At 69.0% G+C, this 113,799-nt stretch carries 105 protein-coding genes (2 of these 105 running past the window's edge); 61 read left to right on the top strand and 44 right to left on the bottom strand.

The window, feature by feature from the left end; all coding sequences use genetic code 11:
* Positions 1 to 40, bottom strand: partial view of an aminoglycoside 3'-phosphotransferase gene (locus T9R20_RS02490; protein ID WP_322410982.1) — the 5' end (the start) only. Its footprint begins 695 nt before the window's first position; 40 of the gene's 735 nt are visible here — the first part of the coding sequence; its start codon is at positions 38 to 40; its stop codon lies beyond the left edge, outside the window.
* Between the two features lie 182 nt (positions 41 to 222).
* Here T9R20_RS02490 and T9R20_RS02495 point away from each other — a divergent pair, with 182 nt between their 5' ends.
* From T9R20_RS02495 to T9R20_RS02510, 4 genes are all read left to right on the top strand, one after another.
* Complete coding sequence (locus T9R20_RS02495; RefSeq protein ID WP_322410983.1) at positions 223 to 1,257, top strand: TerC family protein; 1,035 nt, start codon at positions 223 to 225, stop codon at positions 1,255 to 1,257.
* Between the two features lie 111 nt (positions 1,258 to 1,368).
* Positions 1,369 to 2,130, top strand: a complete 762-nt coding sequence (locus T9R20_RS02500; RefSeq protein ID WP_322410984.1) for an SDR family NAD(P)-dependent oxidoreductase — start codon at positions 1,369 to 1,371, stop codon at positions 2,128 to 2,130.
* On the top strand, positions 2,127 to 2,933 hold the full coding sequence (locus T9R20_RS02505) for an enoyl-CoA hydratase/isomerase family protein (RefSeq protein ID WP_322410985.1): 807 nt from the start codon (positions 2,127 to 2,129) through the stop codon (positions 2,931 to 2,933). Before T9R20_RS02500 ends, T9R20_RS02505 begins: the two co-directional genes overlap by 4 nt.
* Entirely contained in the window at positions 2,930 to 3,760 is an 831-nt protein-coding gene (locus T9R20_RS02510) for an NAD(P)-dependent oxidoreductase (protein ID WP_322410986.1), read from the top strand. Before T9R20_RS02505 ends, T9R20_RS02510 begins: the two co-directional genes overlap by 4 nt.
* A gap of 4 nt (positions 3,761 to 3,764) precedes the next feature.
* On the opposite strand, the gene T9R20_RS02515 is transcribed toward T9R20_RS02510, so the two are convergent.
* The 5 genes from T9R20_RS02515 to T9R20_RS02535 form a co-directional block, all read right to left on the bottom strand.
* Positions 3,765 to 4,232, bottom strand: a complete 468-nt coding sequence (locus T9R20_RS02515) for a GNAT family N-acetyltransferase (RefSeq protein WP_322410987.1) — start codon at positions 4,230 to 4,232, stop codon at positions 3,765 to 3,767.
* A 214-nt stretch (positions 4,233 to 4,446) separates the two neighbouring features.
* Complete coding sequence (locus T9R20_RS02520; RefSeq protein ID WP_322410988.1) at positions 4,447 to 5,292, bottom strand: HAD-IIB family hydrolase; 846 nt, start codon at positions 5,290 to 5,292, stop codon at positions 4,447 to 4,449.
* A 4-nt stretch (positions 5,293 to 5,296) separates the two neighbouring features.
* The gene (locus tag T9R20_RS02525; protein ID WP_322410989.1) at positions 5,297 to 6,751 is read right to left on the bottom strand and encodes a glycoside hydrolase family 1 protein; all 1,455 of its coding nucleotides are present in this window, start codon (positions 6,749 to 6,751) and stop codon (positions 5,297 to 5,299) included.
* Between the two features lie 8 nt (positions 6,752 to 6,759).
* Positions 6,760 to 8,628, bottom strand: coding sequence for a beta-glucoside-specific PTS transporter subunit IIABC (locus tag T9R20_RS02530; protein WP_322410990.1), 1,869 nt, complete (start codon positions 8,626 to 8,628; stop codon positions 6,760 to 6,762).
* A 170-nt stretch (positions 8,629 to 8,798) separates the two neighbouring features.
* Positions 8,799 to 9,716 carry a PRD domain-containing protein gene (locus T9R20_RS02535; protein WP_322410991.1) on the bottom strand — a complete coding sequence of 306 codons (918 nt, stop codon included), beginning with the start codon at positions 9,714 to 9,716 and terminating at the stop codon, positions 8,799 to 8,801.
* Between the two features lie 243 nt (positions 9,717 to 9,959).
* Here T9R20_RS02535 and T9R20_RS02540 point away from each other — a divergent pair, with 243 nt between their 5' ends.
* Positions 9,960 to 10,220, top strand: a complete 261-nt coding sequence (locus T9R20_RS02540; RefSeq protein ID WP_322410992.1) for a Txe/YoeB family addiction module toxin — start codon at positions 9,960 to 9,962, stop codon at positions 10,218 to 10,220.
* A 46-nt stretch (positions 10,221 to 10,266) separates the two neighbouring features.
* Here T9R20_RS02540 and T9R20_RS02545 read toward each other — a convergent pair whose 3' ends face one another.
* A complete protein-coding gene (locus T9R20_RS02545) occupies positions 10,267 to 10,551 on the bottom strand; it encodes a putative quinol monooxygenase (RefSeq protein ID WP_322410993.1) in 285 nt (94 codons plus the stop codon).
* Between the two features lie 406 nt (positions 10,552 to 10,957).
* Between T9R20_RS02545 and T9R20_RS02550 the strand changes: the two genes are divergently transcribed.
* Both T9R20_RS02550 and T9R20_RS02555 read left to right on the top strand, forming a co-directional pair.
* Positions 10,958 to 11,206 carry a type II toxin-antitoxin system Phd/YefM family antitoxin gene (locus T9R20_RS02550; protein ID WP_322410994.1) on the top strand — a complete coding sequence of 83 codons (249 nt, stop codon included), beginning with the start codon at positions 10,958 to 10,960 and terminating at the stop codon, positions 11,204 to 11,206.
* Entirely contained in the window at positions 11,203 to 11,460 is a 258-nt protein-coding gene (locus T9R20_RS02555) for a type II toxin-antitoxin system RelE/ParE family toxin (RefSeq protein WP_322410995.1), read from the top strand. The genes T9R20_RS02550 and T9R20_RS02555 overlap by 4 nt, the downstream gene beginning before the upstream one ends.
* On the opposite strand, the gene T9R20_RS02560 is transcribed toward T9R20_RS02555, so the two are convergent.
* Complete coding sequence (locus T9R20_RS02560; protein ID WP_322410996.1) at positions 11,448 to 11,975, bottom strand: hypothetical protein; 528 nt, start codon at positions 11,973 to 11,975, stop codon at positions 11,448 to 11,450. The genes T9R20_RS02555 and T9R20_RS02560 overlap by 13 nt on opposite strands.
* 1,349 nt (positions 11,976 to 13,324) lie before the next feature.
* Here T9R20_RS02560 and T9R20_RS02565 point away from each other — a divergent pair.
* Positions 13,325 to 14,386, top strand: coding sequence for a LacI family DNA-binding transcriptional regulator (locus T9R20_RS02565; RefSeq protein ID WP_322410997.1), 1,062 nt, complete (start codon positions 13,325 to 13,327; stop codon positions 14,384 to 14,386).
* On the opposite strand, the gene T9R20_RS02570 is transcribed toward T9R20_RS02565, so the two are convergent.
* Complete coding sequence (locus T9R20_RS02570) at positions 14,363 to 15,586, bottom strand: glycoside hydrolase family 32 protein (protein ID WP_322410998.1); 1,224 nt, start codon at positions 15,584 to 15,586, stop codon at positions 14,363 to 14,365. The genes T9R20_RS02565 and T9R20_RS02570 overlap by 24 nt on opposite strands.
* A 148-nt stretch (positions 15,587 to 15,734) precedes the next feature.
* On the opposite strand from T9R20_RS02570, the gene T9R20_RS02575 reads away from it, so the two are divergent.
* The 5 genes from T9R20_RS02575 (at position 15,735) to speB (ending at position 21,103) form a co-directional block, all read left to right on the top strand.
* Complete coding sequence (locus tag T9R20_RS02575; RefSeq protein ID WP_322410999.1) at positions 15,735 to 17,045, top strand: ABC transporter substrate-binding protein; 1,311 nt, start codon at positions 15,735 to 15,737, stop codon at positions 17,043 to 17,045.
* Positions 17,046 to 17,127: 82 nt separating this feature from the next.
* Complete coding sequence (locus T9R20_RS02580) at positions 17,128 to 18,123, top strand: sugar ABC transporter permease (RefSeq protein ID WP_322411000.1); 996 nt, start codon at positions 17,128 to 17,130, stop codon at positions 18,121 to 18,123.
* Positions 18,120 to 19,070, top strand: coding sequence for a carbohydrate ABC transporter permease (locus T9R20_RS02585; protein WP_322411001.1), 951 nt, complete (start codon positions 18,120 to 18,122; stop codon positions 19,068 to 19,070). Before T9R20_RS02580 ends, T9R20_RS02585 begins: the two co-directional genes overlap by 4 nt.
* Positions 19,071 to 19,125: 55 nt before the next feature.
* Complete coding sequence (locus T9R20_RS02590) at positions 19,126 to 20,154, top strand: LacI family DNA-binding transcriptional regulator (protein ID WP_322411002.1); 1,029 nt, start codon at positions 19,126 to 19,128, stop codon at positions 20,152 to 20,154.
* 16 nt (positions 20,155 to 20,170) lie between these two features.
* Positions 20,171 to 21,103, top strand: a complete 933-nt coding sequence (gene speB / locus T9R20_RS02595; RefSeq protein ID WP_322412092.1) for an agmatinase — start codon at positions 20,171 to 20,173, stop codon at positions 21,101 to 21,103.
* Between the two features lie 192 nt (positions 21,104 to 21,295).
* Here the strand turns inward: speB and T9R20_RS02600 are convergent, their stop codons facing one another.
* The 4 genes from T9R20_RS02600 to T9R20_RS02615 all read right to left on the bottom strand — a co-directional run bounded on the left by T9R20_RS02600 (position 21,296) and on the right by T9R20_RS02615 (position 24,462).
* Positions 21,296 to 22,531, bottom strand: coding sequence for a hypothetical protein (locus T9R20_RS02600; protein WP_322411003.1), 1,236 nt, complete (start codon positions 22,529 to 22,531; stop codon positions 21,296 to 21,298).
* Positions 22,532 to 22,727: 196 nt separating this feature from the next.
* Entirely contained in the window at positions 22,728 to 22,952 is a 225-nt protein-coding gene (locus tag T9R20_RS02605; protein ID WP_322411004.1) for a hypothetical protein, read from the bottom strand.
* A 249-nt stretch (positions 22,953 to 23,201) separates the two neighbouring features.
* Positions 23,202 to 23,468, bottom strand: a complete 267-nt coding sequence (locus T9R20_RS02610; protein WP_322411005.1) for a PASTA domain-containing protein — start codon at positions 23,466 to 23,468, stop codon at positions 23,202 to 23,204.
* Between the two features lie 313 nt (positions 23,469 to 23,781).
* Positions 23,782 to 24,462 carry a hypothetical protein gene (locus T9R20_RS02615; protein WP_322411006.1) on the bottom strand — a complete coding sequence of 227 codons (681 nt, stop codon included), beginning with the start codon at positions 24,460 to 24,462 and terminating at the stop codon, positions 23,782 to 23,784.
* 743 nt (positions 24,463 to 25,205) lie between these two features.
* Between T9R20_RS02615 and T9R20_RS02620 the strand changes: the two genes are divergently transcribed.
* A complete protein-coding gene (locus T9R20_RS02620; protein ID WP_322411007.1) occupies positions 25,206 to 25,502 on the top strand; it encodes a hypothetical protein in 297 nt (98 codons plus the stop codon).
* A gap of 118 nt (positions 25,503 to 25,620) precedes the next feature.
* Positions 25,621 to 25,947 carry a hypothetical protein gene (locus T9R20_RS02625; protein ID WP_322411008.1) on the top strand — a complete coding sequence of 109 codons (327 nt, stop codon included), beginning with the start codon at positions 25,621 to 25,623 and terminating at the stop codon, positions 25,945 to 25,947.
* 96 nt (positions 25,948 to 26,043) lie between these two features.
* On the opposite strand, the gene T9R20_RS02630 is transcribed toward T9R20_RS02625, so the two are convergent.
* Positions 26,044 to 26,694 carry a hypothetical protein gene (locus tag T9R20_RS02630; RefSeq protein ID WP_322411009.1) on the bottom strand — a complete coding sequence of 217 codons (651 nt, stop codon included), beginning with the start codon at positions 26,692 to 26,694 and terminating at the stop codon, positions 26,044 to 26,046.
* A gap of 1,183 nt (positions 26,695 to 27,877) precedes the next feature.
* On the opposite strand from T9R20_RS02630, the gene T9R20_RS02635 reads away from it, so the two are divergent.
* Together T9R20_RS02635 and T9R20_RS02640 are read left to right on the top strand one after the other, a co-directional pair.
* On the top strand, positions 27,878 to 28,498 hold the full coding sequence (locus tag T9R20_RS02635; protein ID WP_322411010.1) for a hypothetical protein: 621 nt from the start codon (positions 27,878 to 27,880) through the stop codon (positions 28,496 to 28,498).
* Positions 28,498 to 29,142, top strand: coding sequence for a sigma-70 family RNA polymerase sigma factor (locus tag T9R20_RS02640; protein ID WP_322411011.1), 645 nt, complete (start codon positions 28,498 to 28,500; stop codon positions 29,140 to 29,142). Before T9R20_RS02635 ends, T9R20_RS02640 begins: the two co-directional genes overlap by 1 nt.
* A 143-nt stretch (positions 29,143 to 29,285) precedes the next feature.
* On the opposite strand, the gene T9R20_RS02645 is transcribed toward T9R20_RS02640, so the two are convergent.
* From T9R20_RS02645 to T9R20_RS02655, 3 genes are all read right to left on the bottom strand, one after another.
* Entirely contained in the window at positions 29,286 to 30,338 is a 1,053-nt protein-coding gene (locus T9R20_RS02645; protein WP_322411012.1) for a hypothetical protein, read from the bottom strand.
* Complete coding sequence (locus T9R20_RS02650; RefSeq protein WP_322411013.1) at positions 30,331 to 30,936, bottom strand: sigma-70 family RNA polymerase sigma factor; 606 nt, start codon at positions 30,934 to 30,936, stop codon at positions 30,331 to 30,333. The genes T9R20_RS02645 and T9R20_RS02650 overlap by 8 nt, the downstream gene beginning before the upstream one ends.
* A gap of 335 nt (positions 30,937 to 31,271) precedes the next feature.
* Positions 31,272 to 31,778, bottom strand: coding sequence for a hypothetical protein (locus T9R20_RS02655; protein ID WP_322411014.1), 507 nt, complete (start codon positions 31,776 to 31,778; stop codon positions 31,272 to 31,274).
* A 1,209-nt stretch (positions 31,779 to 32,987) separates the two neighbouring features.
* Here T9R20_RS02655 and T9R20_RS02660 point away from each other — a divergent pair.
* Positions 32,988 to 33,530 (top strand): AAA family ATPase, encoded by a 543-nt coding sequence (locus T9R20_RS02660; protein WP_322411015.1) that lies wholly within the window; start codon positions 32,988 to 32,990, stop codon positions 33,528 to 33,530.
* Between the two features lie 325 nt (positions 33,531 to 33,855).
* Here T9R20_RS02660 and T9R20_RS02665 read toward each other — a convergent pair whose 3' ends face one another.
* From T9R20_RS02665 to T9R20_RS02675, 3 genes are all read right to left on the bottom strand, one after another.
* The gene (locus T9R20_RS02665; RefSeq protein ID WP_322411016.1) at positions 33,856 to 34,218 is read right to left on the bottom strand and encodes a hypothetical protein; all 363 of its coding nucleotides are present in this window, start codon (positions 34,216 to 34,218) and stop codon (positions 33,856 to 33,858) included.
* Between the two features lie 229 nt (positions 34,219 to 34,447).
* Positions 34,448 to 35,083, bottom strand: a complete 636-nt coding sequence (locus tag T9R20_RS02670; RefSeq protein ID WP_322411017.1) for a GNAT family N-acetyltransferase — start codon at positions 35,081 to 35,083, stop codon at positions 34,448 to 34,450.
* Positions 35,084 to 36,276: 1,193 nt separating this feature from the next.
* The gene (locus T9R20_RS02675; protein ID WP_322411018.1) at positions 36,277 to 36,885 is read right to left on the bottom strand and encodes a hypothetical protein; all 609 of its coding nucleotides are present in this window, start codon (positions 36,883 to 36,885) and stop codon (positions 36,277 to 36,279) included.
* Between the two features lie 656 nt (positions 36,886 to 37,541).
* Between T9R20_RS02675 and rlmN the strand changes: the two genes are divergently transcribed.
* The 7 genes from rlmN to T9R20_RS02710 all read left to right on the top strand — a co-directional run bounded on the left by rlmN (position 37,542) and on the right by T9R20_RS02710 (position 45,126).
* Positions 37,542 to 38,771 carry a 23S rRNA (adenine(2503)-C(2))-methyltransferase RlmN gene (rlmN, locus tag T9R20_RS02680; RefSeq protein ID WP_322411019.1) on the top strand — a complete coding sequence of 410 codons (1,230 nt, stop codon included), beginning with the start codon at positions 37,542 to 37,544 and terminating at the stop codon, positions 38,769 to 38,771.
* 54 nt (positions 38,772 to 38,825) lie between these two features.
* Positions 38,826 to 39,722, top strand: coding sequence for an ABC transporter ATP-binding protein (locus tag T9R20_RS02685; protein WP_322411020.1), 897 nt, complete (start codon positions 38,826 to 38,828; stop codon positions 39,720 to 39,722).
* A complete protein-coding gene (locus tag T9R20_RS02690) occupies positions 39,719 to 40,561 on the top strand; it encodes an ABC transporter permease (RefSeq protein WP_322411021.1) in 843 nt (280 codons plus the stop codon). Before T9R20_RS02685 ends, T9R20_RS02690 begins: the two co-directional genes overlap by 4 nt.
* A gap of 44 nt (positions 40,562 to 40,605) precedes the next feature.
* Positions 40,606 to 42,603, top strand: a complete 1,998-nt coding sequence (locus tag T9R20_RS02695; RefSeq protein WP_322411022.1) for an ABC1 kinase family protein — start codon at positions 40,606 to 40,608, stop codon at positions 42,601 to 42,603.
* 92 nt (positions 42,604 to 42,695) lie between these two features.
* Entirely contained in the window at positions 42,696 to 43,625 is a 930-nt protein-coding gene (locus T9R20_RS02700) for an aldo/keto reductase (RefSeq protein ID WP_322411023.1), read from the top strand.
* A 23-nt stretch (positions 43,626 to 43,648) separates the two neighbouring features.
* A complete protein-coding gene (locus tag T9R20_RS02705) occupies positions 43,649 to 44,662 on the top strand; it encodes an aldo/keto reductase family protein (RefSeq protein WP_322411024.1) in 1,014 nt (337 codons plus the stop codon).
* Positions 44,662 to 45,126: an NUDIX domain-containing protein gene (locus T9R20_RS02710; RefSeq protein ID WP_322411025.1), complete on the top strand. Its 465-nt coding sequence runs from the start codon at positions 44,662 to 44,664 to the stop codon at positions 45,124 to 45,126. The genes T9R20_RS02705 and T9R20_RS02710 overlap by 1 nt, the downstream gene beginning before the upstream one ends.
* A 134-nt stretch (positions 45,127 to 45,260) precedes the next feature.
* Here T9R20_RS02710 and T9R20_RS02715 read toward each other — a convergent pair whose 3' ends face one another.
* The 6 genes from T9R20_RS02715 to T9R20_RS02740 all read right to left on the bottom strand — a co-directional run bounded on the left by T9R20_RS02715 (position 45,261) and on the right by T9R20_RS02740 (position 51,303).
* Positions 45,261 to 46,184 (bottom strand): hypothetical protein, encoded by a 924-nt coding sequence (locus T9R20_RS02715; protein ID WP_322411026.1) that lies wholly within the window; start codon positions 46,182 to 46,184, stop codon positions 45,261 to 45,263.
* Positions 46,185 to 46,222: 38 nt separating this feature from the next.
* The gene (locus T9R20_RS02720; RefSeq protein ID WP_322411027.1) at positions 46,223 to 46,744 is read right to left on the bottom strand and encodes a ribonuclease H; all 522 of its coding nucleotides are present in this window, start codon (positions 46,742 to 46,744) and stop codon (positions 46,223 to 46,225) included.
* Between the two features lie 37 nt (positions 46,745 to 46,781).
* Positions 46,782 to 48,311 (bottom strand): carboxylesterase/lipase family protein, encoded by a 1,530-nt coding sequence (locus T9R20_RS02725; RefSeq protein WP_322411028.1) that lies wholly within the window; start codon positions 48,309 to 48,311, stop codon positions 46,782 to 46,784.
* Entirely contained in the window at positions 48,308 to 48,790 is a 483-nt protein-coding gene (locus T9R20_RS02730; RefSeq protein WP_322411029.1) for a helix-turn-helix domain-containing protein, read from the bottom strand. Before T9R20_RS02730 ends, T9R20_RS02725 begins: the two co-directional genes overlap by 4 nt.
* Positions 48,783 to 50,270 carry a polyketide antibiotic transporter gene (locus T9R20_RS02735; protein WP_322411030.1) on the bottom strand — a complete coding sequence of 496 codons (1,488 nt, stop codon included), beginning with the start codon at positions 50,268 to 50,270 and terminating at the stop codon, positions 48,783 to 48,785. The genes T9R20_RS02730 and T9R20_RS02735 overlap by 8 nt, the downstream gene beginning before the upstream one ends.
* A gap of 115 nt (positions 50,271 to 50,385) precedes the next feature.
* The gene (locus T9R20_RS02740) at positions 50,386 to 51,303 is read right to left on the bottom strand and encodes an ABC transporter ATP-binding protein (RefSeq protein ID WP_322411031.1); all 918 of its coding nucleotides are present in this window, start codon (positions 51,301 to 51,303) and stop codon (positions 50,386 to 50,388) included.
* Positions 51,304 to 51,448: 145 nt separating this feature from the next.
* Here T9R20_RS02740 and T9R20_RS02745 point away from each other — a divergent pair, with 145 nt between their 5' ends.
* From T9R20_RS02745 to T9R20_RS02780, 8 genes are all read left to right on the top strand, one after another.
* A complete protein-coding gene (locus tag T9R20_RS02745; protein WP_322411032.1) occupies positions 51,449 to 52,093 on the top strand; it encodes a GntR family transcriptional regulator in 645 nt (214 codons plus the stop codon).
* The gene (locus T9R20_RS02750) at positions 52,090 to 53,616 is read left to right on the top strand and encodes an MmgE/PrpD family protein (protein ID WP_322411033.1); all 1,527 of its coding nucleotides are present in this window, start codon (positions 52,090 to 52,092) and stop codon (positions 53,614 to 53,616) included. Before T9R20_RS02745 ends, T9R20_RS02750 begins: the two co-directional genes overlap by 4 nt.
* Positions 53,616 to 54,515: a methylisocitrate lyase gene (prpB, locus tag T9R20_RS02755; RefSeq protein ID WP_322411034.1), complete on the top strand. Its 900-nt coding sequence runs from the start codon at positions 53,616 to 53,618 to the stop codon at positions 54,513 to 54,515. Before T9R20_RS02750 ends, prpB begins: the two co-directional genes overlap by 1 nt.
* Positions 54,516 to 54,523: 8 nt before the next feature.
* Positions 54,524 to 55,708: a bifunctional 2-methylcitrate synthase/citrate synthase gene (locus T9R20_RS02760; RefSeq protein ID WP_322411035.1), complete on the top strand. Its 1,185-nt coding sequence runs from the start codon at positions 54,524 to 54,526 to the stop codon at positions 55,706 to 55,708.
* Complete coding sequence (locus T9R20_RS02765) at positions 55,705 to 56,166, top strand: hotdog fold thioesterase (RefSeq protein ID WP_322411036.1); 462 nt, start codon at positions 55,705 to 55,707, stop codon at positions 56,164 to 56,166. Before T9R20_RS02760 ends, T9R20_RS02765 begins: the two co-directional genes overlap by 4 nt.
* Entirely contained in the window at positions 56,163 to 57,335 is a 1,173-nt protein-coding gene (locus T9R20_RS02770; protein ID WP_322411037.1) for an acetyl-CoA C-acyltransferase, read from the top strand. Before T9R20_RS02765 ends, T9R20_RS02770 begins: the two co-directional genes overlap by 4 nt.
* Before the next feature lie 127 nt (positions 57,336 to 57,462).
* Positions 57,463 to 58,407: a hypothetical protein gene (locus T9R20_RS02775; RefSeq protein WP_322411038.1), complete on the top strand. Its 945-nt coding sequence runs from the start codon at positions 57,463 to 57,465 to the stop codon at positions 58,405 to 58,407.
* Between the two features lie 11 nt (positions 58,408 to 58,418).
* Entirely contained in the window at positions 58,419 to 58,868 is a 450-nt protein-coding gene (locus tag T9R20_RS02780) for an NUDIX domain-containing protein (protein WP_322411039.1), read from the top strand.
* Here T9R20_RS02780 and T9R20_RS02785 read toward each other — a convergent pair.
* Complete coding sequence (locus tag T9R20_RS02785) at positions 58,858 to 59,238, bottom strand: hypothetical protein (RefSeq protein WP_322411040.1); 381 nt, start codon at positions 59,236 to 59,238, stop codon at positions 58,858 to 58,860. The two genes, T9R20_RS02780 and T9R20_RS02785, sit on opposite strands and share 11 nt — an antisense overlap.
* Positions 59,239 to 59,615: 377 nt before the next feature.
* On the opposite strand from T9R20_RS02785, the gene T9R20_RS02790 reads away from it, so the two are divergent.
* Complete coding sequence (locus tag T9R20_RS02790) at positions 59,616 to 60,614, top strand: DUF2332 domain-containing protein (RefSeq protein ID WP_322411041.1); 999 nt, start codon at positions 59,616 to 59,618, stop codon at positions 60,612 to 60,614.
* A 101-nt stretch (positions 60,615 to 60,715) separates the two neighbouring features.
* Here T9R20_RS02790 and T9R20_RS02795 read toward each other — a convergent pair whose 3' ends face one another.
* Positions 60,716 to 60,934: a hypothetical protein gene (locus T9R20_RS02795; protein ID WP_322411042.1), complete on the bottom strand. Its 219-nt coding sequence runs from the start codon at positions 60,932 to 60,934 to the stop codon at positions 60,716 to 60,718.
* Complete coding sequence (locus T9R20_RS02800; protein WP_322411043.1) at positions 60,927 to 61,631, bottom strand: Pr6Pr family membrane protein; 705 nt, start codon at positions 61,629 to 61,631, stop codon at positions 60,927 to 60,929. Before T9R20_RS02800 ends, T9R20_RS02795 begins: the two co-directional genes overlap by 8 nt.
* A 376-nt stretch (positions 61,632 to 62,007) precedes the next feature.
* Between T9R20_RS02800 and pulA the strand changes: the two genes are divergently transcribed.
* Together pulA and T9R20_RS02810 are read left to right on the top strand one after the other, a co-directional pair.
* A complete protein-coding gene (pulA, locus tag T9R20_RS02805) occupies positions 62,008 to 68,007 on the top strand; it encodes a pullulanase-type alpha-1,6-glucosidase (RefSeq protein ID WP_322411044.1) in 6,000 nt (1,999 codons plus the stop codon).
* Positions 68,008 to 68,137: 130 nt separating this feature from the next.
* Entirely contained in the window at positions 68,138 to 69,328 is a 1,191-nt protein-coding gene (locus T9R20_RS02810) for an MFS transporter (protein WP_322411045.1), read from the top strand.
* Position 69,329: 1 nt separating this feature from the next.
* On the opposite strand, the gene T9R20_RS02815 is transcribed toward T9R20_RS02810, so the two are convergent.
* The gene (locus T9R20_RS02815) at positions 69,330 to 69,710 is read right to left on the bottom strand and encodes a VOC family protein (protein ID WP_322411046.1); all 381 of its coding nucleotides are present in this window, start codon (positions 69,708 to 69,710) and stop codon (positions 69,330 to 69,332) included.
* Positions 69,711 to 70,093: 383 nt separating this feature from the next.
* Entirely contained in the window at positions 70,094 to 73,576 is a 3,483-nt protein-coding gene (locus T9R20_RS02820; RefSeq protein ID WP_322411047.1) for a choice-of-anchor I family protein, read from the bottom strand.
* Positions 73,577 to 73,748: 172 nt separating this feature from the next.
* On the opposite strand from T9R20_RS02820, the gene T9R20_RS02825 reads away from it, so the two are divergent.
* Genes T9R20_RS02825 through T9R20_RS02835 form a run of 3 tightly spaced genes read left to right on the top strand, consistent with a single transcriptional unit; the run spans position 73,749 to position 76,632 of the window.
* Positions 73,749 to 74,939, top strand: coding sequence for an acyl-CoA dehydrogenase family protein (locus tag T9R20_RS02825; protein WP_322411048.1), 1,191 nt, complete (start codon positions 73,749 to 73,751; stop codon positions 74,937 to 74,939).
* A complete protein-coding gene (mmsB, locus tag T9R20_RS02830; protein WP_322411049.1) occupies positions 74,936 to 75,859 on the top strand; it encodes a 3-hydroxyisobutyrate dehydrogenase in 924 nt (307 codons plus the stop codon). Before T9R20_RS02825 ends, mmsB begins: the two co-directional genes overlap by 4 nt.
* Complete coding sequence (locus T9R20_RS02835) at positions 75,856 to 76,632, top strand: enoyl-CoA hydratase-related protein (RefSeq protein WP_322411050.1); 777 nt, start codon at positions 75,856 to 75,858, stop codon at positions 76,630 to 76,632. Before mmsB ends, T9R20_RS02835 begins: the two co-directional genes overlap by 4 nt.
* Before the next feature lies 1 nt (position 76,633).
* Here the strand turns inward: T9R20_RS02835 and T9R20_RS02840 are convergent, their stop codons facing one another.
* Positions 76,634 to 77,164: a MarR family transcriptional regulator gene (locus tag T9R20_RS02840; RefSeq protein ID WP_322411051.1), complete on the bottom strand. Its 531-nt coding sequence runs from the start codon at positions 77,162 to 77,164 to the stop codon at positions 76,634 to 76,636.
* A 102-nt stretch (positions 77,165 to 77,266) separates the two neighbouring features.
* Between T9R20_RS02840 and T9R20_RS02845 the strand changes: the two genes are divergently transcribed.
* The 6 genes from T9R20_RS02845 (at position 77,267) to T9R20_RS02870 (ending at position 83,712) form a co-directional block, all read left to right on the top strand.
* The gene (locus T9R20_RS02845) at positions 77,267 to 78,043 is read left to right on the top strand and encodes an electron transfer flavoprotein subunit beta/FixA family protein (protein WP_322411052.1); all 777 of its coding nucleotides are present in this window, start codon (positions 77,267 to 77,269) and stop codon (positions 78,041 to 78,043) included.
* 7 nt (positions 78,044 to 78,050) lie between these two features.
* The gene (locus T9R20_RS02850) at positions 78,051 to 79,028 is read left to right on the top strand and encodes an electron transfer flavoprotein subunit alpha/FixB family protein (protein ID WP_322411053.1); all 978 of its coding nucleotides are present in this window, start codon (positions 78,051 to 78,053) and stop codon (positions 79,026 to 79,028) included.
* A gap of 420 nt (positions 79,029 to 79,448) precedes the next feature.
* Positions 79,449 to 80,702: a cytochrome b/b6 domain-containing protein gene (locus tag T9R20_RS02855; RefSeq protein ID WP_322411054.1), complete on the top strand. Its 1,254-nt coding sequence runs from the start codon at positions 79,449 to 79,451 to the stop codon at positions 80,700 to 80,702.
* A 93-nt stretch (positions 80,703 to 80,795) separates the two neighbouring features.
* Complete coding sequence (locus tag T9R20_RS02860; RefSeq protein ID WP_322411055.1) at positions 80,796 to 82,127, top strand: sensor histidine kinase; 1,332 nt, start codon at positions 80,796 to 80,798, stop codon at positions 82,125 to 82,127.
* The gene (locus T9R20_RS02865) at positions 82,115 to 82,822 is read left to right on the top strand and encodes a response regulator transcription factor (RefSeq protein WP_322411056.1); all 708 of its coding nucleotides are present in this window, start codon (positions 82,115 to 82,117) and stop codon (positions 82,820 to 82,822) included. Before T9R20_RS02860 ends, T9R20_RS02865 begins: the two co-directional genes overlap by 13 nt.
* Positions 82,819 to 83,712 (top strand): DUF4097 family beta strand repeat-containing protein, encoded by an 894-nt coding sequence (locus tag T9R20_RS02870; protein ID WP_322411057.1) that lies wholly within the window; start codon positions 82,819 to 82,821, stop codon positions 83,710 to 83,712. Before T9R20_RS02865 ends, T9R20_RS02870 begins: the two co-directional genes overlap by 4 nt.
* On the opposite strand, the gene cofE is transcribed toward T9R20_RS02870, so the two are convergent.
* Positions 83,688 to 84,524, bottom strand: a complete 837-nt coding sequence (cofE, locus tag T9R20_RS02875; protein ID WP_322411058.1) for a coenzyme F420-0:L-glutamate ligase — start codon at positions 84,522 to 84,524, stop codon at positions 83,688 to 83,690. The two genes, T9R20_RS02870 and cofE, sit on opposite strands and share 25 nt — an antisense overlap.
* A gap of 7 nt (positions 84,525 to 84,531) precedes the next feature.
* On the bottom strand, positions 84,532 to 85,038 hold the full coding sequence (locus T9R20_RS02880; protein ID WP_322411059.1) for a GNAT family N-acetyltransferase: 507 nt from the start codon (positions 85,036 to 85,038) through the stop codon (positions 84,532 to 84,534).
* Between the two features lie 118 nt (positions 85,039 to 85,156).
* On the opposite strand from T9R20_RS02880, the gene T9R20_RS02885 reads away from it, so the two are divergent.
* Positions 85,157 to 85,717, top strand: coding sequence for an acyl-CoA thioesterase (locus T9R20_RS02885; protein ID WP_322411060.1), 561 nt, complete (start codon positions 85,157 to 85,159; stop codon positions 85,715 to 85,717).
* Positions 85,718 to 85,723: 6 nt separating this feature from the next.
* Here T9R20_RS02885 and T9R20_RS02890 read toward each other — a convergent pair whose 3' ends face one another.
* Entirely contained in the window at positions 85,724 to 86,023 is a 300-nt protein-coding gene (locus T9R20_RS02890) for an ATP-dependent DNA ligase (protein WP_322411061.1), read from the bottom strand.
* Between the two features lie 135 nt (positions 86,024 to 86,158).
* On the opposite strand from T9R20_RS02890, the gene T9R20_RS02895 reads away from it, so the two are divergent.
* Complete coding sequence (locus T9R20_RS02895; RefSeq protein WP_322411062.1) at positions 86,159 to 86,929, top strand: EAL domain-containing protein; 771 nt, start codon at positions 86,159 to 86,161, stop codon at positions 86,927 to 86,929.
* A 28-nt stretch (positions 86,930 to 86,957) separates the two neighbouring features.
* Here the strand turns inward: T9R20_RS02895 and T9R20_RS02900 are convergent, their stop codons facing one another.
* On the bottom strand, positions 86,958 to 87,227 hold the full coding sequence (locus tag T9R20_RS02900) for a hypothetical protein (protein ID WP_322411063.1): 270 nt from the start codon (positions 87,225 to 87,227) through the stop codon (positions 86,958 to 86,960).
* Positions 87,228 to 87,275: 48 nt separating this feature from the next.
* Here T9R20_RS02900 and T9R20_RS02905 point away from each other — a divergent pair, with 48 nt between their 5' ends.
* A complete protein-coding gene (locus tag T9R20_RS02905; protein ID WP_322411064.1) occupies positions 87,276 to 87,566 on the top strand; it encodes a hypothetical protein in 291 nt (96 codons plus the stop codon).
* Positions 87,567 to 87,580: 14 nt separating this feature from the next.
* Here the strand turns inward: T9R20_RS02905 and T9R20_RS02910 are convergent, their stop codons facing one another.
* Complete coding sequence (locus T9R20_RS02910) at positions 87,581 to 89,527, bottom strand: diguanylate cyclase domain-containing protein (RefSeq protein WP_322411065.1); 1,947 nt, start codon at positions 89,525 to 89,527, stop codon at positions 87,581 to 87,583.
* Positions 89,528 to 89,647: 120 nt separating this feature from the next.
* On the opposite strand from T9R20_RS02910, the gene T9R20_RS02915 reads away from it, so the two are divergent.
* From T9R20_RS02915 to rocD, 6 genes are all read left to right on the top strand, one after another.
* Positions 89,648 to 93,373, top strand: a complete 3,726-nt coding sequence (locus T9R20_RS02915) for a bifunctional proline dehydrogenase/L-glutamate gamma-semialdehyde dehydrogenase (RefSeq protein WP_322411066.1) — start codon at positions 89,648 to 89,650, stop codon at positions 93,371 to 93,373.
* Positions 93,374 to 93,573: 200 nt separating this feature from the next.
* Entirely contained in the window at positions 93,574 to 94,026 is a 453-nt protein-coding gene (locus T9R20_RS02920; protein WP_322411067.1) for a hypothetical protein, read from the top strand.
* Positions 94,026 to 94,250, top strand: coding sequence for a helix-turn-helix transcriptional regulator (locus tag T9R20_RS02925; protein WP_322411068.1), 225 nt, complete (start codon positions 94,026 to 94,028; stop codon positions 94,248 to 94,250). Before T9R20_RS02920 ends, T9R20_RS02925 begins: the two co-directional genes overlap by 1 nt.
* Position 94,251: 1 nt before the next feature.
* A complete protein-coding gene (locus tag T9R20_RS02930; protein WP_322411069.1) occupies positions 94,252 to 95,244 on the top strand; it encodes an NAD(P)-dependent alcohol dehydrogenase in 993 nt (330 codons plus the stop codon).
* Between the two features lie 123 nt (positions 95,245 to 95,367).
* On the top strand, positions 95,368 to 96,273 hold the full coding sequence (gene ddaH / locus T9R20_RS02935; RefSeq protein WP_416182933.1) for a dimethylargininase: 906 nt from the start codon (positions 95,368 to 95,370) through the stop codon (positions 96,271 to 96,273).
* The gene (rocD, locus tag T9R20_RS02940) at positions 96,270 to 97,496 is read left to right on the top strand and encodes an ornithine--oxo-acid transaminase (protein ID WP_322411070.1); all 1,227 of its coding nucleotides are present in this window, start codon (positions 96,270 to 96,272) and stop codon (positions 97,494 to 97,496) included. The genes ddaH and rocD overlap by 4 nt, the downstream gene beginning before the upstream one ends.
* A gap of 5 nt (positions 97,497 to 97,501) precedes the next feature.
* Here the strand turns inward: rocD and T9R20_RS02945 are convergent, their stop codons facing one another.
* Complete coding sequence (locus T9R20_RS02945; RefSeq protein ID WP_322411071.1) at positions 97,502 to 99,076, bottom strand: molybdopterin-dependent oxidoreductase; 1,575 nt, start codon at positions 99,074 to 99,076, stop codon at positions 97,502 to 97,504.
* Between the two features lie 175 nt (positions 99,077 to 99,251).
* Between T9R20_RS02945 and T9R20_RS02950 the strand changes: the two genes are divergently transcribed.
* Positions 99,252 to 100,427 carry an alpha/beta hydrolase gene (locus T9R20_RS02950; protein WP_322411072.1) on the top strand — a complete coding sequence of 392 codons (1,176 nt, stop codon included), beginning with the start codon at positions 99,252 to 99,254 and terminating at the stop codon, positions 100,425 to 100,427.
* Positions 100,428 to 100,435: 8 nt separating this feature from the next.
* Here the strand turns inward: T9R20_RS02950 and T9R20_RS02955 are convergent, their stop codons facing one another.
* Positions 100,436 to 101,647: a carbamoyl-phosphate synthase large subunit gene (locus T9R20_RS02955; RefSeq protein WP_322411073.1), complete on the bottom strand. Its 1,212-nt coding sequence runs from the start codon at positions 101,645 to 101,647 to the stop codon at positions 100,436 to 100,438.
* Positions 101,648 to 101,738: 91 nt separating this feature from the next.
* Between T9R20_RS02955 and T9R20_RS02960 the strand changes: the two genes are divergently transcribed.
* The 4 genes from T9R20_RS02960 to T9R20_RS02975 all read left to right on the top strand — a co-directional run bounded on the left by T9R20_RS02960 (position 101,739) and on the right by T9R20_RS02975 (position 106,954).
* Positions 101,739 to 103,526 (top strand): circularly permuted type 2 ATP-grasp protein, encoded by a 1,788-nt coding sequence (locus T9R20_RS02960; RefSeq protein ID WP_322411074.1) that lies wholly within the window; start codon positions 101,739 to 101,741, stop codon positions 103,524 to 103,526.
* A complete protein-coding gene (locus T9R20_RS02965; protein ID WP_322411075.1) occupies positions 103,520 to 104,452 on the top strand; it encodes an alpha-E domain-containing protein in 933 nt (310 codons plus the stop codon). The genes T9R20_RS02960 and T9R20_RS02965 overlap by 7 nt, the downstream gene beginning before the upstream one ends.
* A 55-nt stretch (positions 104,453 to 104,507) precedes the next feature.
* Positions 104,508 to 105,353, top strand: coding sequence for a transglutaminase family protein (locus tag T9R20_RS02970; RefSeq protein WP_322411076.1), 846 nt, complete (start codon positions 104,508 to 104,510; stop codon positions 105,351 to 105,353).
* 119 nt (positions 105,354 to 105,472) lie between these two features.
* The gene (locus T9R20_RS02975) at positions 105,473 to 106,954 is read left to right on the top strand and encodes a hypothetical protein (RefSeq protein ID WP_322411077.1); all 1,482 of its coding nucleotides are present in this window, start codon (positions 105,473 to 105,475) and stop codon (positions 106,952 to 106,954) included.
* A gap of 535 nt (positions 106,955 to 107,489) precedes the next feature.
* Here T9R20_RS02975 and T9R20_RS02980 read toward each other — a convergent pair.
* Genes T9R20_RS02980 through T9R20_RS02995 form a run of 4 tightly spaced genes read right to left on the bottom strand, consistent with a single transcriptional unit; the run spans position 107,490 to position 111,644 of the window.
* Positions 107,490 to 108,641 carry an ABC transporter ATP-binding protein gene (locus T9R20_RS02980; protein WP_322411078.1) on the bottom strand — a complete coding sequence of 384 codons (1,152 nt, stop codon included), beginning with the start codon at positions 108,639 to 108,641 and terminating at the stop codon, positions 107,490 to 107,492.
* Positions 108,638 to 109,534: an ABC transporter permease gene (locus T9R20_RS02985; RefSeq protein ID WP_322411079.1), complete on the bottom strand. Its 897-nt coding sequence runs from the start codon at positions 109,532 to 109,534 to the stop codon at positions 108,638 to 108,640. Before T9R20_RS02985 ends, T9R20_RS02980 begins: the two co-directional genes overlap by 4 nt.
* Entirely contained in the window at positions 109,531 to 110,409 is an 879-nt protein-coding gene (locus tag T9R20_RS02990; RefSeq protein WP_322411080.1) for an ABC transporter permease, read from the bottom strand. Before T9R20_RS02990 ends, T9R20_RS02985 begins: the two co-directional genes overlap by 4 nt.
* Positions 110,406 to 111,644, bottom strand: a complete 1,239-nt coding sequence (locus T9R20_RS02995) for an ABC transporter substrate-binding protein (protein WP_322411081.1) — start codon at positions 111,642 to 111,644, stop codon at positions 110,406 to 110,408. The genes T9R20_RS02990 and T9R20_RS02995 overlap by 4 nt, the downstream gene beginning before the upstream one ends.
* A gap of 98 nt (positions 111,645 to 111,742) precedes the next feature.
* On the opposite strand from T9R20_RS02995, the gene T9R20_RS03000 reads away from it, so the two are divergent.
* Together T9R20_RS03000 and T9R20_RS03005 are read left to right on the top strand one after the other, a co-directional pair.
* Positions 111,743 to 112,510: a TVP38/TMEM64 family protein gene (locus T9R20_RS03000; RefSeq protein WP_322411082.1), complete on the top strand. Its 768-nt coding sequence runs from the start codon at positions 111,743 to 111,745 to the stop codon at positions 112,508 to 112,510.
* Positions 112,503 to 113,132, top strand: coding sequence for a CDP-alcohol phosphatidyltransferase family protein (locus tag T9R20_RS03005; RefSeq protein ID WP_322411083.1), 630 nt, complete (start codon positions 112,503 to 112,505; stop codon positions 113,130 to 113,132). Before T9R20_RS03000 ends, T9R20_RS03005 begins: the two co-directional genes overlap by 8 nt.
* Before the next feature lie 10 nt (positions 113,133 to 113,142).
* Here T9R20_RS03005 and T9R20_RS03010 read toward each other — a convergent pair whose 3' ends face one another.
* Positions 113,143 to 113,799, bottom strand: partial view of a dihydrolipoyl dehydrogenase family protein gene (locus T9R20_RS03010; RefSeq protein ID WP_322411084.1) — the end only. Its footprint extends 825 nt past the window's final position; 657 of the gene's 1,482 nt are visible here — the last part of the coding sequence; the start codon falls outside the window, past its right edge; it ends in the stop codon at positions 113,143 to 113,145.

Here is a 113,799-nt window from a genome sequence, read left to right on the forward strand (position 1 = left end):
CCCGCGGCGGGACGAGCACCCCGTCGGTGGGAATCGACATGCGAGCCACCCTAGGCCTTCGGACCTTTGGTATCCTGGAGACCGCAACAAGGGGAGTACTCCCGTTTGCGGCGCGCCCGTCAATACGAACCCGACGCAGAGTTCCGGGCCGCCGGCCTTTCCGGGCGGAGGAGACTTTGGGCCTTATCGCCCCCTACCCACCCACCTCTTGGAGCTCTCTTCGTGGACGTCACCCCTCTGGTCTGGATCATCACGATCGCGGTCACCATCCTCTTCTTCATCTACGAGTTCTTCGCCCATGTGCGAAAGCCCCATGAGCCGAGCATCGGCGAGTCGGCCCGCTGGTCGGCGTTCTACATCGGGCTCGCCCTCATCTTCGGTGTCGTCATCGGGATGGTCTGGGGCTGGGACTTCGGCGGCGAGTACTACGCCGGTTACCTGACCGAGAAGGCGCTGTCGATCGACAACCTCTTCGTCTTCCTCATCGTGATGACCGGCTTCGCCGTGCCGAAGATCTACCAGCAGAAGGTGCTGATGATCGGCATCGTGATCGCCCTGATCATGCGCGGTGCGTTCATCGCGGTGGGTGCGGCCCTCATCGAGAACTTCTCGTGGATCTTCTACATCTTCGGTGCGCTGCTGCTGTTCCTGGCCTACCGTCAGGCGTTCTCGCACGGCGAGTCCGACCCCGCCAACGGCAAGTTCATGACGTTCGTGCGTCGCCACCTTCCGGTCAGCGACGAGTACAACGGCGACAAGCTGACCGTGAAGAAGGACGGCAAGCGGTTCGTGACCCCGATGCTGCTCGTGATCGTGGCGATCGGCTTCGTCGACCTCATCTTCGCCGTCGACTCGATCCCCGCGATCTACGGCCTGACCGAAGAGGCCTACATCGTCTTCGTCGCCAATGCGTTCGCGCTGATGGGCCTCCGCCAGCTCTACTTCCTCATCGGCGGGCTCCTGGAGCGCCTTGTCTACCTCGCGCAGGGACTCGCGGTCATCCTCGCCTTCATCGGCGTGAAGCTGGTGTTCCACGCCCTCCATGTCAACGAGCTCCCCTTCATCAATGGCGGCGAGCCGCTGCTGTGGGTGCCCGAGATCCCGATCTGGCTGTCGCTGCTGTTCATCGCCGGCACGATCGCCGTCGCCACGGTCGCGAGCCTGATGAAGACGCGCAACGATCGCGAGGCGAAGGACCGTGACCAGATCGAGGGCGAGCCGGTCATCGCCGCGAAGGACGAGTCGCGCGGCTCGTGACCCCTCCGCGGACCCGTTAGCCTGGTGTCAGCGATACGGCGATGACACTCAGTCCCATGGGGGCTGACACGCCGTATCGCTGACAGGCGGATCGGTTCGAAGGGGAACGGCATGGAGATCTCGGGCGCAGCAGCCCTCGTGACCGGCGGCGCGAGCGGGCTGGGCCTCGCGACCGCGGAGCGCCTGGCCCGCGCGGGTGCGGTGGTCACGATCGTCGATCTCCCGTCGTCGCCGGGCGCAGAGGCCGTCGGCGGTTTCGGCGGTGCGTTCGCCCCGGCCGATGTCACCGACCCCGAGCAGGTCGCCGCGGCGGTCGCCACGGCCGCGAGCACCGGGCCGCTGCGCATCGTGGTGAACTGCGCCGGGATCGCTCCGCCCGCCAAGGTGCTCGACCGTGACGGCAGGCCCACGCCCCTGGCCGACTTCGAACGCCTCGTCCGGGTGAACCTCATCGGCACGTACAACGTCATCGCGCAGGGCGCCGCCGCCATGGCCCGCACCGAGCCGACCGCCTCCGGCGACCGGGGCGTCATCGTCAACACCGCCAGCGTCGCCGCCTTCGACGGGCAGATCGGTCAGCCGGCGTACGCCGCGAGCAAGGGCGGCGTCCATGCGATGACGCTTCCGATCGCCCGGGAGCTCGCTCGCCACGCCATCCGGGTCGTCACCATCGCCCCCGGCATCATGGAGACGCCGATGCTCAAGGGCCTGCCGCAGGCGGCGCAGGACTCGCTCGGCGAACAGGTGCCCTACCCCGCCCGGCTCGGACGACCCGACGAATACGCCTCGCTCGTCGCGCAGATCGTCGAGAACGGCTACCTCAACGGCGAGACGATCCGCCTCGACGGCGCGATCCGGATGGCTCCCCGATGACCGGCGGTGCCGAGGACAGCATCCTCCTCACCGTCTCGGACGACGGCCTTGCCCGGGTCACCTTCAACCGCCCGGCGCGGTTGAACGCGATGGACTTCGCGATGGCCGAGCGCTGGCGCGAGATCGCCCACCGGGTGGCTGACGACTCCGCGATCGGGGCGGTCATCCTGGATGCCGCGGGGCCGGCCTTCTGCGCGGGTGGCGACGTGGTGGCGATGTCGACCAGCGGGGCGACCGGTGACGACGTCACCGCCAGCGCCCACGTCATCCACGACGGCATCCGGACTCTCGCCCTCTCGGACACGCCCATCGTCGCGGCCGTCCAGGGCGCTGTGGCCGGCGGCGGCCTCGGACTCATGCTCACCGCCGATTACATCGTGGCCACCGAGGCGGCGCGCTTCGTCAGCCGTTACGCCAATATCGGGCTCACCCCCGACCTCGGGGTGACGACGCTGCTGCCGGCGGCGATCGGCCAGCGGCGTGCCCTGCAGCTGCTGCTCCAGGACCGCACGCTCACCGCCGAAGAGGCGCTCGACTGGGGTCTCATCGCCGAGGTCGTCCCCGCCGCCGAGCTGGCCGCCCGGGCCGAGGCGATCGCCCGCACCTGGATCGATGGCGCCACTGCCGCGTTCGGGCAGGCCAAGCGCCTGATCAGGCACGGGGCCGATCGCCCCTTCGCCGCGAACCTCGACGACGAGGCCGCCACGATCGGCGCCCGGTTCGCCACCGACGAGGCGCGCACCCGCGTCGCGGCCTTCGCCGCGGCATCCCGTTCACGACCCCGCTCGGAGGAGACACGATGACCCTCGCCGGAAAGACCATCCTGCTCTCGGGCGGAAGCCGCGGGATCGGCCTCGCGATCGCGCTGCGCGCCGCGCGCGACGGTGCGAACATCGCCCTGCTCGCCAAGACCGACACCCCGCACCCGAAGCTCGAGGGCACCGTGCACACCGCGGCGGCCGCGATCGAAGAGGCCGGCGGCCGGGCCCTGCCGATCGTCGGCGACGTGCGAAACGACGACGACATCACCGAGGCGGTGCTGAAGACCCAGGGCGAGTTCGACGGCATCGACATCGTCATCAACAACGCCAGCGTCATCGACCTGTCGCCCTCGCTCGACCTCGCCGCGAAGAAGTACGACTTGATGCAGGACGTCAACGTCCGCGGCACCTTCATGCTCTCACGGGCTGCGGCGCCCATCCTCCGCGAAGCGGAGAACCCGCACATCCTGTCGCTCTCGCCGCCGTTGAACCTCAACCCCCGCTGGCTCGGTGCGCACACCGGCTACACGCTGGCGAAGTACGGCATGACCATGGCGACCCTCGGCTTCGCCGCCGAGTTCGCCGAGGCCGGGATCGCCGCGAACACCCTCTGGCCGCGCACGACCATCGCGACGGCCGCAGTGCAGTTCGCGCTCGGGGGAGACCGGATGATGCGGGCCAGCCGCACGCCCGAGATCTACGCCGACGCCGCGTACGAGGTGCTCACGAAGCCGTCGCGCGAGTACACGGGGCAGACGCTCATCGTCGAGGACGTGCTGGAGGCGGCCGGTGTGACCGACTTCTCGCGCTACGCCGCAGTGCCGGGAACCCCCGACTCCGAGCTGTTCCCCGACATCTTCCTCGACTGAGCCCTTACACGAGGGTCTTGCGAAGATACACCTCGTCGCTGCCGTCGCCCGGGACGCGCTGGGTCTCCTGATAGCCCTGACGCTCATAGAGCCGGAGGTTGGCCTCGCTGAGCGACCCGGTGAACAGTTCGGCCTGGGTCGCGCCCTCGGCGCGGCCCCGCTCCTCCAGCGCATCGAGGAGGCGCGAGCCGACGCCCTCGCCCTGCACATCCGGGGCGACCGAGATGCGGCCGATCAGCAGCAGGCCATCGTCGACGCGGGCCCGGGCGGCGCCGACCATCCGATGGCCGAGGAGCGCGACGCAGCCGAGGTTCTCGGCGAGCTCGTGCGCGACCTCGTCGAGGGTCTGCGTGAACGGCGGCATCTCGACGCTGCCGTAGATGAGCGCTTCGGAGACGAAGGCGGCCCGCTGCAGGGTCAGCACTTCGCCGGCGTCGGAGGGATGGATGTCACGGATGATCAGGTCGCTCACGCCCTCACGCTAGCTCGGGCGGCCTACCGCCCTGCTCGGGCTTGACGCGGTCGCGCGCGCGCGACTCGTTTCTCCGGCCGTGACCCGTCACCATGTGCTGCCCACCCGCCGCGACCCGTCAGAAGATGCGGCCCGACGCCGTGGGAAGCGACACTTCCTGACGGATCGGCGAAGGACGCCGATTACGCGCCGCTGCGCGCCGCGGCGACGCGAGTCAGGCGGCGACGAGCCCGTGGCGCACGAACGCCTTCCAGACGCCGTCGTCGTCGACGCCCGAGGTGACCTCGTCGGCGACCTCTTTTACCTGAGCGGGGGCGTTGCCCATGGCGATGCCGAGCCCGCAGACCTGCAGCATCTCGAGGTCGTTGACGCTGTCGCCGATGCCGATCGCGTCGTCGAGCGTGAGCCCGACGCGGCCGACGTGCTCGACGATCGCCGCGCCCTTGGTCATACCCGCGAGGCTCACCTCGCCCCCCGACTCGCCGAGATAGGGGATCGTACCCGTGATGACGTGGAACCCCTCGCCGAGCCCGTCGCGCACTCGCGCGAAGGCCCCCGGGTCGCTGCCGAAGAACGTCGCCTTGGCCACGGGCTCGCCCGCCGGGCGGGGGCGGGGCGCCATCCGCGCGGCGAGCTTCTCCATGTCGGCGGTCGCGGCGGCGTCACGGCCCCGCGCGATGTCGCCCTCGAAGAGCGGCCGCACGCGGGCGAGGAGACCGGGGCTCGCCCAGATGTCGTCGTAGCCCTGCAGGATGAACTCGATGTCGGCCGATTCGAAGAACGACCGCACCCGCGCGACATCCGCTTCGGGCATGGTGTAGCTGGCGACCAGCTCATCGCCCTGCTCGACGAACCCGCCGCCGGCCGTGATCGCGCCGTCGAAGCCGATCCGCAGCACGCTGTCGGGGATCTCGCGACGCCCGCGCCCGGTGCACACATAGACCAGGTGCCCCGCTGCGCGGGCGCCGCGGACCGCTGCGATCGCCGACTCCGCCAGTTGTTGATGGTGGTCGACGAGGGTGCCGTCGACGTCGAGGAAGGCGATGCGGCGGGAGGTCACCATCTCAGCGTGTCAGATCCTTCGCCGCCGCTTCGTCGACGAGCGCCGCCCCGTTGGTGCGGATGACCTCGCGGTACCAGTCGAATGACTTCTTGCGGTGGCGCTCGAGGGTGCCCGAGCCGTCGTCGTTGCGGTCGACGTAGATGAACCCGTAGCGCTTGCTCAGCTGCGCCGTCGAGGCGCTGACGATGTCGATGCACCCCCAGGTGGTGTACCCGAGCACCTCGACACCGTCGGCGATCGCCTCGCCGACCTGCACGAGGTGGTCGCGGAGGTACGCGATGCGGTAGTCGTCGATCACGGTCTTGCGACCGTCGACCTCGACCAGCTGATCCTTCGCGCCCAGTCCGTTCTCGACGATGAACAGCGGCTTCTGCCAGCGGTCCCAGAACTGGTTGAGCACGAGACGCAGCCCGATCGGGTCGATCTGCCAGCCCCATTCGCTCGCCGGGAGCGTGGGGTTGGGCACGCCCCCCATGATGTTTCCTTCGCCCGCGGCCTTCTTCGCGGGGTCGGCCGTCTCGGCGATCGACATGTAGTAGCTGAACGAGACGAAATCGACAATGTTCGTCAGGTCGTCCCGGTCCTCGTCGGTGATCTGCAGCTCGATCCCCTTCTCGCGAAGGGTCCGCAGGAAGTATCCCGGATAGACCCCGCGGGTGTGCACGTCGCCGTAGACGAGGTTGGCGTGATCGGCGGTCATCACCGCCAGCGCGTCCTCGGGCGAGGGCGAGAGCGGGTAGACCGGCATCGACAGCACCATGCAGCCGATCTGCGCACCGGGCGCGACCTCCCGGGCGATCCGGGTAGCCCTCGCCGACGCCACGAGCTCGTGGTGCATCGCCTGGTAGAGCTGCTGGTCGCTCAGGTCCTCCTTCGGCGTCGCGATGCCGCCGGACATGAACGGCGCGTGCAGGAGCGAGTTGATCTCGTTGAAGGTCAGCCAGTAACGCACCCGCGATCCGTACCGCTCGAACAGTGTCCGGGCGTATCGCTCGTAGAACCCGATGAGGCGGCGGTCGGTCCAGCCGTCGTAGGCCTCGGCGAGGTGGAGCGGCGTCTCGTAGTGCGAGATCGTCACGAGCGGCTCGATGCCGTGCTTCTCGAGCTCGTCGAGGACGCGGTCGTAGAACGCCAAGCCCTCCTCATTGGGCTCCGCATCGTCGCCGTTCGGGAAGACGCGGCTCCACGCGATCGAGAACCGATAGACCTTGAAGCCCATCTCGGCGAACAGCGCGATGTCTTCGGCGTAGCGGTGGTAGTGGTCGATCGCCACGAGCTTGAGGTTGTCGGGCGTCGGGGCCTCGGTGCGCGGACCCACGATGCCCATCGGCATCACGTCCTGCACCGAGAGGCCCTTGCCGCCCTGGTCGTAGGCGCCTTCGATCTGGTTGGCGGCGGTTGCACCGCCCCAGAGGAAGCCGTCGGGAAAGGTCAGCGGAAGGGAGACGTTGCTCATCAGCATCCTCATCGAACGGATGCCGCGGCAGACTCGATCGCGCGGGCGACGAACAGCGCGTCGCCGTGAGCGATCGGGCCCGATGCGGCATCGGTGATCTCGGGGTACAGGTCGCCGTTGGTGACGACGACGGGGGTGGTCAGGTCGTAGCCGGCCGCGGCGATGGCGTCGAGGTCGAACTCGATCAGCAGGTCGCCGGCCGACACCTCCTGGCCGGAGGCGACCTTGACCTGGAAGTGCTCGCCCTTCAGGCGCACGGTGTCGATGCCGATGTGGATGAGCACCTCCGCGCCGTCCTTCGAGCGCAGGCCGATGGCGTGGCCGGTCGGGAAGAGTGCGGCCACCGTGGCGTCGAACGGCGCGTACAGCGCGCCCGATCGGGGGAGGATCGCCACGCCGTCACCAAGACTGCCGTCCGCGAATGCGGCGTCGGGGGTCTCGGACAGCGCCACCACGGTGCCGTCAAGGGGACTCCGGACGGCGAGGTCGGTCTCGGCGGTCGCCGGGGCGACAGGGGCGTCCTCCGCCTGCTCCTTGAAGCCGACGATGACGACGAGGAGGAACGGGATGACGATCGCGGCGATGAGTCCGACGATCATCAGCGCGGTGCTGCCGTTGCCGATGAGGGCCGGGATGGCCAGGGCTGACGGGACGACGAACGCGGTGGCGAACACGCCGCCGGCGGCCATGATCGCACCGCCGATGACCCCGCCGACGATGCCGAAGGCGAACGGGCGCTTCAGCGGCAGGTTGATGCCGTAGATGGCGGGCTCGGTGATGCCGGCCAGGAAGCCCGAGAGGGTCGCCGGCGCCGCGAGCGAGCGACGCGTCTTGTTGCGGGTGCGCACCCACACACCGGCGACGGCGCCGGCCTGGGCGAGCACGGCCGCGAAGACGGGGGCGACGAGGAGGATCTGGCCGGTGGTCTGGTACTCGACGGTGAACAGCGGCACGAGACCCCAGTGCAGGCCGAAGATGACGAACACCTGCCAGAGACCGCCCATGAGCGCACCGCCGAGCCACGGCACGGTGGTGAAGACGAAGCCGATCCCTCCGGCGATCCAGCCGCTGACCAGGGCCGACAGCGGTCCGATCACGACGAAGACGAGCGGGACGGCGAGCAGGACGATGATCATCGGCGTGACGAACCGGCGCACGGCCGCGGGCAGCGTGGCGTAGAGGAAGCGCTCGGCGTGGCTCTGGAGCCACACCACGATGATGATCGGGATGACGCTGGAGACGTAGTTGGCCATGGTGAACGGGATGCCGAAGAACGTCAGCCCCTCCACGCCCACGAGGGCGGTCGCGGCGGGGTAGAGCAGCGCTGCGGCGATCGCGAACGAGGTGAACTCGCTCGCCTTGAAGTAGCGCGCCGCGGTGAAGGCCAGCGCAAGTGGCAGGAAGTTGATGAACGCGTCGGAGAGGGAGTTCAGCACGACGTAGGTCGAGGTCGTGGTGTCGATCCAGCCGAAGGTGACGGCGGCGGCGAGGAACGCCTTCAACAGGCCGGTGCCGGCGAGCGCCCAGAGCACGGGGGTGAAGATCGCCGAGATCATCGAGATGAAGCGGTTGAAGAGGTTGCCCTTCGGGGCCTCCGCACCGTCACCGGCGCCGCCGGCGCCCGCGCCGATCTTCGAGATCGCACCGATCGCGGCATACACCTCGGGCACGTCGTTGCCGATGACCACCTGGTACTGGCCACCTGCCTGCGCGGTGGTGATCACGCCCGGCGTGGCGCGCAGCTTCTGCGCGTCGGCCTTCGCGTCATCCTTCAGCACGAAACGCAGCCGGGTGGCGCAGTGCACCAGCGACTGGACGTTCTCTTCTCCACCGACCCCGGCGAGTACCCCCGCCGCGGTCTTCGCGTAATCCGCCATTGCGATCCGCCTCTTTCTCGCCGCAGCTGTGCGACGCTTGCTCTTCTCACGCGGCCGCCGCACCGGCATCCGGGCAAAAAAAAGACCTGAACTCAGGTCACCGTCGAAAACGACGGTGCGAGTTCAGGTTTTGCCCGCTAGCGCGGTAACAATCCAGTCGCGGCAGGAGATCACTCCTGCGGAAGGGAACCTACCACAGGTTGATCGGGTGCCGCCATCGCGGTCGCCAGGCGTTCGACGTGGACGATCAGGTAGAGCAGCTCCTCGTCGGTGAGGGCCGAGCCGGTCGCCGCGAGCACGTAGGCCTTGACGTCCTGGGCGATGGCGTACGAGCGGGGGTAGCTGCGGGCGGCGAATTCGAAGAACGACGTGTCGCCGCTGGCGAGCATCGCCCGGTTCACCAGACGCTGGAGCAGGAACTGCACGTGGAGGATGAAGCGGGCGTAGTTGGCGTCGCCGATGTCGAGGGTGACCCCGAGCCCGCGCTCGACGGTGGCGACGACGTGCTGCACGCGGCGGAAGAGCAGGGCGGCGGTGCCGTTCGGCTCGTCGCGCGTGGCGTTGAGGAGGTGCATGGTGAGGAACACCGCCTCTTCGGCGGGGAGCGTGCGACCGAGCGAGGTCGCGATGGCGTCGGCCATCGCCTGGGCGGCGCCGAACTCGTCGGGATGGAGGATCCGCAGTTCGGGCATCGAGGTCGACGGGATGCGCACCCCGGCGTCGAGACGCTCGAGGACGAATTGCACGTGGTCGATCACGGCGAGGGGGAGCCGCCGTCCGAGGTCGCGCCCGAGGCGGCGCTCGGCCACCTCGACCCCGCGCATGACCGATTCGACGATCTCGTATGGCGCGTCGCGGAGCAGCTGCTGCGCCTGCGCGGAGTCGCTCGCCGCATCGAGCACGAACGTCTTCTCGACCTTCGCGGGGTCGATGGGCGTCTCGGGCTTGAGGCCGAAACCGAGGCCCCTGCCCATCAGCACGCGCTCGCGCCCGGCCGCGTCGACGGTGATGACGACGTTGTTGTTGAGCACCTTCCGGGCGACGACGGTCGAGTCGCGCGCGGCATCGTGCCCTGCGGGGGCGGGCATGCGTGCATTCTAGGGCGGTCGGCTGCCGGATCGGCCTGCGGAGTGGGGCAGGTTACGCGCAGGCGCCGGAAGACGCCGCGCGGGTCGGAGGCCCCGGCGGTACAGTCTCAGGTCGAAGGACGACTACGACGCGATGACGGAAACTGCGTACTTGCTCCGCAACCCCGCCAATGCTGACCGGCTGCTCGCCGCAATTGAGCGCGCCCGTCGCGGAGAGTTTGAACAGCACGACCTCCTCGACGCGTGACGCGAGCGATCGGATTCGACCCGAACGGGTGGGAGGACTACGTCTGCTGGCAGACGCAGGACCGTAAGACTCTGAAGCGCATCAATCAGATGATCGCAGACGTGATGCGGGATCCCTTCGCGGGGATCGGCAAACCTGAACCGCTCAAGCACATTCTCTTGGGGGCGTGGTCGCGCCGAATCGATGAAAAGAACCGCCTGGTCTACTACGTCACCGATAACCACGTCATTATTCTTCAAGCCCGCGACCACTACTGACGTTTCTGAACGGTTCCTCCGGCAACACGGCGCGTACGCGGATGGCTCAGCGAGCGAGTTCATCGACCGAGTAGCGACGTTCGATACCGGCGGTGGCTCGACCCCACTCGCTGGACATCACTCGCTCCTGGTGCGCAATGAATGCATTGCGGTTGGTGAACTGCTCGTTGACCGACCATGTCAGAGGGTCGTTGGTCGGGGCGACGTCGAAGGCGATGCATCCTGGCTCGGCCCGCGTGAGGCGGGTGTGTTCCGGGAGGTGCTTGCGAACTTGTTGCGCTTCCTCCTCGGTCGCGCACACGAGTTGGCCCGACAGCCGTATCTCCCTCATCGCTCGAACGTACGACACCGAGGAGCGTTTCGGCAGCCGGTCCTCCTATTGAACGGCGAGCCGGTGATGCGCGTGATCGTTGGCAGACCACCCTCTTCGTAGTCCAACTCCTCGCATGACTCGTTCGGTGAGATTGCACCGCGGAGCGAGATGCGGCGGTAGCTGGCGCCCTTGAGGATGCGGACGTCGGCGTGGTGGAGGATGGGCGTCGTGCTCCGCTGCGGAGTCGGGAAGAAGTCGCAGAACCGGGGCGAATCGTGCTCGCACGTCTGGCGCAGACCTGCCTCGTATCCTGTCCCGCGCGCTACGACCCCTGCCACACTCGGCACCGGCCTGCGTGCTGGCAGGAGTGATGCGTGTGAGGCACCTGATGTACATCACTGCGCTATAGATGTACACTTCCGGTATGTCTAGTGTCAGCGTCGCAGACGCCCGCAGACATCTGTCGGACGTGATCGCTCGTTCCCAGAAGGAAGCGGTCTTCATCGAACGGCGCGGTCAGCGCGCGGCAGTGGTGGTGAGTCCGGAGCAGTATGAGCGCATGCTTGAGGCTCTCGAGGACGCCGAGGACGGGGCTGCCTTCGATGAAGCGATGGCTGAAGAAGGCGAGAACATCCCCTGGAACCAGGTCAAGAAGGACCTGGGCTGGGAGTGAGCTACCGGATCGAAATCCGACCGGCAGCTATTCGAGCGCTCGAGCGCATCGATCACCAGACCCGCGACCGCATCCGCGGCGCCATCGCGCTGCTCGGTCAGGATCCGCGGCCGCCCGGAGCCAAGGCATTACAGGGCCGGGACGGCCTCAGGGTGCGCATCGGAAACTATCGCATCATCTACACCGTCCAAGACGACATCCTCGTGGTACTCGTCGTCACCCTCGGACACCGCCGGGACATCTACGACCGCTGACTCGTATCCCTTGATCGGAGCTGCATCTCGAGCGCGTCGTGGTCGGCGTTCACGAGCGCCGTTACGAGACCAGCGTGAGCGCGAATCATGTCAGCTCTCTCGGCTTTGGAGAGATGGAATGCGTGACGTGCGTCATTCGGTCGTCGGAACCTCGGGCAGCGCGCGTTGCGCAGAACCGTGCCGTCGTTGAGGGTGAGGGAGTAAGACACGATGGCTTCCGGTCCGCCCTCGCCGCTCGAGGCGTTCCCGTCCTCGAAAATCGGGCCAGGAATCCATGCCGCGTATTTGCCATCGGTGATGGTTGCGGCCGCCTCCGCCGACGCGTGCAGCACCAGGAAGACGCCGCCGACCTGCTGGGTCGCGTCCTGTTGGCCCTGTGGGAGTACTCCGCCAAGCTCCCGACCAATGAATCGGACGCGAGAATGTGGTGCCTCGGCATCGCCCGACACGTCCTCCGCGAGCACTACCGGCACGCCGTACGGGAGCTCGCGTTGGTGGATGGGCTCCGGTTTCATCTCCGCACCTCCGCCCCCGGAACACGATGCCGTTACCTGGCGCCCCCTCCGCTAGCCGATTGGCGGTCGCGCACTACCCGAACGGCCGTCGGCCACGCGTACAGCGATGGACCGGCCTCCGATTTCGTATTGCGATTCGGCTATGGGTGGCCGGCGTCACTACGAGGGCCCTGAACCTCCTCGACTCGGCCGCAGTCATGCAACTCGTCGCTGACGCAACACCAGATGTGATCATTCATCAGGCGACCTCGCTGACCGACCTGGGCAACAACGTGCGACGGTACGACTCGGCGTCCGCGACGACCAACAGGCTCCGCGTCGAAGGAACCGCCACACTCATTGAAGCCGGACGCCAAATGGCGACCCCACCTCGCCTGGTCGTGCAAGGCTTCTGCGGCTGGCCATGGGCGCCGCGGGGCGGCCCGGTCAAGTCCGAGAGCGACCCACTCGACTCAAACCCAGCTCCAATCCTCCAGCGCACTCTTTCAGCTCTGATCGAGATGGAGCGGCTTGTCACCGGCTACGAGAACGGGACCGCAGTGAGATACGCAGCGCTCTACGGTGATGGCACGTCCCTAGGCCCCGGCGGCAGTTAATCGAGGCAATTCGTATGCGCGCATTCCCGGTGGTCGGGAGAAGCGATGCCGTGTGGTCTTTCCTCCACGCCGAGGACGCCGCCGATGCAGCCGTCGCGGCCATGCACGGACCGAGAGGCATCTACAACATCGCCGATGACACGCCTGTCCTCCTGGTGAGTGGCTCGTCGAGGTTGCGAGAATGCTCCGCGCACCAGAACCCCGGCGTGTGCCGGTCTGGTTGGCGCGACTCGTCGGCGGCCAAGGACTTGTGCACATGATGACCACCGCCAAAGGATCATCCAACGCCCGGGCAAAGGCAGAACTCGGCTGGGCGCCTCAGCACCCCGCATGGCGCGAAGGCTTTAGGGCAATGTTCGCTTCCGCCTCCTTGGACCAAGACCGGTGAGAAGGCTTGACCCGCGATCGTAGACACGGTGGCGGTTCGGTTATGCCGCTTCCGCGAGGGCAGCTGAACGGTAACGGGCGTCTTGCGGATCGAGGGTGTGTCAAATGGGGATCGTCATGCGCGGCATCCGACGATCGGTCCAGGTAAGCGAATCTCGCGTTGCGGAGTGTGTCGTCCGGGGTGAACGTATCTGATCTCGCTGAGGCGCGCCTATTCGGGATGGGCAGGAGTTGTCTCAGATCCCTTGCGACTGCGACGCTTCCGGATGCGGCGAACGGTTCGAGCACCAGCCGTCGTGGCCGCTGGCCGGAGAGAAAACGTTTTGGGCTACAGTGACAGTCAGAATGCGAGAGCGGAGATACCTCATGCCACAAGACGTGTCTGCAACGAAGCCGGTGGGTATCGAAGACGTCGCGCGCGCAGCGTCTGTGTCCATCACGACGGTTTCGCATGCACTGAGTGGGCGCGGTCAGGTGGCGCAGTCAACGAGGGAGCGCGTGCGGCGAGTCGCTGAGGATCTGGGGTATGTTCCGAACCGTTTGGCTAGCGCTTTGCGGGGGCAGCGTTCCCAGATCCTGGGATTTGTCTCGGATGACATCGCGACCACCCCTTTCGCGACGCGTGTGGTTCTCGGTGCCCAGGACGCAGCGTCTGAGCGGGGCCAGCTGCTAGTTGTCGTCAATAGCAATAGCGACCGAGCGATCGAGTCGAGGCAAATCTCGGGGTTGCTGACGGCGCGCATTGACGCAGTCGTCTACGCCCGCATGTTTCACCAAGGCGCGTCGGTGCTGCCCCCGGAATTGACCGGCATCCCGACAGCGCTCGTGGACACCACCGATCAGCGGGGACAAATTCCTTCGGTCGTTCCGGACGAAGAGCAGATTGGGCGTCTGGCGACGGAGACCTTGCTGGCGGCGGGGCATACCCGCATCGCGCATCTGACGGTGTCCGGTGCCGGTCGCGGGAGCATCGGACGACTGGCGGGTTACACCTCGGCGATGAGAGCCGCAGGTTTCCAGCCGCGGGTGTTCAGGGGAGGCGACCCTGGGACATCGGCCGCCGGTCGTGAGGCGTTCGCAGCGATGCTCGACGCGGGCGCAGACGACGTGACGGCGGTGTTCTCGTTCAACGACCCGATGTCGATGGGAATCTACCAGGAGGCATCGCGGGTCGGCGTGTCCATTCCGGATGATCTCTCGGTCGTGAGTGTTGATGACTTCGAGCCGGTTGCCGCGGCGCTCCTCCCTGGATTGACGACGGTTTCCCTTCCGCACTACGAGATGGGTCGGTGGGGAGTGCGCGTGGCTTTGGAACTGCTCGATGCCACGGGGCCACTGGATCTCCCGGTGGAGACACGGCTGCCGGGAACATTGGTGAGCCGGCAGTCGCTGACGTCGCCCCGATCACGCCCGAGCGTGCTGCCGTAACCGGCGTAGTTCGTGTCCACGGCCTACGAGCTCCCAGCCCGCTGAGAGCGGGGTGATCGGGGCGGCGAAGACGCCGGCGTGGGACGAGATTTCGAGGATCGGCCCGTCCAGGATGACGCGCACGTCGCCCGCCCACGGCAGTGTGTGAGCGTTCTCGCTCGATAGGACTCGCAGATGCTGCCCGACCCGATTGATCTCGAGCGCAACTACGCCGCGATCTCTAATTGTGAGCGTGGTGTGGACGTGCTCGGGCCAGAGAATGTCCGCGGCCTCACCGCCGGCGCCAGCGTCGTGGTATCGATCGAGATCCGGGTGCGGACTGAGCACGAGGCGGTCACCGACGGTAGTGATGACGTAGGGAAGGGAGTGTGCACCGTTCCAGTCATCGCCTTCGACGCCGCGGAGCCAGAACATCAGGCAGGGGCGGTCCTGTGCATCACGGAATGTCGTGGCGGCGTAGGGGGAGGGGCCGTGGCTGAGGTTGCCCCACGACCTGGGGGTGAATGAGCCGTCGTCGAAGTCGCCGAGTGCGTAGACAACGTCGAACAGTTCGTCTTCGTCCCAGACGGAGACGATGAGTGCGTGCACGCCGTCGATTTCGACGATCTGCGGGCACTCCCACATGGATCCACTCCAAACGGGATCCCGATCGGCGCTCGATCGGGACGCGACCACCCCGTCGGCGACCCAGGTCGCTCCGTCGGGGGAGGTGAATCCCAGGGCGGCGGCCGTTTTCTCCGCTAGTCCGGCGCCGACGAGCATCCGCCAGCCGGCTTCATCCGGAATGATGACCGGGTCACGGAATACCTTGACGGGGAGTTGTTCCGGCGCGGTCGCAACCACAGCGCCCTTCTCCCAGGTGATCCAGCCCTCATCTTTGGCAGTGGCCGTTCGGATGCGCCCAATCGCAGGATTCTCGGATGAGACCGACGTGTAAAGGATCCGCGGCGACCCGTCATCGGTGACGAGCAGCGAACCAGACCAGACGCCATCGTCACCGTCGCCTGGGGTGAGCGCGGGGGGCAACTCCGCGAGTGAGAAAAGGTCCCTGCCGCTGGCGTGCCCCCAGGAGCAGTTCATGCTCCAGACCACGGAGTCCGGGACGTATTGAAAGAAGACATGGTAGCGATCGCCATCGAAGGTGATCCCGTGAGGGTCGTTGATCCAACCGTTCGCGGTGAAGTGAAACGTCGGTCTCATGGCTGCTCCATCTCATGCGCGGCGTGGCCGAATCATCGTTACTGCGTCGTTACCAAAAACGTTTTGTGTTGCCGTGCCTGCTCACTATAGTCGCAATCACAAAACGTTTTGGGGATTCCTTTCCCCCCGACGAGAGGATGAAGTGACGATGCTTCGATACCGAATGGTCGGCGTGACGGCTTCTGCCGTTGCCGTGATCGCGTTGGCAGGGTGCACCGGCGGCGGAGAGGACAGCGGGGGAGGCGACGGCGAGGCCGTCACCATCATGGGAGCTTTCACCGACGCACAGGCCGAGGCCTTCCAGGCCGACTTGGATGCCTGGTCGGAGGAGAGTGGTATCACTGTCACCTATGACGGCAACACCGACTTCCAGACTGCGGTGGTCGCTCGCGCGACGGCCGGGAACCCGCCGGACATTGCGATCTACCCGCAGCCGGGCGTACTGAAGAGCCAAACCCAGTCGCTCTACCCGCTCGAGGACCTCGGCATCGACGTGGAGGCGATCACCGCCGATCAAGCCAACGGGCTCGGGGACATCGCTGTCGTCGACGGTCAGACCTTCGGCCTGCCGTACTCCATCAACGTCAAGTCGCTCGTCTGGTACAACCCCGCGGCGTTCGAAGCGGCGGGCCTGAGTGTTCCGACCACGGATGCGGAGCTCACCGCCCTGCAGCAGCAGATCATCGACGAAGGCCTTGGATACCCGTGGTGCGTGGGTCTCGAATCAGGTGCGGGCACGGGATGGCCCGCGACCGACTGGCTGGAGGAGTACGTCCTGCGATACGGGGGACTGGAGGAGTACAACGCCTGGATCGCCGGTGATGTCCTGTTCGATAGCCCGCTGGTCACCGAAGCCGGCGACAAGGTGGCGACAGAGCTTCTCGAGCCCGGAAAGGTCAACGGCGGCGGGGCGGGCGCAGCGACGACCGCTTTCCAGACGGCCGGTAACCAGCTGTTCGTGGAAGGCGTGGAGAACGGTCAGTGCTTCATGATGCGACAGGGATCGTTCATCGCGGACTTCTTCCCCGACGACATCAAGTCACAGATCGCCGAAGGCGACCTGACCAACATCGACTTCTTCCAGCTGCCCTCACCGGAAGGGACAGACACAGCGATGCTCGGCGGAGGGGACTTGGTCGGTGCCTTCACCAACTCGGATGCCACCAAGCAGGTCGTGGAGTACATCACCAGCTCCGAGTTCGGCACGAACGGGTACGCGAGCCAGGCGATCTTCCTGTCCCCGCACAACGACTTCGACACGTCGTTTTACACCACCGAGTTCCAGCGCAAAGCTCAGGAGCTGCTCGCAGCGTCGACCCTGTTCGGCTTCGACGCGTCCGACCAGATGCCAGGTGAGGTCGGGGCGGGAACCGAGTGGGCCGAGCTGACCAACTGGTTCACAGGGCAGAAGACGATGCAGCAAGCGTTCCAGGATATCGACGCGTCCTGGCCGCGGTAGGCCTCATTCAACTGTCTGTCGGGCGGCCACCGCTGGCCGCCCGACAGACGATCCACCCTCACAATGACGTCAGGCGGTTTCGATGGCCATCCTCAGCGCAGTGATCTCCGTGGTCCTCGGACTCGGCGTGTCGTTCCTGATCTTCTTGAGCCTGAACTGGCTCGTCGAGAGGACGCATGACAAGGCGAAGTCCCGGCTGCTGCCGTACGTCTTCCTGCTTCCCGTGATCGTTCTCGTCGCACTGTTCCTGCTGTACCCGGCGATTCGAACCTTCGTCGAAAGCTTCATGGAGCAGAGCCAGCGACGCGGCGAAGGAGCAACCTTCGTCGGATTCGACAACTACATCTCGCTCTTCACCGACCCCAATTTCCTCGGCGTCCTGCTCAACAACCTGCTGTGGGTCCTTGTGGTACCGGCCGCGACCGTGCTGATCGGCCTGCTCATCGCGATCCTTACGGATCGTCTGGGAAAGAAGCGCGAGACGACCTTCAAGTCGATGATCTTCTTGCCCATGGCGATCAGCGGCATCGCGGCCGCGGTCACCTGGCGGTTCATCTACTTCTACGCGCCACCCGGCAACCCGCAGATCTATTTACTGAACGCTATCTGGACCGGGATCACCGGGAATGACCCCGTGCCCTGGCTCACACTTGACGCCGGACGATTGAACAGCTTTCTGTTGATGTTCATCGTGATCTGGCTGCAGGTGGGGTTCGCCATGGTTCTCCTCTCAGCCGCGATCAAAGGCGTGCCCGAAGAGACCATCGAGGCTGCACGCTTGGACGGGGCAACGGAGCGGAAGACCTTCTTCCTCGTGATCGTGCCGCAGATCCGCGGCACGCTGCTTGCCGTGTTCGTGACGATCACGATCTTCGTGATGAAGAGCTTCGACATCATCTACGCGATGACGGGTGGGCAGTACAACACCAGCGTCTTGGTCGTCGACTTCTACTCCCAGCTGTTCAGCTTCCAGAATCCGGGCAAGGCCGCGGCGGTCGTCATCGTCCTGATCATCGCCGTCGTCCCCCTGATCGTGTACCAAATCCGCAGCTACAAGGCGCAGGAGGAACTCCGATGACTGTGATCCCCACCCCGATCGTCGACGAAGACTCCGGCAAGCGCGAAACCATCGACGGCGGCAGGAAGAAAAAGTACGACAAGACCGGCGCGGAGAAGCAGAAGCCGCGCGTTCTGATCACTGTCATCACCGGAGTGATCGCGATCGCCTGGCTGTTCCCCCTTCTCGGGTTGCTTGTCACCAGTCTCCGCCCCCGCGCCGATGTGGAGTCGACGGGATGGTGGACAGCAATCCTCAGTCCGTTCCAAACGGCCTGGACACTCGAGCCGTTCGCGCAGGCCTGGACAGCGCTCGACGCCGGGACAACGTTTTGGAACTCGGTCGCCGTCACCGTGCCGGCAACCGTGCTCCCAGTGATGTTCGCGGCGATGGCCGCGTACGCGTTCACCTTCTTCCAATTCCGCGGGAAAGAAATCTACTTCGCCGTGATCCTCGGACTCATGGTGGTGCCCGTCCAGATCGCCGTCATCCCGATCCTGCAGCTGTTCGTCTGGTTCGGCGACGTCACCGGCATCCCAATCATCGGCCAATACCAGGCCGCGTGGATCGTTCACGCCACCTTCGCCATGCCACTCGCGATCTATATCCTCCGCAACTACATGCAGACCCTGCCGAACTCGCTCATCGAAGCGGCACGTGTAGACGGAGCGAGCCACTTCCAGATCTTTTGGCGCCTGATCGTCCCGATGTCCGTCCCCGCGCTGGCCTCGTTCGCAATCTTCCAATTCCTCTGGGTGTGGAACGACTTCTTCGTGGCTTACCTGTTTATTCAGAGCGGCCCGAACCAGGTCCTCACGCAAGGGCTCTATACCCTCCTGGGACAATACGGTCAGGGGTGGCAGCGCGTGGCCGCCGGTTCGTTCATTACCCTTGTTGTCCCGCTCGCGATCTTCTTCGGACTGCAGCGGTTCTTCGTCCGCGGTCTCACCGCCGGCTCTGTGAAGTAAGCACAACGCAGGGGGGCGGCGGATGGCGCGGTCAGGCAGGCCGACGATCACGGACGTGGCCCGGCTTGCCGATGTGTCGAAGACCACAGTCAGCTATGTGATCAACGGGACGGGGTATGTCTCGGAAGAGAGGCGTACTCGTATCGAGCTCGCTATCGCCCGGCTCGGATACCGGCCCAACGCGTTCGCGCGGGGCCTCCGCTCCAGCCGAGTCTCGACAGTCGGAGTGGTCAGCGCGGATGCCGCCGACCCGTTCGTCGCGCGGGTAACCAGCGGCATCCTCGCGGAGGCAGCCGCGCGCGACATCATCGTCACGGTATCGGTTGACAGCGGGCCTTCATCTTGCCCAGAAAGTGGTCGCGTCGGGGCGCGACAAACCGGGGAACCCCTGATCTACGTGACCGACAACGAGTTCTCGGCGGAGGCATACGCCACTCTTGCCGCGCGACACGTTGTTGTGCTCGCCGGTGAGGGCGAGCACCGCCTTGGCCGTGCCGCCGCCGCGATGATTGACCCTCGCCCCGCCGCACACGATTTGGCCACCTTCGTCGTCTCGTCCGGACATACTCGAGTGGCCATCGTGACCCCGGCGCGATGGAGCGGGAAATGGTCCGAACGAGCCGCAGGGCTCCGCGACGGTCTCATCGCAGCGGGAATCCCCTGGGTCGGTATCACAACGATCTCGGCTGAGGTGTCCGTGCACGGGGGCAGGGTGGCGATAGAGGAGCTCTTCATGGTCACCCCGGACCTGTCGCTGCGCCCCACAGCGGTGCTGTGCGTGGACGACAGCGTCGCAATCGGTGTTCTCCAACGCAGCCGAGAGGTCGGCCTGATCGTTCCTGATCACCTCAGCGTCACAGGCTTCGGCGATACCACCCCCGCACAAACGACTTCCCCGAGACTGACGACAGCTCGGTTGCCCGCGGAGGAGATCGGCCAAGCTGCACTAGAAATGCTCCTACGAAGCGCCGACCTAGGCGACAAGGCGATCCCGGCGCGAATGATCGCTGCTTCGATGGTCCGGGGCGGGAGCGTCCGACCTCCGCAGCTCGACACCGGCACAGGAATGGGCGTGGAGCGATGATGGTGTGGTGAACGGAATGAACTTCGGTCAACGCGACGACCCCGAGCTTCCTCGTTACGCCGGTCTGGCGACCTTTGCGCTCCTCCCCACGCTCGACTCCGTGGACCGAGCCGAAATTGCTATCCTCGGCGTACCCTTCGACTCTGGAACGAGCTACCGGCCCGGCGCGCGGTTCGGCCCGGCCCACATCCGAGAGAACTCACGGCAGCTGCATCCGTACCATGCCGTTCTCGATGCCTACCCCTTCCGAGCAATGCAAGTCGCGGATGCGGGCGACGTCGCCGTCGGCCCGTACGACATCCCCCGCGCGATCACGGTCGTAGAGAGGGCTGCCCGACGCCTGACAACCGCGGGATCCCGAATTGTTGCGCTGGGAGGTGACCACACGATCGCGTTTCCTCTGCTCCGTGCAGCAGCTGAAGTTTACGGACCGTTAGCCGTGGTGCACTTCGACGCGCATCTCGACACGTGGGACACACTGCACGGTGCGTCGTACTGGCACGGCTCACCATTCAGGAGGGCCGCGGAAGAAGGGCTACTCGACCTCGCTCACTGCCAACATGTCGGTATCCGGGGCGGCATCTACGACACCCGTGAGCTCGAGGACGACGCGCAAGCCGGCTTCCAGATCATCCGCAGCGAGGCGTTCCTCACCGACACTCCCGCGGAGATCGCCGACCGCATTCGAGCGCGGGTCGTTGACGTCCCGGCGTACATCTCTGTGGACATCGACGTGCTCGACCCCGCATATGCTCCGGGAACCGGCACCCCGGAGGTGGCAGGAATCGCAACCGCGCAACTCTTCGCCGTGCTACGCGCCATGCGCGGTACCCGCATCGTCGGTGCTGACGTGGTCGAGGTCGCGCCGGCCTACGACCACGCGGGCATCACAGGCCTAGCCGCAGCACACACCGCGTGGGAGCTCGTCACGCTCATGAGCCTCGCCTAACCAGCCGCCGTCCAGACCGGGCTTTGTCGGCTACCGCGCGACCGTTCGTTCCGGCGTGCTTGCTAATCTCGAACTGCGGTCGCCCATCTCGGAGCGCGACCTGTCTCGTATCCCTTGGCTTGCGCTCCGGCCCCGTGCCGCACGCGGGATCCGCGGGTGCGTTTGGGCTGCCGCTTCTGCCTGCGCTCAGGTTCAGGCTCGAGCTTCTCTGAGGGCTCGGCGTAGTCGGCTCTTGTTGGCGAAGAGCCGGTTCATGGCGGCGATGAGCTCTTCGGCGATGGCCGAATTGGGTGCAATCACGTTGAATTGGTCGCCCTCGGAGTCGAATGTGAGTATGTCGTTTTCGAGCCAGTCAGGGTGGGTTCGGCGGAGCTCATGCTGGCAGAGGACTTCGATGTCTTCACTGGTCAGGTCGTCATCGTCCATGCCGGCTCTGTCGGCGAGCCAGCCGAAGTCACGAAGGGAAACCTCTGCGCGGTCGTCGTCGGTGATGTGCACGGAGAAGTCTGCGGCGGTGCTCGTGGTGCGTGGCCTGTTGGGCATCAGCACGAGCCACCAGCCATTCTTGCGACCGGCGGTGTCGGCGAAACTCTCGTCGAAAGCTCGCCCTTCGCCGTGGAACCGCTCGAGTTCCAGACCGAGGAGGGAGTCCGTGTCGTCGATAGCGGTCGTGTAGATGAGGTCGACCTCGCGGAGCCGGGAGCAGTTCTTCAGCGCAGCCGCACCAGTCACTTCCCGCACGCGAAGGAACTTGATTTTCTCGAGGTGACCCGCGTCGGCGAGTGGAGACAGATCAACGTGTGCTGCCCCTTCAATGAAGATCTCACGGAGGTTGCTGAGATCCCCGATGGCCGCGAGATTGACGGAGCGCGTGTGGAACGCGACCTCCTTGACCTGCGGGGTGAGCTGAAAATGCGCGGGAACAGTACTCAACGTCAAGCTGAGGCTTGTCAGCCGTGGCGCATGCACGACCGACAAGTGGTTCTTGTGGACGACGAACACGTGCCTCAGCCGCGGCAGGTCGGACAGTTCCAGGACATCGGACGCGCGAGGGAGCATCAAGCTCTGCAGCCCGGTCATCTTCTCGATGGTCTTCAGTGACTGGAACGCCCTGGTGTCGCCCCGGCACCACAGGCTAGAGATCTGTTCCGCCTGAGGCTCGAACCAGGACAGGTCCATCGGAGCAGACGCCCAAATGTCCAAACCCGCGCGCGTGGCGAGAGCGGCGAGCACGCGATCCAAAGTTGGGTCGTTCGACGGGTTCCACCCCGCGGGAAGATCGATCTGCGGCGGGATCTGCGGAAGCGTCCAGGTGTAGTACGCCCAATGAGCGTACGGAACCATATCGTCCGGGATTCCCCATTCCCGAAGAAGATCCTCCCTGAGCTCCTCATCCACGGGCTGTCGCGGGAGGTTGTTCTCGTCCATACCGTCAACGTAGATGATTCCCTGGGAGCATTCGGGTCACCGGCGCCGCGGTCCGATCTCACAAAATCTCTTGATGGAGGACTGTCTCGCATCCCTTGCCTTGCGCTAGGTTCCCTGACGCACGCGGGATCATTTCACGCTCCCGCGCGGGGTCCGAGCCGAGCCGGTCGGCGGCCGCGTGGCGCACAGAGTCGCATTAGCGGGCGCGAGCGTCGCTTCTTTCTCCGGCGACGGTCGCGATCTGGATTGTCCCGATCAGGGCGGTGGCAACTCCGGCGAGCAGGAGAACCCAGAGCATCGGGTTCCAACCGTCAATCCTCGTCTCGTCGGCGAGTATGCCGTAGTTGTAGAGCGCGGCCGCGGCCGCGACAGTGACCACGAGACCGAGTCCGACGACCAGGGCAGCCAGAGTCATTCGCATGTCAGCACCCTGCCACACCGGGGCACCGCTCTGAGCTCGGCCTTCGTCACTTCACGGCCGCCGATCGCTGCGCGAGCCATCGTTGCGGGCGGGGCTCGGTGGAATCCATACTCGGCGGGTGAGCGATGAGGGGGATGTGTACGACGCGGCTCGCCGGCGAGTGGCCCTTGACGCTGAAGTGAAGAGACATGAGCGTGACGGTTGGGCGGTCCTGGAGAAGGCGCGCTGGCCTTTCTCATGCGCCGCACATCAGACGTGCGGTGGTCCGACGGGCACTCCGCTCCTGGTCTCACCATCCGCGACGAATTCCACGCCAACCTGTTGACCCTTCTTCAACTGGGCGCCCGCTTCCGGGTCTTGCGCGGTAACCCAAAACATGCCGGGCCAGGTTCGCGAGCCGATGCCTGGGCCGTCGGGGTCACCACCCGCCAACCCCAAGCCGGCCTTCGCGGCCAGCTCGCGCGCGATATGGACGGGTTGCCCCACGAGGTCCGGCACGATGGTGAGCTCCGACATGGCTCTCAGCCTCCTACGGCTCAATGCGGGACGCCAGGCCAGTTCGCTGACAGCTTGCGCACGGACAGTTGAAATTGCCGCGCTCAGCGCCGTCCCTCGTTCATGGCCTCGCGCGCTGTGGGGGCGAAAGGCAAGTGTCTCGTAAGGAAAGCGATGCGAGACAGTTTGCTACCCAAGCTGTGCGAGCGCACGTTGCTCCCGCCGTGCGGTCCTCAGGGGACAGGTCATGCGAGAGGTTGCATGACGGAGAGGGAAGGCAACGTATGCACATAGTCCGTCAGCAGCACAGTCGGGGGGCTCTTGAGGCAAGCACCTAGCCACCTGATGCAGCTGGCAGCAAAGCGAACCCCGCTGCCGCGACCGCGACAATTGCCACACCCACAGCGATCGCGATCACGCTCTGCCATAACTTCTTTTTGAGAAGGAAAGCTCCGCCTAGGGCGATCAGCCCAACTCCAACAAGTCCGGCGGCGATCCCGCCGAGCAGCAGCACCCAGTAATTACTCGCCTCGAAACTGAGGGGTGCCACAACGAAAGCACCGAGTCCTCCCAGCAACAGCGCCACGATTCCGACGAGGATCCCCAACCCAGCCACGGTCTCCAGCGTCTCCACGGACTTCGAGGGTCGTTCGGGAGGATAGTGACCGAGCCGAGCACGGAACCGTTCGCGATGCGCCGGGGCAATCACCTCGAGCACCTCGATCAAATCGGGGTTGTCGCGCATGCTGCGCGGAAGGGCGAGGAGTTCCCCTCTCCAACTCTGCGGCGGGCCGCTTGCCCCCAGCAAGCGGCCGAGACGATCCCGCTCAATCGGCGTGGTCCATCCTTCGACGACTATTCCCCACCGGCCCGCCTGATCAGGGCAGCCAAGGCTCCGGTACAACTCGGCCAGCATGAGCCGAACGTCATAAGGGGCTTCGTCCATTTCCACCTCCCGACGCAGCACCCGTATCGCCTCCCGAGACTGGCCCCGGTCCACGAGGTCCTGTGCCACCTCCACGCTCCCCCGGCTCATCCCCTGAGACTAAAGGTTTCGAACGGCCGCACGGGGCCGGCGAACTCATCCGGCCGGCGGAGTCAGTGTGATTGCATCACATCCATGGAAAGCATTTGCTGAGCGTCGATTGTCGAAGAGCCCGTGGCCCTTCCGTCTAGGGACGAGGTTTGGTCGGCCACCGTGTTCTCGTGACCCGAGCGCGAAGTCGGTTGCGGCGAGCCGCTGGAACACGGACGCCGATCGCGGCGCGAGCCATCGTTGCAGGCGGGGTGCGGCGGAATCCATACTCAGTCGGTGAGCGATAAGGGAAATGTGTACGGCGCAGCTCGTCGACGAGTGGCCCTTGACGCTGAAGTGAAGAGACGTGAGCGTGACGGTTGGGCGGTCCTGGAGAAGGCGCGCTTCGAGGTGACGATGATCCACGATGTTCGGCCACCGTGGTGGCAACTCTTTCTCACGCTTGTGATGGGATTGTTCGGGGCCGCAGCCGTTGTGTCGGCGGAGCGGTACTTGCGCATCGAGGCGCTGGGCGACGGTCAGCTGCGTCGCCGGACTACCGGCGACATCCCTCGAGGGTGGCCTCGCAAGCGGCGGTGGGAAGTTCCCGATGGAACCGTTGCGGGTTCCGTGTCTGGCAGTGATCGGGGATAGGTAGTGGCCGCCTCCAAGAGTCGGCGTGTGGCCCGCGCATGAATCCTGACGCGCGGCGCTTCGGGCCAGCCGTGCGGCAAGCTGGCGTAGTGCAGTCGAGCCGGGATTCATGGAAGTGGCTGAACGCTGAGGTACTGCGGTTCCTCAGCGAGCTCGACCCTTACGGGCTCACCCCAGGCGCTCCTGACGGGGCTCCTTTCGACGAGTACGACACAGAGGCGATACCGATCGCCAGCATCCTCCAGAGGGACGGAACCGTCACTGCCGAGCAGATCGATGCCGTGTGGCAGAAATGGTTCGGAGAGCCCCTGACCGCCGTCGTCGGCAGCGAGAACGTCGACAAACTCATAGCCGAACTGACTTCGCTCAGTGGACGGCGGCATTGAGGGGGCGTTCAGCGATCCTGCCACCGCACGATGTCGCGAGGGGCGCTCCGACCTACCCTCGAATCATGAGCACTTCGCGGCAAGTCGGCTTCGGAGCACGGCTCTTCGAAGGCCCCTCGTGGTGGTCGGGATCACAACCGTCCTCGCTCTGGTCGTGGTGTGGTTGATCGCGGTGTCGATCGGGCCTGAGGCGTGCGCTTTGTCTTTGCCTGGCCCGCGCAATTGTTTCGCCGGTGATCGGGTTCAGGCGGCCATTTTGCCGACGATCGTGATCGTTGCTTCAGCCGTCTTGTCGACCGCGCTGCTGTTCGCGTGGCCGAAGAACTCCCGCATGATCACGAGGTGGTCGGTCCTCGTCCTTATCCTGATAGCGGCTGCCTCCTATGTGCTCGTCGCCTGGATCCCAGCATTCGCCTGGACGTGGAGGGGCGACATTTCGCCGTGAGTCGCGGTGTCTGCTCCCGGGGATGAGCAACGGGATCGACCCGCGTGCAGATGCCGGTAAGCGCGAGCGGCGGCGGGCGTGAGGGTCACGCGTTGCTCACCTCGAGCGATAGACGTCCACCGTGTCGCTGCGGACGCGCGCCGAGAGCACGAGGGCAACCGTCCCGAGCCCGACGGTTCGTAACAGGAAAGCCAGCGCATCGAGCAGGAAAGCCACCTCGGCGTACCCCTGGACGCCGGTCGAGGCGGATTCGGCGTAGAGGAGTTGCTGGACGACAGTGGCGACAGACCAAGTGATCAGTGCCCATAGCGGCGCCCAGTTCCACGGCGCCGGAACCACCTTGGCGCGAGCGATCTGCACGGACGCAAGCAGCGACGCGGCGACAGTGACCAGTAGGTTCACATAGAACACCGCCGTCAGCACGCTCTCGGCTCCCCGGTACGCAGAAAGGCCCGCTTCAAAAGTCTCTGCGTCCATGGCGGGCAACAGCGGTTCCATAGCCCGAATGAGAAGCGGCCACAGCGCAACGACGGCGAGTGCAGCGACCCCGAGTGGTCGCCGTGCCACGACGCTCGACTGCGTTGACAGGCCGATCGCGAAGAGCAGCACCGACCCCGCGAAGACGGCATCAAGCCCGATCCCTGTGACCTGGGCGATACCGAAAACGGAGTACTGCAGCATCCCGATCACGCCACACAACACGAGGCCGACGCCTCCGATCGTCCAGGTCAGGCGCTGTTTTCGCATCCTCTGACCATAGTGACCGCACCGGGAGAGGTGGAGTCACAGCTGATCTCGAAGATCAACTCGGCCCGCTGGTGGGTCGGCTTGATGCGCCGAACTCGACGACGCTCGTGGCGGCAGACCACACCCCTCCGAAACACAACTTCTCGCATGACCGAACCGGTGAGGATCGCACAGCGAGTGACCCGCGCTGGCGCCTGTTTGTCAGAGGACTGTCTCGTATCGCTTACCCTCCGCTACGGCCGCTGCCCAGTATTCGGCTGAGCGGGCAGGGGCTAGAGATAACTGCAACCAGGACGATTTCAACCCTCCGAAGTGGGTGCCCCGGGACGCGCCTTCATCAGGCGGTGTGTCCCGGGACACCTCCCGTCACTCGTGTGATGTTGATTCCGCGGATGCGCGACGCAACGCTCGAGACCGCTTGGCCCTGACTGCCGCCCGAACGGCGAACCACACGATCACTAGAGCCGCAACGATGAACAGAACATAGATCAGAAGACCCAGCACGCCAATCAAGGTTGCACCAATGTCCATACGACACCTCCTGTTAGGGGTCGGATTGTTCTACCAAAGGTAGGTGCTCAACTGGCCGTTCTTGACCGATCCCACAACACCGCCCTCGCGCTGGAGGATGTTGCCCGGATAGGTCAGCTTGCTGACACCTCTGACCAGTGCCGCACAGCACCTACCCGATACCCCGAGGTTGGTTTCCGTTCGACGGTCCTGCTGTGTACGGATAAGAACGATCGCGTGGTGCGTTACGCGCTGGCGAGCAGCAATCAGCCCGTCGCGGTCGCTAGCTACGACCTCCTTCCGGCGGCTGAACGTGCCGCGCTCCCCTCCGAGGCCGACCTTTCACGTGCGCTGGAGGACCGGTAGGAGATCGCGCAACAAGGCGTTGCGCGATTTGCCGAGTGGGTGACAACGATCCCCGTTCGCCTCCGCCCGCGACAGCCGCGGGCGGAGTTCCGAGACCCGATCCTTGCGTGCACGCCTCCAAGTCATCTTCGAACGCGCGCGTGGAGGACGCCCACAATCGGACCCTCTCCGTAGCCGCGGTGCTGGCGCTATCCCGCCACGAGGTCCCCGATCTAGCGCGTGCCTGGACAACCGGCTGTGATCAGTTTGAGACGGTTTCGGTACTCCTGTCATGTCTTTGATGAGGACCGTCGAACAGGAGCACATGATGACCGATTCCCTCCAATCGCGGCTTGCAGCAGCCGATCCGGTCGACACTGACGTAGACGCGCGGCTGAATGAGCTGGTGCGTGACGTGGTGGCCGCCACAGAAGCCGAGGCGACAACCGCTTCGCCGTCGCCAGCGCCGTGGTGGAAGCGGCGTCGCATCACCATTCCCATCGGGGTTGCGGGTGTTCTCGCGTTGACGGGGGCGGCGTTCGTTCTGCCGCTGGACCGGTTTGGGGTCGGCGGAATCACGGTTGATGCGGACGTGGTGATCCCGATCAGCTACACCACGGATACCGGCGTGGATGTCGATTGCAGATACGCGATCTACTACGGCGATCCAACAGACCGAACAGAGTCGGACGAGCGGCTGGCCGCCTTCATGGTCGAGCAAGACTGGAGCGGGGTGGGTCAGCGCATGTACGTGCGAGCGATCGCCAACCCGTTCGTCCCCGGCCGTGACGGGGGCCTGCAATCGGACACCCAGGCAAACCGGGACCAGATGTCACTCAGCATCGCGATCTCGGATGTGATCGAGGAGATCATCCCTGATGACCTGCGGGACAACCGTGAAGGACTCATCGAAAGCAGCGTGACCGACTGCCAGGGAAAGCTCCATTGATGACGAGCCAGTCGATCCCGCCAGAGATTCGCGACCGGGTGGAGATCGTCGTGGCAGACAATGCCACCGACCTCCTCAGTTACCTCCGCCGACGCGTGCAGCACAAGGAAGACGCCGCCGACCTGCTGGGTCGCGTCCTGTTGGCCCTGTGGGAGAACTCCGCCAAGCTCCCCACCAATGACTTAGACGCGAGGATGTGGTGCTTCGGTATCGCCCGAAACATCCTCCGCGAGCACTACAGGCACGCCGTGCGGGAGCTCGCGTTAGTGGATGGGCTCCGGTCTCATCTCCGCACCTCCGCCTCGGAACACGCTGCTGCCGACGCCGTCGCGGAAAAGAAGATGGACGCAGAAGCGGTCCGTGAGGCATTGGGTGCGTTGGATCGAAGATCTCGCGAGTTGTTGATGCTGATTCACTGGGATGGCTTCACGATCGCGGACGCAGCCCGGCTCCTCTCGATGAACGAGTCCACCGCACGTACCCGGCACGCCCGCGCTCTTCGTCGACTGGAACAGGAGCTGGAGCCCCGAGGGAAAGACGCCGGCGCCGCTGACGCGACCCGCCGCGGGCGTTTGGCCAAACCGGCACTCTCTCCCGCCGGAACGCAACGACTCCCTCTGGGCGGATCACGCACAGCCGAATAGGCATTCTTGCCGGTGCCGCGATGGGCCCGAGTGCTTGCGTGACAGCCCGGCTTTGCGCTCGAGACTGCCGAAAGCTCAATCGTTTGGGCAGCGCGGAAGCTGGCTCACTTTTTCGGTGCGCCAGCTTCCGCGGTCGGCGGGCGCTACGGTGTCGGGGCGTCGCCGACCACCGTTGTCGTGACGCTGGTGCGGGTATCGGGCACCGTTGTGGGGATGGTGTCTGAGCCGATGACGTTGTTGCTGGTGGTCTGCGCCAGTGAGGTGATCATGCCGAGCTCGGTGTCGAGGGTGATCTCCGTGGTGCGGGTATAGAGCCAATCACCGGACTGATACTCCAGCGTCGCCGCCGTTCCGTTCACGTCCGAGACCCTAATCCCCGGAACCAGCGCCAGGGCTCGCAGCAATGCGGCACGCAGCTCGGCCGGCATGAGGTTGGCCGTGAGGACATCGGTCAGCGCGTCGACGACCCACTGGTCGTTGACGTTGGGGTCTCCGGAGCGGGCTCGGAACCAGTCCAGAAGTGCCTGCGGATCGCGTGGCATCTGGTCGTAGACGGGACGGTAGCTGTCGAGAAGATACTGGGTGTCGTCGCCCTCGGCAGCGGGGATCTCTCCGCCCGGCAGCGCTTGCAGATCGGGCCAGTACCCACTGTCAGAAGCTGCCTCCTGCTCGGTCCAATCCGCCGCCGCCTCGTCGGCGCGGGTGCCATAGGTGGCAATCACTTGTGGATCGGCGCTCCAGTCCCAGATCCAGTCGCCCGATCGATCCGCGGGCACGTACAGCACGCGAGTTTCTCGGACGATAAGGCCGGCTTCAGCGTCGGCGCGGTCGCTACTGTTGAACCGCTCCCAGGCCTCGTCTCCCATGCCCTCATCCCACTGCCACAGCTGGTCGCCGTCGGTCTGAATGCGCAGGTACTGGTCGGGGGTCAGGGTCGTATCGATCGCTGTGATGGTGACGTCGGCGGCGTTCTCGAGCACAGCAGCTGCGGCGGGGTCGATCTGCGTGGGCGTCAGCACGCTGATCGCGACCGCGGTGGCGGCGACTCCGCCCACAAGCGCGGACACACCAAGCCATCGCCGTCTTCCGTGGCGGATTGGCCGGCTCTCCTTCGATATCTCTCGTAGCAGCTCCTGCCGGGCGTTGTTGATCTGCGCGTCGGTGACGGCCGTGTTGTGCAGGTCGATGTCACGCACTCGCTCCAAGACGTCCATCGGCGTCCTCCTTTCCCATCCAGGTCAGCCGGGCAGCGGAACGCGAACCCGGTGGTGCGAGCTTTCGACGAATGCGATTCAGGCGCGATCCCACGGTGCCGACGGGAATCCCCAGTGCGGTCGCGACCTCCTCTTGAGTGAGGCCACCCCAGGCGTAAAGAAACAGCGTCTCCCGGTCCCGCGCGCTCAGCGCAGCGATCCGCGGCGCCAGCTCCCGCACCGCGGCAGCGGCATCCAAGCGCGTGCTCGCGCCCTCGATGCCACCCTCGTTCGAGGCTTCCTCGCGGTCAGCCGACGCTGCAACCGCCCTCCAGTGCCGGGCCTCGTCGGCGCGGTGCTTCTTCAACACACGCGACGCGATCCCCAGCAACCAAGGGCGCGCGGACTCCCACGACGAATCGAAGTCTGCTCGGCGGCGGAACGCGACCAGGAAGGTCTCGCTCAGCACGTCCTCGACCGCCTCGCCACTGACCCGCCGCCTCACGAAAGCAGCGACGGGCACCGAATGCCGCTCGAACAGTTCCGCGAACGCGCCTGGCGTGGTGCGGGACCGGGAGAGGATCTCGCTGTCTGTGCTCACAGTAGGTATTGCCCGATCCGCTCCAAACCCTTCACGACTTCTTTCTACGCGAGCCCAGGTGAGGATCACGAACACCGGCGGGCATCCTGGACATGACTCGCGGGGCCGAACGCAATCGATCGCTCCCCGCCAAAGGGGCTACATGCGCTTGAGCGTCTCGTATAGCGACCTGGCTCGTATCCCTTCCGATCGACCGCACTGACGCACTCGAAATCCTCGTATGCGATGTTCGACCGCAGCCCATCCGAGGCGAGTGCTCAATCTTGCGGTGGCTGGCCATCTGGATCCGCTTCACCCAGGGCAGCTCGGAGCAGCACAGGGCGACGATTAGCCAGTCACGTGGATGTAGCGAATCGGGCAGTGGCAATCCAGGCGATTCCCGCCAGGATTGCCGCAAGCGCGAGAGGCAAGTACATGTAGGGGTCTCCGAACACTGGGTTGGCCAGCATGATGCCCATGGAGATGAACGACCCGACGGACAGGATGCCGACGCTCGTCCCATTGCGGGGGTCGGACCGTGAGAAGAACAGTCCGCTGCCGATCACCAGTGCGCCTGTGGCGAGCAGCGCCAGCACAGTGGCCGGTACCGGGATAATCCATCCCAGGAAGAACGGCCAGCTCCAGTGGACCAACCAGAGAGATCCGCCCGTCGCGAGGGCCCACCAGCCGTTACCGTCAAGCGGCACCGCGCGAAGAAGCAGGAAGCCAACGAGGATAAGCAAGTACGCGACCCCTGTCATGGTGACGTACGCCGTGAAAGGGACGGCCGTCATCGCGTCGACCGGGAGGGATCCAAGAAGAACGGTCGTCAGAAGAAGGGCCCCACCGATCAAGACGATCACGGGTGGAATCACCAAAGACAACAGCGTCCAGGTGAGCGGACGGTCTTCTTTGCTAGTCAACGCCCCTCGAATCTCCGCGTCGACGGGAGACGCAGTTTCCAAATCCGAACGTACCCGAGCGAGCGGTTAGCCGATCTCGCGACGCGGGCGACCTGCATTGCACGCGGAGACTGACAATCTGTCTCGTATCCCTTCCGATCGACTGCACTGGCCGGTTTCGGAGCGCGTCGGCGGCGTCGAAACGCCCTCGTTTGAGGATGCTGACAAAGATCTCGCCGCACGGCTCGAATAGGAGTAGCGCAGCGTCCGAATCGGAGTCGACATCCAGCACACTCGCGTGCGAGCGGAAGGCAGCGCAACTGGTATTCCTTGCTTTGCGACGCGGAGGATGTCGCACCGGGGATCGTGGTGTTGACCTCTCGTTGCAGGTGGGGCGCGGTGGAATCCATACTCAGCGGGTGGGCGAAGAGGGAAATGTGTACGACGCGGCTCGTCGACGAGTGGCCCTTGACGCTGAAGTGAAGAGACGTGAGCGGGACGGTTGGGCGGTGTTGGACCGGTCGCGCTTCGAGGTCACGATGATTCACGATGTCCGGCCGCCGTGGTGGCAGATCCTTCTCACGCTGGTGCTGGGGGTGTTCGGCGCTGTAGCGGTTGTGACGGCCGAGCGATACTTGCGCATTGAGGCACTGGGCGACGGTCAACTGCGTCGCCGGACTACCGGGGATGTCCCACGAGGTTGGCCTCGTAGACGGCGGTACGAAGTTCCTGATGGAACCGTTGAAGGTTCCGTGTCTGGCGGTGATCGCGACTAGACAGTAGCCCCTCCAAAGAGTTGTCTCGTATCCCTTCCGATCGACCGCAGGGACCGGTTTTGGAGCGCGTCGGCGGGGTTATACGCGCTCGTTTGAGGATGCTGACAAAGATCTCGCCGCACGGCTCGAATAGGAGTGACGCGACGGCCGATTCGGAGTCGGCTTCCAGCGCACTCGCGTGCGAGCGGAAGGCGGCGCGACTGAATCTCTCAATGTCTCAACCAAATCGACATCCACCGATCGTTCTCGTATCTCATGCTTTTCGCGACGCTCGCTGCTGCAGTGGGCGATCCCTGATCGGGCGATGCTGGCTAAAGGTCGATACTTCAGTTCAGTCAGAAGCCTTCCCCTTAGGCTTCGGAGACGAGGCGTTACCGACGGATACCGTTGAGCGATGCCCGACGTGACCTTCGACACTGTGTTGATCAACGGCAGTGTCGGTACCGGCAAGACGACTGCCGCAGAAAAGCTTGGCGACGAGCTACAGCGATCCGGGATCCCGGGAGCGGTCATCGACGTCGACTGGCTGCGTCGTTCATGGCCGGCGCCACACGGCGACCCGTTCCGGACAGCACTGGCACTGGAGAACACTCGCGCGATCGCGTCGAACTTCCGACGCGCAGGTGCACTTGTGCTCGTAATCGCAACCGTCATCGAGAGTCGTGACGAACTGCATAGAAACATAGCGGCGGCGTCCGCGGAGAACGCACTGCACATTCGCCTGACGGCCGCTCCCGACGTCGTCCTCGCCAGATTGACCGCACGGCACGACGATGACGAAGACGCTCTGCGATGGCACGCACGCCGCCACCCCGAGCTCGCGCGCACACTCGACGGCGCTGGCTTCTCCGACGACGTGCGCATCGACACCACTGCAAGAGCCGCAACCGACATCGCGCAAGACATACTCGCGAGGCTCATCGGTTCAGACCACTAATTGCGGCGCGATGGTGAAAAGTGGGCACGCCACGAGCGACTGTTTCGCAACGGCCGCCCAAAGACTGATCCGCCTGAGGGCATTCCTCCTGCACCGTGATCATTTGGCCACGCGGGTGCAGCAGCTCACCTCGGCATGTTCGCTCATCGTCAATGCCGACAGGGTCCTTACCTCTAGACTACGCAGGGAGGGTTACACGGGTCCGCGCCTGATCGAGCTGGGACGGGTCATGGAGGACGGGCGGCCAGTGTGGACAGTCACGACGTATGACACCGAGACAGGTGTGCAGTCCGTTGTCACCTTCGAAGCCGGCTGACGGCTGAGGTCACCGTTGCGGGGGAATGACGAAGCCGTCAGGTAACGGATTGTTGTGAACGACGCCGTTCTGATCTCCGACGCTGAGGATGGTGTGGGCATCAAGATTCAGAATGTCGCCGGCGAAGAGCGCGTCGCCGTCGCGCCGGACATAGTTGACCCAGTGGAGCCATTGCTCACCGAGGCAGAACCGGGCGCCAACCGTGGAGATCACGTCGTTCGCAGCGACCTTGTACGCGACCGGAACGCCCCGATCATCGAGAATCGCCTCGCCAGCCGCATGGGGCATCGAACCGCGGTCGAACGGGACTGCGAGGGTCGCCCCGCCGAGCTGTTCGACTTCCGTCGCATCTGCGACGGGGTATGCCGGCACAGCGGCGGCGCAGGGGCCGGAGTCATCGGAGGCTAGAACGTCTGACGTGATCGCAGAGGTTGGGCCAGCTGTAGTCGGAGACGGCTGTGGCGTCGAAGCGTCGACGTCCGGTGGAGGCGACGCCGTGCAGGACACCAACAAGAGAGCAAGGCATACGACAGCGGCAGCGCCAGGCAGCCCCCGCCATCTCATCTTGGAAGTCTAAGCCTCGCTCAGTCGGCGGCCTCTATCAGACTTTGGCGGTCAAGCAGCTACTCGATTGAGGATCGTTCAACTCGCCATGATCGTCTATATCGACCGAGTAGCGCGCGCTGCGCTCGAGTAGAAGCGGTGTTTCCCTGAACCCGAGAGCCTCGTACATTGGGGCGCTGGGTGCGTTGGCGCTCACGGTAATTTGAGGGATGCCAAGGGCATCCGCCGTGGCCGTCAACGCCCGAACTAGCTGTTTGCCGATCCCGCGTGAGCGATGGCCTTGTTGAACGAACACGCTTTGGATGTCTCCGGTGAGTCGTCGCGTGTCATAGATGTCCGGGACTCGCTCAAACACAACAAGCCACGCCATACCGATGAGGATCCCGTCTAGCTCAGCGACAGCACAGGTTACGGCGTCGTTGCGCTCCTGCATCCAGCGGCGGAGCTCCTCCGCGAACTCAGCTAACTCCGCTTCTGTGGCTGGGCAATCGAGATTGGACCAGCTCTCCTTCAATATGGCTAACTGAATCGCGTCATGGGGGTCGGCGATCCGAATGCGCAGTGAGGTGGCCACACCACGAGCGTCCGCGCCAATGGTGCTGCGCGCAAGCCGGTTGTTGAGTGCACGGCCAGACGCTGGCGCGGATGGTCGCAGACCAGCATCAAAGTTCATTCCAAGATGCTGCAAGACCCGCCAGGTGCAGATCACTTGGTGGGGCGACGAACCGATCCTCGCGATCCCACTGCTGTCGCGTATCCCTTCCTTGCGCAACGCCCCCTGTCACACGCAGGATCGCCCAGCGGGCCCGTCGACCCGCTCAGGGCGGGTAGCGATTGAGCCTCTGGGTTGGACGGCGAATCGAATCACCCGGCCACGACGGGCGGCGGGCGGTTCGGGCACTTCCGCGGCTCCGGCTTGGTCCCGGAGCCTGCTCACAACAGCATCGCGAACCCTTTCTTGGAAGCCAGGGCTTCAGACCCTAACCACACCTCTCATTCCGAAGACCCCTCCATCCCTGGTCTGCTGGCTTGGAGCAGACCAGGGATGGAGACCCCTCTGCGGACCTTCCGAGAGCCGCGCGTCTGCCCGAAGGTTCGCGACGACGGTCGTGCTACACGTCGCTCAATATCTGACCGAATACGTCTGCTATCGCTGGATCGATGTGAGGGTCTGGGAGAAATGTGACAATCGGTTCGTACCACCGAACGACGCTGTAAGAATTTAGCCTGGCGAGGGCCATCACGTCCTCAGCCTCAAGCTTTGCGCCAGCGATGATCGACGTCAGAGCAGAGCGCGCATTTGCCATTCGAACTGTGAATATGGCGTCCACACGCACGACATCCGTTGCCGCAGTCCAGGATCGCAGGGGCTCGCCCGGCCGCGTGTTGGGCGATTCCTTGTACATCGACTCTTCCATCTCAAAAGCTCTCAACAATTATCCTGGCCAATTCCCGTAACGCCTCCAATAGTCACTTCAACCTGGTAGGTCTCTCGCCCGGGGTCAGCTAGACCGTAGTAAGTTGACGTGTTCACGAAGCCTCCGCTACTCGAAGTGACCACGCCATGCCCCTCGGAATTTGAGTCGCTGCCACCGCCAACGTAATTCCACGTGGACACGGACGTCATGAACCATTGCGTACCCGGCTTAAAACCGGAACCAGTCGCAGTCCACGCCGTACTGCCATCTGGGTTACACGACGCGAATACGTAGACCTCTGCGGTTGCTGCGGCTCTGAGCTCGGCTGCCATCGCCCCGGGTGCGCTACCAACCCCGATAGCCGCTCCGGTGAGCAGTCCAAGGCTAGCGATCGCGGCGACCAGTCGGGCGGGCGCATGCTTCGTGGGATTTACGGATGTCATTGGCGTTACCACCCGCAATCCTGAAAGTTGATGATGTCATAGACCCCGGGCGTTTCATACGTGACGCCATTCCTGACAAGCGTGCCGTAGCTGGTCGCGACCCAGTTGGTCTGATTCGAGTTTTCACACGCGTACGACGTGCCGTGATTCGCGCTTGCCGTGTTATACGCCGTGTAAGTGACGTTGCGGACTTCGTTCGAGTCGAAGCTGTTGAATGGATTCCGGCCTGTTATGCCGACCTGGTGCCTGATCGAAGAAGCAGCGGCATTGCACCCTGTGGTCGTGTTGTTGTAAATGATGTTGTTGACCCGACTCACAAACACGGTCATACCGCAGTCGGTGGGGTATGACCTTGATTGCACCTCATCGCCGTCGACAGGTACGTAAGTCGATGTCGCGACATCTCCAACTACGTGGCCGTCCGCCACAAGCTCTTCGTAGAGGTCCTGGGCGGCATCGCGCGCGGCGGAGCTCTCGATAGAGGCAATCTCCGCCGAGATCTCCTCTGGAGTGGGAGGTTCGTCCGTCTCGGTTGTGGCCTGGGCCGGTCCCGCCACCAAGCTTATTGAGATTGCGCCAGCGGCGCTAAGCAGGGCTACTCGACTAATCTTCATCATTCTCCTTTACGTATGTTCTGACCTGCACAACCATCATCAAGCTCGCCGTCGGGTACCGCTAGCACTGTGAGAGAGCCGTAATCTTCTGCCGAGTCAGGCTCAGTTCCCGGTGCATCCGCCCCGCTGCGCACCGCGGCCCGGCGCTCGCCAATGCCAACAATCGTCACTCAGCTTGCGTCTTAACGCCTCGGTATCGCTTTGATGCGCAGGATGGTCCGCAATCACGGCGAAGCCCTTCGTAACCCGGTCGATGGCGGAGCAGCTCCTCGCGTCGACTGGTTCTTTGGAGGACCCGTCCGAGGCGGCTCGCTTGGCGGAACTTCATCCGCCGCGCGTCTCGGCTCACGACCTGTCTTGTATCCCTTGCCTCATGACACGTGTCACAGGCCGAAGATCTGCTCCTTCTTGATCCGCATCGTCCACGGGGAGGCCCGTCTCGTAACCGTGTGTCGCAGCTCACCGGGGTTCTTTTGCGTGCGGAACTCCCTTACGAGACACCGAAGGCATCACAGTCGGCGCCGCGGCCAGAAGCTGCCCGTCACCCTTGACCCTCGTCGAGCGTCGCATTCGGACGCATCCTCATTTCCTGCTCCTGTCGCGTCGGCCGGCCACGGAGGCAGGTTCCGTCCAGGGGCCCCCGGTACCCTGGGAAGGTGACCGAGAATCCTCCTGCCCGCGGCACCGCCGGGCCCGTCCGCCAGGTGCGGCCGCGTACCGAGGGGTGGAAGCAGCAGAAGGATGCCGCAGGCCGCCCGCTCCTGCAGTTTGCCAGCCCGAAGCGCGGGAAACCGCCGGTGCACCTGGCCGACCTCACCGCCGACGAGCGCGCCGCGAAGGTGACCGAGCTCGGTCTCCCGGCGTTCCGCGCGAAGCAGCTCGAGACGCACTACTTCCGGCACTACACGAGTGATCCCGGCGAGATGACCGACCTTCCGGCATCCGTCCGTGACGACCTCGTCGCCGGCCTCCTGCCGCCGCTCCTCACCGAGGTGCGCCGCCTGCAGACCGACCGGGGCGACACGATCAAGTTCCTCTGGAAGCTCCACGACGGTGCGCTCGTGGAGTCGGTGCTCATGCGCTACCCCGGCCGCATCACGCTGTGCGTGTCGAGCCAGGCCGGATGCGGCATGAACTGCCCGTTCTGCGCCACCGGCCAGGCGGGCCTCACACGCAACATGTCGGCGGCCGAGATCGTCGACCAGATCGTGCGGGCCAACCGCCTCATCCGCGAGGGCGGGCTCGGCGAGGCCGAGCACCCCGACGAGCGCGTCACGAACATCGTCTTCATGGGCATGGGCGAGCCGCTGGCCAACTACGCCCGGGTGATGCAGGCGGTCCGCGTCATGATCGACCCGCAGCGCGGGCTCGGAATGAGCGCGCGTGGCATCACGGTGTCGACGGTCGGACTCGTGCCGGCGATTCGGAAGCTCTCAGCCGAAGGGATCCCCGTCACCTTCGCCCTGTCGCTCCACGCACCCGACGACCACCTGCGCGACGAGCTGATCCCGGTGAACTCGAAGTGGAAGGTCGATGAGGCCCTCGACGCCGCCCGCGAGTACTTCGACAAGACTGGGCGCCGCGTATCGATCGAGTACGCCCTCATCAAGGACATGAACGATCACGCCTGGCGCGCAGATCTGCTGGCCGAGAAGCTCAACGCCCGCGGTCGCGGCTGGGTGCATGTGAACCCGATTCCGCTGAACCCCACGCCGGGGTCGGTGTGGACCGCATCGGAGCGGAGCGTGCAGAACGAGTTCGTCCGGCGCTTGAACGCCGCGGGCATCCCGACCACCCTCCGCGACACGCGCGGCAAAGAGATCGACGGCGCCTGTGGACAGCTCGTGGCCACCGAGGCGGATGTCGCGGCGGCGGCCTCCAGCTGATCGCCGGCGCGTCAGATTGTCCTCGAAGGCCGCGGAATACGGCATGGTCGGAGTATGACGAGTGTTGTCGAGGTCAAAGACCTCACGAAGACCTACCGCGGCGGCTTCCAGGCGCTGAAGGGCGTGAGCTTCGACATCCGCCGCGGCGAGACCTTCGCTCTGCTCGGACCGAACGGCGCCGGCAAGAGTACGACCATCGAGATCCTCGAGGGGTATCGCGACCGCTCGAGCGGCGAGGTACGGGTGCTCAACGTCGACCCGCGCAACGGCGATCTCCGCTGGCGGTCGCGGCTCGGGATCGTTTTGCAGAGCACGGGCGAGGCTCCGTCGGCCAGCGTGAGGGAGCTCCTGGCGCACTTCGCGTCGTTCTACCCCCGTGCGCGGAACGTCGACGACGTCATCGAGGCTGTCGGGCTCTCCGAGAAGGCGAAGACCTCGGTGCGCAAGCTCTCCGGCGGTCAGCGACGACGCGTGGACGTGGCCCTCGGGATTATCGGTTCACCCGAACTGCTCTTCCTCGATGAGCCGACCACCGGGTTCGACCCCGAGGCCCGCCGCGTGTTCTGGGAGCTCATCCGGGGCCTCCAGCGCGAGGGGACGACGATTCTGCTCACCACTCACTACCTCGACGAGGCGGCAGAGCTCTCCGAGCGCGCGGCGATCGTCGTAGGGGGCAAGCTCGCCTCGCTCGGACCGGTCGGTGAGCTCGGCGGGGTCGAGGCCCGCATCCCCATCGTGCGGTGGCGGCAAGACGGCCGCATCCGCGAGGAGCGCACCGAGCAACCGGGGCGCGTGGTCGCAAACCTCTACGCCGCGCTCGGTGCGGAGCCCGAGGGGCTCGAGATCGTGCGTCCCAGCCTCGAGGACGTCTACCTCTCCTTCGTCGAGAACGACGACGCCGCGCCCGAGCCCGGACCCGACACCGAGAACGTCACGGAGGTGACCCGATGAGCACCACCCGCGCATCGCACAAGGTGTCTTTCGGCCCGAGCCGCACCATCCGCCTGGGCCTTCGCCGGATCGCCTTCGAGGTGCGCGCCTACTTCCGCCAGGGCGACTCGGTGTTCTTCACCTTCCTCTTCCCGGTGCTGTTCCTCTTCATCTTCGCCGTGGCCTTCAGCAGCAGCACCTTCGGTCCGCCCACGGACGAGGTCACCGCGGCCGGGTACTACCTCCCCGCGATGCTCGCCGCAGGTCTGCTGCTCTCGGGAACACAGCTGCTGGCGATCGACATCGCCATGGAACGCAGCGACGGCACCCTCAAGCGTCTGGGCGGGATGCCGCTCTCGCCGGTGTCGTACTTCATCGGAAAGCTCGGCCAGGTGCTGGTGACCGGGGTGTTCCAGGCTGCCCTGCTGCTGGTGATCGCCGCGGTGTTCTTCGGGGTCGCCCTGCCGACCGACCCCGAGCGGTGGCTGACGTTCACCTGGGTCTTCCTCCTCGGTGCGATCACCTGCGGTGTTCTGGGGATCGCCCTCAGCGCCCTTCCGCGCAGCGGGCGGAGTGCCACCGCGGTCGTCATCCCGATCGTGCTCGTGCTGCAGTTCATCTCCGGTGTCTTCATCCCGTTCGACACGCTTCCCGAGTGGCTGCAGAACTTCGCCGGGATCTTCCCGCTGAAGTGGATCGCGCAGGGGATGCGCTCGGTGTTCCTCCCCGAGGTCTTCGCCGACGCCGAGCCGGGCGGCTCGTGGCAGCACCCCGAGACGCTGATCGCGCTCCTCATCTGGCTGGTCGTGGGTCTGATCCTCGCCCGACTGACGTTTCGGTGGATTCGCAAGGACGGCTGAGCCTTCCGCCTGACACCGCCCGCCAGCACTGACACAATCGACCTATGCCGGCCTGGGTGATCGTAGGTCTCATCGCGATCGTCTTCGCGCTCATCGCGACCTGGGCCGCGCGGCGCCTGCTCGATCGCCGCATCGGCGAGATCCGGGCGATCATCCTCTCCGTCCTGGTCTTCCTCCTCAGCGCGCCGGTGGCCCTGTGGATGCTGCAGCGGTCGGGTGTCCTCGACGACGACTTCGCCGTCGCGGTCGAGGGTGTCATCGCCCTGGCGTTCCTCGCCCTGACCCTCGGGTGGATGTTCGCCATCGTCGTCGCCGTGGTCATGGCTGTGGAGTTCCTCTGGCCGACACGGGGCTTCCGAAATCCCGTCACCGCGTTCCGCGAGGCGCTCCGCCGCCGCGACCGCGCACGCCGCTACGCGCAGATCGTCGCCATCGGATCGCGGCACGGACTCGGGCTGTACCAGCGCCATCGCCGCGGAGACGGCGACGACCTGCCGACCGCGCTCGTCGCCGCCCTGAATCAGGCGGGCGTGACGTTCGTGAAGCTCGGTCAGGCGCTGTCCACCCGGGAGGATGTTCTCCCGCCCGAGTTCGTCCGGGCTCTCTCGACGCTGCAGATGGACTCGACCGCCATCCCCTGGGCGGAAGCCCAGGCGGCGATCGTGGCCGAATTGGGGCGCCCCCTGGACGACGTGTTCGAGACCGTCGACGAGCGCCCCCTGGCGGCGGCATCCGTGGCCCAGGTGCACGCGGCCACCCTGCTGACGGGGGAGGCGGTCGTGGTCAAGATCCAGCGGCCGCGTGCGCGCGCGCAGGTGACCACCGATCTCGACATCCTCGAGCGGCTCGCTACGGACGCCGAGCGTCGCATGGAGTGGGCGCGTGCCTACGGACTGCGCGCCCTCGTGGTCGAGTTCGCGCGGGCGCTGCGGGAAGAGCTCGACTATCGCGTCGAAGCGGCGAACACCGAGCTGCTGCGGGGAGCCATCGCGCGCTCGAGCGACGCGAAGCTGCTGGTCCCGCAGGTGTACCCGCAGTTCACGACGTCGCGCATGCTCGTCCTCGAGAGGGTGGAGGGGACACCCTTCAGCCGCCTGCTGCCCGGCGACCTCGACCCCGAGCGCGCGGTGGCGATCGCCGACAACGTGGTGGACAGTGTGTTCGAGCAGATCGCCGTCCGAGGCGTCTTCCACGCCGACCTGCACCCGGGGAACCTGGTTCTGCGTGAGGACGACAGTGTCGCGCTCGTCGATTTCGGCGCGATCGGCGTCATCGAGCGCAGCATGCGCCACCTGCTGGTGCCCTTCCTCATCGCGATCCTGAACGAGGATGACATCGCCGCCACCGATGTCGTGCTGCTGCTCTGCGCTCCCGAGCGCGGCACCTCCGCCGACCGGGCCGCGCTCCAGCACGACATCGGCGTGGTGCTGACGCGGATCCACAACGACACCGGCGATGAGAACGTCTTCCGCGCGCTCATCGACGTGCTGCGCGGCCACCGGCTGGCCATGCCGCCGTCGCTTCTGCTGGTCTTCCGTACCCTGGCATCGCTCGAGGGCTCGCTGCGACGGCTGCAGCCGGACTACGACATGGTCGGCCATGCTCTCCAACGCGCGCCTCACACCGCGCGGCTGATGAACTCGCCGCGCGACCTGCTGCTGTCGGCGCAGTCGAACGGCGCGTTGCTCGTCGAGCAGCTCCGACGTCTGCCCCGGCGGATGGAGAACATCGGCCGATCCCTCGAGGACGGCTCGTTCGTCGTTCAGCTCCGCCGCTTCTCCAACCCGACGGAGCGCAGCTGGCTGGACGGCCTGCTCGGTCAGGTGACGGTGACGACCATCGGCATCGCCCTGCTCCTCATGGGAATTCTGCTGGCCGTCGCCAACGGCGGGCCGGAGCTGACGGCCGAAGTGGCCGTCTCGCCGTTCCTCGGGAGCATCGTCGCGCTGGGTGGTTTCCTCCTGCTGCTGCGGAGCCTGCGACGCGCTCTGCGTCTGCGCGGAGACGTGGCCGAGGGGGACGCGCCGGAGGGCGAAGCCTGACGCCTCGCCACGTGTTTGTCCAGCGCGGACGGGTGGAACCGCCACCGCCTAGGGTGGGGGAGCACCCCCGCCCCTCGGAGAAGAGATCGCCCATGAGAAGGATCACCCTCGGCCGCATCGACGCCCCCAATGTCGTTCTCGGAATGATGCGCATCGCCGACAAGACCGACGACGAGATCCGCGCGCTCGTCGCCGCCGCGCGCGACGCCGGGATCGACTTCTTCGATCACGCCGACGTCTACGGCAACGAGCTGCACGGCTGCGAGACTCGCGCCGCCGACGCGCTGCAGCTGTCGCCGAGTGAGCGCGAGAAGATCACGATCCAGACCAAGGCCGGCATCGTGCGCGAAGGCCCGTACTTCGACTTCTCCTACGACCACCTCGTCACCTCTGTGGAGGGGTCGCTGAAGGCGCTGAAGACCGACTACATCGACATCCTGCTCCTGCACCGGCCCGACGCCCTCGTCGAGCCCGAAGAGGTCGCCCGGGCGTTCGACCACCTCGAGAGCGCGGGCAAGGTGCGCGCCTTCGGGGTCTCAAACCAGACCCCGGCGCAGATCGAGCTGCTGAAGACCGCCGTGACCCAGCCGATCGTGGCGAACCAGCTGCAGCTGTCGATCACCCACGCGCCGATCATCGCGCAGGGAGTCGCGGCGAACATGGCGGGCACCGAGCAGTCCGTCGTGCTCGACGGCGGCGGGATCGTCGACTACTGCCGCCTGCACGGCATCACCGTGCAGGCCTGGTCGCCGTTCCAGGCGGGCTTCTTCACCGGCACCTTCCTCGGCTCCCCCGAGTACGCCGAGCTGAACGCCGTCATCGACCGCCTCGCGAAGGCCTACGACGTCCCTGCCATCGCGATCGCGACGGCGTGGATCACGCGGCATCCCGCGAACATGCAGGTGGTGCTCGGCACCACCACCATCGAGCGCGTGCAGGGTGCCGCGCTCGGCTCCGACATCCCCCTCACGCGGGCCGAGTGGTACGAACTGTTCCGTGCCGCCGGCTACCGCGTGCCCTGAACCGCTCTCGAAGGAGGACCCACGTGGTCGCATATCGCTATCTCGGAAACAGTGGACTGAAGGTCTCGGAGATCACCTACGGGAACTGGGTGACCCACGCCTCGCAGGTCGAGGACGACGCCGCCGTGAAGACGGTGCACGCCGCGCTCGACGCCGGCATCACCACCTTCGACACCGCCGACACCTACGCCAACACCGCCGCCGAGGTCGTGCTCGGTAAGGCCCTGGAGGGTCAGCGTCGGGAGTCGCTGGAGATCTTCACCAAGGTGTACTTCCCCACCGGCCCCGGGGGCCCCAATGACACCGGGCTGAGCCGCAAGCACATCATGGAGTCGATCAACGGGTCGCTGAAGCGCCTGGGAACCGACTACGTCGACCTCTACCAGGCGCACCGATTCGACTACGAGACGCCGCTCGAGGAGACGTTCCAGGCGTTCGCCGACGTCGTGCGGCAGGGGAAGGCCCTCTACATCGGTGTGTCGGAGTGGACCGCCGAGCAGCTGCGCGAGGGCCACGCGCTGGCGAAGAGCCTCGGCATCCAGCTGATCTCCAACCAGCCGCAGTACTCCATGCTGTGGCGCGTCATCGAGGGCAAGGTCGTCCCCGCGTCGGAAGAGCTCGGTATCTCGCAGATCGTGTGGTCGCCGATGGCCCAGGGCGTGCTGAGCGGCAAGTATCTGCCCGGCCAGCCCGTGCCCGAGGGCTCGCGCGCGACCGACGAGAAGAGCGGCGCGCAGTTCATCAAGGGGTTCCTCCGCGACGAGGTGCTCGAGGCCGTACAGCGACTGAAGCCGATCGCCGAGCAGGCGGGTCTCACGATGCCCCAGCTCGCGATCGCCTGGGTGCTGCAGAACCCGAACGTCGCCGCGGCCCTCGTGGGCGCATCGCGCCCCGAGCAGCTCGCCGACACGGTCAAGGCGTCGGGGGTGACGCTCGACGCCGACACGATGGCGGCGATCGACACCGCCCTCGGCGACGCGGTCTTCGCCGACCCTGCGCACACCGACGGGGTGTCGCCGAAGAAGCGCCTCACCTGATGCGCAGCGCCGGCATTCTCCTCTTCCGACTCGGCGAGCACCCCGAGGTGCTCATCGCCCACATGGGCGGGCCGTTCTGGGCGAAGAAGGATGCCGGCGCGTGGTCGATCCCGAAGGGGGAGTTCGACCCCGACGCCGAGTCGCCGCTGGAGGCGGCGCGGCGCGAGTTCCGCGAGGAACTGGGCGTCGAAGCGCCCGATGCCGACTACGCCGAGCTGGGGACGTACGCCTACTCGTCGGGGAAGCGGGTGACCGTGTTCGTCGGAGACGGCGCGGGGTTCGATGCTCCGACCTCGGGCTTCGGCGAATTCGAGATGGAGTGGCCCCCGCGGTCGGGCACGCGGGCGATGTTCCCCGAGGTCGACCGGGCGGAATGGGTCGGTTTCGACGTGGCCCGCGAGCGCCTGGTAAGGGGACAGCGCCCCGCCATCGACGCCCTCGAGGCTCGGTTCGCCGAGGTGTGACGCGCCCGCGGGCGCGTGGCGCGTCCGAAACGGCGGGGATCTCGGGTGACACGCCGCGCCGCGGCATCCGTCCCCCGGGGTGTCGGTCGCGTGACCCGCGGTTGCGCACGGCGCGGGGGCGGTGCAACGCGCGCCTACTGGGTGCCGGGTGCCGGGACGGCCGTGCGGGTCGGTTCGGGCTCGGATGCCGACGCGGGATCGACTCCCGGACGCGCGACGACCTGCCCGTCGGGCTCGAGGGTGTACCCGACGTAGGCGACCTCGCCCGGCGAGGCGGCGTCGAACTGCGGTGCGGGGAAGACGAGGGTCTTGGGCAGCGGGGCGAATCCCCAGATCGCCGGATCGAGGCAGACCGTCACCGCCGAAGGGCTGCTCTCCACGATCATGCAGAACCGGTCGTCCTCGGTCGGGCCCGCGCCGACGAGGCGTCCGTAAAGCGTGCCGTAGGGCAGAAACTCGTCGTACACCACGCGGGATGCGACGCCCTCCGCGCCCGGCAGGGTGAGGACCTCGTCTCGCTTACCGTCGAAGTAGAGCTCGTACGGGTTCCGATGAGGCGCGTCGTCATCGAGTGACAGGCGCTCGGAGGCGGCATCGGCGGCGTCCTGCCGAATCGTCGCCAGATCCTCGTTCTCGGCCGGCGCCGGGGTGGTTGAGATCACGAGAGCCCCGGCGACGGCGACCACCGCCGCCCCGACGGTGAGGAGAAGCACGGCGGGTCGGCGAGACCGAGGAGCGGATGCGGCGGCGGCGCCTCCGGCCGGCTGCTCGCCAGCCGGTGTGTCCCCGGCGGGCGCGGTGCCGACCTCCGGCAGGGTGACGGCGGCCTCGACGATCACGTCGCGCCCGATATCGTCCGAGGCGCCCGGCGTCCTCGGGTGCGACTGCGCCGCGTCGCCCGGCGTTCGCCGCTGCGCCGCGGCGGTTTCGAGGACGCGCAGGCGCTGCAGCGCCGCCGGATCGGCGAGGATGTCGGCGTCCGGCCCGTAGGCCCGGCGCTGGAGCGCGCGCAACTCGGCACGCTCGTCGTCGCGCAGGCGGTCGGGCTCCTCTGCCACGGTTCCAGGCTAGAACCGCCGCGCGGCGTCGGGGTCGGTCAGCGTCCGTTCTTGGGGGCCACCGTGACATCCAGCTTCGGATGAGAGCCGAGGGATGACCAGGCGCTCTCCTTCCCCTCGGCGGCGTGCTCGGCGGCGCGCACCGCGCGCTCGTCGGCCCAGGCGTTGAGCACGTGACCCGAGTGGCCGCGCACGTGCTGCAGCACGACGTCGGGGAGGCCCGCCGCGCGTCGCGCGTCGCGCGCCGCGATCAGCTGCTCGAGCAGGTCGCGGTTCTTCGTCGGCGAACCGGTCGACGTCTTCCAGCCGCGACGGCGGTGCCCGTCCATCCACTTCGTGTAGGTGTCGATGGCGTACATCGAGTCGGCCTGCACGATGAGGTCGGCGACCTCGCGATGATCCTCGATCGCGCGCAGCAGCCCGGTCAGCTCGCCGATGTTGTTGGTGCCGAGCGCGATCGAGCCGGCGGCCCAGTGGCCGTCCTCGCCGACCCACGCCCAGCCGGTCGGGCCGGGGTTGCCCTTGCAGGCGCCGTCGGTGGCAACGGTGTAGCTGGTCACCCCGATACGCTACCCGGGCTCGGACCCGCGCCCGCACTCACGGGAAGGCCAGCACCTGGTCGCCCCAGCTCTCCCGCAGCTTCTGATCGAGGTCGGGCACGACCCGGTCGACGGTCTCGATGACGAGGGTCGCCCGTTCGGCGGTGTCGTAGGGCGGCCAGGCTTCGGCGCCCGCGGCGTCCGGGCTCCCGCCCGCGGCGAAGGTGACCCAGCGCTCGCGCATGCGCTCGGAGATCTGCTCTGCCTCACGCCTCCCGCCGAGGCGAAAGGTGATGTCGTGTGCGTTCACCCCGAAGGTTCCCCAGACGTAGGCGAGCTCCGACCCATGCGTCGCCCCGATGCGCAGCAGTTTGAGCATCGGCGTGGCGTGGTCGAAGCGGTACAGCCAGGTCGGTGCGCGGCGGCTGTGACCCTCGGCGACCCAGAGCGTCGGCATGCGGAAGCCGATGTCGCGGGCGATGCCCATGCCGATCGCGTGGTGCCTCACCCCCTCGTAGGCGGCGTGCACCTCGGCACGCGTCGGCACCTCGAGCTCGGGGCGCTCCGCCGAGAGGTCGGCGATCATCCGGTCGATCGACGCGTCGTCCACGGGCAGGAGCGGTGACTTCATCATGCGAAAGAGCGACGCCTCATCGCGGTTCGTGCCGATGAGGAGCGGCACCGCGTGTCCGTCGCCCCGTCCGAGCACGGCGGCGGGAGCCTCGGGGACGAGATCGCCGTCGATGACGGGGGCGAAGGCGATCGTGCCCGGCTCGGCGGCCGGGATCGCGGCGAACACCGCCATCTGCGCGGCGACGATCGCGGCGGGGTCGGCCGCACGCAGCCCTGCGACGTCGGAGACGCCGAGCTCGGTGAGCATACGATCGGCGATCCCTGCAGCACGATCGCCGTCGTAGACGCTCGACGCGGGCGATGATTCGGCGATCGCCCGCCAGAAGAGACCCTCGGCCGCGGGGCTCGTGAGGAGGGTCGTGACGAGGCCGCCGCCGGCCGACTCGCCGAACACCGTCACGCGCTCAGGGTCGCCGCCGAACGCGGCGATGTTGCTCTGCACCCACCGCAGGGCGAGAAGGATGTCGCCGAGCGCCGGATTGGCGGTGAGGCCTTCGTTCGGGAACACCCGGGTGAGATCGAGGAACCCGAGAGCGCCGATCCGGTAGTTGATCGTCACGACCACCGCCCCGGCGCGCGCGAGCGCGGCGCCGTCGTACATCGCCTGGCTGCTTGCCCCGAAGATGTAGGCGCCGCCGTGCAGCCACACCATCACCGGGGCGGGACGCCCGTGCGCGGCATCCGGACTCCAGATGTTCAGCGTCAGGCAGTCCTCGTCGGTGGGGGAGTCGGGGGGAAGCTTCACCGCGGGGGTGTGGCCCTGGGGAGCGGCGGGTCCGAAGGTGCGCGCCTCGACAGGGTCGGTCGACGGCGGGGCGGGTTCGGAGGGTCGCCACCGTCCCTCGCCGGCGGTCGAGAGGGCGTAGCGGATGCCGCGCCAGCGGCGCAGCCCGCCGTCGAGGTCGTCGCCGTGGAAGACGCCTGCGGGCGCGGTGGCGGTGGCGGTGTCTGTCATGTGCTCGGGCTCCTGCCGGTCGATTCCTGCCATTCCGCGACGAGTTCCGGCATCCGCTTCTCGAGGTGGCGGAGGAAGCCGGCCATGTCGCGCGCTCTCTCCACCGATGCCGGGGCGTCGGCGTTGTCGTCGGCGATCGCGTCGATGTCGTCGGCGAGCCGCCCGTACATCGGCGACTGCGAGACGACCATTGACCGCCAGCCGTCGTCGATGAGGTCGAAGCGGGCAACGCGCTCGCCGGGGCGGGACAGGCGGTGCACCATGCGCATCGACTCGAGATAGCGGACCGCTCCCGACACGGCGGCCGGCGAGACCCCCAGGCGCTCGGCGAGGTCCGCGGCGGAGTACCCCTCATCGGGTGAGCCGACCAGGGCCATCATCACGCGGGCGGGCATCCGCGGCATCCCCGCAGCGGCCAGCATCGCGGCAGCCCGTTCCGCGCGCTCGACCCCCGGGTGGGATCTCTCCGGTTCAGCCACCCGTGGCAATCTCTCTGCGTCGCATGAGCATCAGGGTCGACGCTACCCCGACGACGGTGAGGGCGACGAGCCACAGACCGCCGTTCCACGCCACGCCGTCTGCGGCGGGGACGGGGGTCGCCGCGAACGGCGAGAGCGACACGAGGCCGTCGTCGAGTCCGAGAAGCGTGCCGAAGAGGGCGAGCGACACCGCTGCGATGACGAGCACCCACCCGAGCGTCGTGGTGGCGCGGGGGAGCAGGGTGAACACCAGCGCGGTGAGCACCGGGAACACCGCAGCGCCGGCGAGCTGTCCCGCGCCCGCGATCGCCACGTCGGCGAGCAGTGCGGTGTCGCCTCCCCGCGCGAGCAGGGCTGCGGTCGCCGCGACGACTGCCGCCCCGACGATCACGACGATGCCCGCGAGCGCTGTGCCGAGGAAGCCGCCCAGCCACCGCACCCGCGCGACCGGCGTGGCGAGGGTCTGCTCGGCCGTGCCGTGGACCTCTTCCTGCCGTGCGCGTTGCACGGTCTGTACGCCGAAGCAGGCCGCCAGTGCGCCCACCATGACGAAGAAGGTGATGAGGAGCCCCTGGTCCATCGAGCCCTCCGCGGCGAGGCGGTCGAGCAGGGCGGTGACGGCGGGGTTCTGCGTCGCGACCTCGTCGATGACCTCGCCGAGGGAGGTGGCGAGGGCGCCGACGACGGCGGCGCCGACGGCCCACGCGACGAGCGAACCTGCGCTCAGACGGACCGCGAGACCGAAGGGATGGGAGAGGAGTGCGGATGCCGCGGCGCGGCCCGACCGCGGGGCGATGACCCCCGCACCGAGATCGCGGGTCGCCTGGAGCGCGAACGCGCCGCCGATGAGCGCCGCTGCCGCGACGACGCAGAGGAGAAGCGGGGAGAGGTCGTCGTCGGCGAACGGTCGGACGTTCTCGGCCCATGCGAAGGGCGACAGCCACGCGAGGCCCGAGCTCTCCATGCGCGTGAGGTCGTCGGAGGCGGTTCCGAGGGCGTTGCCGACGCCCGCGACGAGGAAGGCCGTGAGGATGACGGCGACCGAGACCGAGTTGGCCGCCCGTGCACTGCGGAACAGCTGCGAGGTGAGGAGTCCCATGCCGAGGAATACCGATGAGGCCGCCGCGAGCGTCGCGCCGAGCGCGAGGCCGCCGGCGGCCGGAAGACCGGCGATGAGGAAGGCGGATGTCGTGGCGATCCCGAGCAGGAGGCAGGCGACGACGCCGTGCACGACGGTGGCCAGGAACGGTGCGTGCCGGCCCGCCGGCGTCGCCGAGACGGCGTCGGCGCGGCCGGATTCCTCTTCGGCGCGCACGTGGCGCACGGCGAGGAAACTCGCCATCAGTGCCCCGAGCAGAACGAGGAACGGCAGGATCGTGAAGACGAGGAACGCGCCCTCGCTCGAACCAGATGGAAGCCCCCGGAAGAGCAGGATGACCGGATTGGCCACGGCGACGGCGAGGAGGGTCTGGCGCTCCACGCCGTGCCGAACGCCTCGGCGACGCCGGCGGCCGACGCGGCGCAGAGGGCGGCGGTGGCGAGGATCCAGACGAGCAGCTGCATCCCGTCACGTCGGAGGCGCTGACCGAGGAGGATCACGAGCGCTCCCCGTCGGCGCGGACGTCGTCGCCGTAGTGGCGGAGGAACAGCTCCTCCAGGCTGGGCGGCTCGACGCGAAGGCCCTCGACACGGAGGCGCGCGAGCTCGGGGAGGACGTCGGGCACCTGGTCGCTGTCCACGGTGAAGCGGACGCGCCCGCTGTCCGCCTCGAGATCGTGGACGGCGGTCATCGGCGGAAGGGGTCCGTCCGGCGCCGTGAACGACACCGAGGTCCGCGTCAGGTGCCGGAGATCCGCCAGGGTGCCGGACTCGACGATCCGGCCCGCGCGGATGATCGAGACGTGGTCGCAGACCTGCTCGACCTCGGGGAGGATGTGGCTCGAGAGGAGCACCGTCGCGCCGTCCGCCCGAACCCGCTGCAGTTCGGATCGGAACACCAGCTCCATGAGCGGGTCGAGGCCGCTCGTGGGCTCATCGAAGATGTACAGATCCGCGGGCACGGCGAAGGCGGCGATGAGAGCGACCTTCTGCCGGTTGCCCTTGGAGTACGTGCGGCCCTTCTTCCGTGGGTCGAACTGGAAGACCCGGCACAGCCTCTCCTTCTCCGCCCGATAGCGTTCGTCGCGGGCGCTCGCTCCCCGCAGCCGGCTGAGGAAGTCGATCGCCTCGCCGCCCGTCAGGTTCGGCCAGACGCTGACATCACCTGGTACGGAGGCGACCCGGCGGTGCAGGCGCGTCGCGTCGCGCCAGGGATCGCCGTCGAAGACCGTGGCGTCTCCGGACGTGCGGCGCGCGAGCCCGAGCAGGATGCGGATGGTCGTGGACTTGCCGGCGCCGTTGGGCCCGAGGAACCCGTGCACCTGACCGGCGGACACGGTGAGGTCGAGCCCGTCCAGGGCGGCCACGCGGCCGTATCGCTTGACGAGGCTCCGCGTGCGCACGATCTCGGTCATGGGCCAGACGCTACACATGTTTCACGAATTTGTGAATAGCCTGCCGAGTGATAGCGCAGTGTATACCGGCGGACGCTCGTTGTCCGGTCTCGATGCCGTAACCCGCGCCATGTGTATACACTGGGCGTGTTCACGAGGAGGTACTGTGCGGGCAAGCGATCGGGCGTACGCGACCCTCCTCGACGAGATCCAGCAGGGGGTCCTCGCTCCCGGCACCGTCCTCGGCGAGGTGGAGCAGTCCACGCGCCTCGGTGTGAGCCGCACGCCGTTGCGCGAAGCGCTCGCGCGACTGGTCGCCGACGGACTGGTCGTGCAGCAGTCGCCGCGCATGACGGTGGTGGCGCCGATCGACTCCGACGACATCCGCGCCCTCTTCGAGGTGCGCCGTGCCCTTGAAGAGACGGCGGCGCGTGCCGCCGCCCGCAGTCACCATCGCCGTCGCTTCGCCGAGCTGGCGCAGCGCTTCGCCGAGGTCGACGTCAGCAGCGCCGAAGCTCGCGAGGAGTACTACGCCCTCATCGCGCGGTTCGACGCCGCCCTCGACGAGGCGCACGGCAACGACTACCTCGCCGCGGCCCTCCGCACCGTCCGCACCCACCTAGTGCGGGTGCGCAGGCTCGCCCGCGAGCACACCGGCCGCCTCGCGGCATCCGTCTCGGAACACCATCTGATCGCGCAGGCGATCGCCGACGGGGACCCCGACCTCGCCGCCCATGCCACCCACGTTCACCTCCACCACGCGCTCTCGCACGTGATCGCATCCCCCCGCACCCAGCAAGGAGCAGCATGACCGTCACGCACCACCTGCGCGTCCACCGCAGCGACGAACACCTCGCCCGTGAGGGACAGCTCGCCTGGCACGTCGCCGAGGTCGCCGCCGATCCCGTCGAGGTCGACGCCGAGACGACCGACATGATCATCAACCGGATCATCGACAACGCCGCCGTGGCGGCCGCCTCGCTCACCCGGGCGCCCGTCAGCGCCGCACGCCAGCAGGCGCTCGACCACGCGGTGTCGGTCGGCGGCGACGGTGCGACGATCTTCGGGTGCGCGCTGGAGCGGCGGACGAGCCCCGAGTGGGCGGCGTGGGCGAACGGGGTCGCCGTCCGCGAGCTCGACTACCACGACACCTTTCTCGCCGCCGATTACTCCCACCCGGGCGACAACATCCCGCCGATCCTCGCCGTCGCCCAGCACGTCGGCGCCGACGGGCGCGCGCTGCTGCGCGGGATCGCCACGGGCTACGAGATCCAGATCGACCTCGTGCGGGCGATCTGCCTGCACAAGCACAAGATCGACCACGTCGCCCACCTCGGTCCCTCGGCGGCCGCGGGAATCGGCACGCTGCTCGACCTGCCGGTCGAGACGATCTACCAGGCCGTCGGCCAGGCCCTGCACACCACGACGGCGACCCGGCAGTCGCGCAAGGGCGAGATCTCCACCTGGAAGGCCCACGCCCCGGCGTTCGCCGGGAAGATGGCGGTCGAAGCCGTCGACCGCGCGATGCGCGGCGAGACGTCGCCGTCGCCGATCTACGAGGGCGAGGACGGCGTGATCGCCTGGATGCTCGACGGCCCCGATGCGTCGTACGACGTGCCGCTTCCCGCGGCGGGGGAGCCCAAGCGCGCGATCCTCGACTCGTACACCAAGGAGCACTCCGCCGAGTACCAGGCGCAGGCCTGGATCGACCTGGCGCGCAAGCTCCACGGCGAGCACCCGGCTGCCGCAGATCCGGCGCAGGTGGCGTCGATCGTGCTGCACACCTCGCACCACACCCACCACGTGATCGGGTCGGGCGCGAACGACCCGCAGAAGTACGACCCCACCGCGTCGCGCGAGACCCTGGATCACTCGATCCCGTACATCTTCGCGGTCGCGCTGCAGGATGGCGGGTGGCACCACGTCGACTCGTACACCCCCGAACGTGCGGGCCGCGAGGACACCGTCGCGCTGTGGCGGAAGATCACGACCGCCGAGGATGCCGAGTGGACCCGCCGGTACCACTCCGACGACCCGAACGAGAAGGCCTTCGGCGGTCGCGTCGTGATCACGCTCACCGACGGCACGGTGATCGAGGACGAGATCGCCGTCGCCGGCGCGCATCCGCTCGGGGCGCGACCCTTCGCGCGCGAGGACTATGTGCGGAAGTTCAGGCTGCTCGCCGAGCCGGTGCTCGCGCCGGAGGAGATCGAGCGCTTCCTCGGACTGGTGGAGCGCCTGCCCGAGCTGACCGCCGACGAGGTGCGACAGCTGTCGATCATCGCGAAGCCCGGGGTGCTGGCCACCGCGCCCGCACCGAAGGGGCTGTTCTGATGCTGTACTCCACCGTCCCCGCCCACGAGAAGCGCCGGGCATTCCGCGAGCGGCTCGCCACGGGCGAGATGCTGCGGTTCCCCGGCGCCTTCAATCCGCTGTCGGCACGCCTCCTCGAGCGGAAGGGCTTCGAGGGTGTCTACATCTCGGGGGCGGTGCTCTCCGCCGACCTCGGTCTGCCCGACATCGGGCTCACCACCCTCCCCGAAGTCGCCGGGCGGGGTCAGCAGATCGCCCGCATGACCGACCTCCCGGCGCTCATCGACGCCGACACCGGCTTCGGCGAGCCGATGAACGTCGCCCGCACCATTCAGACCCTCGAAGACGCCGGCATCGCCGGCATGCACATCGAAGACCAGGTCAACCCGAAGCGGTGCGGGCACCTCGACGGCAAGTCGGTCGTCGATGAGGACACGGCCGTCAAGCGCATCCGCGCAGCGGTGGATGCGCGGCGCGACCCGAACTTCCTCATCATGGCGCGCACCGACATCCGTGCGGTGGAGGGACTGGATGCCGCGATAGACCGCGCCCGCGCGCTCGTCGACGCCGGGGCCGACGCGATCTTCCCCGAGGCGATGCGCGACCTGTCGGAGTTCGAGGCCGTGCGCCGGGCGATCGACGTGCCGATGCTGGCCAACATGACCGAGTTCGGCAAGAGCGATCTCTTCTCGGTGTCGCAGCTGCGCGACGTCGGGGTCAACATCGTCATCTGGCCGGTGTCGCTGCTGCGGATCGCGATGGGGGCGGCGTCGCGGGCTCTCGATACGCTCGTGGACCAGGGGCACTTGACCTCCAAGCTCGGGGAGATGCAGCACCGGGCCGACCTGTACGACCTCATCGATTACGAGCAGTACGCCCACTTCGACCAGGACATCTTCACCTTCCAGATCGAGCGATAGGAGATCGCGTGACCGACATCAAGAAGGGCCTCGCCGGCGTCGTCGTGGACTACACGGCGGTCTCGAAGGTCAATCCCGAGACCAACTCGCTGCTGTACCGGGGGTATCCCGTGCAGGAGCTCGCCGCGACCCAGCCCTTCGAGGCCGTCGCCTACCTGCTGTGGAACGGCGAGCTGCCGACCGAGGTCGAGCTCGCCAGACTCCGGGCGACCGAGCGCTCCTACCGCGTGCTCCCGGCCGACGTCCGGGCCGGGATCGACCTGGTGCCGCTCGATGCGCACCCGATGGACGAGGTGCGCACGGCCCTGAGCCTGATCGGTGCGCGTGACCTCGCCGGCAGCGGCTCGGTCCTCGACGCGAGCGGTTCTGCTGCGGAGAACCTCTCGCGCAGCATCCGTCTCTTCTCCGTCCTCCCGGCCATCGTCGCCTACGGTCAGCGGCGCCGGCGGGGTCAGCAGCCCGTCGCGCCGCGCGACGACCTCGACTACGCGGCGAACTTCCTCTGGATGACCTTCGGCGAAGAGGCCGACCCGGTCGTCGTCGACGCGTTCAACCGGTCGATGATCCTGTACGCCGAGCACTCGTTCAACGCCTCGACCTTCACCGCGCGGGTGATCGCCTCGACCCTCAGCGACCTGTACTCCGCCGTCGTCGGCGCGGTCGGGGCACTGAAGGGGCCGCTCCACGGCGGGGCGAACGAGGCCGTGCTGCACATCTTCGACGAGATCGGCGCGGCCGAGAACGTGGTGCCGTGGCTGGATGCGGCGCTCGCCGAGAAGCGCAAGATCATGGGCTTCGGTCACCGCGTGTACAAGCGCGGCGACTCGCGGGTGCCGACCATGAAGGCGGCGCTCGACACCCTCGTCGCGCACTACGACCGGCCCGATGTGCTCGCGCTCTACGAGACGCTCGAGTCGGAGTTCGTCTCACGCAAGGGCATCTACCCGAACCTCGACTATCCGTCGGGTCCGGCGTACAACCTGATGGGCTTCGACACCCTCACCTTCACGCCGCTGTTCGTCGCGGCGCGGATCGTCGGGTGGACGGCGCACGTCATCGAGCAACTGGGCGCGAACGCCCTCATCCGCCCGCTGTCGGAGTACAACGGTCCCGACGAGCGGCACATCGAGGGGTACGTACCCGACGACGCCGTCCTCTCCGCCGCCGAGCGCCCGGAGGAGTCGGCCGGGTGAGCATCTGGTTCGGCGATGTCGCCGCCGTCGACCTCGATGCGATGGCGTCCGGCACGATGATCGAGAACCTCGGCATCGAGATCGTCGAGGTGCGGGATGACGCGCTGGTCGGCCGGATGCCGGTGGACCACCGCACGACGCAGCCGGCGGGAGTGCTCCACGGCGGGGCCTCGGTGGCGGTCGCCGAGACGCTGGCGTCGTGGGCGGGGTACCTCGCTGTGGACCGGGAGAAGTTCCACGTCGTGGGGCAGGAGATCAACGCGAACCATCTGCGTCCGGTGTCGTCGGGGTGGGTGACGGCGACGGCGTCGCCGGTGCATCTCGGACGGCGCGCGCACGTGTGGGAGATCCGGATCGTGGACGACGCGGACCGGCTGGTCTGCATCTCTCGCTGCACCCTCGCGGTGATCGAGCAGCGGAGCTCGTACGCCACCCCGGACCGGAGGATGGCGCTGTGACCACGGCGGTGATCGTCGACGCGGTGCGGACGGTGGCCGGGCGTGGGAAGCCGGGCGGCGCGCTGTCGGAGGTGCACCCGGTGGATCTCGCCGCGGGCGTGCTGGAGGGCCTGCTCGAGCGGAACGGGCTGGAGTCGGCGCAGGTCGACGATGTGATCCTCGGATGCGTGAGCCAGATCGGCGATCAGGCGATGAACATCGCCCGGCAGGCGGTGCTCGCTGCGGGGTTCGACGAGTCGGTTCCGGCGACGACGATCGACCGCCAATGCGGGTCGAGCCAGCAGGCGGTGCACTTCGCCGCGCAGGGCGTGATCGCCGGGGCGTACGACGTCGTCATCGCCGGGGGAGTGGAGTCGATGAGCCGCGTGCCGCTCGGGTCGTCGCGCCAGGGCGGGTCGCCGTCATCCGGTCTTTTGGCTCGCTATCCCGACGGACTCGTGAACCAGGGGGTCTCGGCGGAACTCATCGCGCAGAGGTGGGGGTTGTCGCGAGAAATGCTGGACGAGTTCGCGGCGGAGTCGCACCGGCGCGCCGCGACGGCGTGGGCCGAGGGGCGATTCGCGTCGCAGGTGATCCCGGTGGCGGGAGTCGAAGCCTCGACGGACGAGACGGTGCGGGCGGGGACGACGGCCGAGAAGCTCGCGGCGCTCGGGCCGGCGTTTCGCACCGAGGAGCTCGCCGACCGCTTCCCCGAGCTGTCGTGGCAGATCACGGCGGGCAACTCGTCGCCGTTGACCGATGCCGCGTCGGCGGTGCTGATCATGAGCGAGGAGCGGGCGCTCGCGCTCGGGCTGACGCCCCGCGCCCGATTGCACTCCTTCGCCGTGGTCGGCGACGACCCGCTCATGATGCTGACCGGGCCGATTCCGGCGACGAGGCGGATCCTCGAGCGGAGCGGGCTGTCGGTCGACGACCTCGACGTGTACGAGGTGAATGAGGCGTTCGTGTCGGTGCCGCTCGCTTGGCTGGCAGAGGTCGGTGCCGACCCGGCGAAGCTGAACCCGTGGGGCGGGGCGATCGCCCTCGGTCACGCGGTCGGAGCGTCGGGCACGCGACTGATGGGGACGATGCTGGCGTACCTCGAAGCCACAGGCGGTCGGTACGGCCTGCAGACCATGTGCGAGGGCGGCGGCATGGCCAACGCGACGATCATCGAGCGTCTCGGTTGACGCTCGCGCAGTTCGCGCAGCCGTTCCGGGCGCCATTCGCGCGAGTGCGGCGTTGAGGGTGTCCAAGCCCTTGCTGCGCCCCGAGCGTCGAGCCCGCGAGAGCGAGCTGCTTCGGTAGTCTGCGCGGATGACATCGACGACGAAGCCGCTCCCGCTCCTCGTCTGGGGCGCCCTCGGTGCCGCCGCGGCTGTGATCGGACTCCTGCCGTGGCTCGTCACCGGGGGAGCGCTGCCGCTGCAGAATCTGGGCGTCACGCCGGACCAACCCCCCGTCCTCCTCCCGGTCAGCCAGTACTACCTCACATCGATCGTCGCCCTCCTCGTCGTCGGGGCGGCCCTCGCGGGCCTCGCGGCGAGAATCCTCGGCCGTCGACGGCCGCGCTTCGGCGGTCTCCTGCTCATCGCCGGGGTCCTCGCCGTGCAGATCGTCGCCGCGTGTCAATCGTTGCTGACGACGCGAGCGCTCCTCGAGCGATCCTCGCGCGCCGACGTCTACCTCTTTCTCGTCGGAGCCGTCATCGCAGTCTCGGTCCTGACCGGTGCGCTTGTGCTGTGTCTCATCGCCTTCGCGCCGGTTCCCGGCGCGACGATAGGCCTCTCGCTCGTGGCGCTGGTGACGGCGTCGTGGGTCGGCGTCGCGCTGCGCGACATCCTGACCTTCGGTCCGGATCCTGCGACCACCGTTGCCCTGTTCGTCTTCCGTTGGCTTCCGGCCGTTCTCATCGGGTGTGCGATCGCGTGGTGCGGCTTCGGCACCGTCGGGCGGGTGGCGGCGGTGGTCGTCAGCCTCGCCGCCCTGTGGATCGGGCCTGCCTTCTTCACGGCGGTGTCCGCGGCAGCCGGAACTCGCGTGCTCGCGCCGTATCCCGGTGAAATGGCGGCTTACGGCGTGGAGGTGTTCCGTATGGCACTCACGAATCCCGAGATCGTGCTGCCTCCGATCGTCCTCGCTGCCATCATCGGTGTCCTGGGCGCGCTCCTCGTCCCGGTGCTCCGGCGGCGACGGTCTGGACCGCCCGAGGGTGACGCGAGCCGCGCGACCTCGGCCGACGCATCCCGCTCGACCGTGTGAGCGAGACGGGAATGCCGGCATCCGAATACATCTCATCGATCCGGTCGCGGATCGGGAACGACCTGCTCCTCCTGCCCGGCGTCACCGCCGTCATCCGAGATGACGATCGGATGCTGCTGGCCCGGCACGCCCACTCGGGAACGTGGAGCCTCGTCGGCGGGGCCGTCGAACCCGGCGAGGAACCTCTCGAGGCCGTCATGAGAGAGGTGCGCGAAGAGCTCGATGCCGAGATCGATGTGACGGGCATCGTCGGCGTCTACGGCGGTGAGCCTCTGATGGTCACCTATCCGAACGGCGACCGCGTCGGCTACGTCACGACCGCGTACGAGTGCGTGCTGCGGACGCCGCCCACGCCGGACGGCGTCGAGCTGGTCGAGATCGGATGGTTCGCGCGACGCGACATCGCTTCGCTCGACCGTCGTGGCTGGATAGACCGGGTGATCGCCGACGTCAGGGGTTGAGCAGGTCGGTCTCGGCGATCAGGTCAAGGCGAGTGAGAAGAAGATGGCCCGAGCTCTCGATGACGCCGAAGGCGTGCGCGGTCACGAGCATCGCGATGAGCGAGACCGCGAGGATCGCCGGCAGGGCGTAACGACGTCGGATGGTCAGTGCGACGACGAGGACCGCCGTGAGGATTGCGATGGTCTGCCCCGCGACGGTCGCGGCGTGCATGCGGAACGCCGAGTCGACGGTCAATGCCCCGTACCCGTTGAAGATCGCCGAGACCGCGAACGGGATGACGAGCACGCCCACAACGAACACGATGCCTCGGCTGACAGGGCGCCGCGGCGGCGCCATGGCGGCCGGCTCGACCGTCGACTGCTGCGTCATGGTGCGACCCTAGCCGCCGGACCTCTGCGAGGCCAGGGTTCGGAACCCGGCGGTGGACGGCGAGCCTGTCGCCCGACGGATCGTGCGCGCCGCCGTCCCCAACTCCTCTCCGCCGCGCGGATCGCTCGCCCGAAGCGGGCTTCTCGGCGGTCGAAGGCGGAATCTGAGGAGCTATGCCGACGCCGTCGTCCCTAACTCCTGCAGATCCAGCGCGAAACCAGGAGACTCGGGGCTGCGGCGCCCAACGAGGCGCGAGTTGCAGGAGCTCGGGACGTCGCCCGCCGCCCACGGAGGCGGCTCAGCCCCGTGGTGGGGTCGATTGCGGCGTCGCGCCAGCCCATTACGGGGGTGTCATCGACGCTTGGTAGCGTTCCCGCATGCGCGACTCCGACCTCGACCGCATCGCCGTCGGCTACCGACGGTTCGCCGACCTCGAAGCCAGCGGCACCTCGCCGATCTACGAGGACTGGGCGCGCGCGATCGCGGATGACCCCGAGATCCTCGCGCTCCTCGCCGAACTGCCGCGGCGCAAGCAGCAGCCGCACCTGATCTTCGCCTGCGCGCGCCTGCTCGGCGCGCCCGTCGGGCCGTTCCCGCCGCTCCGAGAATGGATGCTCGCCCACTGGCCGGAGCTCCGCGCGGAGGCGCTCGTGCGCGCGACGCAGACGAACGAGGCGGGGCGGTGCGCGGTGCTTCTGCCCGTGCTCTCGCGGTTGCTCGGTCCGCTCGCCCTCATCGAGGCCGGCGCGTCGGCGGGGCTCACCCTCTACCCCGATCGCTACAGCTACCGCTATGACGTCGGCGGCGACGTGCGCGCGCTCGACCCGGCTGACGGCCCGAGCAGTGCCATCCTCGAATGCACGATCGACGAGCCGAGCGTTCCCGAGAGGCTCCCCGATGTCGTCTGGCGGGCGGGAATCGACCTCAACCCGCTCGATATCACCGACCCCGCCGCCCTCACCTGGCTCGAGACGCTCATCTGGCCCGAGCACGATCATCGTCGTCGGCGCCTGGACGCCGCAGCGGCGATCGCCGCGGCCGACCCGCCGCACCTCGAGCAGGGCGACATCCTCGAGCGTGTTCCCGATCTCGTTGCCCGCGCGCCGCGCGACGCGCGCGTGGTCGTCTATCACAGCTCGGTCGTCATGTACCTCGATGCCGAGCGCCGTGCCGCCTTCGCCGACCTCATGCGCAGCCTCGACGACGTCACCTGGGTGAGCAACGAGGGGTCGGACGTCTTCGCCGAGATCACCACGAAGGCGGGGGTGGATGCCGGTGGGCGCAACATCCTCGCGGTGAACGGCGAACCGCTCGCCCTCGCGGGCACGCACGGGCAGAGCTACGAGGCGATCCTCGGCGCGGCGCTCAGGGTCTGAACCTCGCACCTGCGGAGATTCGCGCTCACGCGGACCATCCGGGCACAATCCATCCGCGGGAAGGCGGAAAATCCGCGCGGGCGCGGCGGCCGTGGCGCGGCTCAGTCCCGCAGGTAGACCGTGGTGGGGTCGATCTCGGCCAGGAACGCCGCGATGTGATCGCGCGCCTCGTCCTCGGAGAGCGCAGCGCCGTCGGTTCGGCCGATGGCGAAGCCGTACCCGGGGTTGGGGCCACTGAGCCACGCGAACTGATTTGCGCCGTCGCGCAGGCTCCACTCGAAGGTTTCGCCTCGGACGATCAGACCACGGCCCTCACGCACGACGCTCCGGCGTCCGTCCGCGCACCAGCGACGGCAGGCGGTGATCGATCAGGGTGAGGATGATCGCCAGCACGATGCCGATCGCCAGCACCACGAGAGAGTTCACGATCGACGCCGTGAGCCCGATCTCGCTGACGTCGAGGAACGGGTAGGGATACCACCCGGTGACCGCGCCGTGGACGAACGTGTAGACCAGCCACAGCACCGGCCAGATGAAGGCGAGAAGCGTCGTCCGCCATGCGATCCGGGGACGCGGGCCGAAGATCAGCCACCCGATGAGGGTCGCCCAGGGCGCGATGTAGTGGAACCCGATCGTTGCAACGAGGGCCCACCCCTGCGGGTCGACGAGCCGTGCGAGCACGGTCTCGTAGACGAGACCCGTGATGATGATGCCAAGGAGCGCGTCCATCCGGAGAACCTGCCAGACCCTGCCGTCGCGATGGACGCTCAGAGCAAGGGCGATCGAGGTCCCGAGGACGAACAGGTTGCTCTGGATCGTGAAGAAGCTGAACAGCCTCACCAGGCGCGTGCCGATGGGCCCCGTCGCATTCGACCCCGAATTCGCGTCCTGACCCCCGGTGAAGATCAACACGATCTGGATGACCAGGGCGATCGCGACGATCACCGCGATCGTTCCGTACCAGGCTCGGGCGACCCGCACCCCGGTGCTCTGCTTCTGCTCGACGGTCACGGCCACGACCTCCCCATTTCCGAGGCCATCCCCAGACCCCGGGCCAGCGTATCGGCGCGGGCGCGGGCGAGGTGGGAGGTGGGGACGCGTTGTGGCGCAGCGGCTGGGTGCGGGTGTGTCGTTTCGTCTCGCTGCGCTCGCTCAACGACCGGTGGGTCCGAAGTGCGTTTCGTCTCGCTGCGCTCGCTCAACGGCCGGGGCGCGGAACTACACCCGCTGTAAGCGATTGCGGGGATGCGGCAACAAACACCGGCCCGCACACGAAGACCCGCAACGTTAAGGCTTTCTCATGATGTAAGCGCTTGCAAACAGAACGCTTTCCCAGGTACCGTCGCCGGGAGTCCCATCCGCACGTCGCCGTGCCACCCCCCTCAGGAGCCCCGTGTCGAAGTCGACCTCCTCCCGTGTCCGCCGCGTTCTGGCCGCCGTCACCGGCGCCGCGCTCGTCCTCACCGGGAGTGTCGCCCTGACCCCCGCCGCGACCGCCGCGACTCCGCCTGACGACGCGCGCACCGTCGCCCTCGTCGGCTCGCTGCAGTCCGAGCTCGGGTGCTCCGATGACTGGCAGCCCGACTGCGCCGCCACTGAACTGGCCCTCACCGACACCGAGGGCGTGTACTCGGCGGAGTTCGAGGTGCCCGCCGGCAGCTACGAGTACAAGGTCGCCCTCAACGACGCGTGGGACGAGGCGTACGGTCTCGACGGCGGCGCCGACAACATCCCTCTCACCATCGCCGGCCCCACGACCCTGCGCTTCACCTTCGACGACACGATCGACCGGGTGGGCCTCGAAGCACTCAGCCTCCGCGACGGATACGACGATGCGGATGACGCTCTCATCGCGTCGCCGGTGCGTCAGCCGGGCAGCGACGAGCAGTTCTACTTCGTCATGACCGACCGGTTCGCCAACGGCGATCCCTCGAACGACACCGGAGGCTTCGACGGCGACCGCCTCGCGACCGGTTTCGACCCGACCGACAAGGGCTTCTTCCACGGCGGCGACATCGCGGGCCTCCGCTCGAACCTCGACTACATCGAGGGTCTCGGCACGAGCGCCATCTGGTTGACCCCGAGCTTCGCCAACCGCCCGGTGCAGGGCGAGGGCGAGAACGCCAGTGCCGGGTACCACGGCTACTGGGTCACCGACTTCACCCGCATCGACCCACACCTGGGTACCAACGAAGAGCTCGAGGCCCTCATCGCCGAGGCCCACGACCGAGGCATCAAGGTCTACTTCGACATCATCACCAACCACACCGCCGATGTGATCTCGTACGAGGAGGGCCAGTACTCCTACGTCGACCAGGCGACCTCGCCCTACCTCGACGCAGCGGGCAACGCCTTCGACCCGGCCGATTTCGCGGGCGGCGACACCTTCCCCGAGCTCGACCCCGCGACATCCTTCCCCTACACCCCGGTCATCGCCGAGGCGGATCAGACCGCCAAGACGCCGGCGTGGCTGAACGACCCGACGCTTTACCACAACCGCGGCGACTCGACCTGGTCGGGCGAGTCGGTCACCTACGGCGACTTCTCGGGGCTCGACGACCTCATGACCGAGCACCCCACGGTCGTCAACGGCTTCGTGCAGGTGTACCAGGACTGGATCGACCTCGGCATCGACGGCTTCCGCATCGACACCGCCAAGCACGTGAACTTCGAGTTCTGGGAGACCTGGTCCGAAGAGGTTCTCGACTACGCCCACGCGCAGGGCAAGCCCGACTTCTTCATGTTCGGCGAGGTCTACGACGCCGACCCGGTGAAGCTCTCGCCGTACGTCCGCGACACCGACATGAACAGCGTGCTCGACTTCGCCTTCCAGTCGTCGGCCATCAGCTTCGCCGCGGGCAACAGCGCCAAGGGGCTGCAGAGCCTGTACGCCGGCGATGACCGCTACACCACCCCCGACAGCTCGGCGACGGCGCTGCCCACCTTTCTCGGCAACCACGACATGGGCCGGGTGGGCTACTTCCTGAAGAACACGGATGACGCGCTGGCGCGCGACCTTCTCGCTCACGAGCTGATGTTCTTCGGCCGCGGCCAGCCGGTGGTCTACTACGGCGACGAGCAGGGCTTCGCCGGCGCCGACCCCGGAAACGACAAGAGCGCCCGCCAGAGCCTCTTCGCCAGCCAGGTCGCCGAGTATCAGGAGCAGACCCTCCTCACCGGCGAGACCGCGGGCTCGGTCGACCGCTTCGACACCGACGCCCCGGTCTACACCCACATCGCCGCGCTGTCGCAGCTGCGAGAGGACCACCCGGCGCTGTCGACCGGGGCGCAGATCGAGCGGTACGCCGACAACGGCGCGGGCGTCTACGCCTTCTCGCGCGTCGACCGCGATGAGAAGACCGAGTACCTCGTGGCGCTCAACAACACCACGGCCGACAAGACGATCGAGGTGACGACCCTGACCGCGGATGCCTCGTTCGCGCCGATCTACGGTACCGACCAGGGCCTCACGACCGATGCCGCCTCGGCGACCTCGGTCACCGTCCCCGCCCTCTCGGCGGTGGTCTATCGCGCCGACACGACCGTCACCGCCCCCGAGGCGGCCCAGGATATCTCGGTGTCGGCCCCCGCACCGGGCGCGGCGCTGTCGGGTCAGATGGCGATCGGAGCGGATGTCGCCGATGCGACCTGGCAGGAGACGAGCTTCGCCTGGCGGGTCGTCGGATCCGACGAGTGGACCTCGCTCGGCACGGCCGAAGACACCGATCCTCGCGTCTTCCACGACATCCGCGGCCTCGATGCGGGCACGCTGGTCGAGTACCGCGCGGTCAGCGTCGACGCGGCGGGCCAGCGTTCGGCGGCGTCGACCTACGCCTCCGTCGGCAACGCCGTGACGCTCGAGGCGCCCGAGGTTCCCGAGTCGCCGATCGACATGGTGACCGTGCCCGGAAGCCTCAACTCCGAAATGGGCTGTGCGGGCGACTGGGCCCCCGGCTGCGAGGCGGCGAAGCTCACCCTCGGTGCCGACGGCATCTGGAAGGGCACCTTCGACCTTCCGGCAGGGGACTACGAGTACAAGGTCGCCCTCAACGGATCGTGGGACGTCAACTACGGCGCGAACGGCGTGCTCGACGGGACGAACATCGCCATCACCCACGCCGGTGGTCCGATCACGTTCTACTTCAACCCGCGGTCGAACATCGTGCAGTCCACCGCCGAGGGTCCGATCGTGACGGTCCCCGGGTCGATGCAGGACGAGCTCGGGTGCGCCGGCGACTGGGCGCCGGACTGCCTCGCCACCCTCATGGCCGACGGCGACGGTGACGGCGTCTACGAGTTCACGACCGATCAGATCCCCGCCGGCGCCTACGAGGCGAAGGTCGCGCACGGCCTGAGCTGGGACGAGAACTACGGGGTCGGGGGAGCGCCGGGCGGCGGCAACTACAGCTTCAGCGCCGCGGACGGTGAGCTCATCGTCTTCCGCTACACCCTCGACACCCACCTGCTCGAAATCGAGGTGACGAACCCGCCGCTCGCGGGCACCGGTGAGCTCCGTGCGCACTGGATCGACGAGAACACCCTCGCCTGGCCGCGTGACCTCGGCGCGGACGCCGCCGACGCGACCTGGCAGCTGCACGCCTCGCCCGCGGCATCCCTCGCTCTCGAAGACGATGAGATCGTCGGCGGCGACGCGTTCGATCTGACCGTGATCGACGGTGGACTGACCGAGGATCAGCAGGCGCGGTTCCCGGCGCTTGCCGGCTTCGTCGCGCTCGGACTCTCGGATGCCGACGCCGCGGCGCTGCTCCAGGGGCAGCTGATGGTGTCGCAGCGGGGTGCCGACGGCGCAGTTGCCGCGTTCACGGGTGTGCAGATCCCCGGTGTGCTCGACGACCTGTACGCCGGCGCGGTCGCCGACGTCGACCTCGGCGTGACCTTCGACGGCGACGTGCCGACCTTCCGCCTCTGGGCGCCGACGGCGCAGTCCGCGACGCTTCTGACCTGGGACGCCGAGGGCGACCCGGCCGACGCCGAGCGTCACGAGGCCGAGTGGGACGCGGCATCCGGGGTCTGGACCGTTGAAGACGGCAGCGCCCTCGCCGGAGACGAGTACCTCTGGGAGGTCGTCGTCTACGCGCCCTCGACCGGCGCGATCGAGACCAACCAGGTCACCGACCCGTACTCGGTCGCGCTGACCCTCAACTCGACGGCGTCCGTCGCCGTGGACCTCGCCGCCGACGACTGGCGCCCCGAGGCGTGGGACGAGACCCCGGCGCCGATCGTCGACCGCCCGGTCGACCGCGCGATCTACGAGCTGCACGTCCGCGACTTCTCCATCGGCGACACCTCGGTCCCAGAGGAGGAGCGCGGCACCTACCGCGCCTTCACCCGTGACAGCGCGGGCACCGCGCAGCTGCGCGAACTCGCCGACGCCGGCATCAACACCGTGCACCTGCTGCCGACCTTCGACATCGCCACGATCGAGGAGGACCGTTCCCTGCAGGCGCAGCCCGACTGCGACCTGGCCTCGTACGGCCCCGCCGACACCGCTCAGCAGGCCTGCATCGAGGCGATCGCCGACGCCGACGGATTCAACTGGGGCTACGACCCGTACCACTTCTCCACGCCCGAGGGCTCGTACGCCGTCGATGCCGAGGGTGGCGCGCGCGTGCACGAGTTCCGCGAGATGGTCGGAGCGTTGCACGGCATGGGGCTGCAGGTCGTCCTCGACCAGGTGTTCAACCACACCGCCCAGTCGGGGCAGGGCGAGAAGTCGGTGCTCGACAAGGTCGTGCCGGGTTACTACCACCGCCTGAATCTCGCCGGGGGAGTGGAGACCTCCACCTGCTGCCAGAACGTCGCGACCGAGCACGAGCTCGCCGAGAAGCTCATGGTCGACTCGGTGGTGCTGTGGGCCAAGGAGTACAAGGTCGACGGATTCCGCTTCGACCTCATGGGCCACCACTCCAAGGCCAACATGCTCGCGGTCCGCGCCGCGCTCGACGAGCTCACCCTCGAGGAGGACGGCGTCGACGGCTCGGCGATCTACCTCTACGGCGAGGGCTGGAACTTCGGCGAGGTCGCGAACAACGCGCTGTTCGAGCAGGCCACGCAGGGTCAGCTCGGCGGCACGGGCATCGGCACCTTCAGCGACCGGCTGCGCGACGCCGTCCACGGCGGGAGCCCGGTCGCCGGCGAGACCGTGCAGCAGCAGGGCTTCGGCACCGGGCTCGGCACCGACCCCAATGGCGTGCCCATCAACGGCTCGCCGGAGGAGGCGCTCGCCGACCTCGGGCTGCAGACCGACCTGGTGAAGCTGGGCCTCGCCGGCAACCTCCGCGACTTCACGCTCACCGATCACACCGGCGCCGTGAAGGCCGGTGACGAGCTCGACTACCGTGGGTCGCCCGCCGGCTACGCCGAGCAGCCCGACGAGATCATCACCTACGTCGACGCGCACGACAATGAGACGCTGTACGACCTGTCGGTGCTGAAGCTTCCGGCCGACACCGCCATGGCCGACCGCGTGCGCATGAACACGCTGTCGCTGGCGACCACCGCGTTCGCGCAGACGCCGTCGTTCTGGCACGCGGGTACCGAGCTGCTGCGCTCGAAGTCGCTCGATCGCAACAGCTACAACTCCGGCGACTGGTTCAACCGCATCGACTGGACAGGGCAGGAGTCGACCTTCGGCTCGGGTCTCCCGCGCGCGGCAGACAACGAGGACAAGTGGGCGATCATGACCCCGCTGCTTTCGGACCCGGCGCTCAAGCCCGGTGCAGCGGACATCGCCGCGGCCGAGGCATCCGCTCTGGATCTGCTGCGGACGCGCGAAGATGTCGACCTGCTGCGCCTCGGGTCGGCCGGCCTGATCCAGGAGAAGGTCTCGTTCCCCGGCAGCGGGCCCGAAGCCCCCGCGGGGCTGCTGGTGATGCTCATCGACGACCTCTTGGGTGAGGACGTCGACCCCGAGCTGAGCGGTGCGCTGGTGGTCTTCAACGTCTCTCCCGAGGCGGTCTCGCAGACGCTCCCCGAGCTCGAGGGGCGTGAGTTCGCCCTGGCGCCGACGCTCGCGGACGGCACCGACGAGGTCGTCAAGGGGACGATCTGGGATGCTGCAACCGCGGCCCTGTCGGTGCCGGCGCGCTCGGTGGCGGTGCTGGTCGAGGGCCAGGCCGACGGTGGATCCGGCGAGGAGCCGGGCCCGGGTGACGGGTCGGGCGAGGGTCCCGGCGCGCAGCCGGGTGCAGGATCCGGCGGCGGATCGGATGACGGCGGCGCGGCGACCGGCGGCGAGTCGGCCACCCCGGGTGTGCTGGGGGTGACCGGTTCGGAGCTGCCGTTCGGCCTCGCGATCGCCGCGGTGCTTCTTCTCCTCGGCGGTGCACTGATGGTCGTCCTCCGTCGACGGTCGGCGGCGCGGCGCAGCTGACCGCGTCACCCGCCAGGTCGGGGTCGTGCGGGCTTTTCGCCCGGGAAGCCTGCACGACCCCGACACGGGCGTCTACGCTGAGCGACGTGCGCAACGTCGGTGTCGTCGCACCGGGTCGCCCGTGTCAGCGATGAGGTCACGGACGGTCGATCGTGCGACCGGCTTCTGGATCGTCGCCGCCGTCTTCCTCACGACGACGGCGTACTCGACCGTGCCGACTCCGCTCTACCCCCTCTACGAGCAGCGCGACGACTTCCCGGTGAGCCTCGTCACCGTCATCTACTCGTCCTACGCGGTCGGGGTGATGCTGAGCCTGTACCTCGTCGGCCACATCAGTGACCGACGAGGTCGGCGTCCCGTCATGGTGGTGGCGGTGGCCATCTCGGCGCTGTCCGCGGTGATGTTCCTCGTGTGGCCCGAGTCGGTCGGCCTGATCGCGGCACGTCTGGTGAACGGCGTGAGCATCGGTGTCGTGTCGGCCGCAGCAACGGCTTATCTCGGCGAGCTGCGTGCGCTCGCGCGACCCCGGGAGGACCCCGTCCTCGCGACCGCGATCGCGGGAGCGGCCAACCTCGGGGGCCTCGCCCTCGGGCCGCTGATCGGCGGGCTGTGCGCCGAGTTCCTCCCCGATCCGCTCGTCGCGCCGCATGTCGCCTTCCTGATCCTGCTCGTCGCCGAGGCGTTCGTCCTGCTGACCGTTCCCGAGACCGTGCCTGTTCGACCCGGGGGTGAGCGGTTCCGCCTGCCGCGGCTCTCCATTCCGCGGGCCAACCGCTCGGTCTTCCTCATGGCCGCTTTCGGGGCCTTCGCCGGCTTCGCCGTGTTCGGTCTGTTCAGCTCGCTGATTCCCACGTTCCTCGCCGGGACGTTCGGCGACCGCGATCATCTGCTCGCGGGGGTCGCGGTGTTCGCGATCTTCGCCTCGTCGGCGACCGGTCAGCTCGCCCTCATCCGCTCCTCCCTCCGGACGCAGCTGACGATCGCGACGGTCGCGTGCGGTGTCGGACTCGGCATGGTGGCGATCGGTGCGGTCCTCCCGCAGGTGGTGCTCTTCCTCGGCGGCGGCGTTGTCGCAGGGCTCGGGGTGGGCGTGCTCTTCCGCGGTGCCATCGCCACGGCCCTCGCGGTCGCCGAACCCGGCCGCTCCGGCGAGACGCTGGCCCTGCTCTTCCTGATCGCCTACGCCGGTCCGGTCATCCCGGTGCTGCTGGTCGGAGCGGCTCTCGCGTTCTTCCCGCCCGTCGTGGTGCTCCTGGTGTTCGCCGCGGCGGTGCTGGCGGCGACGGTGGTGGCGGGGACCGTGATGCGTCGGCGGGCGTGACTCACGAGGCCGGGAGCGGCGAGCCGACCCGCAGCAGATTGCCGTCGGGGTCGACGAGGGCGAACTCGACCAGGCCGTAGTCGGTGCGGGTGGGTGGCGTGATGCGGTGGCCGGTCGATGCGTCGGGGACGACGTGCGGGCGCCATTGCGCGAACAGCGCCTCGGCATCGTCGACGTAGAGGTAGCACATGCTCGCGGTGGTGAGCGGGTCGAGGTCGAGGTCCTCGGAGAAGTGCAGCGCGACGTCGCCCCGCGTGAGGATCAGGTAGTGCCACTCCTCCGGAGGCCGCGAGCTGCGGTCTTCGAAGCCGAGCGACGCGTAGAACCGCAGGGTTCGTCGCAGATCGCGGCTGAGGAGGATGGGGACCGCCGTTTCGCGCACACTGCCACGGTACTCCGCGCTCGCGCGCCCGCGCCCGCGCACTCCCCCCACGCCACCCCGTCCCCACCTCATCGCGACCCGTCGAAGGATGCGGCCTCGGGCCGTTCCCGGCCGCATCCATTGACGGCTCGCGGGAAGAAGCGCGCGAGGGAGTCTCGGCTGCGACGCCGCCCCGTCGCTGTCGCGGGCGCGAGCGGGATCCCGCCGCACGCGATCCGGCGGCGACCCGTCAGAAACTGCGGCCCGGCGGGCCCTCAGGCAGCACTTCTTGACGGGTCGCGGAGCGAGTGCGCCACATCGTGCGGCTCCTCCGGGCAGAACCCCGCGCGCTCACGTGAGAAGGCCCCCGGACCGCGGTCCGAGGGCCTTCCCCGTGGTGAGGGTTACTCGCCGGCGGGCGTCCGGCGGCGGAGGGCGAACAGCACGCCTCCCGCGACCAGCAGCAGCGCCGCGCCCAGGGCGGCGCCGAGCGGCAGCTCCGCGCCGGTGACGCCGAGCTGACCAGCGGTCGAGCCCGTGCCCGAACCGCTGCCCGTGCCCGAGCCGCTGCCCGCGCCGGTGCCCGGGGTCGAGCCGCCGTCGCCGCCACCGGGAGCCGGGGTCTCACCCACGACCGCGCGGCCGAGGGGAGCGGGCTCGACGACTTCGAACTCCTCGAAGTACGCCACGGATGCTGCGAGGTCGACCTGACCGGAGTCGGTGACGTTCGTGCCCTCGGCCAGGGTGAAGAAGTTGTCTCCACCCGCCGCGAGGAACGAGTTGGTCACGATGGTGAACTCGTCGTCGGCGCCGATCGCCTCGCCGTTCAGCGACATCGACAGGATTCGCGAGCCGGCGGCGGCGTTCGGGTCGTAGACGTACGAGAAGCCCTCCGAGACACCCAGGTGCAGCTTCGGACGCGACGAGCCCTCGGGCTGCCACTGCTCCTCGAGCACCTGCTCCAGCTGCGCACCCGTCAGGGTCAGCGTCACGAGGGTGTTCGCGAACGGCTGCACGTTGGCGACGTCACGGTACGTGACGGTGCCGTCTTCGCCGTACAGCAGGTCGGCGCGGAGCCCGCCCGGGTTCATCAGCGCGATCTGGGCCGGGGTGCCGGCGTACGACTCGTTCGAGGTCGCCCACAGGTACATGTCGGCCACGAGGTTGCCGAGCGACGACTCCACACCGCGGTCGTCACCCGGCGGGGTCCCGCCGCGGACGATGTCAGCCGTGATGGATCCGACCTCGACGCTGCCGAGCTCGTCGGCCACCTCGACGGCGTCGGCGACGATCGCCTCGACCTCGGGGTCGGCGGCGAAGAGCGGCGCGTCGTCCTCGCCGACGAGCGGAACGAGCGATCCGCCGATCGAGACGAGTTGACCGGTGGCCGAGTCGACGGAGATGTCGAGCTTTCCGAGCATCGTGCCGTACTGGTTGGCCTGGATGACCGGCCGCTCGGTGCCGGCGACGCCGTTGACCGGCACCTCGCACGCGTACGGCTGGTGAGTGTGACCAGAGACGATCGCGTCGATCTCGGCCGATGCGCCGGTGATGAGCGCGGCGTAGTCGCTGCCGCCCTGCGCGATGGTGGCGCAGTCCTCGGTCGGCGCACCGTCGTGGGTGAGCAGCACGATCACGTCGGCGGCATCCGTCTCGGTGATCTCGGCCGCGACACGGTTGGCCGCTTCGAGCTGATCGCCGAACTCGATCTCGGTGATGCCCGCGGGGCTCACCAGGGTCGCGGTGTCGGCGGTGACGGTGCCGATGAAGGCCACCCGCACACCGTCGACCTCTTCGACGACGTACTCCTGCAGCGCCGGCTCGTCGGTGCCCGCGAGGTACACGTTCGCGCCTAGCGCGTACGGAGCCCCGGCGACCTCGTCGCCCTGGCCGTAGCGAGGGATGACCCGGTCGACAAGGTCGGCGAAGCCGGCGTCGAACTCGTGGTTGCCCACGGCTCCGAGGTCGAGACCCGCCTCGACCAGCGCGTCGATCGTGGGGTTGTCCTGCTGGATGAATGACGTGAACGTCGAGGCGCCGATCATGTCGCCGGACGAGACGAACAGCGTGTTGGGGTTCTCCGACTCGAACTGCGACACCGCACCCGCGATGACCGCAGCGCCGGCTTCGCCGTTGGCGAAGTTCGGCTCGAGGCGACCGTGGAAGTCGTTGATCGTCAGCACCTGCACGTCGGTCGTGGTGTCGAGGGTGGAGTCCACCGAGTAGACGGTGGTCGTCCCCGAGACCTCGTTGCCGACCGCGAGGAGCGGAGCGCCGGTGGGGGAGTCCTCGGCGGAGACGAAGGCGATGCCCTCGGGGCCGAGGTCGCCCGCCGCGGCGAGGCCTGCGGCATCCGTCGCGTCCTCACCCGACACCGAGAAGTCGCGGTTGTTGAGGTAGGTGACGAACGAGGCATCCGTGGGGCTGCTCAGATCGAAGACCATGATGCCGCCGACGCGCTCGAGGCCGACGAACGCGTAGGGGACGCCGTCGATCTCGCCGACCGTGACGCTCTCGGGCTCGGGGCCCTTGGCGTCACTGCGCGTGTCGAACTCGGACGCGCCGTGGTCGGAGTTGAAGTTCGCCGGGAGGAGGTCGGCCGTGATCTGCTCGAAGGCGTCACCGGAGTCCCAGACGAGCTCACCCGAGGTGTCCCAGATCGAGAACGACCGGGCGCCGTAGGAGTACAGCTCCTCGTAGCAGCCCGCGTCCTCGTTGAAGCCGTCCTCCCGCGACACGGCCAGGCGACCGAGGTCGGCCGCGCCGGTCAGCGAGGCGAGGGGGCTGTCGGCGCACACGGGGCCGAGACCATCCTCGGCGAGGCTGCCCACGCGCGACTCGTCGATGTAGTCGCCCCACTCGCGGACGTCGCCCTCGTTCGCCGTGACGAGGTACGTCGCGCCGCCGGCGGTGTACGAGTCGATGGCGTCGGGCATGTACATGCCGTTCAGGCCCGGGTAGGTGTCGATGTTGACGGCGGGGCCCTCGGCGGCGCCGTCGCGGTCGCTGGCGTCCAGGCCTGCCCCGTCGACGCCGTGGTCCTTGGTGCCGAGCGGCACGATCGCCGACACGGTCGCCGACGCGAGGTCGACGACGGCGAGCGAGTTCGCCTCCTGCAGCGTGACGTAAGCGGTGGTGCCGTCGACGGTGATGTACTCGGGCTCGAGGTTGCGGCTCACCGGCAGGTCGCCGGCCGGGTTCGGCCCGAACACGCGCACACCCTCGGGGAGGGTCATCGACCCGCCCTCTTCGAACTCGTTGAAGTCGGCGGTGGCGACATCGTCGGCCGTCGGCGCGGTCACCGTGTCGGGAAGGCTCACCACGCTGATCGATCCCTCGGGGTCGATCGCGAAGTCGTCGGAGGGCTCTCCCTCGTTGGCGGCGACGGCGTACTGCCCGTCGGCCGAGATGGTCACCATGTCGGGGAGCGCCCCGACGGTCACCGATCCGAGGATGGTCGACCCGGCGGCGTTCGCGTCGAAGAACAGCAGCGAGCCCGGGTCGGTCTTCACCGGCGCTTCGAGGGCGATGACGCCCAGCCCGTCGTCGCGGACGGTGACGGAGTTCGCCACACCGGTCCCGGCGATCTCGAACTGCTTGGTGATCGCGGTCGGGTCGGAGTAGTCGAGCACGTCCACGGTCGCCGCCTGGGCGTTGACGACGAAGAGACGGTCGCCGTACGTGGCGACGATCTCGGCGGCGCCCTCGTCGAAGACGCCGGTTTCGTACGAGCCGAGCGGCGTGAGCGACAGCGCTGCGTCGTCGGCGGAGGTGGTGATCGGATCGGAGACGATGGCGCCGAACGCCGCGCCCGGCGCGAGCGCCAGGGAGCAGGCGACGGCCGCCGCGGTCAAGCCGGCCGCGGCGCGTCGATGAGATGAAGGCATGAATGTCCTCAGGTCGGGCGTGCCGGGGCGCACGCTTCTCGTTTCTAACCACGGCACGTTTCGAGCAGGTGAATCAGCCGGAAACAGGCTGATACCCAGTAGACCTCGTAAATACATGGATGTCCATCTAAAATGATCACTGTGCCAATGACGGCACGGAAGGAGGCGACGGATGTCGCAGACGATCAGCCCTCAGGCAAGCGAATCGCCCTCGCGGCCGCGACCGGTCGCCATGACCGCGGATGACCGCGCCGCCATCCTGGACGCGGTGCGCGACTTCGCCGCGACGGAGATCGCCCCTCACGCGCTGGACTGGGACGAGAGCAAGCACTTCCCGCGCGACGTTCTCGCCCGTGCAGGCGAACTCGGGCTCGGCGGACTCTACGTCGCGGAGGACGTCGGAGGCACAGCGCTCGCCCGCGTCGACGCCGTCGCGATCGTCGAGGAGCTCGCCCAGGCCGACCCCGCCATCGCGGCCTACATCACCATCCACAACATGGTCGCGTGGATGATCGACACCTACGGCACCGCTGCGCAGCGCGAGGAATGGCTCCCGCGCCTGACCGCCATGACCGACTTCGGCGGGTACTGCCTCACCGAGCCGGGCGCCGGCTCGGACGCGGCAGCGCTGACCACGAGCGCCGTCCGCCAGGGCGACGACTACGTCCTCACCGGGGTGAAGCAGTTCATCTCGGGTGCGGGCGAGGCATCCGTCTACGTCGTGATGGCGCGCACCGGCGACCCGGGGGCGAGGGGCATCACCGCCTTCCTCGTTCCCGGCGATGCGCCCGGCCTTTCGTTCGGGGCGAACGAGAAGAAGATGGGCTGGAACGCCCAGCCCACGCGTCAGGTGATCCTCGACGAGGTGCGCGTGCCCGCCGCGAACGTGCTCGGAGAGGTGGGCCGCGGGTTCCGCATCGCGATGACGGCGCTCAACGGCGGGCGCATCAACATCGCCGCGTGCTCGCTCGGCGGGGCGCAGTGGGCGCTCGATCGCGCGATCCGGTACGTCCACGAGCGCTTCACGTTCGGCGAGCCGCTCGCCGAGAAGCAGGCCGTCGTGTTCGCGCTGGCCGACATGGCGACCGAGCTCCGCGCCGCCCGGGCGATGGTGCGCGACGCCGCGCTGGCGGTCGACCGGCAGGCCGCGGATGTGGCCATGCAGTGCGCGATGGCCAAGCGATTCGCCACCGACGTCGGGTTCCGCGTCGCCAACGACGCCCTCCAGCTCCACGGCGGGTACGGCTACCTGCACGACTACGGCATCGAGAAGGTCGTCCGCGACCTGCGGGTGCATCAGATCCTCGAGGGGACCAACGAGATCATGCGCGTCATCATCGGTCGCGAACTGCTGGAGGGATGACGGTGCGCGTCGCTTTTCTCGGACTCGGCCACATGGGCGCGCCGATGGCACGCAACCTCGCCGTCGCCGGCCACGACGTCATCGGGTTCGACGTGTCTCCCACCGCGCGCGCGGGCGCGGCCGAGGGCGGGATGCCGGTGGCGGAGACGGCGCACGAGGCCGTGGCCGCGGCATCCGTCGTCGTCACCATGTTCCAGACCGGCCGCCAGGTCATCGACGCGTACGCCGGCACGGACGACGGTGACGGGCTGCTCGCCGCCGCCCCCGCCGGAACGCTCTTCATCGACTGCTCCACGATCTCGGTCGAGGACGCCCGCGCCGCGCACGGACTCGCCGAGGCGGCCGGTCACCGAGCGCTCGACGCGCCGGTCTCGGGCGGAGTGGTCGGCGCCGAGAACGCCACCCTCGCGTTCATGGTCGGGGGGAGCGAAGAGGACGTCGCCGCCGCGGAACCGCTGCTGTCGACGATGGGGCGCCGCGTGGTGCACTGCGGGGGGCCGGGCCTCGGGCAGGCGGCGAAGGTGTGCAACAACATGATCCTCGCCGCGTCGCAGATCGTCGTCGCGGAGGCGTTCGTGCTCGGGGAGCGGCTCGGCCTCAGCCACCAGGCGCTGTTCGACGTCGCCTCGAACGCGTCGGGGCAGTGCTGGGCGCTCACCACGAACTGCCCCGTCCCCGGGCCGGTGCCCACGAGCCCGGCCAACCGCGACTACCAGCCGGGGTTCGCCGGCGCGCTCATGGCGAAGGACCTCGGCCTTGCCGCCGACGCGATCGCCCAGACGGGTGTCGACGCCCGCGTCGGACTGCTCGCCCGTGATCTGTACCGCGCATTCGCAGATGGCGCCGGGGCCGGGCAGGATTTCTCCGGGATCATCACGATGATCCGATCCGGCAGCGACGATCCTGGAGGACGAGGATGACCGAGTACGAGACGATCCTGGCCGAGACCCGCGGACGCGTGGGGTGGGTCACGCTGAACCGCCCGAAGGCTCTCAACGCCCTGAACACCACCGTGATGCGCGAGATCGTCGATGTGACGACCCGCTGGGATGCCGACGACCGCATCGGTGCGATCGTCGTCACCGGCTCGGAGCGGGCCTTCGCCGCCGGCGCCGACATCAAGGAGATGGAGGAGAAGTCGGGGCTCGAGATGCTCATGACCGACCACTTCGGCGGCTGGGCACGTTTCGCGGCGCTGCGCACTCCGGTGATCGCCGCCGTCTCGGGCTACGCCCTCGGAGGCGGGTGCGAACTGGCGATGATGTGCGACATCATCCTCGCCGCCGACACCGCGGTGTTCGGCCAGCCCGAGGTGAATCTCGGCGTGATCCCCGGCATGGGCGCGACCCAGCGGCTCGTCCGCGCCGTCGGGCCCTACAAGGCCGCCGAGCTGATCCTGTCGGGGCGGAACATGGGCGCCGACGAAGCCGAGCGTGCGGGGCTGGTGTCGCGCGTGGTCCCGGCATCCGATCTGCTCGCCGAGGCGACCGCGCTCTCCGACCAGATCGCGTCGAAGTCGTTGCCGTCGCTCTACGCGGCCAAGGCGGCGCTGGATGCTGCGCAGGAGACCTCGCTCGCCGAAGGTCTGCGTTTCGAGCGGCAGGCCTTCGCTGCCCTGTTCGACACCGTCGACCAGAAGGAGGGCATGCGTGCGTTCCGTGAGAAGCGATCGGCGGAGTTTCAGAACCGGTGAGCTACAGCGGATCGGGGGTCGGGCGAGGGTCGTCGAAATCGCCGGCCGCGCGCCGCATGCGGGCGATGATCGACACGAGCTCGTCGGTGTCGTCGGCGCTCAGGCCCGGCTCGGAGAAGACCTGGGCGTTGAGGGCGGCGGTCGCGCGCTCGGCGAGGTCGCGACCGGCGTCGGTCAGCACGACGAGCGTCGCCCGGCCGTCGACGGGGTGCGGCTCGCGACGGACGTACCCGTCGGCCTGCAGGCGGTCGACCGTGTTCGTCACGCTCGTGGGGTGCACCTGCAAGCGGGCCGAGGCCGAGGCCATCGGCATGCGCCCCGCGCGGCTGAAGCTCAGCAGGGTCAGCAGCTCGTACCGGGCGAACGTCAGGTGGAACGGCCGGAGCGCCGTATCCACCCGCGCGAGCATCAGCTGCTGGGCCCGCATGATCGAGGTGACCGCGGTCATGCCGGCAGCGGCATCCGTCCAGCCGTGCGCCAGCCACTGGCGTTTGGCTTCGGCGATCGGATCGACCGGCAGACGACGGGCCACGGCGGCTCCTTCCCGTTCCCACGGTACCGGGATCCCGGCCCCGAGCCCCGCTGCCCGCGGCACCCGCGGCAATAGACTCGACCAGACGGACAAGGAGGCTCCATGAAGATCGTGGTGCTGATCAAAGAGGTGCCCGACACGTGGGGGGATCGGAAGCTCAGCCTGGAGACCGGGCTCACCGAACGCGACGCCAGCGACCGCGTTCTGGACGAGATCTGCGAGCGCGCCCTCGAGGTGGGTCTTTCGTACGCGGACGCGCATGAAGGAACCGACGTGGTCGTGCTGTCGATGGCCTCCGAGGCATCGACCGCGACGGTGCGCAAGGGACTCGCGATGGGCGCCGCGTCGGCCGTGCAGGTGGTCGACGGCGACCTCCTCGGCGCCGACATGGGACTCACGGCCGAGGTGCTCGCTGCGACGCTGCAGCGCATCGGCTTCGATCTCGTCATCGCCGGCAACCTGTCCACCGACGGGTCGGGCGGGATGATCCCGGCGATGGTGGCCGAGATCCTGGATGTGCCGAGTGCCACGAACCTCACGTCGGTGGAGATCTCCGACGGAGCGGTCGAGGGCGTTCGGCTGAGCGATGCCGGATCGATGCGGGTGCGCGCCGAACTGCCCGCCGTGGTCTCCATCACCGAGGCGCTTCCCGACGCGCGGTTCCCGAACTTCAAGGGCATCATGGCGGCCAAGAAGAAGCCGTTCGAGACGCTCGGTCTCGCCGATCTGGGCCTCGACGCCGCTGATCCCGAGGCGTCGCGCTCGATCGTGATCTCGCTGGCCGAGCGGCCGCCGCGCGAGGCCGGCGTGAAGATCGTCGACGAGGGCGACGCCGGGCAGAAGCTCGCGGACTTCCTCGCAGAGAACCGGCTGGTGTGAGGGCGTGATGGCTGAATACGCGGATGACGCGGTCCTGGTCCTGCTGGATGTGATGCCCTCGGGCGAGCTCGCCAAGAGCGCCGCGGGGCTCGTCGGTGCTGCGGCGTCGGTCGGAACCCCGGTGGCGCTCGTGGTGACGGACGACGGTGACGCGGCAGCGGCTGCCGCCGCTGCGCTCGGCGCGGGGACCGTGCTGGTCGCGGCGCCCGGCGACGGGCTCTCGGTGCCGATCGTCGACGCGCTCGCCGCGGCGGCGGCAGAGGTCCGGCCCGATGCCGTGCTGATCTCGCACTCCGTCGAGGGGCGGGAGGTCGCGGGGCGGTTCGCGGCCCGCACCCGCTCGGGCCTCTGCGCCGACGCGGTCGGGGTCTCGCGCGACGCCGAAGGCGTCCTCTCCCACCACTCGGTCTTCGGCGCGGCCTACAACGTCGACGCGTCGGTCACGTGGGGAGCCCCCGTCATCACGGTGCGGCAGGGTGCGATCGAGGCGCGCGCCGAGGCCGTGGCGATGCCGGTCGTCGTGACGCTGACGGTCTCCGCGTCCGGTCGGCGCGCGGCATCCGTCCTCTCGGTCGAAGAGGCCGTGGCAGTGTCGAGCCGGCCGGAGCTCCGCGGGGCGACGAAGGTCGTCTCGGGAGGCCGCGGTCTCGGGTCGGCGGAGAAGTTCGCGCTCGTGGAGCAGCTCGCCGACGTCCTGGGGGCGGCGGTGGGCGCGTCGCGCGCCGCGGTCGATGCCGGCTACGTGCCGCAGTCGTACCAGGTCGGGCAGACCGGTGTCTCGGTCTCACCGCAGCTGTATGTCGCTCTCGGCATCTCGGGCGCCATCCAGCACAAGGCGGGAATGCAGACGGCGAAGACGATCGTCGCGATCAACAAGGACGGCGATGCCCCGATCTTCGGCATCGCCGACTTCGGCGTCGTCGGCGACCTGTTCACCGTCGTGCCGCAGCTCATCGAGGCGCTCGAGGCGAAGAAGAGGGCGTAACGGATGGCGACCTACGCGCGGAGCGTGCGCCGCGGCCTGCCCCGGGTCATCGGCGGCGACCCCTGGCCCCCGGCCGGTGAGGCGTCCCCGGTCGTTGAGCGAGCGCAGCGAGTCGAAACGCCCGCCGACCCGCCGGTCGTTGAGCGAGCGGAGCGAGACGAAACGCCTGAGGCGACGGGCCTTGGCGGAGTGCGGGTGCGTCGTGGCCTGCCGCGGGTGCCGGGCGGTGAGCCGTGGCCACCGGTCGGTGAGGTGCGTGTCGTCCCGGGCGCTGCGCGCCCTCGCGGGGCGACCGAGGCCGCCGCACCCTCTCCGGTCGCCCCGCGAGCGCAGCGAGTCGAAACGCCCGCCCACTCGTCAGAAAACGTCGCCCCTGCGGCATCCGAACCGCAGAATGTGACGGATGGCGGCGGAGTGCGGGTGCGCCGTGGCCTGCCGCGGGTGCCGGGAGGCGAGCCGTGGCCGCCGGCGGGCGAGGCGCGTTTCGTCTCGGGCGCTCCGCGCCCTCGCGGGGCGACCGAGCCCTCCGCACCGTCCCCGGACGCCCCGCGAGCGGAGCACGTCGAAGCGCCCGCCGCGGCCGCCGACCCGGTCGCCCCGCGAGCGGAGCGAGACGAAACGCCCGCCGCACCGGCTGTAGCGACGACGCCCGCCGTCGACACCGGCCCGCGACCCCCGCTGCCGTTCACCCCGACGGTGTTCCCCGGTGCCGCGGCATCCGTCCGTCCCGCGCCGCCCACCGAACCACGCCGCATCGGCCCGTACACCCCGGTCCAGTGGGTCGGGGTCGCCGCCGTCGGCGGCGTCACGCTGCTGGTCGCCGCAGGCCTCGTCGTCGTGATGGTGCGCTTCCTCCTCAGCGTTCCGCCCCTCCAGGGATTCGTCACGCAGTTCCCCGGTGAGTACCACCTGCCCGAGGGGGCACCGGTCGGCATCCCCGCGTGGCTCGGCTGGCAGCACTTCTTCAACGTCTTCCTGATGGTGCTGATCATCCGCACAGGGCTCCAGGTGCGGACCGAGAAGCGGCCCACCGTCTTCTGGAGCCCGAAGGGCAACAAGCGCCGCAAGATCAGCCTGAACCTGTGGCTGCATCAGGCGCTCGACGTGCTGTGGGTGACCAACGGCCTCGTCTACGTCGTGCTGCTGTTCACCACCGGTCAGTGGGTGCGCATCGTGCCGACGAGCTGGGAGGTCATCCCCAACGCCGTCAGCGCGGGCCTGCAGTACCTCTCGCTCGACTGGCCGACGGAGAACGGCTGGGTCAACTACAACTCGCTCCAGCAGCTGGCCTACTTCGCGACCGTGTTCATCGCTGCGCCCCTGGCGATCATCACCGGGGTGCGCATGAGCGGGTTCTGGCCGAAGAACGCCGAGCGCCTGAATCGGCTCTACCCGGTCGAATGGGCCCGGAAGGTCCACTTCCCGGTGATGCTCTACTTCGTGGTGTTCATCATCTTCCACGTCACGCTGGTCTTCGCCACCGGTGCCCTGCGGAACCTCAACCACATGTACGCCGCGCAGGGCTCGGTCGACCCGAACGCCTACGCGGACAACTGGGCGGGGCTCCTCATCTTCACCCTGTCGCTCGGCGTCATCGTCGCCGGGTGGGTCGCCGCGCGCCCGCTCGTCGTGGCTCCGATCGCGCGCCTCTTCGGCACGGTCAAGAGCCGCTGAGCGGGAGCGGGCGCGCACCCGGGGGATAACCCCCGGAGAAGAGTCCGGATGCCTCGGGCGCGCCGGAACGGCGGCAGTTCTACCGTGGGTGACATGACCACAGCTCCTCTGTCCCCTGCCGCACCGCGTGAGGCCCCGGCCCCGGCGCCTGCGCGGCCCGCGAAGACGCGATCGCAGATCGCCTCGCCCTCGCGCATCGCCTTCGCGATCGCCCACCTCGCGGCGCTCGGCGTGATCGGCTCCGCCGTGTTCGGGTTCCTCTTCTCGCTCCTCGGCCTCGGCCTCGGCCTCCTGCTCGTCATCGGCATCGGGCTGATCTTCCTCGTCGGCCTCGTCTACGTGCTGTTCGCGCTCGGGTGGCTCGAGACCGCGCGCGTGGACGGGCTCTACCGCTTCGGCCTCACTCCGCGGCGCCTGCGCCGCAGCGGCCGGCCGGGCTTCGGCGGATGGATCCGCTCCCTCGGTCAGCAGGCGATCGACCCGGGGATGTGGCGGGCCATCGCGCACCTCGCCGTCGCGACCCTGCTCGGCGGGATCGTGCTCTTCCTCTTCCAGGCGATTGCGAGCGGCATCGTCTTCACTTTCAGCCCGCTCTTCGCCGACGACGGTGTGCTCCAGCTCTTCGGCACGGGACTCGTGGTCGCCAGCGGCTGGGCCGTGCTCGCCGGCATCCTCGTCGTCGTCCTCGCGGCGGCCGGCATCGTGGGCCTTGCAATCCTGCACGGCGTACTCGCCCGGGCGATCATGGTGCCCTCCCGCGAGGCGCAGCTTGCCGAGGAGGCCCGCACCTCGAACGCGCAGCGCGCCGGTGCGGTCCGCGCGGCCGACCTCGAGCGCACCCGCATCGAGCGCGACCTCCACGACGGCGTCCAACCGCGACTGGTCTCGGTAGGGATGACCCTCGGCCTTGCCCAGCAGAAGCTCGACACCGACCCGGCGGCGGCCAAAGAGCTCATCGCCGAAGCGCACACGTCCACGAAGGCCGCCATCACCGAGCTCCGACAGCTCGCCCGCGGCATCCACACCTCGGTCCTCGACGACAGGGGTCTCGACGCCGCCCTGTCCGCTCTCGCGGCGCGCTCGGTGGTGCCGGTGCAGCTGGACGTCCGGATGGACGGGCGCTGTTCCCGGGATGCCGAGGCGGCGGCCTACTTCGCCATCGCCGAGGCGCTGACCAACGCCGCCAAGCACGCGCGGGCATCGGAATGCCGCGTCGTCGTACGGCTCCGCGACGAACCTCAGACCGGCTCGCGCACCCTGTGGGCCCGGGTCGAGGACAACGGTGTCGGTGGCGCGCAGATCATCGCCGGCGGCGGCATCGACGGCATCATCAACCGCGTCCTGGCGGCCGGCGGCACCGCACGCCTGGACAGCCCCATCGGCGGACCGACCTCGGTGGAGGTGAACATCCCATGCGCGTCCTGATCTGCGAAGACTCCACGCTCCTGCGCGAGGGCCTCAGCCGGCTCCTCGCCGACGCCGGACACGAGATCGTCGCCGCTCTTCCCGACGCCGAGCACCTCGACGACACCGTCGACGAGGTGGCCCCCGACCTCTGCATCCTCGATGTGCGGCTGCCGCCGACGTGGTCGGACGAGGGGATCCGCGCAGCCCTGTCGCTGCGGGCACGGCTCCCGCAGCTGCCGGTGCTCGTCCTCTCGCAGTACGTGGAGGAGCGCTACGCCGCAGACCTCATCGCCGCGAGCGGCGGGGCGCTCGGCTACCTGCTGAAGGACCGGGTGGCAGACGTCGGGGAGTTCCTCGACGCGGTCGGCCGGATCGGGGAGGGGGCCACCGTGCTCGACCCCGAAGTGGTCGCGCAGCTGCTGGCCCGACGTCGCCGCGACGAGCGGATGCAGCGGCTCACCGACCGCGAGTCCACCGTGCTGGCGCTCATCGCCGAGGGGCGGTCGAACCAGGCCATCGCCCGGACCCTCCACGTCAGCGAGGGGAGCGTCGAGAAGCACATCACCGCGGTCTTCCAGAAGCTCGACCTCGAACCCGACGACTCCGGCAACCGCCGGGTGCTCGCCGCCCTCGCCCATCTCGAACACGGCAGCCCCGCCGCCCCCGCACCCCGTCCGCAGAGCGGACCCGCCCAGACAGGAACGAACCGATGAGCACCGTCTCTCCTCCGCCGCCCGACGCGGCACAGCCCGTCCCGCCCACCGCGCCGGGGGCTCCTGAGCGCCCCACCGGCTCCGCCGCTCCCCGATCCGCCGCGCCCCGCGTGGTCGCGACCGTCGTCGGAGCGTTCGGCGCCCTGGTCATCCTCGGCTCGCTCGGTTCCGCCGCAGTCGGGACCGCTGCGGCGGCCGTCAGCGGCGGGGGGAGCAGCGACGGCGGCTCCACGACCGTCGACACCACCGGGGTGACCGAGATCGACACCGAGGTGGGGGCGGGGAGCCTGCGGATCGAGTTCGCCGACGTCGACCAGGCCACCCTCGACGTCACCGGCGCGTGGGGTGCCGACCAGTGGACCCTCGAGCGCGAGGAGGACACGATCCGGGTGTCGTCGCCCGACCGATGGTGGGGCGGGTGGATGTTCGGCGACCGCTCGGAGGCGGTGCTGACGCTCCCCGATGCCCTCGAGGGGATCGACGCAGATCTCACGACGAACGCTGGAGACCTCCGCGTCGTGGACGGCGACTTCGGCGAACTCGATCTCGAGCTCGGCGCCGGCAGCATCGACATCACCGGATCCGCCCGCTCGCTGGACGCGACGGTGTCGGCCGGTCAGGCCGACCTCGAGCTGTCGGATGTCGCCGAGGCCGACGTGTCGGTCAGTGCGGGCGACATGGATCTCGTGCTCACCGGCAGCCAGCCGAGCGGAATGACGTTCGACGTCAGCGCCGGACGGGTGACGGCCACCGTCCCCGAGGGCGAGTACGACATCACCTCCGAGGTCTCGGCCGGCGACTTCGACAGCGGCATCGGTTCGACCCCGGGTGCCCGAAGCACCGTCGAGGTGAGCGTCACCGCCGGTCAGGTGGAGCTGCGCGCCGGCTGAGCATCGCCCGGCGCGGGCGTATCGCCCGGCCCCGGCGCACCGGGACCGCCGAGGGGTTCGCCACCGGCACGGCCGGCGGCGAACCCCTCGGCGTAGGCCTCGTCGGCCCCGAGGCGGAACATGTCGCGCTCCCACGGGCGGACGATGGAGCGGGCACCCGGCAGGTCGAGGTCGCCCACCAGGTCGCCGCGCCCCCGGACGACGGCGACGGGCCTGCGGCCCACCTTTCCCTTCACCAGATCCGCCGCAGCGCACAGTTCGTCGGCGACGCACGGCATCGTCACCGCGAGCGGCCGACCCTCGGCATCCGTCGTCCCCCTCAGATCTTCGAAGACGGCCACACCGCCGGCGCCGATGGCGTGGTCGGTCTGGCCCTCGCGCCACGCGCGACCCAGGGTGTCCGAGACGAGGACGCCCACGCGCACGTCGAGGCGCTCTCGCAGACCGGCTGCCAGCATCCTCGCCGAGCGGTCGGGGTCTTCCGGGAGCAGCAGCACCGTGCCCTCCGGGGTGTTGGACGCATCCACCCCGGCCGCCGCGGCGATGATCCCGAGCCTGTTCTCGACGATCCGCGTCACGTGTCCGCTCGGCGCCTCGCGGCGGGCGACGACCCGGACGGTCTCGGTGGTGATGGCGTCTTCGCGGTCATCCGCGAGCACGAACCGGCCCTCGGCCTTCGACACGATCTTGGAGGTGACGACCACGATGTCGCCGTCCCGCAGAGTGTCGGCGGCCGCGGCCCCGATGATGGCGACGAGATCGTCACCGGCGGTGATCTCGGGGATCCCCTCCAGGGCCCAGACGCTCAGCACGGCCGCGTCAGCGGACGAACCGGACCTCGGTGAGCGTCTCGCCGAGGAAGGGCTCGGTGTGCGAGGCGCCGTCGAGGGCGAAGCCGTTGCGCTCGTAGAAGCGGTGCGCCCGGGGGTTGTCTTCGGCGACCCAGAGGTACAGCGGCTCGCCGTCCTCGACCGCGGCGTCGAAGAGCTTCTGGCCGATCCCCCGACCGTGGTACGCGTCGAGGAGGTAGATGAAGTACAGCTCGCGGTTGCGGGGGGCGTCCTTATCGCGGGCCGGACCCGAACCGACGAAGCCGACGATCTCGCCGTCGACCAGCGCTGCGCTCATCTTGAACTCGGGGCCCTGCACGGCCCAGTGGGTCCACAGCTCTGCCAGCCGGCGCGGCGAGATCTTCTCCAGCGCCGCCTTGCTGATCACGTGGTCGTAGGTCTCATGCCAGCACGTGGCGTGCACCTGGCCGAGAGCGACGGCGTCGACGTCTCGTACCGGCCGCACCACGACATCCGTTCGCAGTTCAGCGTCCATGGCCAGACTCTACGCGCGGGTTCCGACGTCGCGAAATCGAGCGGAGCGCCAGCGCAGAACTGTCGATCGCGCACAACCGAATCGCCCCATCGACCGTTCCTGGCTACCATCCGAAACCGTGAACGTCCTCTGGCGCACCCTCCTCGTCCACCTCTTCGCGCGACTGCGCCTCCGGCGGGAGGGGTGGCTGAGTTTCCAGGACGTCGGCCGCATCCGATTGACCACCCTGCCGACCGACATCGACGTGCTGCGCCACATGAACAACGGGCGCTACCTTTCGCTGTTCGACCTCGGCCGATGGGACCTTCTCGTCCGAACCGGGATGGTCGACGCGATGCGTCGGCACGGCTGGTACGGGGTGGTCTCGAGCGAGACGATCACCTTCCGCAAGTCCCTCGAGCTCTGGCAGCGCTTCGAGCTGCAGACCCGGATGCTCGGCCACGACGATCGGGCGCTCTATCTCGAGCACCGGGCCCTCGTGCACGGCGAGATCTACGCCCGCGCGATAATCCGCATCCGGATGCTCAAGCGCTCGGGCGGCACCCTGTCCCACGAGGAGCTGTTCGCGGCGGTCGGTCGCCCCGAGGGGATGCCGGACGTCGAACCCTGGGTGCACGACTGGGCCGCGGCGTCCGCTCTGCCCTCCACCCGCCAGCCCGCGCCCAGCGACTGGGGCTGATCCCGGTCACTCCTCGGGCTCGGGGACGATCGTCAGCCCGCCGGGCGAGTTCGCCGACTTGGACAGCGCGTCCAGCCACGCGGGGTTGAGCTTGGGCAGGCGACTGCCGAAGTACTCGAACGCCACCGGGATGTTCGGGCTCAGCCACACCGAGGTGCGGCCCATGCCGTTGCGGGTGGGGTCGGTCCAGGTGAAGGAGAACTGCTCGCCACGGCGGAGCTTCGACCACACCACGGCCTGCAGGTGCGCGAGGACACGGTCGTCCAGCGCGACGGTCAGTTTGGAGTCGTAGGTCAGAGTTCCCATCCTGACCAGCGTAATCTGCCGCGGGGCCCTGTCGATCGATTCCGAGGCGTACCGGGATGGGCGTCGCATTATAGGCATGCCTTACCCGTTTGTCTGGTGTTGCTCGGAATCGGCATACTTGTGAGCCTGAGACACATGGATCCCTGTGCAACCCTCGCCACCGAGTTGCGCGCGGCCGTGCCCGCCGGCGGACTCTCCATAGAGTTCCAGCCGCTCTTCGACCTCGAGGGGTCGGGTCAGCCAGACCTGCCCGTCGCCGTGGAAGCGCTCTGCCGCTGGCATCATCCCCGATTCGGCACGATCTCGCCCGTGCACTTCATCCCGCTCGCCGAGTCCCACGGCATCATCGCCGATCTCGGCGCCGCCGTGCTCACACGCGCCGGCACGCAGGTCGCCGCCTGGCAGCAGGCCGGCCATCACCTCGGCCTGTCGGTCAACGCCTCGCCGTCGGAGTTCTCGGCCGCCTGGGTCGACACGGTCGCCGAGCGCGCCGCCGACCTCGGCCTGTCGACGGGCAGCCTCACCATCGAGATCACCGAGTCTCCCGCTCCCCAGCTCCTGCCGAGCGTGCTGGCCGTGCTCGAGCGGGCGCGGGAGGCGGGCCTCGGGCTGTCGATCGATGATTTCGGAGCGGGCGACACCACCGCCACCATGCTCGACGCGCTGCCCCTCACCGAGGTGAAGATCGACCGGTCGCTGACCCAAAGGTCCGACGCCGACGCGGATGCCGCGGTGGACGCGATCGTCGCGCAGGCGGCCCATCACGGCTGGACGGTAGTCGCCGAGGGCATCGAGACCGAAGACGATCTCGACCGCGCTCGCCGACGCGGGTGCCACCTCGGTCAGGGGTTCCTGCTCGGAAAGCCGATGCCCGCCGCCCAGCTGACGGCGCTGCTGTCGGCCTGACCGGGCCGATCGTGGGGCGTCTGTCGAGTCAGATGCCGCTGTAGTCGTCGATCACGATCTCGGCCTCATCGTGAGCCGGGCCGGCGCCGTGGTCGGAGGGCACCTCGATCTGCGTCCAGGTGACGGGCATGCCCGGGGAGAACAGGATGTCGATGCCCGGACCCCCGCGCAGCGGCGGGATGTTCACGTAGCCGCCGCCGGCCTTGATCGCGTCGAGGATCTTCCCCTTCAGTTCCGTGACCGGGTCGGGAAGGAAGTAGTCACGCCCGTCGACGGTGAGTCGGTTCACGATGGCCATCCCTCCAGCGTACGGGACCGTCCGCGGACGAACGTAGGATCGACAACGATGGGTACCTTGCACTATGGCGCGCCTTCGGTCGCCGTTCCGATCGACGACCGCACGCTCGCACACCTCGAGCTCGTGATCGTGGCCAAGCTCCGCCGGCGCGAGAGCACGTCGCTGGCGGTCATCGACGACGACACCAAGCGGCGACAGGCGCTGTGGCTCTCGCCGGCGATCACGCTCCGCTTCGAATACGACGGGCCGATGCCCGAGATCAACAAGGCCTGGTTGCAGGACCTCGTGGACTCGGCCAATTCGCCCGGCGGCCTGCGCCTGCTGCCCGAACCCGGCTGAGCGCAGGCGGAGCCTCAGCGCGAGACGCGCCCGCGACCCGACCGCTTCGCGCGGTACATCGCCGCATCCGCCGCCTCGAGGAGCTCCGAGGCCGTCGGCCGCTCGGAGGCCGCGACCACACCAGCCGATCCCGTGACGCTGATCGTGAGGTCCTCGACGACGACCGGCTCGGTCAGGGCGAGGAGAGCCCGTTCGGCGATCGCGTGCGCTGCCGCGACGTCCACCTCGCGGCAGATGAGGAGGAACTCGTCGCCGCCGAACCGGACGACGACGTCCTCGGCGCGGGCGCTGTGGGTGAGGCGCTTGCTGACAGCCACGAGCACCGCGTCCCCGACCTCGTGCCCGTGGGTGTCGTTGACGGACTTGAAGTCGTCGAGATCGACGAAGATCATCGCCACGCCCGACTCCGTCTCGCGGAGGAGCTCGTCCAGTCGGTCATCGAGGAAGCGCCGGTTGTTCAGGCCGGTGAGCGGGTCGTGGAAGGCGAGTTCGGCGAGTTCGGCCTCGTTGCGCCGGTCCATCGCCGCCCGGATATCGAGCGCCAGCTCCTCGGCATCCTTGATCAGATCGCCCCAGGGGAGGCTCCGCCCCGTGACGCTCTCCTTCCACGCCGAGAACGACCGACGCGGCGACAGCGGGTGGTCGCGGTTGTCGGCGGTCTGATCGCCGAGCCACTCCACCTCTCGTGTCACCTCTCCGCGGACGAACACCAGGCAGTCGCCCTCCGCCCCGAGCGAGACGCTGAGAAGTCCGGCCACGCCGGGGATCTCGACGGCGAGCTCGGGGTGATCGATGGGCAGCGACTCGGAGCAGAACGGGGCGGTGCCGAGATCGTCGATCACCGCACCGAGGAGCTCGGGCTCGGGCACGTCGCCGATGGCGCGGGCCACACCGCCCAGGCGCAGGTAGGCACCGTCGGCCGGCACGGCGTCGAGCACGGTCTTCGGTCCGTCGAGAAGGGCCGCGTGCACGTCGAGGGCGCCGTACAGCGGCGCCACGACCGCCGAGCGACGCTCGCGGGCGGTCAGCTGGCGGCGGAGCTCGTCGATCTGCCGGGCGGCGGTGAGCTGCATCGTGACCTGGCTGGCCAGCACCTCCAGCGACCGCCGCAGCAGGATCGGCACCCGCCGCACCGTGCGGTGCGCGCAGGTGAACATGCCCACGAGCTGATCGCCGGCGACGAGGGCGAACGAGACCGTCGCGGCCTGGCCCATGTTCCTCATGAACTGCAGGTGGTGCGGAGAGACGGCGCGCAGCTCAGTGGTCGTGAGATCGAGCGGGCCGAGCTCGGGCAGAAGGGTCACGAGCGCCTTGCCGCCGTCGTGGGTGTCGACGATCGCGCGCGACCGCTTCTCCAGATAGAGGGCGCGCGCCTGCGGCGGGATGTCGGATGCCGGGAAGTGCAGCCCCAGGTAGGGCTCCATGTCGGGTTCGCGCTCGTCGGCGACGATCTCGCCGTGGCCGTCGTCGAAGAAGTCGTAGCACATCACCCGGTCGAAGCCGGTGATGGCCTTGATCTCGGCGGCCGCGCGACGCCGCAGCTCGGTGGCGTCGGTGATCCCCGCGAGGCGCTGAATGGCGGTGACGACGCCGGTGCGCACGTACTCGAGATCGGGAACGGTCGGTTCGAGCTCGATGATGACCGGGTCGCTGTCGCGGTGCACGATCGCGTCGTGCTCCACTCCGTTGAAACCCACCCGGATCGGATCGATGGCGACGCCGTGCGCGTACGCATCGCGCAGCCGGTCGTCGCCGATCTCGGCGATCGGACGCCCGAGGGCGTCGGCGGCGTCGTCGCTGGCGACCACGACCGTGTCCGTCTGCGCATCGACGGCCAGCAGGGTGCCGAAGGACTGGATGCGACCGGGAGTGGCCAGGGGTTCGGCCGAGCACTCCCGAAGACGCAGGCGTTCGTCGGGGTCCCAGAGGCTCTCGGACGACGTCGTCGGTGTGGTGTTCATCGGGGGCCCCTTTCCTCGCGCGAGGGCCCGCCTGCTGACATCACGACTCGCGCAACGACAATGGTAAGCAGAAGTGCGCCGAGATCGGGCCGCGGGCGTGACGGGCCCTAGTCTTGACGCATGGTGACCGACCCCTTTCGGGGAGACACCGACCTCGGAACCTCCGGCGAGGACCTCGCCGAGGGGGCCGTGCAGCTGGCGCAGCGGTGGATCACCGAGAGCGCCCAGGTCGACGTCGACCCCTCCGCCGCCCGCCTTGCGGGAGTTCTGAAGGACCCGAACGGCCTGCCCTTCACGATCGGGTTCGTCGACGGCGTCATGCGTCCCGAGAGCCTCGGTGCCGCGGCATCCCAGCTCCATCGGGTCGCCCCGCTGGTTCCGGACTTCCTGCCGTGGTACCTGCGCGGTGCCGTTCAGATCGGCGGCGCGGTCGCCCCGGTGCTGCCGACGCCGGTGGTTCCCCTCGCTCGCCGCGCGCTGCGCGAGATGGTGCGCCACCTCATCGTCGACGCCCGGCCCAAGAAGCTCGGCCCCGCCATCGCCGAGCTCCGTGCCGCCGGAGCGCGGCTGAACCTGAACCTGCTGGGTGAGGCCGTCCTCGGCGAGGACGAGGCTCTCCGCCGCCTCGACGGCATCCACGACCTCATACGCCGCCCGGACGTCGACTACGTCTCGGTGAAGGTGTCGGCGATCGCGAGCCACATCTCGATGTGGGCCTTCGACGAGGTGGTCGACAAGGTCGTCGACCGTCTCATGCCCCTCTACCTGTCGGCGGCGTCGGACGGCACGTTCATCAACCTCGACATGGAGGAGTACCGCGACCTCGACCTCACCATCGCGGTGTTCACCCGCATCCTCGAGGATCCGCGCCTGTCGGGCCTCGACGCGGGGATCGTGCTGCAGGCGTACCTTCCCGATGCGCTTCCGGCCCTGCGCGAGCTGACGGCGTGGGCGCGGGCGCGCGTGCGCGGGGGAGGCGCGGGCATCAAGGTGCGCCTGGTGAAGGGCGCGAACCTCGCGATGGAGCGGGTGGATGCGGTGATGCACGGCTGGGAGCTGGCGACCTACAGCTCGAAGCTCGACAGCGACGCCAACTACCTGCGATGCCTCGACGAGGCGCTGCGCACCGAGAACGCCGCCGCCGTGCGGGTGGGCGTCGCCGGGCACAACCTCTTCGACATCGCCTACGCGTGGCTGCTCGCCGGCGAGCGCGGGGTGCGGGACCGGGTCGAGTTCGAGATGCTCCTCGGAATGGCGCAGGGTCAGGTCGACGCGGTCTCGCGCGAGGTCGGGCCGGTGCTGCTCTACGTGCCCGTCGTCGCCCCCGACGAGTTCGACGTCGCCATCAGCTATCTCGTCCGCCGCCTGGAGGAGAACGCCTCGAGCGAGAACTTCCTCTCCGCCGCGTTCGACCTCGCCGACGACCCGGCCCTGTTCGCGCGCGAGCGCGATCGTTTCCTCGCCTCGGTGGAGCGGGCGAGCGACCCGGAGCTGCCGACCGGCCCGAATCGGACGCAGGACAGGACGGATGCCGCGTCGCGAGGTGCTGTCGACGGCATGCGGTCCGCGGCGGCATCCGAGGGCATGCTCCTGCGACCAGGCCCCGACGCCGAAGGCGACGGGCTGACCCGCGAGGTGCTGGGGATCGCCCGATCGGCGTCGGCCGATCCCGGCGACACCATGCCGATCGCGCCGGAGGTCGGCGGCATCCTCTTCGGCGGTCAGGAGATCGTCGAGACCGCGGTGTATGCGTCGCGCGAGTCGGGACCCGCCGCGCTCGGCGCGCCCGGATTCGCCAACGCACCCGACTCCGACCCCGCCCTGCCGGCGAACCGCGTCTGGGCGCGCGAGATCCTCGCACGCGTGGCCGCATCGCAGGCGGGTGTCGACACGATCGCCGCGGCGCGCCTCGACGACGCCGGGCAGGTCGACGCCGTGATCGACCGGGTGCGTGCGGCGGCCGAGCACTGGGGGTCGCGCGCCGCCGCCGATCGGTCCGAGATCCTCGCCGCCGCGGGCCGGGCGCTCGAGGCGCGTCGCGCCGAGCTCATCGAGGTCGCCGCATCCGAGACCGGCAAGGTCTTCGCCGAGGCCGACGTCGAAGTCAGCGAGGCGGTCGACTTCGCCCACTATTACGCCGCGACCGCCCGCGAACTCGACCGGGTCAGCGGCGCAGTGTTCGTGCCGGCACGGCTCACCGTCGTCACGCCGCCGTGGAACTTCCCCGTGGCGATCCCCGCGGGCGGGGTGCTTGCCGCGCTCGCCGCCGGATCGGGCGTGGTCTTCAAGCCCGCGCCGCAGGCGCGCCGCTGCGCGGCCGTCGTCGCCGAGGCGCTGTGGGAGGCGGGCGTGCCCCGCGACGTGCTGGCCCTCGTCGACATCGAGGAGGGCGAGCTCGGGCAGCGCCTCATCTCGCATGACGGCGTGGACCACGTCATCCTCACGGGGTCGTGGGACACCGCCGCCCTCTTCCGCTCCTGGCGGCCCGATCTGCCGCTCCTGGCCGAGACCAGCGGCAAGAACGCGATGATCGTCATGCCCTCGGCCGACCTCGACCTCGCGGCATCCGACGTCGTCAAGAGCGCCTTCGGGCACGCCGGTCAGAAGTGCTCAGCGGCTTCGCTGGCGATCCTCGTCGGGCCGGTGGCCCGCTCGCAGCGCTTCCTGCGGCAGCTCGTCGACGCCACCACGTCGCTGCGCGTCGCGCCACCGACCGACCCGCTCGCCGAGGTCGGGCCTGTCATCGAGACCCCCCGGGGCAAGCTCGACTGGGCCTTCACCACCCTGGACGAGGGGGAGAAGTGGCTCGTCGCGCCGCGGGCGCTCGACGGGCCCGAAGAGTACGCGGGGCGGCTCTGGCGGCCAGGCATCCGCACCGGGGTGAAGCCCGGGTCGCGGTTCCACCGCGAGGAGTTCTTCGGACCCGTGCTCGGCGTCATGCACGCCTCCTCACTTGCCAAGGCCATCGAGCTGCAGAACGCCGTCGACTACGGCCTGACCGCGGGGCTCTACACCCAGAACCCCGACGACCTCGCCCTCTGGCTCGACCGCGTCGAGGCGGGGAACCTCTACGTCAACCGCGGCATCACCGGCGCCATCGTGCAGAGGCAGCCGTTCGGCGGCTGGAAGCGCTCGTCGGTGGGGGCGGGCGCCAAGGCGGGAGGACCGAACTACCTCGTCGGGCTGGGATCGTGGCGGCCCTCGACCGGGGCGGCGCCGTCGGCGACGCTGCACCTGCGCGGGCTCGACTCGCGCATCACAACGCTCATCGAAGCCGCGCAGCCGACGCTGGACTACCAGGCCTTCGAGTGGCTCCGTCGTGGCGCCCTGTCGGATGCGATCTCGTGGGACCGCGAGTTCGGTCGGGTGAAGGACGTCTCGCAGCTGGGCGTGGAGCGGAACCTCTTTCGCTACCGCCCCGTCGGTGTCGCCGTCCGGGCGACCGGAGATGCCCCGTGGCAGGCCCTTCTGCGCGTGATCGTGGCGGCGCTCCGCGCCGGGTCGGAGGTCACCGTCAGCGCACCGGTGGGCATGCCGGCGGGGGTCCGTCGTGTGCTTGGCGAGGAGGACGTGCCGGTCTTCGTCGAAAGCGACGAGGAGTTCGAGGCCCGCATCGCCGAGGCGCGCCCCGCGCGGGTGCGGCTCGTCGGGCCGCCGGCCTCGGTCGCTGCGGCGCACGCCGGGCTTGCGAGCGCCCTCGCGGGCGACCCCGACGTCGCCGTCTACGCCGGCGAGGTCACGACCGCGGGCCGGATCGAGCTGCTGCCGTTCCTCCGCGAGCAGTCGGTGACCATCACCGCGCACCGCTTCGGCAACCCCGACCCCTGGTCGGCCGAGGTCATCTGAGCCGATCCGACGTCCCGGCTGTCCCCAACTCCTGCAGATCGAGCGTCGCAGGGGCCGAGAGGGGGTTGATCGGCACGTCGCGTCCGATTCTGCAGGAGTTCGGGACGTGGCCGTCGCAGGTCGCCGCCGCACCGCGGCGCGCGATGTAAAAGATTCTTGACACGGCGAGAGCGTCGCCGTACGATGAGTGTCAAGAATCTTTGACATCGGAGGTCGCCATGGCGTACATGGAGCGGACGATCTGGGCCCAGCTCGTCGCGAGCGTGGTGGGGCTCGTGGTCTACCTGGCGCTCGTCGTGCCGCAGCTGTTCACCACCCCGGTCGGCGACATCGCCTGGGTCTGGCCGATGATGTGGACGATCCTCGGCGCCATCGTCCTGTCGATCGTCCTCAGCATCGTGTGGGGCATGATCGCACGGATGCGCGACCCCGAGCTCGAGCACACCGCCGACCAGCGCGACCGCGAGATCGAGCGTTTCGGCGAGCGGATCGGCCAGAGCTTCCTCGCGATCGGCGGCATCGTCGCCCTGGTCCTCTCAATGATCGAGGCGCCGTGGTTCTGGATCGGCAACGCCCTGTTCCTCGGGTTCTTCCTCTCCGCGGCGCTCGGGGGTATGGCGAGACTCAGCGCCTACCGGACGGGCCTGCCGTGATGGTCCGCCCCACGAAGGTCACCAACACCATCCGCGCCGTCCGCGAAGCCGCGGGGATGACGCAGGCCGAGGTCGCCCGGCGGGTCGGCGTCACCCGCCAGACCCTCATCGCCATCGAGCAGGGACGGTACTCCCCAACGCTCGAACTCGCCTTCCAGCTCGCCCGCGTCTTCGATGCGCGGCTCGACGACCTCTTCCACTACCCCGATACGCCGGAGGACTGACATGACCACCCCCACGATCCCGCAGACCATGGCCGCCTGGCGGCAGCACGCCTACGGGCCGGCCGCCGTCGTGCGGGCCGAAACGATCCCTGTCCCCGCCCCCGGTCGCAAGGAGGTGCTGCTGAAGGTCGCCGCCGTGTCGCTGAACTCCGGTGACATCCACCTCATGCGCGGTGAGCCGCGTGTCGTCCGGCTGTTCTTCGGTCTCCGCCGCCCACGCACCCGGGGTCGGGGGATGGATGTCGCGGGCACCGTCGTCGCGCTCGGCGCCGACGTGACGGAGTTCGCCGTCGGCGACCTCGTCGTCGGCGCGGGGGATGAGACCCTCGCCGAATTCGTGGCCGTGAAGGCCGAGCGCCTGACCGCGCTACCCGCGGGCCTCGACCCGGTCATCGCGGCGACCCTCCCGGTCGCGGGCAACACCGCCGCGACGATCCTCGACACCTGCCGGGTCGGCGCGGGGTCGACCGTGCTCCTCGTCGGCGCCGGGGGCGGGGTCGGCACCCTCACCGCCGCCCTCGCGGTCGCGCGTGGCGCCGAGGTGTGGGCGACCTGCGGGGCACGCGCGGAGGACACCCTCCGCGACCTCGGCGTCTCCCGCACCTTCGACTACCGCACCCACGACATCGCCTCCCTGCCCGCGGGCGCGTTCGACGCCGTCGTCGACATCGCCGGCGAGCCGCCGCTCGAGGTGCTCCGCGACCGCCTCCGCGACGGCGGCACGGTGGCTCTCGTCGGCGGCGACGGCCATCCCTTCTGGGGGCCGTTTCCACGGCTCATCCGCTCCCTCGTCCTCAGCCGCCGCGCGCGGCGCTTCCGCTCGGTGACGGCGTTCACGAAGACCCCGGTGACGGCTGAGCTCGTGCGGATGACCGCGGCCGGCGTCATCCGTCCCGTCATCGAGAAGACCTACCCCCTGAGTGACGCCGGCGCAGCGATCGCGCATGTGGATGCCGGGCACACCGTCGGCAAGGTCGTCGTCGTGGCCGACTGAGCGCGGCGTCCCAGGCGGCGGCGAGGGGGCCGTGGCACAATGGTCGCGGCGTGCCCGGGTCGTCGGCTTCGAAGCCCCGCCGGGCCTCTGGACAGCGTCCGCCGCACCTTCGCAAGGAGACCGATGTCCACTCAGAACACCGCGCCGACCGTCGAGGCCACCGCCGCCGCCGCGAGCTCCACGGGGCGGATCGCCCAGCATCGCCGCTACCTCATGTGCCGGCCCGAGTTCTTCACCGTCAGCTACACCATCAATCCCTGGATGGAGCCGGCGAACCCCACCGACACCGCCAAGGCCGTCCGGCAGTGGCAGGCGCTCTACGACGCCTACCTCGCGCTCGGCCACGAGGTGGAGCTGATCGACCCCATCGAGGGTCTGCCCGACATGGTCTACACCGCCAACGGCGGCTTCCTCATCGACGGCATCGCGTACGGTGCGAAGTTCCGCTTCGACGAGCGGGTGCCCGAGGGCCCGGCGTTCATGGAGTGGTTCCGCGACAACGGCTACGACGTCGTCGTGCCCCGCGAGGTCAACGAGGGCGAGGGAGACTTCCTGCTCGTCGGCGACACCATCCTCGCCGGCACCGGCTTCCGCTCGACCGGCGACAGCCACCGCGAGCTCGGCGAGGTCTTCGGCAAGGAGGTCGTGTCGCTCAATCTCGTCGACCCGCGCTTCTACCACCTCGACACCGCGATCGCGGTGCTCGACCCCGTCGAGGGGCCGGGCGGCGTCGAGCGGGCGAACATCGCCTACCTCGAGCACGCGTTCGACGAGCGCGGCCAGGCGATCCTCGCCGAGCGCTACCCCGACGCGATCCGGGTGTCGGATGACGACGGCGCGGTCTTCGGGCTGAACTCGGCCAGCGACGGCTACAACGTCATCATCTCGCCGCGGGCGACCGGCTTCGAGGCGCAGCTGCGCGAGCGGGGCTACAACCCGATCATGATCGACCTGTCCGAGCTCCTGCTCGGCGGCGGCGGCATCAAGTGCTGCACGCTCGAGCTCCGCCGGGGGACGGAGGGATCGTGAGCCTCTCGGAGCTGCCGACGGACACCGCGACCCTGCGGGTGATCCGCGCGGAGGACGAGCACCTGGCCCACAACTACCACCCGCTGCCCGTCGTGGTCTCGCGTGCCGAGGGTGCGTGGGTCACCGACGTCGAGGGCAAGCGCTACCTCGACCTATTGTCGGCCTACTCGGCGCTGAACTTCGGGCACGGTCATCCCGCCCTCGTGGCCGCCGCGCAGGAGCAGCTCGCCCGGGTCACCCTCACCAGCCGCGCGTACCACAGCGACCGGTTGGGCGAGTTCGCCTTCGCGCTCGCCGAGCTCTGCGGGAAAGATCTCGTGCTGCCGATGAACACCGGCGCCGAAGCGGTGGAGACGGGCATCAAGGTCGCGCGCGCGTGGGGCTATCGCGTGAAGGGCATCGCCCCGGATGCCGCGACGATCGTCGTCGCCCACGGGAACTTCCACGGCCGCACCACCACGATCGTCGGCTTCAGCGACGATCCGGTCTCGCACGATGACTTCGGCCCCTACGGCGGCGGATTCGTCCACGTGCCGTACGGCGACGCCGCGGCGATCGAAGCGGCCATCGACGACAACACCGCGGCGGTGCTCATCGAGCCGATCCAGGGCGAGGCGGGGGTCATCATCCCGCCCGAGGGGTACCTGCGTGCGGTGCGCGAGATCTGTACCCGTCGGGGCGTGCTCTTCATCGCCGACGAGATCCAGTCGGGGCTCGGCCGCGTGGGGACGACCTTCGCGTGCGACCGCGAAGAGGTCGTGCCCGACGTCTACCTGCTCGGAAAGGCGCTCGGAGGCGGGATCGTCCCCGTCTCGGCCGTCGTCGCCGACCGGGACGTGCTGGGCGTCATCCGCGCCGGCGAGCACGGGTCGACCTTCGGTGGCAATCCGCTGGCCGCCGCCGTGGGCACGCGTGTCGTCGAGATGCTGCAGACGGGTGAGTTCCAGAAGCGCGCCGCAGCCCTCGGCGAGCACCTCGAGGCGAAGCTCGGCGAGCTCGTCGGGCGCGGTGTCACCGAGGTGCGCATCGCGGGCCTGTGGGCGGGGATCGACATCGACCCCGCCGTGGGCACCGGCCGCGAGGTGGCCGAGCGGCTCCTCGCGCGCGGGGTGCTGGCGAAGGACACGCACGGGCAGACGCTGCGCATCGCGCCGCCGCTCGTCATCCGCGCGACCGAGCTGGACTGGGCCGTCGAGCAGCTGAAGCTCGTCCTCGCGGGCTGACCGCGTCAGAAGACGTCGACGGGGAACTCGTGCCAGCCCGTCGCGCCGTCGGGCACGACGCCGGCGACCTCGGAGGTCTGCGTCTCGCCGAGCGCGTTCGTCGCCCGGCAGCGAAGGACGTGGCGCCCCGCCGTCGCACGCCACGGCAGGCTCCACTGCACCCACGTGTCGTCCGAGATGGCCGTCGCAAGGGTCGCGTCCTCCCAGGGGCCGTCGTCGACCTGCACCTCGACGCGTGAGACGCCGACGTGCGGTTGCCAGGCGACCCCCGCGATGACGGTTTCGCCCGCGCTCAGTCCCTGGCCGGGACGCGGCACATCGATGCGCGACTGCAGCTTGACCGGGCCGCGCTCGGACCATCCGCGATCGGTCCAGTAGGCGGTCGCCCGGTCGAACCGGGTGACCTCGAGGTCGACGACCCACTTCGTCGCCGAGACGTAGCCGTACAGGCCCGGCACGACCATCCGCACGGGGAATCCGTGCTCGAGCGGCAGGGGCTCCCCGTTCATGCCGACGGCGAGGATCGACCATCGATCGGGGTCGGTGAGGGTCTCCAGCGGCGTCGAGGCGGTGAAGCCGTCGATGGACCGCGAGAGCACCATGTCAGCATCGGCCGTCGGGCGCGCCCGGGCGAGGAGCTCGCGGAGGGGGTAGCCGAGCCACAGCGCGTTGCCGATGAGCGTGCCGCCGACCTCGTTCGACACGCACGACATGGTGGCGTATCCCTCTTCGAGCGGAAGGGCGACGAGCTCGTCCCAGGTCAGGGTGACCTCGTTCTCGACCATCCCGTGAATCCGCAACGACCAGTCGGCGGGGTCGACCTGCGGCACCACCAGCGCGGTGTCGATCCGGTAGAACGACGCGTTCGGGGTGATGACGTCGGCGAGCCCGGCGATGTCCAGCTCGGCGCCGGCAGGAACAGGGGATGCCGCGACCGCGGGCGTCGGCAGGCGCAGCGCAGACCGGATCGCCGCGACCGCACGGCTGCCGCCGCTCACGAGCGTCGCCCCGAGGACGGCGACGACGCCGATCGCGGCCGCGCCGCCCGTCCAAGCCAGGAAGCGCCGGCGATCCATCTCCAGTGTGCGATCGTCGGTCGAGACGCCCGCGCGCGCCTCGCCTGCCGACCGCGCGGGGAGCATCCGCACCAGCATCCGGAGGGTCACGCCCATCGTCGCGCCGGCGATGAGAGAGGGGAGCCACGACAACGGCCCGGCGTCGGCGCGGGTGAGCGCGACGACGGCGCCGACGACTCCGAGGGCGACGGCGATCGCCACGCCGATCGGTGGGCGGCGTCGCTCGAGCAGGCCGGTGACGGCGGCGACGGCGAGGAGGACCACGGCGATCCCGGTCAGCAGAGCGACCTTGTCCGCGGTGCCGAACCACGCGATCGCGGTGTCCTTCGCCCACGGCGGAGCGGCGTCGATGAGCGCGCCGCCGATGGCGGCGAAGGGACTGGAGGACGGGGCGATGAGGGCTGCCGACAGCTCGCCGAGGCCCGCCCCGACGAGCGCCGCGACGGCGCCGGCCGCCGCGGCGAGCCATCCGTTCCGCGTTCCCACGCGATCTGCCCTCGCCACGGTGTCGAGCCTACGGCGCCGCACACCGCCGGGCGCGGGGCGAGTGATTACCGAACGCTTACGTCGAGCGCGGCACGCAGGGTGTGCGGGGACGCCCGAACGCCATCGGTCCCGATGGAGGAGAGCGGCACCGACGACGTTTCGCCGCGGCATCCGGATGCGAAAGAGTAGCCCCATGGCAGGAGGCCGTGGGGAGAACATCCGGATGCTGCGCCGCGCGCGCACCGCGGACGCTCCCGCGTTCGACCTGTCGTACGTGCGCACGGGCCCCCGCGGTGCCACGCCCGTCGTGATCATCCCGGGGGGTCCGGGCCTGGCTTCGGTCCGTCCCTACCGCAGCGTCCGGCGGATCGCCGCCGGCAGCGGCCTCGACGTGGTGATGGTGGAGCACCGCGGCGTCGGCCTCTCGCGCACCGATCTGGCCGGGGCGCCGCTGCCGCCCTCGGCGATGCGCATCTCTGAGGTCCTCGACGACCTCGCCGCGGTGCTCGATCGGGAGCACATCGACCGCGCCGTCGTGGTCGGGTCGTCGTACGGCAGCTATCTGGCATCGGGGTTCGGTGTGCGGCATCCGGACCGGGTCGAGCGGATGCTGCTGGACTCGCCCCTGCAGTCCACGGCCGACATCGCGCTCGAGCGGCAGCGCGTGCGCGAACTGTTCTGGGACGCGGACGATCAGCTCTCGGCCGATGTGCGGATGCTCGTGGAGCGCGGTGAGGGGGAGAGGCCGGTGCTCGATGTCCTGCGCGCCGCGTACGAGCTCGTCGGGCCCGAGCTCGCGGGGTCGCTGGCGCGTCGGCGCACGCGCCATGGGCCGAGCCTCACGTGGCGGGCGCTGGAGGCGTACGCCGGCCGCGGCGACGCCATCGCCCGCATCCCCGGGGTCTACGAGTTCGACCTCGCCGGGGTGATCGCCTTCCGAGAGCTCGCCTACGGCGCGCCGCCCGACGGCCTGCCGCTGGACCCGGCCTCGACCTACGCGCCGCTCGCGCCGCGGTTCCCCGCGTTCGCGGGCGAGCCCTTCGACCTGCCGGCGCTCACGCCCGCGTTCGCGTGGCCGCTGGTCATCCTCAGCGGCGCGCGCGACCTCCGCACCCCGCCCGCGATCGCCGAGCGCACCGCCCGCACGGCTCGGGACGCGGTCCTGGTGCGCCTGCAGAACGGCCACAGTGCGCTGGACACCCACCCCGTGGCGCTCCTGAACGCCGTCCGCCGGCTGGTGCGCGGCGCGCAGCATCGCCTCCCCGCCGAGGCGGACGTGCTCGACCGGCTGCCACGGCGCGGCGCGGGCGCGCGCCTTCCCGACCTGCTCCGTGCCATGTCGCGCGCAGAGGGGCTCCTCGGCCGCTGAGCGTCTGCTCAGACGCGCCCGGCGTGCACCGCGTCGAGCGCGGCGGCGTCGGCGGAGGTCATCCCGTCGACCGGCTCGCCGTTCCAGACGATGTCGTCGCCGAGCGCGGCGAGGATCTCCTTGCGGTCGCCGTGCTGGATCTTCGCGCCGTGCACGATGGTCGCCGGGCTCCACATCATGGCGAGGCTGTCGTGCCACCCGCTTCCGACATCCTTCACGTGCAGCAGATCGTGCAGCGACGTCGGCAGGTGGGAGAGCGGTTCGGCGAAGCAGTCGGCGACCACCGCGAGCGTGATCTCGCGCTCGGTGCCGGGCTCGGCGACGATCGGCTCGTCGACGTCGCCGGTGAGTGCCCGGCCGACGTCGGCGGCATCCAGCAGGATGATGCCGTTGGTCGGTCGCGGGTTGCACTCGATGATGCGGAGGCCGTCGCCGTGGTCGACGAAGTCGAAGGACAGCTGGCCGGTGAAGCCGGGGTCGAGCGCGTCGACGATGCGCTGAGCGTAGGCGAGGGTGTCGGTGCTGTCGACGGCGAGGAAGGCGATCGCGGTGCTGTGCGCCCACTGCTCGGCGGCGACGTACGTCGTGTGGGCCGTCACACGGCCGTCGACGATGATGCTGTAGGAGCACACCATCGGTCCGTCGACGAAGGGCTGCACCAGCCACGGCTGCTCGGGGGTGGGGTGGCACTCCTCGACCGGGGTCTTGCCCGCGAGCGGGCCGGTGTTGGTGAGCAGTCCGACGCCGCCGCGCGAGAACGCCGCGCGGGCGAAGTAGCGCGGGAAGCGGGCGATGGTCTCCACCAGCTCCTCGTCGCTGGTGACCACGACCGTCTCAGGGATCGGCACTCCCGCGTCCTCGGCGAGCCGCTGGAAGCTGGCCTTGTCATGCAGGCGCGCGAGGTCGCCGAACGTCCCGGTGAGCACGCGCACGCCCTCGGGCAGGTCGTCACGGCGCGCGGCGAGGTAGAAGACCTCCTCGAAGGTCGGGATGATCACGTCGATCTCGTGCGCCTTGACGAAGTCCGCCACCTCCGAGATGAAGGCGTCGGTCGCGAAGCGCGGCGACGAGGTCACCAGGTGTCCTGCGGCGAACCGGGAGTGGCTGCCGACGGCGCCGCCGTAGGTGTCGGACGCGTAGACGGTGTGACCGATGCTCCCGAGCTTGCGGATGAGATCCAGCGCGAACGTGTTGCGGGAGCTGGTGACGAGGATGCGCATGGCGCCCTTCCGGTCGAGGTGCCGTCAGCCTAGCGAGGTCGTCGGCCGGGTCGAAACACTCCGGCAACACGGCCCGGACTAGGCTCGGGGCATGGGTGACCTGTTCGACGGCTACGGTGCCACACTGACACCCCGCCGGTCGCCCGCGGGTGTCGCTCCGTTCGACGAGATGTTCGCGGTGTCGCGAGGCGGCGCGGCGGGGGCGGAGTCGCGCGAGGCCTACCGCGAGCTGTACCAGGCCCTCGCGCAAATGACCCAGGAGGAACTGCGCGGACGCACCGAGTCGCTCGCGAGCTCCTATCTCGCGCAGGGCGTGACGTTCGACTTCGCCGGCGAGGAGCGGCCCTTCCCGCTCGATGCGGTGCCGCGCATCATCTCCTTCGACGAGTGGTCGCGCATCGAGGCGGGCGTGAAGCAGCGCGTCCGCGCCCTCGAGGCGTTCCTCGACGACGCGTACGGACACCAGCACTGCGTGCGCGACGGGGTCCTGCCGGCACGCCTCATCGCGTCATCCCAGTACTTCTATCGCCAGGCCGCCGGCATCCACAGCGCCAATGGGGTGCGCATCCAGGTGTCGGGCATCGACCTGATCCGCGACGAGAACGGCGAGATGCGCGTCCTGGAGGACAACGTGCGCGTGCCCTCCGGCGTCTCCTACGTCATCTCGAACCGCCGCGTGATGGCCCAGACCCTCCCCGAGCTCTTCGTCTCGATGCGGGTGCGGCCGGTCGGCGAGTACCCGAACAAGCTCCTCGCGGCGCTGCGCGCCTCCGCCCCGCCGGGCGTCGAAGAGCCGAACGTCGTCGTGCTGACCCCGGGCGTGTACAACTCCGCCTACTTCGAGCACACCCTCCTCGCCCGCCTGATGGGCGTCGAGCTGGTCGAGGGACGCGACCTGCTCTGCATCGGCGGCAAGGTCTTCATGCGCACGACCCGCGGACCCAAGCGCGTCGACGTGATCTACCGCCGCGTCGACGACGACTTCCTCGACCCGCTGCAATTCCGCGCTGACTCGATGCTCGGCGCCCCCGGGCTGATGCTCGCCGCGCGGCTGGGCAACGTCACGATCGCCAACGCCGTGGGCAACGGGGTCGCCGACGACAAGCTCATCTACACCTACGTGCCCGACCTGATCCGCTACTACCTCGCCGAGGAGCCGATCCTGAAGAACGTCGACACCTGGCGGCTGGAGGACCCGGGCGCACTCGAGGAGGTGCTCGATCGTCTCGACGAGCTCGTCGTCAAGCCCGTCGACGGGTCGGGCGGCAAGGGGCTGGTCGTCGGGCCGGATGCGTCGCCGGGCGAGCTCGAGGCGCTCCGCCACCGCCTTCTCGCCGACCCGCGGGGATGGATCGCTCAGCCCGTCGTCATGCTCTCCACCATTCCCACTCTCGTCGAAGACGGGATGCGACCGCGGCACGCCGACCTCCGCCCGTTCGCGGTCAACGACGGGGAGGACGTCTGGGTTCTCCCCGGCGGGCTCACCCGGGTGGCGTTGCCCGAAGGGCAGCTCGTGGTCAACTCCAGCCAGGGCGGCGGATCCAAGGACACCTGGATCGTCGGCGGCTCCGCGCCGTCGCACGTGGAGTACGGGCAGGGTGCCGGTCTGGCGGGGCTCGTCGCCGACCAGGCCGCGACGGTCACCGCCGCCATCCCGATCATCTACGACGAGCAGGACGAGGTGACGCACTCGCCGCAGGACCGCCCGCGCAGCCGCACCGAGCAGCAGGAGCAGCAGCAGCAGGCGGGTCCGGGCGTTTCGTCTCCCTCTCTTCCGCCGAGAATCGATCTGGGCGCCGAGGATGCGGGTGCATCCCACGCTCTCGGAGCGCAGATGCACTCTCGCGCGATCGCCACGGGGAAGGATGACGCGTGCTGAGCCGCATCGCCGAATCGCTGTTCTGGATCGGGCGGTACATCGAGCGCTCCGACGGCACCGCGCGCATCCTCGACGTGCACCTCCAGCTGCTCCTCGAAGACCCGTGGATCGACGAGGACACCGCCTGCCGCTCGCTGCTGAGCGTCATGGGGTCATTCGGCCCCGACGCCGGCGGCCGCGTCGGCCGGGACGAGGTGCTGCAGCGTCTCGCCGTCGACCGGATGAACCCCGCGAGCATCGCGTACTCGATCTCCGCGGCCCGCGAGAACGCCCGCCGGGCACGTGAGATCGTCTCGACCGAGCTGTGGGAGACCCTCAACACCACCAGCGCCCGGATGCCCCGACGCCTCCAGCGCGACAAGGTGCACGAGTTCTTCCAGTGGGTGCGCGAGCGCGCCGCGCTCGCCGTCGGCGTCGTCGACTCCTCCACCAGCCGCGACGAGGCCTGGCAGTTCTTCACCCTCGGTCGCAGCATCGAGCGCACCGACATGACCGCGCGCCTGCTCGCGACGAGGTCGCTGACCGAGGCATCCGGTCCGTCCTGGACGACCATCCTGCGCTCGTGCGGTGCCTATGAGGCGTACCTGCGCACCTACCGGGGCATGCCGAGCGCGCGGAACGCCGCCGAGTTCCTGCTGCTGGACCGGCTCTTCCCCCGCTCGATCATCTACTCCATCCAGCTCGCAGAGGAGTGCATGAGCGCCATCGATCCCCGCGCAGACCGCGTGGGGCACTCCAACACCGTGCTCCGCGCGCTCGGGCGCATCCGCAACGACCTCGAGTACCGGCCGGTCAGCGAGATCCTCAACGAGCTCCCTCATCACATGCAGCGCGTGCAGAAGGTGACGCGCGAGGCATCCGAGGCGATCAAGTCGCGGTTCTTCCCCACGCAGGCCGAGCCGAGCTGGATCGGGGAGATCTCGTGACCCTTCGACAGGCTCAGGGACCGGTGCGGGGCTCCCGCGAGCGGGAGCCCATCTCATGAAAAGACTCCGCATCGAGCACTCGACCGGGTTCTCCTACCAGGGGAACGTCTCGGCGTCCTACAACGAGGCACGGATGCTGCCGGGCTCGACCGACAGCCAATTCGTCCTGAACTCGTCGCTGGAGATCGAACCGTCGACATCCGTCAACCACTACGTCGACTACTTCGGCACCCGGGTGGCCTCGTTCGACGTCCTCTCGCCCCACGCGGCGCTGCAGATCACCGCGCGATCGCTCGTGGAGGTGCGGCCGCGCCCGATCGCGCATACGCCCCTCACCTGGCACGATCTCGGTGACGAAGCCGCCGCGTCGGTGGCCACCATCGAACAGCTCGGCCAGACCGCGCGCACGAGGCCCCACCCCGAGGTCGCCGAGCTCGCCCGTTCCATCGCGGCCGAGCACACCCACCCCGGTGAAGCGGCGCACGCGATCTCGATCGCCGTCGGCGACGCGGTGGAGTACATGCACGGCGTCACCGGGGTGCACTCCACCGCGAGCGATGCCTGGATCGCCCGCAAGGGCGTGTGTCAGGACATCACCCACATCACCCTCGGGGCCCTCCGCGAGGTGGGGATTCCGGCGCGGTACGTCTCGGGGTACCTGCACCCCCGACCCGACGCCGAGGTGGGCGTCGCGGTCACGGGCGAGTCGCACGCCTGGGTGGAGTGGTTCGCCGGCGACTGGCACGGATTCGACCCCACGAACAACATCGAGATCGGCGACCGGCACGTCCTCGTCGGCCGCGGCCGCGACTACAACGACGTGCCACCTCTGCGGGGGGTGTACGCGGGGCCGTTCAAGAGTCACCTCAATGTGAAGGTCACGATCACCCGCGAGATGTGAGCATCAGGGCGTCGATCCGATCCGCGGGTCGCGACGAAACACCTTCGAGGCGCAAACCGCCTCCGCGTTCTCGCGCCGTGGCGCCGAACGCGACGACGACGACACGGCAGGGTGGACCAATGAGTTTCCGGCAGAGTCTGCGCGAGTTCGAACTGGCCACGCGCCCGATCCATCCCGAGTCCAAGGCGGCGCTGGAGAAGCGCTGGCGCGAGCTCCCGCCCCACGCGCAGACCGACAATCAGCTGCTGGGCCGGTGTGCGGTGGGATGCGAGGGGACCCACGGTGTCTTCCCGAAGTGCAACCTCACCTGCTCCCCCTGCTACCACTCCGCCGATGCGAACAAGGTCCGCATCGACGGCGCGCACACCGTCGACAACGTCGACGAGCAGATGCGCTATCTCCGTGGCATCCGGGGCCCGCGTGCCCATGCCCAGCTGATCGGGGGCGAGGTGAGCCTCCTGCCGGCCGCCGATCACGCCGCGGCCCTGCTGGCGATGCGCGCCCAGGGGCGCGAGCCCATGTCGATGACCCACGGCGACTTCGACTACGACTACCTCCTCGACGTGGTGCTCGACGACGAGGGCCGGCCCCGGTTCGACAAGGTCTCATTCGCGGCGCACTTCGACTCGCTGATGCGCGGCCGCCGCGGCGCGGTGCGGCCCCGCAGCGAAGCCGAGCTCCACCCGTTCCGCGAGGAGTTCGCGCGGATGTTCGTCGATCTCAAGCGCGACCACGGGGTGAACCGATACCTCGCGCACAACATGACCGTCACGCCCTCCAACGTCGACGAGGTCGAAGAGGTCACGCGCGCCGTGCTGGAGATGCCGTACGACATGATGTCGTTCCAGCCCGCCGCCTTCATCGGCGACGACCGGCGCTGGCGTGAGGACTTCGGCGAGGTCACCATCGACAAGGTCTGGGAGCGCATCGAGAAGGGCGCCGGGCAGAAGTTGCCCTGGCAGGCGACCCAGTTCGGCGACCCGCGCTGCAACCGTTCCACCGTCGGGATGCGGGTGGCAGGCGTCTTCGCGCCGCTGCTCGACCCCGAGGAGCCGAAGGACATCGCCGCCCGCGACCGATTCCTCGCCCACCACGGCGGAATGGTGTTCGGCGATGTGCCGAAGCCCGTGCTCGCCATCAAGGTCGCCCGCGCCGCGCTCGCGCACCCCGGCGACATCCCGCCCCTCATCGGGCTCGCCCGCCGGGTCGTCCGCCGCGCGGGCGGTCTTCGCCGCATGATCCGCGCCGCCCGTCGCGGGAAGCTGTCGTTCAAGACCTTCGTCGTGCACAACTTCATGGACGCCGAGCAGGTGGCGCCGGCGTGGGAGCTCATGGAGAAGGGCGTCGTCGCCGACGATCCGGTCCTGAAAGAGACGCAGGAGCGCCTCGGGTCGTGCATGTACGCCATGGCGCACCCCGAAGACGGCCGACTGGTGCCGGCGTGCGTCCAGCACAGCGTGCTCGACCCGCTCGAGAACGTCGAGCTGCGTCGCGTGCTGCCGCTCGTCGGCGCGGGCGCCGCGGGTGCCGTGTCGCCGTCCGTCGTCTCACGCCCGTCGGGTCTGACGCCCGTGCGCAGCACCCGCCGCGCCGGCGCCTGACGTTTCGCGCCGCGCCTCGGCGCCCTCCCGTTTCGCTTCCCCCGTCACGTTCTGCCCCACGGCGAGACGAACAGGGGCGGATGTCGTCGGGGGAGCCGGGGTAGCGCGGGAGCCGGGGTAGCGCGGCGCGCGAGCGCAAGAGCCGGGGCGCAAGAGCCGGGCGCGCGAGAGCCGGGCCCGCGAGAGCCGGGCGCGCGGGGCTTCCCCCGTCACGTTCTGCCCCACGATGAGACGAACAGGGGCGGATGTCGACGGGGGAACCGCGGTAGCGCGGGGCGCTGGGCGCGCGAGAGCCGGGCGCGCGAGAGCCGGGCGCGCGGGGCTTCCCCCGTCACGTTCTGCCCCACGGCGAGACGAACAGGGGCGGATGTCGTCGGGGGAGCCGGGGTGGCGCGGGCGCGCGAGCGCGTCCCCCGTCACGTTCTGCCCCACCGCGAGACGAATCGGGGCCGATGTCGTCGGGGGAGCGCGGGGGAGCGGGCGAAGCGAGGGTGCTGGCGCGAGCGCGAGCGCGAAGGGGGCGCCGCGAGGCGCGTCAGGCCGCGACGACGTGCGCGGCACCGGCCGGTAGGGCGAGCTCGACGCGCTCGCCGAGCCGCGGGGCACCGGCGGCCGTGACCTCGGCGTGGAGCAGCACGGTCGGGGTCACGCGGATGGTGAGGTCCATGCGGGCGCCGGAGGCGCGGGCCGACTCCACCGTCCCCGTCCATCGCGGGCCCGGCGCCCGTGCGGGCGCGACGGTTTCGATCGCGAGGGGCGCTCGCCCGTCGTCATCCGCACGCGACCCCGGCACGCCGGGGCCGGCGAGCGGATGCCGCGACGGCGACGCCTCCGCGGGACGCCGCACCTGCACGTCCTCCTGCCGGACGACGAGCACGGCGGGGCCGCACACCGCGGCATCCGCGATCGCGATCTCACCGAGGTCGCTGCGATGCACCCCCTCGGTCACGACGCCCGGGATGAGGTTCCGCGCCCCCATGAGCTCGGCGACCCGCACCGAGGACGGCGCGCGATACGCGCCGGCGACATCGCTCTCGTGCTGCAGCTCGCCGCCGTCGAGGACCGCGATGCGGTCGGCGACCCGCGACGCCTCGTCGCGGTCGTGGGTGACGAGCAGGATCGTGGGGCCGACGGTCAGGCGCAGCTCGTCGAGGAGCGTGTGCATGTCGGCGCGCAGCGCCGGGTCGAGGGCGCTGAACGGCTCGTCGAGGAGGAGCACCGCCGGCTCGGCGGCGAGGGCGCGGGCGATCGCCACGCGCTGCTCCTGACCGCCTGAGAGCTCGTCGACCCGCCTCGCCCCGAAGCCGCGCAGCTGCACCATCTCGAGGAACTCCGCCGCGCGCGCCCGGGCCTGTCGCCTCGCCTCGCCGCGCACCCGCGCCGAGAAGGCGACATTGTCCAGCACCGACAGGTGGGGGAAGAGCATCGACTTCTGGAACACCATCCCCACGCCCCGGCGCTCGGCGGTGACACCGGCCACGTCGTGGCCGCCGATGAGCACCCTTCCGCTGTCGGGCGCCTCGAGCCCGGCGACCATGCGCAGCAGCGTGCTCTTGCCCGATCCGCTGGGGCCGAGCACCGCGGTGCACGAGCCGGCCGCCACGTGGAGGGTGACGTTCGACACGGCGGTCGTCCGCGCGCCGCGGAAGCGCTTGGAGACGGCATCGAGGGTGAGGGAGGCGGTCATGCCGGAATCCTTTCCGGGGTGGACGCAGCGGTCGGCGCGGTCGCCGGGGTGGACGTGCTAGCGGCGGCCGGTGCCGCCCGTCGCCGTCCGAGCGAGACGGTCGCCAACAGCAGGACGATGGGTGGCAGGATCGCCGCGAGCGACATCACGGCCACGGCGGCGTCGTTTCCGACGGCGGCCGCAGCCCCGGCGACGACGAGGGGCAGGGTCACCAGCTCTCCCGCGCCGACGATGACGGTGACCAGGTAGTCGCTCCACGCCACGAGGAACGCCAGGAACGCCGCGCGTGCGAGCGCGGGGGCCAGCAGCGGCACCTGGACGCGCAGCAGCACGTCGCGGCGCGAGGCCCCGAGCAGCCGCGCGTTCTCTTCGTAGGACATGTCGTACGCGCCGTAGGCCGTCCGCATCACGAACGCCGTGTACGGGAGGGCGAGGACGACGAGCACCAGCACCGTCCCGGCGACCGGGGGCACGTAGGTGCGCAGCAGGACGACGTTGACCCCCAGCACCGCGGCGAACGGCGGCAGCGCGATCGGCGAGAGGAGCAGCGCCGCGACGGCGCGGGGCCACGGCACGCTGCCGAAGGTGAGCGCCCGGGCGGCCAGCGCTCCGAGCGGGGTGGCGATGGCGGCGACCGTCACCGCCAGCACGGCGGAGGTGAGGAACGCGGGCAGAGCCCCGAACCCCTCCGCCGCGAGAAGGCCGCGAGTTCCCCACTCGGTGGGAAGCGGTGAGGGGAACGACCAGCGGTCGGCGCCCGCCCACAGCACGAGCGGCAGGAAGGGCAGGGCGAACCAGACGATGAGCAGGATGCCGGTGGCGATGCGCATCACGCGACCGGCGCCGCGCGAGGCGACCAGGGTGGATCCGGGCGATGCCGGCCCCGCACTCATCGCCACACCGCGGTTCTCCGGAGGATCGCGAACGTGCCGGCGACGACGCCCAGGGCGATCGCCGAGGTGACGACGGCGACCGCCGCCGCATCCGGTCGCGAGTCCAGCGACACCCCCTGGAACAGCCGGACGGCGAGCACGGGGAGGGGCTCGGGGTAGGTGCGGCCGAGGAGCCACGACACCTCGTACGAGGCCAGGGCGTAGACGAAGCTGATGGCCGAGCAGATGAGCAGCGTCGGCGCGGTGAGCGGGAGGAACACGCGGCGGAACCGCTGCCATCGCCCGGCCCCGAGGAGGGCGGCGCTCTCGTCGTACCGCGCGATGCGCGTCGCGAGCGTGCCGGTCACGACGAGCGCGACGAACGCGGATTCCTTCCACGCGAACTCGGCGATCGCGGCGGCCCAGAGGGGTCCGCCCACGAACGCCGGCCAGGCCTCGGGCGGCACCCCCAGCATCCGCGACAGCATCCCGCCGTCGGCGAGCAGCAGGCCGATGGCGGCGGCGCCGATGAGATGGGGAACCGTGACCGTCGCGGCGCCGAGGGCGGCGACGACGCGTCCGCCCCAGCGGCCCGACACGATCACGACGGCCGCCGTCATGCCCACGACGGCGGCGATGAGGGTGGAGGCCCCGGCGACCCAGAGCGAGACGCCGACGGCCGCCCAGAGCGCGTCGGGGTCGCGGGTGTAGGCCTGGAACGACAGCTCCGCCTGCCCGACGATCGGGAGGAGCCCCAGGCTCTGCAGCACCGTCGCGCCGAGGCCCCCGCCGACCACGAGCACGGTCGCCGCCACCGCCGGAAGCACCATCAGCGCGCCCACCCGGCGTTGCCGGGCGGACTGCGCGGGACGGGCGACCAGCGGGGTCAGGGTCACCGGCCGAGCACCTCCGTGCGCCACCCGTCGTCGATGGCGGGCACCCACTCGGCGGCGAGCTCGGCGTGGGCGTTCCGCGACAGCACCTCGTACGGCGGTACGACCGGCGAGGCCGGCAGAGTGTCGAACAGCGCCCGGTCCCCGGGTTCGAGCCCCTCGATGTCGAGGACGGTGAACTGCCCCCAGACCTCGGGCTCGGCCTTGGCGACCTGCTGGGTCACCGACAGGGCCTCGTTGGCGACCACCATGGCGCCGGCGGTCGCGTCGGAGTTCGCGGGCAGGCCCAGGAAGCTGGCGTTGCCGACGGTCCCGTCGGAGAGCTCGAGCACCTTCGTGCCGGCGGGGTACGTGCCGTCGGCGACCAGTCCGGTGAGGGTCGCGGGGCCGTAGGTCATCATCATGTCGACCTGGCCGTCGGCGAAGAGCTGGCCGAGTTCGGCCTCGTTCGCGGGGTAGGTGTCGCCGGCGCGCCAGAGGCTCGGCGCGAGCTCGGCGAGCCGGTCGTACAGTGCCGGGGTGAGATCGTCGAACGCCTCCTGCGAGAAGTCGACGGGCACCTCGTCGGCGCCTCCCGACACGCTCGCGAGCACCTCGCGAACGAAGACCGAACCGGTGAAGTCCGGCGGCGCGGGGTAGGTGAAGCGCCCGGGGTTCGCCTCGGCCCACGCGAGCACCTCGGCCATCGACGTGGGGACGTCGGTGACGGTGTCGGCGTTGTAGACGAGGGTGAACTGCGCCTTGTGCCACGGGGCCTCGCACCCGTCCACCTCGGTGCCGAAGTCCGAGAGCAGCAGCGGGTCCCCGGGATCGGTGTTCGCCATGTTCGGCAGCAGATCCGTCCACCCGCAGAGCCAGGCGTCGGCCTCTTTCCCGGTGCGGAAGTTGTCGCCGTTGACCCAGATGAGGTCGACGGTGCCGTCGTCTCGCCCGGCCTGGATCTCGGTGAAGACGCGGTTCAGGGCGTCCCGGGTGTCGGTGACGGGCACTCGCTCGAGAGAGACGCCGTACTCGGCGACCGCGGGAGCGAGGATGTCGTCGACGTAGGCGTTGCCCTGGTCGTCGCCGCCGTACATCCACAGCTGCACCGTCTGCCCCTCGGCGTCGGCGAGCACCTGCTCCCAGCTGTCGGGTACGGTGCCGCCGGGGGCGGCCGGGGCGGAGCAGGCGGACAGGGCGAGGGCGGAGAGCGCCACCGCGGCGACGGCCAGATGCCGACGATGGGATACGAGGTTCATTGCAGCGATCCTTCCAGGTGTTCGGGGCTCGGCTATCGTGAGCGGGTCCACATCGACGAGAAAAATCCCCGAAGACGAGCGCAGACGACGAGAGGCGCATGATCACGCGAAGCCGCCGCAGCGTTTCCCGGGGTGCGATCATCCGACTGATCTCTCTCGGTGTCTTCGTCGCGGCGGCGGTTTCGGTTGGGCTGCTCCTGCCCCCGCTGGACGTTGAGGCGCTTCGCGACCGTTTCACCGACGTCGGGTGGGTGGGGCTCGCCGCCTTCGCGGCCGTCTACGGGCTGCTGACGCTCTCGCCCGTGCCGAAGGGCGTGCTCAGCATCGCTGCAGGCGTGGTGTGGGGCTTCGGCGTCGGCGTCCTGGCGGTCTACGCCGGCGCGCTCCTGGGCGCGACGCTGGCCTTCTGGGCCTCGCGCCTCCTCGGGCGCGACGCGGTGGCACGGCTGATGGGACGGCGGGCCGCCGCGATCGACGATGTGTTCGAGCGACGCGGCTTCCTCTCGATCCTGGGCCTGCGCCTCGTGCCCGTCGTGCCCTTCACCGCCCTGAACTACGCCTCCGGGCTGACGGGGGTGACCTACCCCGCCTACGCCGCGGCGACCGCGATCGGGATCATCCCCGGCACTGCGGCCTATGTCGCCCTGGGCGCCTTCGGCATCGAGGCGGGGCCGCTGTTCTGGATCGCCCTCGGGGCGCTCGGCGCGCTCTCCCTCGCGGGGGCGATCGTGGGAGTGGTCGTGCAGCGACGTCGGCGCGTCCGTGCCCGCGCCGCGGGCGCGGCATCCGATGCTCCCGCCGGTTCCGAACAAGAGGCGGCGACCGACCTCGGCGATCGGAGCGGAAAGGGGGCCGAGCATGCTTGACGCGGCCCTCAGGCCCCGCCTCGCGCGCCCGCTGGAGGCGCTCACGGCTCTTCTCGACAGACCGCGCATCACCCCCGACCGGCTCACCGTCGCCGGACTCGTCCTGGGTCTTGCCTCCGCGGTGGCCGCGGCGTTCCAGCTGTGGATCCCGGCCCTCGTGCTCTGGCTCGTCTCACGCGTCGTCGACGGTCTGGACGGCACGCTCGCGCGGCGTCGAGCGGCCGCCCGAGGGGAGGCGCGGGGCGGCACCCACGCCGGCGGCTTCCTCGACATCGCCGCCGACTTCGTCGTCTACGGGGCAACCGTCGTAGGGGTCGCCATCGGAGCGGCCGCCGGCGGAGCGCCGTGGTGGCCGTTCCTGCTCGTGCTCCTGGTCTACTACGTCAACGGCACCGCGTTCCTGGCGTTCTCGTCGATCGCCGAGCGGGCCGGGCGCCGCATCGACGACGGTCGCTCGCTGTCGTTCCTCGGCGGGCTCGCCGAGGCGACCGAGACCATCGCGGTGCACGCGCTGTGGCTCATCCTGCCCTTCTGGGCGGCGGAGATCGCCGTGGTGTGGGCGGTGATCGTCGGCGTGAGCGCGACCCAGCGGATCGTCGTCGGGTACCGGACCCTGCGCTGACCCGAGCGGGTCAGTGGGCGGTGCGGCGGGCGTGAAGGCGCCGGAGGAACCGGATGCCGCGACCGACGACCCCGCGATCGAGGCCCTCCTGGGCGGCGGCGATGGCGGCGTTCCACGGTGCGTCGGCGTAGGTGGGATAGGCGTGCATCGTGCTCGCGAGCGCGCGGACCGACACTCCGGCGGCGATCGCCGTGGTCAGTTCCCCGAGCACCTCGCCTGCACGCGGACCGACGACCGACGCGCCGCGCAGCCGTCCGCGCCGGTCGATCGCGAGCGTGGTGTGCCCCTCGGTGTCGTGGTCGGCGACCGCGCGATCGAGGTCGTCGTGCTCCTTCGTCACGATGCGGAGTCCTTCCCTGCGCGCCTCGGCGGGCGCGACGCCGATCGCGCCGACCTCGGGGGCGGTGAAGGTCACCCGGGGAACGGCGGCGGCATCCACCGTGCGCGAGAGCCCCAGCACGGCGTTCGTCGCCGCGGTGCTGCCGAAGAAGCCCGCGGTGTGGGTGAACCGGGGGAGCGGGGTGACGTCCCCGGCGGCCCGGATGCGCGGGTTGGAGGTGCGGAGCGCCCGATCGACCTCGATGTCGCCGTCCGCCGTCAGGCGCACGCCCGCCGCGTCGAGACCGAGGCCCGCGACCGCGGCGCGCCGGCCGAGCGCCGCCAGAGT

Source organism: Microbacterium invictum (assembly GCF_034421375.1).
Lineage (GTDB): Bacteria > Actinomycetota > Actinomycetes > Actinomycetales > Microbacteriaceae > Microbacterium > Microbacterium invictum_A.

Bases quoted from the DNA above. Each gene is read 5' to 3' on its own strand.
- T9R20_RS02500 (WP_322410984.1), top strand. From the start codon at position 1,369: ATGGAGATCTCGGGCGCAGCAGCCCTCGTGACCGGCGGCGCGAGCGGG.
- T9R20_RS02505 (WP_322410985.1), top strand. From the start codon at position 2,127: ATGACCGGCGGTGCCGAGGACAGCATCCTCCTCACCGTCTCGGACGAC.
- T9R20_RS02510 (WP_322410986.1), top strand. From the start codon at position 2,930: ATGACCCTCGCCGGAAAGACCATCCTGCTCTCGGGCGGAAGCCGCGGG.
- T9R20_RS02525 (WP_322410989.1), bottom strand. From the start codon at position 6,751: ATGAGCAACGTCTCCCTTCCGCTGACCTTTCCCGACGGCTTCCTCTGG.
- T9R20_RS02530 (WP_322410990.1), bottom strand. From the start codon at position 8,628: ATGGCGGATTACGCGAAGACCGCGGCGGGGGTACTCGCCGGGGTCGGT.
- T9R20_RS02535 (WP_322410991.1), bottom strand. From the start codon at position 9,716: ATGCCCGCCCCCGCAGGGCACGATGCCGCGCGCGACTCGACCGTCGTC.
- T9R20_RS02545 (WP_322410993.1), bottom strand. From the start codon at position 10,551: ATGAGGGAGATACGGCTGTCGGGCCAACTCGTGTGCGCGACCGAGGAG.
- T9R20_RS02550 (WP_322410994.1), top strand. From the start codon at position 10,958: ATGTCTAGTGTCAGCGTCGCAGACGCCCGCAGACATCTGTCGGACGTG.
- T9R20_RS02560 (WP_322410996.1), bottom strand. From the start codon at position 11,975: ATGAAACCGGAGCCCATCCACCAACGCGAGCTCCCGTACGGCGTGCCG.
- T9R20_RS02565 (WP_322410997.1), top strand. From the start codon at position 13,325: ATGCCACAAGACGTGTCTGCAACGAAGCCGGTGGGTATCGAAGACGTC.
- T9R20_RS02570 (WP_322410998.1), bottom strand. From the start codon at position 15,586: ATGAGACCGACGTTTCACTTCACCGCGAACGGTTGGATCAACGACCCT.
- T9R20_RS02575 (WP_322410999.1), top strand. From the start codon at position 15,735: ATGCTTCGATACCGAATGGTCGGCGTGACGGCTTCTGCCGTTGCCGTG.
- T9R20_RS02580 (WP_322411000.1), top strand. From the start codon at position 17,128: ATGGCCATCCTCAGCGCAGTGATCTCCGTGGTCCTCGGACTCGGCGTG.
- T9R20_RS02585 (WP_322411001.1), top strand. From the start codon at position 18,120: ATGACTGTGATCCCCACCCCGATCGTCGACGAAGACTCCGGCAAGCGC.
- speB (WP_322412092.1), top strand. From the start codon at position 20,171: ATGAACTTCGGTCAACGCGACGACCCCGAGCTTCCTCGTTACGCCGGT.
- T9R20_RS02600 (WP_322411003.1), bottom strand. From the start codon at position 22,531: ATGGACGAGAACAACCTCCCGCGACAGCCCGTGGATGAGGAGCTCAGG.
- T9R20_RS02605 (WP_322411004.1), bottom strand. From the start codon at position 22,952: ATGCGAATGACTCTGGCTGCCCTGGTCGTCGGACTCGGTCTCGTGGTC.
- T9R20_RS02610 (WP_322411005.1), bottom strand. From the start codon at position 23,468: ATGTCGGAGCTCACCATCGTGCCGGACCTCGTGGGGCAACCCGTCCAT.
- T9R20_RS02630 (WP_322411009.1), bottom strand. From the start codon at position 26,694: ATGCGAAAACAGCGCCTGACCTGGACGATCGGAGGCGTCGGCCTCGTG.
- T9R20_RS02635 (WP_322411010.1), top strand. From the start codon at position 27,878: ATGACCGATTCCCTCCAATCGCGGCTTGCAGCAGCCGATCCGGTCGAC.
- T9R20_RS02640 (WP_322411011.1), top strand. From the start codon at position 28,498: ATGACGAGCCAGTCGATCCCGCCAGAGATTCGCGACCGGGTGGAGATC.
- T9R20_RS02660 (WP_322411015.1), top strand. From the start codon at position 32,988: ATGCCCGACGTGACCTTCGACACTGTGTTGATCAACGGCAGTGTCGGT.
- T9R20_RS02670 (WP_322411017.1), bottom strand. From the start codon at position 35,083: ATGAACTTTGATGCTGGTCTGCGACCATCCGCGCCAGCGTCTGGCCGT.
- T9R20_RS02675 (WP_322411018.1), bottom strand. From the start codon at position 36,885: ATGAAGATTAGTCGAGTAGCCCTGCTTAGCGCCGCTGGCGCAATCTCA.
- T9R20_RS02685 (WP_322411020.1), top strand. From the start codon at position 38,826: ATGACGAGTGTTGTCGAGGTCAAAGACCTCACGAAGACCTACCGCGGC.
- T9R20_RS02690 (WP_322411021.1), top strand. From the start codon at position 39,719: ATGAGCACCACCCGCGCATCGCACAAGGTGTCTTTCGGCCCGAGCCGC.
- T9R20_RS02695 (WP_322411022.1), top strand. From the start codon at position 40,606: ATGCCGGCCTGGGTGATCGTAGGTCTCATCGCGATCGTCTTCGCGCTC.
- T9R20_RS02700 (WP_322411023.1), top strand. From the start codon at position 42,696: ATGAGAAGGATCACCCTCGGCCGCATCGACGCCCCCAATGTCGTTCTC.
- T9R20_RS02710 (WP_322411025.1), top strand. From the start codon at position 44,662: ATGCGCAGCGCCGGCATTCTCCTCTTCCGACTCGGCGAGCACCCCGAG.
- T9R20_RS02725 (WP_322411028.1), bottom strand. From the start codon at position 48,311: ATGACAGACACCGCCACCGCCACCGCGCCCGCAGGCGTCTTCCACGGC.
- T9R20_RS02740 (WP_322411031.1), bottom strand. From the start codon at position 51,303: ATGACCGAGATCGTGCGCACGCGGAGCCTCGTCAAGCGATACGGCCGC.
- T9R20_RS02750 (WP_322411033.1), top strand. From the start codon at position 52,090: ATGACCGTCACGCACCACCTGCGCGTCCACCGCAGCGACGAACACCTC.
- prpB (WP_322411034.1), top strand. From the start codon at position 53,616: ATGCTGTACTCCACCGTCCCCGCCCACGAGAAGCGCCGGGCATTCCGC.
- T9R20_RS02775 (WP_322411038.1), top strand. From the start codon at position 57,463: ATGACATCGACGACGAAGCCGCTCCCGCTCCTCGTCTGGGGCGCCCTC.
- T9R20_RS02780 (WP_322411039.1), top strand. From the start codon at position 58,419: ATGCCGGCATCCGAATACATCTCATCGATCCGGTCGCGGATCGGGAAC.
- T9R20_RS02785 (WP_322411040.1), bottom strand. From the start codon at position 59,238: ATGACGCAGCAGTCGACGGTCGAGCCGGCCGCCATGGCGCCGCCGCGG.
- T9R20_RS02790 (WP_322411041.1), top strand. From the start codon at position 59,616: ATGCGCGACTCCGACCTCGACCGCATCGCCGTCGGCTACCGACGGTTC.
- T9R20_RS02810 (WP_322411045.1), top strand. From the start codon at position 68,138: ATGAGGTCACGGACGGTCGATCGTGCGACCGGCTTCTGGATCGTCGCC.
- T9R20_RS02820 (WP_322411047.1), bottom strand. From the start codon at position 73,576: ATGCCTTCATCTCATCGACGCGCCGCGGCCGGCTTGACCGCGGCGGCC.
- T9R20_RS02825 (WP_322411048.1), top strand. From the start codon at position 73,749: ATGTCGCAGACGATCAGCCCTCAGGCAAGCGAATCGCCCTCGCGGCCG.
- mmsB (WP_322411049.1), top strand. From the start codon at position 74,936: ATGACGGTGCGCGTCGCTTTTCTCGGACTCGGCCACATGGGCGCGCCG.
- T9R20_RS02835 (WP_322411050.1), top strand. From the start codon at position 75,856: ATGACCGAGTACGAGACGATCCTGGCCGAGACCCGCGGACGCGTGGGG.
- T9R20_RS02845 (WP_322411052.1), top strand. From the start codon at position 77,267: ATGAAGATCGTGGTGCTGATCAAAGAGGTGCCCGACACGTGGGGGGAT.
- T9R20_RS02850 (WP_322411053.1), top strand. From the start codon at position 78,051: ATGGCTGAATACGCGGATGACGCGGTCCTGGTCCTGCTGGATGTGATG.
- T9R20_RS02860 (WP_322411055.1), top strand. From the start codon at position 80,796: ATGACCACAGCTCCTCTGTCCCCTGCCGCACCGCGTGAGGCCCCGGCC.
- T9R20_RS02865 (WP_322411056.1), top strand. From the start codon at position 82,115: ATGCGCGTCCTGATCTGCGAAGACTCCACGCTCCTGCGCGAGGGCCTC.
- T9R20_RS02870 (WP_322411057.1), top strand. From the start codon at position 82,819: ATGAGCACCGTCTCTCCTCCGCCGCCCGACGCGGCACAGCCCGTCCCG.
- T9R20_RS02880 (WP_322411059.1), bottom strand. From the start codon at position 85,038: ATGGACGCTGAACTGCGAACGGATGTCGTGGTGCGGCCGGTACGAGAC.
- T9R20_RS02890 (WP_322411061.1), bottom strand. From the start codon at position 86,023: ATGGGAACTCTGACCTACGACTCCAAACTGACCGTCGCGCTGGACGAC.
- T9R20_RS02895 (WP_322411062.1), top strand. From the start codon at position 86,159: ATGGATCCCTGTGCAACCCTCGCCACCGAGTTGCGCGCGGCCGTGCCC.
- T9R20_RS02900 (WP_322411063.1), bottom strand. From the start codon at position 87,227: ATGGCCATCGTGAACCGACTCACCGTCGACGGGCGTGACTACTTCCTT.
- T9R20_RS02905 (WP_322411064.1), top strand. From the start codon at position 87,276: ATGGGTACCTTGCACTATGGCGCGCCTTCGGTCGCCGTTCCGATCGAC.
- T9R20_RS02910 (WP_322411065.1), bottom strand. From the start codon at position 89,527: ATGAACACCACACCGACGACGTCGTCCGAGAGCCTCTGGGACCCCGAC.
- T9R20_RS02915 (WP_322411066.1), top strand. From the start codon at position 89,648: ATGGTGACCGACCCCTTTCGGGGAGACACCGACCTCGGAACCTCCGGC.
- T9R20_RS02925 (WP_322411068.1), top strand. From the start codon at position 94,026: ATGGTCCGCCCCACGAAGGTCACCAACACCATCCGCGCCGTCCGCGAA.
- T9R20_RS02930 (WP_322411069.1), top strand. From the start codon at position 94,252: ATGACCACCCCCACGATCCCGCAGACCATGGCCGCCTGGCGGCAGCAC.
- ddaH (WP_416182933.1), top strand. From the start codon at position 95,368: ATGTCCACTCAGAACACCGCGCCGACCGTCGAGGCCACCGCCGCCGCC.
- T9R20_RS02950 (WP_322411072.1), top strand. From the start codon at position 99,252: ATGGCAGGAGGCCGTGGGGAGAACATCCGGATGCTGCGCCGCGCGCGC.
- T9R20_RS02955 (WP_322411073.1), bottom strand. From the start codon at position 101,647: ATGCGCATCCTCGTCACCAGCTCCCGCAACACGTTCGCGCTGGATCTC.
- T9R20_RS02960 (WP_322411074.1), top strand. From the start codon at position 101,739: ATGGGTGACCTGTTCGACGGCTACGGTGCCACACTGACACCCCGCCGG.
- T9R20_RS02970 (WP_322411076.1), top strand. From the start codon at position 104,508: ATGAAAAGACTCCGCATCGAGCACTCGACCGGGTTCTCCTACCAGGGG.
- T9R20_RS02975 (WP_322411077.1), top strand. From the start codon at position 105,473: ATGAGTTTCCGGCAGAGTCTGCGCGAGTTCGAACTGGCCACGCGCCCG.
- T9R20_RS02980 (WP_322411078.1), bottom strand. From the start codon at position 108,641: ATGACCGCCTCCCTCACCCTCGATGCCGTCTCCAAGCGCTTCCGCGGC.
- T9R20_RS02985 (WP_322411079.1), bottom strand. From the start codon at position 109,534: ATGAGTGCGGGGCCGGCATCGCCCGGATCCACCCTGGTCGCCTCGCGC.
- T9R20_RS02995 (WP_322411081.1), bottom strand. From the start codon at position 111,644: ATGAACCTCGTATCCCATCGTCGGCATCTGGCCGTCGCCGCGGTGGCG.
- T9R20_RS03000 (WP_322411082.1), top strand. From the start codon at position 111,743: ATGATCACGCGAAGCCGCCGCAGCGTTTCCCGGGGTGCGATCATCCGA.
- T9R20_RS03005 (WP_322411083.1), top strand. From the start codon at position 112,503: ATGCTTGACGCGGCCCTCAGGCCCCGCCTCGCGCGCCCGCTGGAGGCG.